Genomic DNA, 115,343 nt, shown 5'->3' with positions numbered 1-115,343 from the left:
AGGGCCAAGCGGGCTTTTTCTCCCCCACTCAAAGCTGCTACTTTCTTAAAAACAGCGTCGCCGCTGAAGAGAAAGCGCCCCAGCAGCGTGCGCACTTCCTCATTGTTCCAGTCGGGGACTTCGTCATGAATTGTATCGATCACGGTTTTGTTCAGATCCAAAGCCTCTGCCTGATTTTGCTCAAAGTAGGCAGGAATAACATTGTGGGGCCCCAATTTTGCGGATCCCTCGGTCGGCTGCTCCAGGCCGGTGATAAGGCGGAGCAGCGTCGATTTTCCCGCCCCATTGGGTCCTAAAAAGGCGACGCGATCCCCGCGTTCGATCAGCAGTTCTGCGCCCAAAAATAGAATTTTGTCGCCATAAATGTGGGTTAGGTTTTCGATCTTCACCACCTCGCGGCCACTGCGGGGGGCAGGAGGGAAGCGAAACCTAAGGGTGCGCACATCGCCAACCGGCGCTTCCACGCGCGCGATTTTTTCTAGTTGTTTTTCGCGGCTCTTGGCCTGGGTGCTGCGGGTGGCGCTGGCCCGAAAGCGATCGATGAAGGCCTGTTGCTTTTCGATCTCTTTTTGTTGTCGCTCGTAAGCCGACTGTTGCGCTTCTCGTTGCTCAGCTTTTTGTGCCAGATATTGAGAATAATTGCCTAGGTAGGTTCTGGAAACACCTCGCTCTGTCTCCACAATTTGGGTACAAAGTCGATCCAAAAACTCGCGGTCGTGGGAGACGATCACCATAGGGATCGTCAAGCTCTTGAGGTAGTTTTCCAGCCACTCGATGGTCTCCAAATCCAGGTGGTTGGTGGGCTCGTCCAGCAACAGCAAATCCGGCTCCTGTAGCAGAATCTTGCCCAAGGCGATGCGCATCTGCCAGCCGCCGCTGAAGGCGCTCACCAGGCGATCCCCATCCTGCGGCTCAAATCCCATTTCCGGCAAGATTTTGTCGATGCGGGCCGCCAGTTCATAGCCGTGTAGGCTCTCAAATTGCCGCTGCAGGCGATCCAGACGGCGCAGAAGGGACTCTAAGGTGTCGGGATCCGCCTGTTCCATCTGCCCGGTGACCTGGGCCATCTCCGACTGGATGCGGCTTTCTTCCCGAAAGACCGTCCACAGCTCCTCTCGCACCGTTCGGGCGGGATCCACCTCAAACTCCTGGCTGAGATAGACGATGCGCAGGTTGGCAGGGCGGATCACCTCGCCGCTGGTCGGGTCTTCTTGCCCACAAATGATCTTGAGCTGGGTGGTTTTGCCAGCCCCATTCACGCCCACCAAGCCGATGCGATCCCCGGGCTTGACCTCCCAGGTCACGTCCTTGAGCACCTCGCCGGTGGGGTAGATCTTGCTGATGTGTTCCAGTCGCAGCATGGGGTTCCTCGGTTCTGGGGGCCGACGGGGGAAATGTGGCGTTTTCTTTACATGCCTCACTCATCTTAGGCAGTCTTGGGATCCGCGTCCACGGGCCCTGGGCGGTTCCCGCTTCGTTTTTTCATCTTTTCATCTCGTCTTCTCCACTCGATGGTCGTTTTGCCGGTACCTGCTGAGGCCTTTAACATTTTCGATACTTAATTCGGAGCTTAAACTGTCCTTAACCACTAATAGAAAAAACTGAGCTAGTTTATAACTAAGTTTAGGGTAGCCCAAGATGGCCAGCACTATTGTTAGAAAGAGGGATCGGCTAATATTACGCTCGCAGAATGACTGGTTTTCGCTTTTTATACTTATATTTGTTGCATCTGCTTTCCTCTCATTTGCCACTCTTCAGGCTGCTAGTGTAGATAGCCTAGAGATATCTTGTGTAAAGAGGGGATTTAGGATGGCGGATTGTCAATTTACAACCATCCCCAAGCTTAGGATTTTTCCTCCTTCTAACAAAATCTACTCGGAAATTACAGGAGCTGAACATCAAACCGAAGTTGAAGAGTTTATAGATGATGAGGGAGATAAGTCTTATACTTATAGCTACTACCTAATTCTGTTCACAAGTGGAAGGATTTTGGATAGAGTGGAGGTCGATAGCAATAATCGCGCCCAATGGGCCAGTGAGCAAATCAATCAGTTCTTAGGCGAAGGCCAGGGAAGTTTAAACGTTGTCCACCATGATCTTCCGTCAAAATCTATGGATGCATTCTCTGCAGCCATTATCTTTTCATCCATTAGTCTAATTCCTCTTTTTATGTTATTTTTAATAATAAACTATGAGTCTGTTGATATTAATGGTCAGCTTAGAAAAGTTATAGTTACCCAGATTAATTTGCTGTCTAATAGAAAAACTTTTGTTGACTTCGAGGATGTCAAAAGTATTAGCCTCATAGAAAAAGTCGATAGTGATGGGTATAAGCTCTACGAGCTCAAACTTCAAACTAGAACGGCGGGTGAGATCACGTTGTTTACATCCTACATAGAAGAGAAAGCTGAGACTTTAGGAAGAGAAATTGCCACCCTGACGATGCGCCGCATTGACAGAAAAGCTCTTCCCGAACCGGAGAGGGGAGCCGCTGACTAAACGCCGTAGGAGCGTGCTTGCAAAAAAGTTTGGGACAGGAAGTTTAGCTCTTGCAAAATCCCCGAAAATGTTAAGAGAGCCCTAGGGAAGCAAAGACGCGATTTAGGGTTAAGGTATCTTTGATTTGCGTTTAAGCTTGTTGACGTGTTCTTCTTGGATTGTTAGACCCGAGGCAGTTTTTAACAATGTCGGGGTTCTTTGTATGAGGGTTGCGCCTGGATATGTTGCTCTGACTTTTCTAGCACTAGCGGTGGGGGTTCTCCTGTGCAAGCTCAGGTTCTTATTCGTGAGCTCCAGCGTTATACCGGGGTTTTGGTTGCCGGTCGGATCACGAGCGTTTTCGGCAACAAGTTTATTTTGGACGATGGAACGGGCCAACTGCTTGTTGACGCCGGCCCAAGCTGGTACCGCCAGATCCAACTGGTGCCCGGCGAGCGGGTTACGGTGCTGGGGAAGTACGACGATGAAGACTTCGACGCTTACCGGATCACCCGCGAGAACGGTGAGGTCATCGAGATTCGTCCGGCAAGCGGCCCACCACCCTGGGCGGGAGGTTCCCGCGATCCCAGATAGGGCTCCAGGTTTTAAACCTTTTCCAATGCTTGCTTGTTGCTGATCGCTGCCGATCCTTGTCAACACTGTCAGGGATCCTGACTCCAGGCGGTGTTTTTATTTGAAGCTGCTCAGGACGTTTCTCGTGCTCTGCGCTGCCTGTTCCTTGGCCCCAATCCCTCTTCCAATGCTTGGGACTGGGGGGGAGGACGCCGAGGGCCCAAAGCGGGTCTGGCGACTAAGGGATCCACTCCAGGCCAAAGCCAAAGCTGGATTCCTGTGCCAAGGTCGAGTTGCGCAAGCTATAGCGAGCAGAAAGGCGAAAGGAAGGGCTGATGGCGTAGGCAGCGGTGATCTCCGCCAGGGTGGCTTGTCCTTCTTCCTGAGGGGCAACCCAACTGTAGCTGCCGGTCAAGTCTGCCGCTCCGGGCGCCAGGGCCAAAACGGCAAAAGCCCCATAGCTAACGCCGCTGAGGCTGCGGTTTTTCTGTTCCAAGGCTCGATAGCCCAGTTGTGGTGCCAGATTGAAAGGGGATCCCATAGGGGCCAGAAAGTAGCGCATCTCCGACCCGTACTGGCGCACTTCTGGATGTTCGGAAGATTGGCGATAGTCACCGCTGAGGGTGAGGCGATCGGCCAGGCGCAAGTCCTGCAGGCTGATTCGCCAGTGAGAGGAGGACTCGAAACCGGCCTGCAGGCGGGTGGGCAGGACGGGGGTATTGCGGATTTCTTCCAGGAGATTGGGTGGATTTTGCAGCCAGCGGCGCAGCACCGGGCTATTTTCCAGAACTTGGCCCTCCAGCCCCAAATCCAAAGCGGCTGAGAGCGGGGCCGGCATAGGATCTGGAAGACTTGCTTGCGTCGAATTGGCCCAAACTGGCCACCCTGGCGTCAGCTCGGCCCCGAGGAGCAACAGACCCAAGCAAAGCCCTTTGCCAGATCGCTCCACCAACTGCAACCCTCGCCTATCCCGTTTTTAACTCTAGCTGCTTCGAGAGGGATCCTCCACAGAAAACGGGACAGCGGAGAACCGGGGGCGGCTCAATGACAACGGAAAACCTAGCTCTTTCGGCTGTGGGCAACAACCCGCAGGCGCTCGGCCAACTTTTGCAGTTGCCGCTCAAATTGTAGATTCTCTCGCTGCAACTGGCGAACTTTTTCACAGCTATAGAGAACGGTGGTGTGGTCTTTCCCGCCAAAATAATCGCCAATTTTGGGCAAGCTGAGATGGGTGTAGTGGCGCATCAGGAACATAGCAATTTGCCGCGCTTGGCTGATGTCGCGCTTGCGGGAGGATCCCAATAAGCTCTCCCGGTCAACACCGAATTCTTCACAGATGACTTCGATAATCATATCGGCGGTGATCTCTTTCGGCTCGCTGGGTGGATTGAGGATGGGTTGAATGGTCTCCACGCTCATCGGCAGGCCAGAAATGGAGACGTAGGCGACGGCGCGGATGAGGGCGCCTTCCAGCTCGCGAATGTTGCTGGTGTAGGTGGTGGCAATGTATTCGATCACCTCAGCTGGTAGATTCATCCCCTCGTACTCGGCTTTTTTCTTAAGGATGGCCATGCGGGTCTCGATATCCGGCGATTGAATTTCTGCAATCAAGCCCATCGAAAACCGAGAACAGAGCCGCTCCTGCAGACGAGGGATCAGGTGAGGGGATCGGTCGGCGGCCAGCACGATCTGTTTGCCCGATTCGTGCAGCGTATTAAAGGTGTGGAAAAACTCCTCTTGGGTGTACTCTTTGCCTTCGATAAATTGAATGTCGTCCACCAATAAAATATCCACATCTCGATAGTGCTCCCGGAAAGACTGCATGCTGTCTCGCCGGATGGCATCGATTAAATCGTTGGTAAAGCGCTCGGTGGACACGTAAAAGACCTTCGCCTGAGGATTGGCCTCCAGTTGGTAGTGGCCGATGGCCTGCATCAGGTGGGTTTTGCCTAGCCCTACTCCGCCGCAGAGAAACAGCGGGTTATAGGCGCGCCCAGGCTTGTCGGCTACGGCCAAGGCCGCAGCATGAGCCATGCGGTTGTTGGGGCCGACCACAAACCGTGAGAAGGAATACTTAGGGTTGAGATCTGGCGCTCGCATCGGCAGGCTGCCGCCGACTTCCAGTCCTAGGGTGGCGGGGGCAGGTAAGCTGCCGGCCTCGCGGGAGGTTGAGGCCACAGCCGTTGAAGGAGCTTCTTCCTCAACCAAAGCGTAGGGGGAAACCGAAAACTCCACCTGTAAAGGGATCCCGGCCACCCGCTGCACCACCTCAGTGATGGTGGAGGCGTAGTGCTTTTGCAGCCAGCCCCGCGCCCATTCGCTAGGAGTCGAGATGGTGAGGCGATTGTCCACCAACGACTCAGGCCGCGCCGTCTTGATCCAAGCCTCAAAGGTTGGACGGCTGAGCTGCACCTGTAGATGCCCCAGAGCTTCGTCCCAGAGTTGATCTAGGGAGATATCCACACCACACACCCAGAACGACACAGCCAAAGCCCAAAGAGAACAGGGGCGCCAACCCAGTGCCTCTGCTCTCTCGACTTGGACTTGGGATTCCCAATTTAGCTGCTCGGCGTGGGGCGGCCAATCTAGCAATTTTCCGTCGAGCCTGCTAGAATGGCACCTTGCTGATTGTCTGCAAGTGGACTGGGCTTCCCCCTCACCAGCCGCAGCAGGCCTTGTTGACATGATGAGTGGGTCTACACCATGACTCAGCGTACCCTTCATGGCACCAATCGCAGACGCATTCGCGTCTCTGGGTTTCGGGCCAGAATGCGCACAGCAACCGGGCGGCAGGTCTTGCGGCGGCGGCGGGCCAAGGGGCGTTATCGCCTGGCTGTTTCTTGAGGCGCGATCCGGCTTTAAGGGCAGGGCCCTTTGTTGAATTCAGGGTGGGATCCGCCACCATGCTGCCTGCTCCTTATCGCTTGCGGGATCGGCGAGCTTTCCAGGCGCTTTACCAAGCGGGGCAGCGTCGTTCCGGTGCGGGCTTGACCCTTCTGTTTCAGCCGATGCCCCCAGGGTGTGAAGGGATCCCCAGCCAGGTGGGGTTGGCAGTTAGCAAAAAAGTGAGCAAATCGGCGGTACGGCGGAACCGGCTGCGGCGTCGCCTGCGGGAGGCCATACGGCCTCTCTGTCCAAACCTAAAGCCTGGCTACCAGTTGCTGCTCATCCCCAAGCCCAACCTGCTCACCTACAAGTGGCCAGAGCTACAGGCAGAGGTGCATCGTCTTTTGCAAAAGGCCGATCTGCTCGTCGATCCAAGCCCAGATCCTGGGCCTTCTTAGAGGCTGGGCAGGCTGCACTACCCGTGCTAGCCTGGTGCCATCATCTGCTGCTGGTTGCACCAGATATGGGGTGGGATGTACATCAAGCGGATCGAGCTGACCCGATTCAAGTCGTTTGGCAGCACGACTTCGCTGCCCCTGTTGCCGGGTTTTACGGTCATCTCCGGCCCCAACGGCTCCGGCAAGTCTAACATCCTGGATGGGATCCTATTTGCGCTGGGGCTGTCTTCCTCACGGGGGATGCGGGCAGAGAGGCTTTCGGATCTGGTGCATTCCGGCAGCCTCAACAGCAACCGGCGGGTGGAGACCCACGTTTCCGTCACCTTCGATCTGGGGCCGGGAGAAGATGGCCAGCCCAGAGAATGGAAAGTCAGCCGTCGGCTGCGGGTCAGCCCCGGCAAGGGGGAGGATCCCGACTCCCTGCCCTACACCAGCACCTTCTACATCAACGATGTGCCCTGCACCCTGAGCGAGCTGCACGAGCAACTGGAGGCGATGCACATCTACCCCAACGGCTACAACGTTGTCTTGCAGGGGGATGTTACCAGCATCATCTCCATGAACTCCAAGGAGCGGCGGCAGATCCTCGACGAATTGGCGGGGGTGGCCACCTTCGACCGCAAGATCGCCCAGGCCAACGCCAAGCTGGAGGGGGTGCGAGAACAAATTGAACGCTTCCGGCTCATCGAGCAGGAATGGCAAGCCCAAAGAGAGCGGCTGCTCAAGGAGAGCGAAAAGGCGCAGCAGTACCAGCAACTGCGGCTGCAGTGGCAAACGCTGGAGCAGCAGCAACAGGTGTTGCTCTGGCGGCATTTGCAAGCCCAAGTGGAAGCAACCCAGGCAGCCATTCGTCAGCTTTTGGCAGCTCAGGAGCAAGCCACTGCTCAGGTGCAGACCTTGAGCGAGCAGTTGCAGCAGGCCGAAGCCGCCCTGAGCGAGCTGCAAAGCCGCATCCACGCCCTGGGGGAGGAAGAATACCTGCACCTGCAGGCCCAGATCGCTGCCGCCGAAGTGCAACGGCAACAGCTCAGCCAACAGATCGCAGCCTGGCAGCAGGAAATCGAGCAAGCGCAGCGCCTGCAGCAGGAGCGCCAAACCCAACAGCAGCACCTGCAGACAGAGCTGGAACACCTGCAAAGCCAACAGGAGCAACTGGCCCAAGCCCAGGGATCCCTGCAAGCCCAGGTGCAGAAAGCCCGAATCAGCCTGGAGCAAAGCCGCGAACAACTGCGGGCCCTGGCCCAATCTGCCGAGGCCTGGGTCAAGCAGCAGCGCTACCTCACCCGCCACCTCGAAGAGATCCGCGCCGAACAGGAGCCTCTGCAGCAGGAGCAAATTCGCTTGCAAGAGCGACAACGGCAACTGGAACGGCAAAGCCAGGAGACCCAGGCGGAGATCGCCCAGATCGAGACGTGGCTGGGATCCCACCTGGCCCTCACCGCCGAGCTGGAACAGGCCTGCCGGCAGTCGGAAGCCCAGGTGCAGGCCCTGGCCCAAGAGCTGGCGCAACTGCAATCCAACCTGGAGTTGGATCGCGCCACCCACGAACGGCTGGCCGCCGAGTTCCACGCCAAGCAGCGGCAACTGGACAAATGGGAGACCCGCCGCCAAGTGCTGCAAGAATCCCAGGGATCCCGCGCCACCCAGGCCATCCTGAGCGCCCGCCTGCCGGGGGTTTTGGGATTGGTGGCCCAGTTGGGGCAGGTGGATCCCCAGTATCAACTGGCGCTGGAGATCGCGGCAGGCAACCGACTGCACTTTGTGGTGGTGGAAGATGACAGCGTCGCCGTCAGCGCCATCAACCTCTTAAAGCGGGAAAAACTGGGGCGCGCCACCTTTTTGCCTCTGAACAAGCTGCCGCCCGCCCGCCCGCCCGCCCCCCTCAACTTAAACGGTCTGATCGACTACGCCATTCGTTTGGTGCACTTTGAAGAGCGCTACCGAGATGTTTTTGGCTTTGTGCTCGGATCCACCCTGGTTTTCCAGAGCCTGGAGCTGGCCCGGCCCTACATCGGCCAGCACCGCATGGTCACCCTGGAAGGGGAGCTGCTGGAAACCTCAGGGGCCATCAGCGGCGGCACCAGCCCGCAGCGACAGGGGATCCATTTTTCTGCCGGCGAACACTCGGAAGGGGAAGCCCTGCGCGCCCGCCTGGCCGATCTGGAAGCGCTGCTGGCCGCCCTCACCCCTCGCCTAAAAGCCGCCCAAGCCCGCGAAAAACAACTGGCCCAGACCCTGCTCCTGGCCCGCCAGGATGCCCTGCAAGCCCGGCAATATCTGGAGCGACACCAGGCCGATTGCCAAAACCAGCAGGCCCGCCTGCAACACCTACAGGGATCCCTGACGCAATGGCAAAGCGAAAGCCACCAGATCCAGCAGCGGCTGCACCAGATTCAACTCCGCTGGGATCCCTTGCAACAGCGCCTGGCCGACCTCACCCTCAAGCTCAGCCAACTGGAGGGATCCCCGGTCAACCAGCACTGGCAGCAACTGCAGCAGACGGTGCAGCAGCAGGAGAGCCACCTGGCGGAGCTGCAACACCACCTGGCCCACCTGGAGCGACAGCAACAGGAGAACCTCAGCCAGCAACACCTGAAGCAGGCCCAGATCCAGCACCACCAGGAGCGCCTGCAAGAGGGCGAACGGCGTCAGGCCCAACTTCAAGAGCAAATCGCCCAGGCCCAGGCCACTCTCGCCCAAATCCAGCAGCACATTGCCGAGCAACGGCAACAGATGGGCCAGATTGAAGCCCGCCTCGCCCACCTGCGCCAAGAGCGAGAGCGGCAGGAATTTCAACTGCGCGCCCAACAGCAGCAGCTCCAACGCCTGGAATGGGAACGCTACAACGCCCTCACCCAACAGCAAGAAAAAGAGGCCATCCTGGCCCAACTGCAAACCCAACTGCAAGCTGCGGCCCAAGCGCTGCCGCATCCCCTTCCCCCCTTGCCCCCCCACCTGACCCTAGACGAGCTGCAGCAGCAAAAACGCAAAATCGAAGAGCAATTGCGATCCCTGGAGCCGGTGAACATGTTGGCCATCGCCGAATACGAACAGACCCAAGCCCGCCTAGGGGATCTCAGCGCCAAACTGGCAACCCTGCACCAAGAGCGCACCGAATTGCTGCTGCGCATCGAGAACTTTTCTACTCTGCGCCGCCAAGCGTTTTTGGATGCCTTCCATGCCATCAACAGCCATTTCCAGACCATCTTTGCCCAGCTTTCCGAGGGCGAGGGCTACTTGGAATTGGAAAACCCAGAGGATCCTTTGGCTGGAGGTCTGACCCTGGTGGCCCGCCCCAAAGGCAAGCCGGTGCGTCGTCTCAGCGCCATGTCGGGCGGAGAAAAATCCTTGACGGCCCTCAGCTTTATTTTTGCGTTGCAACGGTTTCGCCCCTCCAGCTTTTATGCCTTTGACGAAGTGGACATGTTTTTGGATGGGGCCAACGTGGAAAAGTTGGCCGACATGATCTGGCAGCAATCCCGCCAGGCACAATTTTTGGTGGTCAGCCTGCGCCGCCCCATGCTCGAAAAAGCCGAGCGCGCCATCGGGGTGACCCAGGCTCGCGGCGCTTACACCCAAGTAATTGGCCTGGTCAACCCCACCGCTCACGTCGGCTAAAGCAGCCAGCAGGCGGCCATCGCGGCGAGATCCCATCTCGCTCGCTATCCAGACAAGAGCGTAGATTCCAAAAACTCCGCAGGGCAAACCGGGAGATTTTGGTGATTTTGCAGGGCCCCAAGGCGGAGTTATGAGCTGCGCGCCAAGACCCACTCCACCAGCGTGCGCACCCCATAGCCGGTGGCCCCTTTGTTGTTGTAGCCTGCATCCTTCTCTGTCCAAACGGGGCCTGCTATATCCAGGTGGGCCCAAGGAGTTTTCTCCACAAACTGCTTCAGGAACAGGGCGGCGGTGATGGATCCCCCTGAGCGGGGGCCGGTGTTTTTCATGTCGGCCACAATCGAGCTGAGGCCCTCGAAATAGCCCTCCTCCATCGGCATTCGCCAGATTTTTTCTCCTGAGAGGTTGGCAGCTTGCTGCAGCTCCTGGGCCAGCGTCTCATCTTGGGTGAACAATCCGGCAATTTCTTCCCCCAGGGCAACCACGCAGGCACCGGTCAGGGTAGCCAGGTCGAGAATGGCATCGACGCCCAGCTTTTCTGCAAATACCAGTGCATCCGCCAGGGTAAGGCGACCTTCTGCGTCGGTGTTGTTAACCTCGATGGTCTTTTGGTTGGAAGCGGTGAGGATATCCCCCGGATGGATGGCATGGCCGCTGATCATGTTTTCCGTGGCGGCGACAATGAAGTGCAGCTCCGCTTGAGGCTTGAGGGCGGCCAAGGCCCGCGCAGCCCCCAAAACCGCCGCTGCTCCCCCCATATCGGTTTTCATCATGGCGATGCTGCGGGAGTCGGTTTTGATGTTTAATCCACCCGAATCGAAGGTCAGCCCCTTGCCCACCAGTGCCAATTTGGTGACGGGATCCCCTTGTGACGGCTTGTAGGTGAGGTGGATGAACCGGGGCGGCAGATCAGAGGCTTTGGCCACACCCAGAAAGGCCCCCATCCCCAGAGCTTCACATTCTTCCTGCCCCAAGATCTCCGCCTCTAGACCGTATTCCTGAGCCAGTTGGCGGGCCGTATCGGCCAGGGCCAGAGGAGTAACGATGTTGGCGGGGGCAGCCACCAATTCCCGAGCCAAGATCGTCCCTGCAGCCATTTCAGTAGCCCGCTGCAGCGCGGCTTCGTAATCGGGGCGAGCCTGGGCCAACCCCGGCACCAAGAGGGTTACCTCCTGCACAGAAAAGCTGTTTTCCTCTTCCTGTTTGGCTGAAGATTTAAATCGATTGTCCCGGTGCGCCACCAATAGGCAGGCTTCGGCCACCGCCTGAACCACACGTACCCGATCCAACCCCGTCTCCGGCAAAGACAGCATCACCCGCTTGGCTTTTAAGCCATGAGCCTGGCGCAGGCCGTTGGCTGTGGCCCGTCGTAGGGCTTCTAGCGTCAGGGCAGCGGGATCCCCCAGCCCCACCAGCACCAGTTTGCGGAGCTCTCCGGTCAGGCGCAGGGCAACACTGCTGTTCGGCTTGCCCTGAAACCCTTGCTCCTGTACTGTTTCCGCCACCAGACCCGACCACACCTTTTCATCCCAAGAGGCGATCTCAGGGGGCAGAGGTAGGCGGCCATTTCCGCCAGAAGCCGCAAAGCAGTAGACCAGGGCACATTCCCCTTGAGTGAGTGGTGGCTCGCTGAGATGAAGCTGCATGAAAAACCCTTCGGTTACGCCGTTCACAAGCGATCCTCAGTCTATCCAATTTCACCGGCTCCCGGGATGGGGGTCTAGTGGGCGGGCCGGAAGATCCCGAAGCAAGAGGTGTAGCCGTGCAAAAAGGTGGATCCCCCAACTGGGCCGATCTCGCCGTTGCAAAAGAAGCCCCCCAGGGGTAGCTCCCCCAGCAATTCCCGAAACCGTTGCGAGTCAAAGTCGGGGGTGCCGTACAGCCCCTTGCCTCGTCCCAGACAGGAGAACATCAACGCCCCACAGGGCTCCGGCCTTGGTTGCGAGGGGCCCTCTGAGGAGTAGCTTTGCTGTAGGTTGCGCTCGGCACGATAGCGGCTGAGGGCCCACTGCAGATCTTCCGCCGAAGTCTGGGCATCGCGCAGATGAAATTGCACCGTTTGGCCGGGGCGCACCCGATCCCCGATGGCCATTGCCCCCAGCCGTGGATCGATGCCCAGGATCACGCGAATGAGAAAATCTCCCGGCGTCGGCTCGGATTTGAACTCGTCCATCAGCAGGCCGATAAAGAGAGCTTGGCGGGCCAAGCGTTGATCCGATGGGCTGAGCCGTTCGGCCAAATCCTGTAAGACCGCCAAAGGAGGACGCCCCTCTAAGCCGAGGATCACATTCCCCTCCGCTTCGGTGACGCGCAAGGGATCCCCGATGGGGCGACACCCCTGGGCCACTACGGCTTCCAGCACCACGTTGCCGGAAAGGGCCAACCCCACTGTGCCTACCCGATACAGCTCCCGCCGGGGTGTGGGGGTACGCGCATCCAGCAAGAACAGAGCATTGCCGCGCGGGCCGCGGCCGCCACTGGCCAATCCCCCCACCTTGACCGCCCCTGGATAGGCAAAATCCAACCCTTGCAGCAGCTCGGAGATGCGGGAGGAAAACCCATCCGCCAAGAGCAAAAAGTGCGGCTGGGTCTGCGGCGCAACTCCCACCAGATCGATCCACGCCGAAGGGGGTGCATCCAAGTCCGGCAATTGCTCCCCTTGCAAATAAAAAGGGCGCAAGGCTACATCCGGCAGCACCGCCAAAGACAGGGACAGGGCCGGCCCATCCTCAATTTCATGCCCCCCACCCACGATACCGCCGCCGGAGCAGCCGATCAAAACGTCCACCTCCAACAGCTCCGACAACAGGGGCAGCACGCGAATGTACTCGCTGGCAAAGGCCGCCGACACAAACAAAACCCCCAAGTTGGGCCGCAGAGGCTGAGAGGGGACATACCCGGTGAGCAGCCCCGGCAAGCTGCCGGATCCCACCGCCTGCACCTGTCGCGTCAGGGCGCTCTTCAGTTGGGCTGCCTGCAGCTTAGCCTTGGCTTCCTCCACCACCTGCCGCAGAGCCGCTTCCAGAGAAGGGAGCTGGGAGAGCGCGTTCACCCACTGCATCGGCGTGTTCCTACGGTCTGGAGTTTGCTTTTTTAGGCTAGCAATTTATGCCCGAACTGGTTGTTCGACCCAGGTTCTTTGGGGATAGGATCAGGGCAGATAGGGGCGGGGATCCACAGGTGCACCCCCGCCGGGGCGGACTTCAAAGTGCAGGTGCGGCCCTGTGCTGCGGCCCGTATTGCCCCGGCTCATGATCGTCTGCCCCTGCTGCACATACTGGCCCTGGGATACGTAGATCTGGTGGCCGTGGGCGTAGCGGGTAACGATCCCGTTGGGATGGCGAATATCCACGCGGTTGCCGTAGCCATCCCCGGCGTTGCCGGCAAAAATGACCTCCCCCTCCTGAACGGCTACAATGGGGGATCCCACCGGGCCGGGAATATCAACCCCCGCATGGAAGCGACCGCGACGGTAGCCAAAGCCGGAGGTGATTTGCCCGGCAACCGGCCAGATGAAGCCACTGCTGCGAGCCCGGGGAGGAGCTGGCGGCGCTGGCCGAGCTTGGGTCTGTCTCTGGGCTTGTCGGGCGGGGGCCGGGCGGGGGGGCTGCGTGCCCGGTGCCGGAATCGTCAGGCGTTGGCCAATGCGTAGCCAGTGGGGATTGCGCAGGTTGTTGGCCTCGATAATCGACCGCTGCGTTACCCCATAGCGAGCGGCGATCCGCTCGATGGTGTCACCGGCTCCCACCGTGTGGGTCAGGGAGCCACTGGCCAAGAGGGCCTGCCGTTCTTGCTGCATCTGCTGGGCCCGGCGCTGCTGCTCGGCCTGTAATCGAGCTTGCTCCTCGGCTTGGCGTTGGGCTTCCTCTTCCTGGCGGCGGCGCTCTTCCGCTTCGCGGGCCTTCTGGGCGGCGATCCTCTCCTTCTCGCGCCGGATCAGCTCGCCCACATCGCCGGGGATGAGTAGCCGCTGGCCGATGCGCAGATATTCAGGCCGATCCAGGGGGGTTGCCTCGATGATCCGCTGCTGCGGAACTTGGTAGCGGTTGGCAATGTCTTCCAGGGTATCTCCTGGCTGGACGGTGTAGATCAATCCCGGCTGGCTGGGGATCAGCAACTTCTGCCCCGGCTGCAGTGGCGTGCTGGCCTGCATACCATTGGAGACGGCGATAGCGGCGGCGTCGAGCTGGTACATCTGGGTCAGATGCCAGAGGGTTTCTCCCGGCTGCACCTCATGCTTGAGAATGCCTCGAGGCCCTTCCCCGGTTGGGATCTGGCCGGCCTCGAAGGCTTGCCGCAGTTGGGCTTTTTTTTGCTCGTAGTTCTGCTGCAGGGCGCCGGACAGCGTGTGCACCGAGGGCGGAATCGGCTCCGCCACCTGGGATCCCCAAGGGTGGCGATGCAGTTGTCGCTGCTGTAGGGTAGCGACCCCAGCCAAGCCCAGCATCAGCAGAAGGCTGGTGGCCCAAGCCGGATAACCCCGCCGCGCCGGCGCTGAATCCCCAGGCTCTGGCTGAGCTGTCTCAGCCTCGGTTGAGCGCCTGGCCGGCTGCAAATCCGCCATCTGCTCTGCCAAAGCTTCCGTGCAGGGATCCGCCTCCAGCTTCAGAAGCCACACCAGGCCCGTTAAGCTGAGAGAGAGGGCCAAACCGGCCCACCGGAGCCTCAAGGGGGCGGCAGGATCCCTGTCCCAGCCTTCATAGGCAGAAGGATCCTGAAGCGTTGGGATCTCGGGCGGAGAAAGGGGGCTCACGGCAGCACCCCTGTGCTCCAGCTCTCCCTGGTGGGGAGTTGAGAACGTCAATTTTGGGGGCATCCTCACACCAACAGGCTGACACTAGAGTGCAAGAGAAGAAGATGTCAAAATGAGGGGCACAGACCCCTTGTTATCCAACCCCACTGCGGTGGCTCAAGCCGAAGTGAAGTTGGATCATGAACAGGTTGGTTCGCACTCAGGTTAGGGTACCGTAGTTAACAAATCTAGACAAGCCTTTGCAGGTAATTTCGGCTAAAACGCTTACCCCACAATGATTTCAGCCCTTGGCCCGTTGAGATTTTGTCCAGCCTTATCCGATTCAGGGCAAAGTGTGCCACCTTACTTTTTTGAAAGATAGAGCCCACCTTGCTGTAGCTGAAACTACAAACTGGGGATATCAATGGACTTGGTTGTCTACAACACATTAACCCGCCGCAAGGAAGTGTTTCAGCCACTGGCAGCAGGGGGATCTGGGTTCATTTCTGCCGATCCTTCTCAGGGATCCGCCGAGGCGGCTGCTGGGGAGAAGCCCCTGGTGCGGATGTACGTCTGCGGCGTCACGGTTTACGATCTCTGCCACCTCGGCCATGCGCGCACCTATGTGGTCTGGGACATGGTGCGTCGTTACCTGGAGTGGCGGGGCTACCGGGTGAAGTATGTGCAGAACTTTACCGATGTGGACGACAAGATCCTCAAGCGGGCCCTAGAGCGGGGCGAATCGATGCAGGCGGTGGCGGAACGCTTCATCGCCGAGTATTTCCAGGATATGGATCGCCTCAACATCAAGCGGGCCGATCTCTACCCCAGGGCAACCCGATCGCTGCGGGCGATGTTCGAGCTGATCCAATCGCTGGAGCTCAAGGGCTTTGCCTACCGGGTACGGGATCCCCTTGCCCGTCAGGCGGAGATCCCTGCTTACGATGTCTACTACGCCGTCCGTAAATTCCCGGACTACGGCCAGCTCTCCGGTCGCAAGCTAGAGGAGCTGGAGGCAGGGGCCAGTGGCCGGGTGGGGGAGGAAGGGGCTGGCAAACAGGATCCCTTCGATTTTGCTCTTTGGAAGGCGGCTCCCCCTTCCGAGCCGGGGTTTGAGTCCCCTTGGGGTTGGGGACGTCCGGGCTGGCACATCGAATGCTCGGCCATGGTGCGAGAGACTCTGGGGGATCACATCGACATTCACGCCGGCGGAGCGGATCTCATTTTTCCCCACCACGAGAACGAGCTGGCCCAATCGGAGCCGATTACCGGCAAGCCGCTGGCCAGGTACTGGCTGCACAACGGCTTTGTCAACATCAACGGCCAGAAGATGTCCAAATCTTTGGGCAACTTCACCACCCTACGCCAGGCGCTTGCCGTCTATCACCCCATGGCCCTGCGGCTGTTCCTGCTGCAGACCCATTACCGCAGCCCGATTGACCTCACCGAGCCGGCGATGCAGGCGGCCAGCCACGGCTGGGAAACTCTCCAAAAAGGGATCCACTGCGCCCAGCAGTTTTGCCAGACGGCATCTCCCGATTGCGAGGCGATGCAAGCCTTTCAGGCGGCCATGGACGATGATTTTGGCACCCCTGGGGCGCTGGCCCTTGCTTTTGAGCTGGCCAAAGAACTGATCCGTGAGCACAACCTCTTGACCCACCAGGGCCACACCCACCTGCAGCCGCAGGTGCTGAGGCAGAAGAGCGCCGCCCTGCTGGAGATCTTGGCCACGCTGGGCTTCTGCTGGCCCCAGCCTGCCACCGCCGAGGGATCTGAGAAAGCCGTCGCCAATGGGGAACTGGCCAAGCTTCCACCCCTCGAAGAAAAGCAGATCGAGGAGCTGGTGGCCCAACGCACGGCAGCCCGCAGGGCGAAAAACTTTGCCGAGGCGGATCGAATCCGGGAGCAGTTAAAGGCCCTGGGGATCACCCTCATCGACCAAAAAGACGGCACCACCCGGTGGCTGCGGGAGTAGGGGTTGCCCATCACGAAGGGATCCCTAGGCCGGAAACGGCCTGGCGGTAGAACTGGCGCATCTCGGCAAACCACTCCACTCGCGAGGGATCCCAGGTGTAGAACATGTGGCCGCCGCGGTAGTGGCGCAAGAGAAGGTTGGCCTTGAGGCGGGGATCCAGCTTCATCAAGTCCACCAGGTGGTCGGAGGCAAAGTAAGGGGTGACCAGGTCGTAGAAGCCGTGGTGAATGCCCACCCGCAGGTGGGGATTGAGGGCCATGCTGCTGCGCAGCTCGTCCATGGCGCCAATAAACCCTTGCTTGAGTTCCCCTTTGGGGGTAAACCGCCAGGACTTGAACACCTCTAAGTTCAGGAGGTGGTAGGTCAAGTCTGTGTCCACCTGGAGGGTCTCCCGCAGGTGGCTGTTGATGGCGGCGGTAAAGAGGCGATCCACCCCATCCAAGGTGGGATCGGATCCCTCGAAGGTAGGCCGATCCGGAAAGGGATCCACCGTGGTGACGGAAGCATCGTACAGCCCCAGCACCAGCCGCTGGGAGCGCAACAGCTCGCGGGCAAAGCTGGCCGGGTCGATCCGACCGCCTTTGTGGGCCACATACTCAGGTGAGAGTCCGATCCCTGCCGCCATCTCTGTGTAGATGGCCTGCCGCTCTGCCTCTGGCATCGCCTCCCCCATGGCCAAAAGAGGCAACAGCCGCTGGCGGGCAAAGCCTTCTGCTTTGGGCAGCAAGATCTGCAAATCCTCCCCCCAGCCACACCGCCCGTGATAGGCTGCCGTGGCCACGTAAGAGGGGAACAGGGTTGCCCAGGTGCTGAGGTTGTAATCGGTGGTCTCCAGCAGCCCGAACTCGATGGCCGGCGAGATGAGAATCGCTCCTGACAGGCCCACCCCAAACTTGGCTTGCAGCTCCTTGGCCAGCCGCGCCACCCGAAATCCCCCGTAGCTCTCACCGGCAATGAAAATGGGAGAGAGCCAGCGCTTATACCGCGAGAGGAAGCCCTGGATAAACTCGCCCAAAGATTGCAAATCCCGCTCCACGTCCCAGAAGGGTGCTTCTTTGGGGGGCTCCTCCTCCTTCTCCTCCGGCTGAGTGGGCTTGGCCGCCGGATCGGATTTTTCCTGAGAACTTTTGGCGTCTTGAGACTCCTTGGGCAGGGCGCGGCTAAAGCCTGTCCCCACCGGATCGACGAAGACCAAATCAGAAAACAGCAGCCAACTTTCGGCGTTATCCACCAGTTGCACCGGCGAGGGCGGCAGGCTGCCGTTGGGCCCAAAGCAAATCCGTCTCGGCCCCAGGGATCCCATGTGCAAATAGGCAGAGGCGGCCCCCGGCCCGCCGTTGAAAACAAAAGTCAGCGGGCGGTGCGGGGAGCCAGAATCCTGCCTCAGATAAGCGACGTGAAAGATCTCAGCCACCGGCTTTTCTCGGCGGAAGAGCGTCTGCCAGCCAGCCACCGCCCTGTAGGGGAAGGACTCCCCCCCCGCGTTGAACGTGTGCTCTGTGGTGTGCAAGACAGGAGTGGACTTAGATTCTGCAGGCATAGAGACACGGGAGCTGCAACTTGCCTATCCAGTAAATCACAAGTTGCCAGATCTCCACCCCTGCCTTGGAACAGGAGCCGAGGGTTACAGGGTGAGCGGCGCTTCCAAGGTCAGATTAAAAGATTGGCCGGGGCGCAGCACCACCACCTGGGGAGCGGTAACATTGCCTACCACTACGCCAGCCGCTGCCCCTCCCAGGACATTGCCCGCCGAGACACCGCCGGTGATGGCTCCCAAAAGGGTGCCTGCGGCTGCCCCAATGGCCGCATCCTGGGCGATGGCCTCAGCCGAATACTGCCGGGGATCTTTCTCGTCGTGAAGAATGTTGGAAACAGCCCGCAGGCTATAGGTGCGACCCCCGAGGACGATGGCAGTGGCAACAAAGCGGGATCCGCCCGGCGCCGGCTCCATCTGCCCGAAGACGCGGCTGCCAGCCGGGATCACCAAACGCCCCTGGTTGTCGAAAATGTTTTGCGTGACGGCCACTTCCAGGGGATAGATGGTGTCTGGATAAAAGTATTGCGGCCCTTCGCTGCTGAGGCTGCCGACGGGAATGATCGTCCCCTGCTCAAGGCGGTAGGTGCCCAATTCAAAAAGCGGCTGGGCCACCACCGGCAAGGGGGCCAGCAGAGGGATCCCTGCCCAACCAATCACAGCGGCTGCTAAGATAGCTTTCATTGCAAATCTCCTAATTCTCCAGAGTTCTGGCGGGTGTCTGTGGCCTTGCAGGGGCAGTTGCCTTCCCTGTGCAGATCTCTCCATAACTTCTAGGTTATCGAATCAAAGTGTCAGCCCCTTTTCCGGGGTGAGTAGCTTTATCTACAACTTTGGGCAGTTTTGGGCAGCCCGAAAGCCTACTTGTTCAACTTGAATTGAGGCGCACGGCCCTCACCCCCAGCCCCTCTCCCAGAGGCCCAAGCGCTCCGCGCCGCTCACGCGACCACCCCCAGCCCCTCTCCCAGAGGCCCTCACCCCCAGCCCCTCTCCCAGAGGGAGAGGGGGGATGGGGCTCAAAAGTGCTGGAAGGCGTGCTGGCGGCTGAGGGGTTGTCCGTCACTCAACCACACCGTTCCCTGCGGATCCCAGCCGGTTACTTCCCCAATCCAGGTCGCCCCCGGCAACTGTTCCAGAAGGCGCTGGGCCAGCGCGGGCTCGGCGCTGAGCAACAGCTCAAAATCTTCCCCGCCGTAGAGCGCCCACTCCAGGGCTTGGCCCGGAAAAACATGTTGCAAAGCCGCCGAAATCGGGATCCGCTCCGCCTCGATCCGCGCCTCCACCCCACTGGTCTGGCACACCTGCACCAGAGCATCTGCCAAGCCATCGCTGGTGTCCATGCCGGCCAGGCGCAAAGGATCCGGGATCCCTTCCAAAAGGGGTAATAGATCCAAGCGCGGGCGCGGATATTGGTGCGCCCTGATTAACTGCTCTCGCTCGGCTGCCGCGGCTGAGGATCCCTGTTCGGGATGGAGCAGCAGCTCCAGGCCGGCCCGCGCGTCGCCATGGGGCCCTGTTACGATCAGCCAATCGCCCGGCTGGGCCCGTTTGCGCTCAATAGCCCGCCCCGGCTGTACCGATCCCAGAGCCGTGATCGCCACAAACCGCTGCGGCGACCGACACAGATCCCCCCCTACCAATTCCGCTCCCCAAGGGGCACAACAGGCTTGCATCCCTCGATAGAGCTCCTCCACCCAAGCCACCGGCGTGGATCCCGGCAGGCCCAGGCCCACCAGCAAAGCCAGGGGACGGGATCCCATCGCCGCCAGATCCGAGAGATTGGCCGCCACCGCGCGCCAGCCCACTGCATGGGCCGGGGTGGTCAAGTCGCTGAAGTGAACCCCCTCCACCAAGACATCGGTGGTCACCACCAACTGCCCCTTGGGAGCGGCCAACACTGCCGCGTCATCCCCCACCACCTGGTCAGGGCAGTAGCGCTGTACGATCTGCAATAGCCCTGCCTCGCCAATTGCTGAGATCTCCAGGGGAAAGGGATCGCTGCTTTGCTGAGGAGAGCTGTGAGAAAGACCGGAAAACAAAGGCACCTTTTGCGGACAAACAAAGCGGAAAGAGAGATCTGGATATCAGGATCCAATAGTGCCATGGGCAAGCCGGAGAACTTTATTCTGCCGCTCGCTGTCCAATCAAGGCATAGAAGGGATCCCCGCCTCCTCCTGCCAACAAGCTCAGCCAACCCATGGGGGCAGGCCGCTGGATGGCCTCGACAATCTCGAACCCCGGCACCGACTTAAAATAGCGCTTGACCAGCTCCACCCGCTCTGCTTCCGAGCTGTCCCGCCAAGCCTGAATCGCCTTCTGGAAAAACATGCGGTTGGAGAAGCTGACAATGAAAAGGCCCTGGGGCTTGAGGATGCGGTGCACCTCGGCAAACACCTCTTCCGGCTGCTGCAGGTATTGCACCGAAACCGTATTCAGCACCGCATCGAAGGATTGATCTGGGAAGGGCAGAATTGGGTTTTGGTTCAAGTTCTGGATGAAGAAGTGATGGAGCCGGGGGTTGGCCGCCAGTTCCTCGGCATTCATCCCATGCCCCTCCACATGGGCAAAATCCATCTCCGGCGGCAGATGAGAAACCCAACTGCTCATCAGATCGAGAATGCGGGTCTGGGGCCGCAAATACCGGCGGTACAGGTCGGTGAGCTGGCCGATAAAGCCGGCATCCACGTGGGTTACAAAGCGGGGATAGTCATAAAAGAAGGCATCGTCGCTGGGATCCAACTTGGAGCGCTGCCAATCTTCAAGAACCGCCATGACAAAAATCCTTTGCAAAGCTTAATCAAAGCTAACACTTTGGAACCCTCAGAAAGGGGGCGGGCGTGATAGCGTAGCAGGGCGACGGTGGCAATTTTGCGAGGGACTTCTTGCCGTGATGTCTGCGTCTTACGCTTCTTCGACAGCTCGCTCCTCTTCTGCCGCTGGCTTTGGCCTGCGCGACTATGTAACCGAGCTGCAGCTCCACATGGCCCTGCAAGCCCGCAGCCTCACCCCGTCTCTGGACGTTTCCCCAGCTCAGGACAGCCCCCAGGCCCTGGTGCAGCAGGCGCAAGCGGAGCTGGAGAAGTCCGTCTCCCGCCAGTGGCTTTGAGGGGCACAGCCTGAGCAGAGGTGCTCAAGCCAAACTCTTGCGCAGCACCCCCTGCACCAGCAGAACCGACACCACCACAAACCCCGTCAATAGGCCCAGGGATCCCGCCAGGGTGAGGTCGCCCCAGGGGGCCTGCAGTACCACATCGGCAAAGCTCCAATGGCTGCTGCGGTAAACATGTCGAATCGGCTCGATGGCAAAGGTGAGCGGGTTGAGGCTGGCCACCCAGCGCAGCCAGGTGGGCATAAAGCTGAGGGGAGCCAAAGCCGTGCTGGAAAAGATCAGTGGCAGATTCACCAAAAAGATAAAGGCCAGCAACTGCTGGTGCCCCGGCATAGCAAAGGCCAGGCCTAAGCTCAGGGCTGTAAAGCCCAAGACCAACAGGCCCACGATCAGGGCCACCACCGCCAAGCCCCGCCCGTCCGGGATCCCGGCTCCGAGGGCATAGTCTGCCCCCACGATCACCGCCGTCTGCAGCAGCGCCAAACTGACGATGAACAGGCTAGAGGCCAGCACAATGGAAAAGCGAGAGGTGAGGGGAGCCACCAACAATCGGTTTAAAAATCCAAATTCCCGGTCGAAAATCACCGGCACGCCGGCATTCAAGGCCCCGCCGAAGGCCGTAAACACGATCACCCCTGCCCCCAAAAACTGGGTGTAGTTTTGTCCGGCCCCGAAAATGCCGGCAGGGGCATTCTGGAACAAGGCCCCGAACAAAATCAACCAGAGCAGCGGCTGGATGATGCCGACCAGCAGGGTTGTGGGGCGACGCTGCAGTTGGATAAACAAGCGGCGGGCGAGGGCAAAGGTCTCCTGCCAAAAGTCGGCTGTAAATAGAGGAATTGGGTTGGATGGGGTTGGGGAAGCAGCAGAGGTCATACCAAGGCTCCTGCAAAGTTTTGAATGAGGTAGGGATCGGGAATCAGGGAAAAACTACTTCTTTTTGCCCAGGTTGGCTTCGGCGGCAGCCAGCTCCGCATCCAGGAGCGTTTGCCCGGTTGCCGCCAAATACACGTCATCCAAGCTGGGACGGGATTGGGTGCTGCTGAAGATCTCCAGCCCGTGGGCCTCGAGCTGGGCGCGGATCTGGCTGAGGGGATCCTCCCCATTGCGCTGCACCATGAGGTTGAGGGCGTTGCCCTGGGCGCTGTTGATCACCACTTTTTGGACAAAGGGCAGGGATCCCAGCAGTTCGGCCCCCCGCTGGGCCAGTTCTGGCGGCGCAAACTCCTGCAGCTTGAGAGTGATGCGCTCGCCGCCGACGCGGGCTTTTAGCTCTTCTGGCGTGCCTTCGGCAATTACCTTGCCGCGGTCGATGATGGCCACCCGGTCGGCCAACAGGTCGACCTCCTCCAGGTAATGGCTGCTGAGCACCACCGTAACGCCGGTGTTTTTAAGTTGGCGCAGAAAGCCCCAGATGGCCAGCCGGCTGGGGATATCCAGGCCCACCGTGGGCTCGTCCAAAACCAGCACCTGCGGCTGGTGCAGCAGTCCTGCCGCCAGATCTAGGCGTTTGCGCAAGCCGCCAGAGTAGGTGCCGATGCGTTGGTCGGCCCGGTCGGCCAGCCCCAGCAATTCCAGGACAGCGGCGATCCGCTCTTGGGCCAAGGGGCGAGGCAGGTGGTAGAGATCGGCCTGCAACTGCAACAATTCTCGCCCCGTCAGCACCTTATCCAAGGCCACCTCCTGGGCAACAAAGCCCAGCTTTTCCCGTACCGCCTTGGGATTTTGGTTGACCGGGATCCCGCACACCTCGATCCGACCTGCGTCAGGGCGCAGCAGGGTGCACAGGCAGTGCAGAGTGGTGGTTTTGCCGGCGCCGTTGGGGCCGAGAAGGCCGTAGATCTGGCCGGGCTCTACTTGGAAGGAGACATCTGCCACGGCCACTGTGGAGCCGTAGCGCTTCTGGAGTTGTTCTACCAAGACTGCAGGGGTATCTGACATGGGCATCCACCTTTCGCTCCTTCTAGGCTATCAAGCCGCTCAGGAGAAAGGGGGGGCGCCCCCTCTCGGCAGCTCTGTAGCCGCCGACTCCCTGGGATGGTGGGATCCAGACCGAGGCTCAGGATATAGTGGTTCAGGCGACGCTGAGGGGCTGCAGGTGGATTTTCGCCGATTTCCCGCTCAGCCCGCTCGCGCCGAACGGTCGCCAATGTCTGTTGTGGGGAGGAGATGAATGTTGAAACCAGAGCTCGCCCGCTGGCCTGCGCATCCCACCTGTGCGGGCCCGACTTCCCCTCTTCAATCTCTCATCCAAAATCTCATCAAACCCAAACTGGGATCTTTTGCAGCTTGGGCGATCTTGGCGCTCGGCCTGGTCGGCTGCGGCGAGGCGACAACTCCGCTTAGCCCGCTGGAAAATGCCTTTTTGCGAGCTGACGACTTTGAAATTACAGGGGGATCCCCGACAGCAGGCGGGGTGGGGCCCTACCTTCAGTTCAACGTGCGGCGGCAGCGGGACAACCAGATCTTGAATCGCCCCTTCAACGTCTATGTGGAAAATGCGGGGCTGGCGGAAGGGCGACCTCCTCTGGTCGATAACCAAAACCACCCCATCCTTCTCCAACGCTCGGTGGCTTTTTTGGGCAACGGCCTGGACTTGAACAGGGATGGCCAGCCGGATCCGCCTCCCAGAGAACCTCCCAGCCTCGACAGTAGCCCGCTGCTGCCCTATGCGCCGCCCAACAACTGGCAAAGCCGCGCCGTCCTCGCCTACGTCCCCCGCCAGGCCAACATCCCCGGACGGGGCCCCGGCGACCGCTTTGGCCTCTACTTCTCCTCCATCCTGTCCTACAGGGGGCAACTTCGCTTCCGCGCCCGCGACGAGCTGGGCAACGCTCCCGCCCGCATCTTTGAGGTTACTTATCCCCCGGCACCCAGCCGGGCCAACGTCACCGTCACCTTGGCCAACGTTAGCGCCAGCGCCCAAGAACCGGTGCTCATCGCCATCTGTAACCAGTTGGGGGCTGCTGCCGTGGTGGGCCTGCGGAGCGGCACCTTTACCGAGCTGGTGGATCTTTTGCCGGCCCCCAGCTTGCCGGTGGATCCCAGCTTGAGCGAGCCCATCCGCTACGTGGCCGAAGCCTATCAGTTCAACCGCGAGCGAGCCGTTATCCGCGTCTCCCAGAATGCTGCGGATCCCAGCCGCATGAGCGTTCCCCTCTTGGGATCCGAGGGCACAACCGGCAGGGCAGACTTGACGATGGTGAACTCCACCGCTGATCGGCTCACCTGCTTTAACGACCGGCTCTCCGATCTGCGCAATACATTTTCTGACTTCTTCAGATAACAATTAAGCCACAGCTTTCCACCTGCCGGTTTGCAGCAAGCGGAGCCAGTAAAAGCTGGAATGTACGGCCTGGCTTTCCCAGATCGTCCAAAGTCTGCTGAAGAAGCTAGCCGAAAAAACTCGAAAAATCTGTTCATGGCAAGCTTTTTTGGCTTTCCTGGCTTATTCGATTGCCCTATTGGCAAAATCTAGCCCTGACTTGGGCCTAACCCCTTTTCCTGTCGGATTGGATTGCGATATGCTGGTTTTCCAACTCTAAAATGTGATCGACTCCGAGCTGTTTTTCTGCCCATGAATCCCCATCGCTCCCAGGCTTCGGTTCCTATCCTGCAGGAAAACTGGCACTTTCAAGAGCGGGATGCCTGCGGCGTTGGGTTCCTGGTGGATCGCCAGGGGAGGGCCAGCCACGAGCTGCTGCAAAAAACCCTCCAAGCTCTCACCTGCATGGAGCACCGGGGCGGCTGTGGCGGCGACAACCAAAGTGGCGATGGAGCCGGCATTGCCACGGCCATTCCCTGGGCGCTGCTGCAGGCAGAGAGGGAGGAGATCCGAGCTTGGGATCCCCGCCGCAGTGCTGTGGGCATGGTGTTCTTGCCCCCGGATCCCGCCGAGTGCCAAGCAGTGCGGCAGCTCATCGACGACTACTTGGCCACCACGGAGTGGGGACGGCCCCTCTGGCGCCGGGTGCCGGTCAATCCGGAGTGCCTGGGGCCAATGGCGCGACAAACCCTGCCTTCTATCTGGCAAATGCTCCTCACCCATCCCAGGCTGGAGGGGGATGAGCTGGAGCGACAGCTCTATTTGCTGCGGCGGCGCCTGCGGCGGCAGGTGGAAAGCCGATTCGGCTTTTACTCCATCTATTTTGCTTCCCTCTCCTGCCGGCTCATCGTCTACAAAGGCATGGTGCAGTCAGCCGTGTTGGGCCAGTTTTACCGCGATCTGCACAACCCCCTCTACACCACCGCCTACGCCACCTACCACCGCCGCTTCAGCACCAACACCCTGCCCCGCTGGTCGCTGGCCCAGCCCTTCCGCTACCTCTGCCACAACGGCGAGATCAACACCTACCTGGGCAATGTCAACTGGATGGCTGCCCGCGAGCCCTCTTTGGCCCATCCCCTCTGGGGCGAGGCCATCGAAGAGCTCAAACCCGTCATCGATCCCGGCACCAGCGACTCGGCAGGCTTGGATGCGGTCTTCGAGCTCTTGATCGCGTCGGGCTACTCCAGTCAGCAGGCGATGATGGCGCTGATCCCGGAAGCCTACCGCCACCAGCCGGAGCTGCAGGATCACCCGGAAGTGGTGGACTTCTACGAGTTTTTCGCTGGCCTGCAGGAAGCGTGGGATGGGCCGGCGATGGTGGTCTTCTGCGACGGCAAAACCATTGGCGCCACTCTAGATCGCAATGGCCTGCGCCCGGCCCGCTACGCCCTCAGCCGCGATGGGTTGCTGGTGGTGGCTTCAGAAGCCGGGGTGGTTCCCCTGCCGGAAGCCGAGATCCTAGAAAAGGGGCGGCTGGGACCAGGGCAGATGCTGACGGTGGATCTGCAAAGTGGCCGGCTCTACAAAAACTGGGAGATCAAAGCTCGGGTGGCGGCCCAACACTCTTATGGGGAATGGCTCAAGACCTGCCGCGTCCAGCTGGCCAGCCAAGACTTTGAGGTTGCCCCGCAGCTTGCGGAGGAGCAGTTGCTGCAGGTTCAAACCGCCTGCGGCTACTCCTCGGAAGATGTGGAGATGATCATCGAGGAGATGGCGGCCACAGGCAAGGAGCCGGTTTTCAGCATGGGGGACGACGCGCCGCTGGCGGTGTTCTCCACCCAGCCCCACCCCCTTTACGACTACTTCAAGCAGCGCTTTGCCCAGGTCACCAACCCGGCCATCGATCCCCTGCGGGAAAGCTTGGTGATGTCTTTGGAGGTGTACCTGGGATCCAAAGGCAACCTGCTGGAGATCCGTCCGGAGCATGCTCGCCTGCTGCACCTACGCAGCCCGGTGCTCAACGAGGCGGAGCTAGCTGCCCTGCAGCGGACGCCTTTCTCTTGCCGGACGCTACCCATCCTCTACCCGGTGGCCGCTGGGCCAGAAGGGCTGGCCGCTCAGGTGCGAGCCCTGTGCCAAAAGGCGGCGCAGGCAGTGCGGGAGGGGGCCGAGATCTTGATCCTTTCGGATCGCGGTCTCAGTGCTGAGCAAGCCTTGATCCCGCCTCTGCTGGCCGTGGGTGCCGTCCACCATCACCTCATCCAGGAGGGGCTGCGCCTACGCGCTTCTCTGGTGGTGGAGACCGCCCAATGCTGGAGTACCCACCACTTTGCCTGCCTGATCGGCTATGGGGCCAGCGCCGTCTGCCCTTACCTGGCCTACGAGGCGGTGCGCCAGTGGTGGCACAAGCCCAAGACGCAAACCCAAATGGCCGCCGGCAAGCTGCCCCAGCTCTCTTTGGCCGAAGCCCAACTGAAGTACCGCACGGCCATCGAGGCGGGCTTGCTCAAGATCCTCTCCAAGATGGGCATTTCTCTGCTCTCCAGCTACCACGGGGCGCAGATCTTCGAGGCCATCGGCCTCAGCCAAGAGGTGATCGAGCTGGCCTTCCGCGGCACGGTATCCCGGGTCGGGGGGATGACGCTGGCAGATCTGGCCCGCGAGGGCATGGCCAACCACTGCCGCGCCTTCCCCGAGCTGAGCGCGAAAAAATTGGAGAACTTTGGCTTTATCCAAGCGCGGCCCAAGGGGGAGTACCACATCAACAGCCCGGAGATGGCCAAGCTGCTGCACAAGGCCATCGCCTCAGGACAGCCCGACCACTACGAGATCTACCGGGCCCATCTGCGCCACCGCCCCCCCACAGCCCTGCGGGATCTGCTGGACTTTCGCAGCGACCGGGATCCCATTCCCCTAGAAGAGGTAGAGCCGGCCACCGAGATCTTCAAGCGCTTTGCCACAGGAGGGATGTCGCTGGGAGCCCTCAGCCGCGAGGCCCACGAGACCCTAGCCATTGCCATGAACCGCATTGGCGGCAAGTCCAACTCCGGCGAAGGTGGAGAAGATCCGGAGCGCTACATCCCCATCACCGATGTGACGCCGGAGGGCACCTCGGCGCGCTTCCCCCACCTGAAGGGCCTGCGCATGGGGGACAACGCCAGCTCGGCAGTGAAGCAGGTAGCTTCGGGCCGCTTTGGCGTGACGCCAGAGTACCTGCTCAACGCGCGGCAAATCGAGATCAAAATTGCCCAGGGAGCCAAGCCGGGCGAGGGCGGACAACTGCCGGGCAAAAAGGTCAGCCCCTACATTGCCAAGCTGCGCCGCTCCAAGCCGGGGGTGACCTTGATCTCGCCGCCGCCCCACCACGACATCTACTCGATTGAGGATCTGGCCCAGTTGATCTTCGACCTGCACCAGGTCAACCCGCAGGCGCAGGTGTCGGTGAAGCTGGTGGCGGAGGTGGGCATCGGCACCGTGGCGGCGGGGGTGGCCAAGGCCAATGCCGACATCATCCAGATCTCCGGCCACGAGGGGGGCACGGGGGCTTCTCCTTTGAGCTCGATCAAACACGCGGGGGCGCCCTGGGAGCTAGGCCTGGTGGAAGTGCATCACGCCCTTTTGGAAAACGGCCTGCGGCAGCGGGTGATTCTGCGGGTGGACGGCGGCATTCGCACCGGCTGGGAAGTGGTGATGGCGGCCATGCTGGGGGCGGAAGAGTTTGGCTTCGGGACAGTGGCCATGATTGCCGAGGGGTGCATCATGGCGCGGGTCTGCCACACCAACAACTGCCCGGTGGGGGTGACCAGCCAGAAAGAGGAGCTGCGCAAGCGCTTCCCCGGCACTCCTGACCAGGTAGTAACTTTCTTTACCTTTGTGGCCGAGGAGGTGCGCCAAGTCCTAGCCCAACTGGGCTACCGCTCCTTGGAGGAGGTGATCGGCCGGGTGGATCTACTCTGCCCCCGTACCGACGCGGCTCTGGAGAAAACCCAGTCCCTCAACTTGGACTATCTGCTGCGGACTCCCCCCGGCTTCGATCCCCACCAGCGGCCCGAGTGGATAGACCATGAGCTGGTGCATGGCAACGGCCCGGTGCTGGACGAGGCAATCCTGGCGCGGCCCGAGGTGCAAAAGGCCATCGAGACCTGCGACACAGCTACAGTGGAGCTCCCCATCGCCAACACGGATCGCTGCGTGGGCGGACGCATTGCCGGCACCCTGGCCCGGCTGTATGGGGATACCGGCTTTGCCCGACAAGGGGGGCTGCTGGATCTGCGCTTTGTGGGCAGCGCCGGCCAGAGCTTTGGGGCCTTTACCTTGGCGGGCATGCGCCTGACCCTGACGGGGGAAGCCAACGACTACGTGGGTAAGAGCATGTGTGGCGGTGAAATTGTCATTCTGGCTCCCCCAGAAGCTCCGCGGGATCCAGCAGAAAACGTCATCCTAGGCAACACCTGTCTGTACGGGGCCACCGGCGGATCCCTGTTTGCCAACGGCCAGGCAGGAGAGCGCTTTGCCGTGCGCAACTCCGGCGCTCAGGCGGTAATCGAGGGATCCGGCGACCACTGCTGCGAATACATGACCGGCGGCGTGGTGGTGGTGCTGGGGCGGGTGGGCCGCAACCTGGGGGCGGGCATGACCGGCGGCCTGGCCTACGTGCTGGACGAGGAGGGCAATTTCCCCGCCAAGGTCAACGGCGAGATCGTGCGCATCCAGCGGATACAGACGGCGGCGGCGGAAGCGCAACTGAAGGGCCTGATCCAGGAGCACTACCGCCGCACCCATTCCCCCAAAGCCGAGCGCATCCTGCAGAACTGGGAGCGCTACTTGCCCCTGTTTTGGCAGGTGATCCCGCCTTCGGAGGAGGGGAGTGAGCTGACGGATCCGGCGCAATCCCAGCCGGTGGCGCTGCCGTCGTAGGGGATCCGGGGCCTGTCGGTAACACTTCTTATCCCCTCGACGGCCAAAGAGGCTGGTAAACTGCGAGTGTATCCTGGCCTTTTCATCCTGTAACCCCTATGAGTTCCACTTTGCAAGCTGCCCAAACCCAGGCGCGAGTGCCCACTGAGACCATCCTGACACCGCGCTTCTACACCACCGACTTCGAGGCCATCGGCAAGATGGGGTTAGGCGATCGAGAGGCCGACTTCCGGGCCATCCTGGAGGAGTTTCGCGCCGACTACAACCGCCACCACTTTGTCCGCGGCGAGGAGTTCAACCAAGACTGGGAAAGCCGGCTTGATCCGGAGGCGCGGCGGCTGTTTGTGGAGTTTTTGGAGCGCTCCTGCACGGCGGAGTTCTCTGGCTTCCTGCTCTACAAGGAGCTATCTCGCAAGCTGAAGGAGACCAACCCGGTTTTGGCTGAGTGCTTTGCCCTGATGAGCCGCGACGAGGCCCGCCACGCCGGCTTCCTCAACCGCGCCATGGGCGACTTTAACTTGGCCTTGGACCTGAGCTTTTTGACCAAGCACAAGTCCTACACCTATTTCGCGCCCCGCTTCATCTTCTACGCCACCTATCTCTCCGAGAAGATCGGCTACTGGCGCTACATCCTTATCTACCGCCACCTCGAAGCTCACCCCGAAGACCGCATCTACCCCATCTTCAACTTCTTCAAGAACTGGTGCCAGGACGAGAACCGCCACGGCGATTTCTTTGCCCTCATGCTCCTGAGCCAGCCGCGGCTGCTCAAGGGATGGGTGGCGGAGCTGTGGTGCCGCTTCTTCCTGCTGTCGGTGTTTGCCACCATGTACCTCAACGACGTGGGCGAGCGCCCGGATTTCTACCGTCTCATCGGCCTGGATCCCCATACCTACGACATGGAGGTGATCTACAAGACCAACCGCGAGGCGGCCAAGGTCTTCCCGGTGGTGCTGGATGTGGAGAACCCGGAGTTTGTGCGCCGGCTGCAGAAGTGCGTGGCCAACAACGCCAAGTTGAGGGAGATTGCCCGCGGATCTGGCCCCTTCAAGGGCCTGCGCAAGCTGCCCCTTTACCTCAACAACGCCTACCAGTTCCTGCGGCTGTTCCTGCTCAAACCGCGCAAAGCTGGCTTTTACTTGTGGGAGCAGCCGGAGCCTCGTTTTGAAGAAGCGCCTGTTTCTGCTTGAGCGGCTCTTGATTCCAGCTCAGTATCGGTAAGCCTCGTAGGTCAGCCATGAACATCGCCGCCGAGATTACGCCCCTCTTTTTGTTGGGAACGCTGGCCTTTTTGGGGTGGGGGTTCTGGCGAGCCCGCCGGCGGGGATCCCTGGCCGTCTGGGTGTGGTTCCAGGGATCCCTGCTCCTTTTGCCGTGGGTGGTCTTCCTGGGGCTGCTGCTGTTTGGGGTTTACCTCAGCTTTGCTGGCTTCCTGCTGCTATTGCTGGTGTTCACGGGGCTCTACATTGCCGTGGGGCGCAAAACCCGCCAGTTGGCCCAGCAGGAGCTGCAGGCGCGGCGGCAGCAGTTGGCCCAGATGGAGGAGCGGCAGGAAATCCCCTCGGAAGGGGCTGGGGAGACGCCTGTCGAGCAACCTTTGGTCTTGCGGGGCATCTCTGCGGAAGATTTGCAGGCGATTCAATCCATCTTCGGTCTGGACACCTTCTTCGTCACCGAGACCATCCCCTATGGGGAGGGGGCGATCTTCAAGGGCAACCTGCGCGGCGAGGCAGAGGTGGTGGTGCCCCTGCTGACAGAAAAGCTGAACGAGCGGCTGGGCAGCCGCTACCAACTGTTTTTGGTGGAAGATGCCTCGGAAAAGCCGGCGGTGGTGGTCTTGCCGGATGAGATCGTCAACTACCGCGCCTCGACAGGGGCACAGATCCTGGCTGCGGGCCTAATGATAGCTAGCTTTCTGGCCACTTTGGAGGTGGGGGCAAATCTGTTGGGCTTTCGGCTGTTGGAGGCGCCGGGGCGCTGGGTGGAGGCCCTGCCGGTGGCGGCGGGGATCTTTGCCATTTTGCTGGTGCACGAGACCGGACACCGCTGGATGGCCGGCAAGTACGGCGTACGCCTCAGCCCAGCTTTTGTTATTCCCAGTTTGGGGATCGGCACGCTGGGATCCCTAAACCGCATCCAGTCGCCGGTGCCCAACCGCAAGGCCCTGTTTGACATTGCCTTTGCCGGCCCGGCGGCGGGGGGTCTCCTTTCCTTGGTGGTGCTGCTGGTTGGCCTGAAGCTCTCCGGCTCCGGTGGCCTATACGTGCCCACGGAGATCTTCCGTAGTTCCATCCTGGTGGGCACGCTGGCGCGGCTGGTGCTGGGATCCCAGTTGCAGGCGGAGCTGGTGCCCATTCACCCCTTCGTGGCCGTGGGCTGGATTGGCCTGGCCATCACCGCCTTGAGCCTTTTGCCGGCAGGGCAGTTGGACGGCGGGCGGATCGTGCAGGCGGTGTACGGGCGCAAGACGGCGGCACGTGCCACAGTGATTACCCTGATTGCCCTGGCGGTGGCGGCCATCAGTAACGTTTTGGCTCTCTACTGGGCGCTGCTGATTCTCTTTATTGCCCGCGAGCCGGAGCGTCCGCCGCAGGATGAGATTACCGAGACCGACGGCCAACGGGATGCCTTGGCGCTGCTGGCCCTCTTTTTGATGGTGATGACCCTGCTGCCCATTGCCCCGGCCTTGGCGGGCTTCCTCAACCTCCCCAACGGCTAAAGTCTGGGAAGCTTGATGTCGCCGCCGGGAAAGGGCTTTGGTCCCAGCCGAGATAATAGAGAGAAGCACCTGCAGCGCCTGCTGCTTCAGGCTGTCCACCATCACCAGGCGGGGCAACTGCAGGAGGCCATCTCCCTCTACCAACAGGTGTTGCAAGCCCAGCCCGCCCACCCGGAGGCGCTGCACCTCTTGGGGGTCTGTCGGCAGCAGCAGGGATCCCTGGAAGAAGCCATTGCCCTGATGCAGCAGGCCTTGGCGCAGCAGCCGTGGTTTCCCGACGCCCACTTGAATTTGGGCATTGTTCTCAAGCAGGCGGGGCGGCTGGGGGAGGCAAAAGCCCACCTCCAGCAGGCCTTGGAGCAGGGGGGACCGGATCCGGAAGTTCTGTACCAGTTGGGACTGGTGCTGCGGCAGCAGGGGGAGTTGGAGGCGGCCCTGGTGCCGCTGAGGCAGGCTCTGGAGTTGCAGCCAGACTTTGCCGATGCCGCCTATACGCTGGCCATCCTGTTGCGGGATTGTGGCCGGGAGGAGGAAGCTGCCGAGCTGTTCTACCGCCTCTGGCAAGCCGATCCGGCCGATTTGGCGGCGGCCCTGGGCTGGTGTGTCAGCCAGTTGCCCCTGCTCTACGACACCTCTGAGCAGATCCCAGTTGCCCGGGAGCGCTACCGCCAGGCCCTGGAAAAGGTCAGGGCCCGCTGGGCACAACTGCCGCGGGATCCCAAAACCCTGGAGCGGGCGGCTGCTGGTGTTGGCTCCGTCCAACCCTTCTTTTTGCCCTACCAGGGCCAGAACGACCGCGAGCTGCAGCACCTGTACGGATCCCTGGTGGGGGAGGTGATGGCGGCCCGCCACCCCCAGCCCCCCGTTCTCCTGCGGCGCCGTCCTGGGCGGCTGCGGGTGGGCATCGTCTCCGGCCTGTTCCGGGATCACTCTGTTTGGAAGATCCTGACCCACGGCTGGGTAGAAGCTTTGGATCGCTCCCAAGTGGCCCTCTACGGCTTCCACACCTCGGCCGTCCAAGACGAGATTACGCGCTCCCTGCCACCGCGTTTTGAGCAGTTTATAGCCGGATCCCGCAGCTTGGCGGAGTGGCAGGCGATCATTCGAGAGGCGCAACTGGACGTGCTCCTCTACCCGGAAGTGGGCATCGATCCCGTCTGCGCCCAGTTGGCCGCCTTGCGTTTGGCCCCTGTGCAGGCCATGGCCTGGGGACATCCGCAAACCTCTGGCCTGCCGACGCTGGACGTTTTCATCAGCAGCGAACTGATGGAGCCGTCGGATGGGACCAGCCACTACACCGAGCAGCTCCTGCCCCTGCCCGGCATCGGCACCTACTACATTCCTCTGGCTATTGACCCCGCCCCTGTGGACTGGCCAGCCTGGGGTATGGATCCCGATAGGGTGCTCTACCTCTGCGCCCAATCTCTGTTTAAGTACCTGCCCCTGTACGACGAGGTCTTCCCCCGCATTGCTCGGGAGGTGGGGCGGTGTCAATTCCTGTTTTTGCGGGGCCGACTCTCCCAAGGGATCCGCCAGCGCTTTTGGCAACGGCTGCAGCGGGCCTTCCGCGCCTACGGCCTGGCCGCGGAAGACTATGTGCTGCTGCTGCCGGAACTCTCCCCCGCCCAATATGCCGCCTACAACGCCCTGGGAGATGTTTACCTGGACAGCATTGGCTGGTCTGGCGGCAACACCACCCTGGAAGCCCTGCCCCACGGGCTGCCCATCGTCACGCTGCCGGGATCCCTGATGCGGGGTCGCCACACCCACGCCATTCTGCAGCAGATGGGGATCCACGCAACCATCGCCTCTAACCTAGATGAGTATGTCCAGATTGCCGTGCGGCTGGGCCTGGATGACCGCTGGCGCGAACAGATGGGCCAGCAGGTAAAAGCCCGCCAGGAGCGCGTCTACCGGGATCCGGCCCCCATCCGCGCCCTGGAAGCCTGGTTGCAAAGCTTATAGGTGCGAGAAATCACAGTCGTTTCAAACAAGATTGAGACGCCCTCACCCCCAGCCCCTCTCCTTTGTGGGAGAGGGGAGCTAGAGATCAACCAGCAAGCTATTCCATAACTGCTTGCTATAAAAAAGGGATAGAGCGGCAAGGGATCTACATGGCCGGTTAGGAGCGCAGCGCCCGCACAAAGGCCACCCAACCCAGGCTGAGATAGCGCTCCAGGTGCAACCCCACCTGCTGAAAGTGCTCACGCAACTGGGTTTCTGAGAAAAACCGAAGGCCGCTTGCTTCCAACCACCGCTGCACCATCTGCCCCCATCCCTGCACCTGCTGGCTGTGCATCGAGACAAACACCCCTCCCGGTTGCAAAACACGGGCAACTTCCCGCAGACAGGGATGCAAAGGCACTTCGTTCAGGGTGGCGCCGCTGATCACCGCCCCAAACGTTCCAGAGGCGAGGGGAAGCTGTTCGGCTCGGGCCCGCACCAGGCTGTAGCGCTGCCAGTGGGGCTGCGCCTGTTGGGCTGCCTCGGCCAATACCCCTGCCGCATTGTCCAAGCCGATCACCGTCCGCTGCGGATCCCTGGCCAGGAGCAAGCGGCTCCAGTACCCCCCTGCCGTGCCCAAGTCCAAGACGGGATCCGCCTCGCCCACCAGTTCCGCCAGCAATTGGCCTTCCCGCTCGCTGCCGAAGCTCTCTCCCGACAACAGCGACAGTGCCCAAGGCCGCCAGAGGCGATCGTAGCCCCAGGCAAACCCGGGCAGATGGGCAATGGCCTGAGCGGGAGTGAGCGGCCAGTCCGGCAAGGTGGCCAAAAAATCCACCGCTCCAAAGGCGGTGATGGGGTAAATTTGCCCGCAACTGGGACAGTAAACCCGATCCGCCGCGGATCCCGGCTCACGTCCCGGTGACAGGTTCAGCCCGTCTTGACCACAGCTCAGGCAGCGGTAGAGGTGAACCGGCAAAGCAGAGAGCATGAGACAGCCCAACGCAACCCACAACCCGCAAGGCAAAGAGGGCAGCCGCCGGGACCCAACCCCCAACAACCGCCCTCCCAAGTTAATCCATGCAACACCCCAGACCAACCATCTAGAGAGGATCCCTCAGATCAACTTTGGACTGGGCAAGCCGACCTTCTCTGGGATGGGCACATACTCTGAGACAATCGCCCGGAACTCGTCCCCATCCAACGTCTCCCGCTCTACCAAAGTATCGGCCAGGCGATCCAGCAGAACGCGGTGTTCCAACAAAATTTGCTTGGCTTTCTGGTAGCAGCTCTCCAGGATCTGCCGCACCTGGCGGTCGATCTTGGCGGCCACGTCCTCGGAGTACTCGACGCGGTTCATCCAGCCGCCGCCCAAGAATACCTCGTTGTTGGGCGGATCCAACATCAGCGGCCCCAGCTCGGACATGCCAAAGCGGGTCACCATCTGCCGCACCAGATTCGTGTTCTGCTGCAGGTCGTTGCTGGCTCCGGTGGTCACTTCCGAGTAGCCGAAAACGATCTCCTCAGCCGCCCGACCGCCAAAGCCCACAACCACCCGATCCAACAGCCAAGCGCGGCTGTACATGCCGGAGTCGATCTGCTCTTCGTTAGGCAGTTGCTGGGCAAAGCCACCCGCGCCGCCGGAACGAGGAATAATCGTCACCTTGTTCAAGGGATCCGCATGGGGCAGCAGCGTCATCAGCAGAGCATGGCCGCACTCGTGGTAAGCGATCAGGCGCTTGCTCTTGCCGTCCAATAGCGGCGGCTTGGTCAGGCCGATGGTGATGCGGTCGATGGCATCGTCGATGTCTTGGTTGGTGATGGCCATGCGCTGACGGCGGGCCGCCAAAATGGCTGCCTCATTGAGCAGGTTGGCCAGATCCGCACCAGCAAAGCCGGGAGTGCGGCGGGCAATGGCCTCCAGGCTGACCTCTTCTGCCAACTTTTTGTTGCGGGCATGCACGCGCAAGATCTCGTAGCGCCCCTTAAAGGTGGGCCGATCCACCGTAACCTGGCGGTCAAACCGCCCCGGACGCAGGAGAGCCGCATCCAACACATCCGGGCGGTTGGTGGCCGCAATCACGATGATGCCGGTGTTGCCCTCAAAGCCGTCCATCTCCGTGAGCAACTGGTTCAGGGTTTGCTCGCGTTCGTCGTTGCCACCGCCGATGCCGGCCCCCCGCTGTCGGCCCACCGCGTCGATCTCGTCGATGAAGATGATACAGGGAGCATTCTCCTTGGCCTTCTTGAAGAGATCCCGCACGCGAGAGGCCCCCACCCCGACAAACATCTCCACAAACTCAGAGCCGGAAAGGCTGAAAAAGGGCACCCCTGCCTCGCCAGCAATGGCTTTGGCCAAGAGGGTTTTACCCGTCCCCGGCGGCCCCACCAGCAACACGCCTTTGGGGATCTTGGCCCCCACCGCGGTGAAGCGCTCCGGCTTCTTCAGAAAGGTAACCACCTCTTGCAGCTCTTCTTTGGCCTCTTCGATCCCGGCCACATCGTCGAACTTAACACCGGTTTTGGCTTCCATCTGGAAGCGGGCCCGCGACTTGCCGAAGTTCATCGCCTGCCCGGGGCCGCCCGCTCCCCCACCGGCGCGCCGCAGGAACAAGAACAGCCCCCCCAACAGCAGCACCGGGATGATCAGGTTACCCAAAATCGCCCAGAAGGCGCTGCCGTCGCGGGTGGGCACCACGGCCACCTCGATCCCCTGCTCGGTGAGGCGATCCACCAGTTGCGGCACGGTGTTGGGCAGCAGGTTCACTCGGTAGCGGGTGGAATGCTGTGTCTGCGGATCGACAGCTGTAACTTCGGCAACCAGGTTGTTGTCCGTGAGGCGCACATCGGTAACCCGCCCCTCCTCGACGTAGCGCAAAAAGCGATCGTAGGTGAGGGCAGAGGCGAGGGCAGCGTGGGCAGGAACCAGACCAGATCCCTGCCAGAGACAAAGGCCCAGCACAAGGGCGATCAACCAGCGCTGGGCAGATAGAGGCTTGTTCATAAGGAAGAGGAACACCCGGTGATTAAAAGTCCTTTAACAAACTTAACCTGTCCATCCTGGAAGACACAACCCTGCCCTGGCCTCGATGAGATCTCCAACTCCAATGAACTTGAGATCTTGCTGATGGGGATCCCTGCCGGAGTGGGATGATCCCCTGCAACTAGGCCGAGCCGGAGGATCCCAGCCGATCCAGCCCATAGACCCGCCGCCACATTTGGTCGGCCAGAGCGGCGGGCAGCAGCCGCATCAGCCCCAGCGCCACCTTGCCGCCGGTGAAAGCAGTGTAGCGGTCGGAAGGGTGGGGATCCGTCATGGCTCTCAGGATCGGCTCCACCACCTTCTCCACCGGCCAGGCCATTTTGTTGAACGAGCTGGCCAGATCGGCAGTTTTGTCCAAGATCGCCTTGTAGGGGCCATTTGGGTTGACAACAGCAGCAAAGGTCTCTTCAGCCACGCGGCCAAACTCGGTGGCCACCGGCCCCGGCTCGATCAAGATAACCTTGATGCCGAAGGGGGCCACTTCCACCCGCAGGGCGTCGCTGAGGGCCTCCACGGCGAACTTGGTGGCGTTGTAGACGCCACTGAAAGGCATCGAGATCTGGCCAGCCACGGAGCTGAGGTTGAGGATGCGGCCACTGCCCCGCTCCCGCATCTGGGGCAAGAGGGCGCGGGTGAGGGCGTGCAGGCCAAACACGTTGACCTCAAACTGGCGCCGCATCGCCGCCACATCCACCTCTTCCACCGGCCCCATCTGGCCATAGCCGGCGTTGTTCACCAGGATATCCACCCGGCCAAAGCGATCCAGAGCCTTTTGGGCCAGCGCCTCCACCTGGGCCGTATCGGCCATGTCGGTGGGCACCACCAGCGCTTCTGTCCCCTGCTTCTCCACCAAGTCCTTGACGTTTTGTAGCAGCCCCTCTCGGCGGGCCGCCAGCACCAAGCGGGCCCCGCGTTTGGCCGCTTCCAGGGCAACGGCCTCTCCAATGCCGGCAGAGGCTCCGGTGATCAGCACCACCTGATTGGCAAGTGAAGGCATGGCTTTCTTTCCTGCAAACTTTTTCCATCCTAGAAGGATTTCCGGGATCCCTGGAGAGGGGCAACCCCGCCTTTGGAGTTTCCGTATTCGGCACCCGGTATTGTGGCTATGATTAGATGAACCCGGGAAACGGCTAGGGTAGAGCTCGACGGACGAGTTCTTCTTGGGCGGGTGTCTTCGGGTGTGAAGTAGCGAGTTGCGGGTAGGATGCAGCGACTGTGAAGTACTTCCGCAGGCGAGTTGGCCGAGGTCGATCTCTGTCGCCGGAGGAGCGCTGGGCGGTTACCGAGGCTCGGTTGGCTCAATTGCTCAGGGCAGCGGAGGCTAACTTACAGGCCAACTCTGAGCTACGCCAACAGCAGCAAGAACAGCAGCGACAACTGGAGGCCGAGCGCCGCCACAGCGAAGCCCTGCGCGATGCCACGGCCGACTTGCGCACCAGCGTGATGGAGTTGCGGGAGGGGCAAGCCTTTTGGCAAAGCCAGGTGGACGAGCTGCGCTCTTGTCTGCGGGATTTGCTCAAGGAACAAAGCGAACTGGTGCAGATCATCGCCCAGCAGCAGCACATCCTGAAGGACTGTAAGGAAGTCATCCGCGCCATTCTGGAGCAAATGCGGGATGACCACCGCGACTTCCGCTCCGCCATCGGCATTTTGCTGGAGGAACTGCACCAAACCGTGCGCTGCCTGGTTCTCAAGTCGGGCGGCACCCTTCCCAAGCCTGTCCGCCACCCCGAAGCGCCGGATCCCGGCTCCCAGCCGCCTGATTCTGCCTCGCCTGGGGATGGCTCTCTGTCCTAGCAACCCAGACTTCTGCCTTCCCCGAACGCTGCACGTGGCCTGCAGAGCTATCCAATCCCGCCCTCCGGCTGGGGCCAAAACAGGCGCAACTCCCTAACCTGCTCCCCCTTGACCAACAGGGAGCCGCCGCCGGACCGGCCTTGCAGGGGAATTTCCTCAGGAGAGAAGGAGTGTACCCGTTCGGACTCCGTGATCACATCGACTTGCAGATGGGGGTGCGCCGCCAGATCGGGGGGGAAACCCACCAAGCCCACCAAGCCATCCCCTTTGTTGGAGAAGTGAAAGGCTGACACGCCCACTTTACCCTGCTCCAGGATGGGTATCTCGCCCAGAGGCAGCCGCTTCAGATAGCCCGACCGACTGGCCAAAATCAGGATCCCTTGCGGGGGCAGCAACGCCATACCGGCGATCTGTTCTGTGCGCCCCAAACGTAGGGCTAGGGATCCCATAGCTGCCCGACCCATCAAGGGGATCTGTTCGGCATCCAGCCGCAGCACCCGCCCGGCGGAGGTGGCGAGGACAACGCTGTAGCCTTGGTGGCCGGGATGCCAAAGGGCCGCCCAGCCCAGCTCGTCCCCTTCTTTGAGTTTCAGGACGGTGGATCCCCGTTGGCTAAGGCCCGTCAGCTCCGCCAGGGCCACCCGCTTGATCCGCCCCTGCCGGCTGAGCACCACCAAAGTGGCCTCGCCGGGAGAGTGCTCCGCACCGCTGACGCGAACGGGATCCAACGGGAAGGTGGCAACGATCGGCTCGGGGTTGGGGAGAAGGGTGACCAGAGGTACCCCCCGCGAGGAGCCGGTGCTGAGGGGGATCCCTTCGCTGGGCACGGTGAAAGCTTTGCCGCTGGCGGTGAGCACCAAGATTTCCTGCTCTGGGGTCACGCATTCCAGGCCGACCAGAACATCTTCTCCCAATTCCCGTTGCGCCGGATTGCTGCGGGAGCGAGGCCCAGGCAGAGGCAGGCGGCGCACGTAGCCTTTGCGGGTAAGTTGCAGCAGGAAGCGGGTGTCTTCGCCGACTTTGCCACTGGGGATCTGGGCCTGTTCTGCCTCCAGCTCGGCTTCCGAAAGGATCTGGGTACGGCGCCGGTCGGCAAAAGTTTTCTTCAAGTGGCGCAGCTCTTTTTTCAAGTAATTCAAGAGCTTGCGGCGATCTTCCAGCAGCCCCTGCAATTCGAGGATGCGGGCCTGCAGCTCGGCCTGCTCCTGGTGCAGGCGCTCCCGCTCCAAGGTTGTCAGGCGGCGCAGGGGCATGGCCAAGATTGTCTCCGCCTGTTGGGGGGTGCAGCCCAGGCGAGTTTGCAGTTGGGCTTTGGCCGTGGCGCTATCGGGGGCTTGCCGCAGCAGGTCGATCACCCCCTCCAGATCGGCCAGGGCCAGCACCATCCCCGCCACCTCTTCCGCTTTGCGCTGTACCCGCTGCAGTTCGGCGCGAAACATCCGGTTGAGAGTGGCCTCGCGGAATTGCAAAAAGTGCTGCAAAATCTGCTTCAAGCTGAGCTGCTGGGGTTTTCCCTCCACCAGGGCCAACAGGATTACCCCGAAGGTGTTCTGCAGGGGGGTGAGCTTGTACAACTGCTGCAGAACTGCCTGCGGGTTGGCCTCCCGCTTCAGCTCCACCACCACGCGAATGCCGCTGCGATCCGACTCATCCCGCAAGTCGGCAATGCCGCTGAGGCGGTCTTGGGCGACCAACTCTGCCACCTTCTCGAGCCAGGCGGCTTTGTTCACCTGGTAGGGAAACTCGGTGATAACCAGGGCGGGCCGGCGGTGGCGTCCTCTGCCCGGCTGGATCTCCTCAAAGCGGGCCACTCCCCGCAGGGTGATGGAGCCGCGCCCGCTGAGGTAGGCCTCGCGGATCCCTTGGCTATCAACGATTTGGCCGCCGGTGGGAAAGTCCGGCCCTGGGATCCAGCGCAACAGCTCTTCAGGGCTGAGATCGGGATGGTCGATCAAAGCCAGCAGGCCGTCCACGACTTCTCCCAGGTTGTGGGGCGGGATGTTGGTGGCCATGCCCACGGCAATGCCGGCAGAGCCGTTGAGGAGCAGGATGGGCAGGCGGGCCGGTAGAACGGTGGGCTCCGCCTGGGATCCGTCGAAATTGGGCATAAAGTCCACAATTTCTTCGGAGATCCCCTGCAGAAGGGCTGTGTGGCTCGGCTCCGCCAGCCGACACTCGGTGTAGCGCATGGCCGCCGGCGGATCGTCGTCCACCGAGCCGAAGTTGCCGTGCCCCGCCACCAGGGGGTAGCGGCTGGAAAAGTCTTGCGCCATGCGCACCAGCGCGTCATAGACCGCCTGATCCCCGTGGGGGTGATATTTCCCCAGCACGTCCCCCACCACCCGCGCACACTTGCGGTAGGGGCGATCCGGGGTCAGGCCCAGCTCGTGCATGGCGTAGAGGATGCGGCGATGCACCGGCTTGAGGCCATCCCGCACATCCGGCAAGGCCCGCCCCACGATCACGCTCATAGCGTATTCCAGGTAGGAGCGTTGCATCTCCCCCTGCAAATCGGTAACGATCACCCGCCCTGAACGGGATCCCCTACCCGATCCAGATCCCAGTCCGTCGAGAGTCAGTTGCTGAGTCATGGCAAACCGGAGCGGAACGCTTTCCAGGTTACTGTAGCCGTTTCTTTGGCCCTTGCGAGGTGGGATCCCATTCTCAAGGCCAGCCTGTTGCTAGCCGTTGTTTGTTGGCGTATCAATGGGCGTAGCTCTGTCCCTCCTAGGCCGGCCAGTCAGCTTGGGGTTTTCAATCTAGCGGAGTTTGCACTTTTGCCGGCAAAGGAAGGATTCTCGGCAAGGATCTGGCGCTACTTGGTTGGGCTTTTTCTTCTCACTTCTAGTCGAGATATGGTCGTTCCAGGCTAGCTTGAGACAGCTCCCTCACCCCCGACCCCTCTCCCACCCTCACCCCCGGCCCCTCTCCCAAAGGGAGAGGGGAGTTAGAGCGGCGACCTGCGACAGCATTGCGTAGCAATAACGGCGCAACGAGCTGTTTCACTACTATTTGAAATGACTGTAGTTGTTGAGATGGTCGAAAGAGTTGAAAGGCTCCATCTGCCAGAGCAGACGGGGTGGGATCCCCAGCCCTTCGGTCAGGGGTGCGGGCCTTGGCGGAGCCTGAGGGTCGCAGTCGTAGAGGGTGGTGGTGTAGCGATAGGTGCGCGGCGGCCCACCCTTGAGGCGGATGCCGCTGATCTCAAAGAGATAGGGGCGATTGGGCTGAACGGATCCCACCGAGTAGGTGAGGGTTTCCAGGCCAAAGGCGGGATCCCCAACCCGGATATCTCCAACAGGCACCAGTTCGCCGGTGAGGGCATCGGTGATGCGGATTTGGGCTTGGCTGAGATCAGAGAGGCCGCCGCGGCTGGGCAGCGAGAAAGACCAGCGGTAGGCAGATAAGGGCTGGCCGGAAAATCCCTCCAGACGGTAGAGATAGCCGTCCCTCTCCGGGAAGGCAATAAACTCTGGATCCGGCACCGACTCGTCAAAACCGAAGATCCAATTGGCATTGGCCTGGGTCACCCGTCCGGCCCGCGGGTCAAAGACGATGCCGTAGGCGCCTTGGGCATATTGGGGATAGAGGTTCCAGCGGCGATGCCCCACGTCCACGAAGTTTTCCCGGCCCGGCTCGGCAAAGTAGATGTCCACCTGGCGCGCCAGCACCCGCCCTGGGTCGGGGCCGTTCAGCTCCAGAATCGGGCCGATCGCCAAGTTACCAAAGCGGGATCCCGCCGCCCCGGCAGGAGTGAAGCAACGCCAAGAGGGGGGTGGCTCGTGGCTGAGGGCGCCATTGGCCACCTGCAGCAGCGCCGCTTGCTGAGCGGCCTCCAAGAACTCGGGATTGAGCTCCACCGGCGGCAACTCGTGCAACAGCCGCAGAAAGTTCAGCCGATCCATCATCTTCTGGGCTGCTGCCGGGGTGAGGCGACCGGGATCACAAGTGGCAACTTGCGGCTGCTCGGCATAGATGGGGCCGGCAAAGGTGCGGGTCTGGCGATCCAACTGGCACATGAAGCTGGCGATGGGCAGCTCCCCCGCCGGCGGGGGCCCCACCGCAGTAAGGGATCCCTCCCCCCTGCCGCCGCAGGCGGCCAACAGACCCAGGCAGAGCAGACTCCAAACCACCCCTGCCCAGACTTGCTGCAAACTGGGCAGCCGCTGCCAAGGCATGCAAGATCCTGTAGGCTTACCGACCGGCGGGGGTGGGAGTGGGCGTGAGGCTGGGGGGACTGACGGTGCTGCTGCTACCCTCGTCGCAGGCAGACAGCAGCCCCAGGCACAGGAACAGAGCCAGGATCCCCAAGAGCTGGCGGGTCAATTGGGTGGGTTGGAGTGTAGCCATCGCAACAAATCTCCAAAACGCTGCCAGGTTTGACCCTGTTTTATCACCTGGCCAAACCGGTCGCCGTGCCAGGGCTTGTGCCGACAAGAGCAGAACCTGAGAACAGGGCAAGGAATGCCGACCCAACTGGGCCCCACCCACTAGAGATAGAGCCTAAGTTCATTCTCCATCGCCACCATTAGTGCTGCGACGGATCCGCGTACCTTTTTCTGCGCCCAAGCGTAAAGATTGCGTGGATGAATCTGCTTTTTGCCGCTAAATCCGGTTGCTCAAGGGATGATCTGAAACTCCAGATTGTAAGTCTGGAGCAGGTTGATTGTCTCGTGGTCGGTGAGGTTGGTGTCGGCCAGCTCCAGGTTGTAGAAATCGATAAACTCCTCGTGGTCGAAGTAGGGGCCGGCATGCCAGGTGCCCATTTCCAGTTTGATAAAGCGGTCGCCGGGCACCCGAAAAGCTTGAATCTCATCCACTTGCAGCTCGTCGGCAGGCGGCGCGACGGCAATAAACCACTCCTTGCTGTGCAGGGATCCCAGACACTGGGTGCAACGGGTGTGGTGAGTTATTTGGGTGAACCGAAGGCCACGGCGGGGCAAGCGCATAAGGTAGAAGCGGGGTTGCCCCTGATTCAAAACCAACTGGGCATCTTGGCCGTCGAAGGGTTTGTCGTCAGGAGTAGGATAGATCACCTGCCCGTAGAGGGCAAAGTTTTCCGGTTCAGCGAGATGGGCCTTCAGTTGGCGCAGTTGACTGCTCACCCTGTTTGTCTCCTCTTTCCCAAAGCTGTACCCGTTGTTGCTCCGCAAGCCGATCCCCACCTGCTGCCGGCACAAGGTCGTGAAGACCCAAATAGCAGAGCAGATCTTAATCTTACCCAGATTTGCCGGTAGTCTCCTTCCGGAGAACAGTCTCAGTAAAATGGGAGAAATTTGTAACACTCGGCAATGGCGATGCGGCGGGATTTACAGGAGCTGGTCATTTCTCCTTTTCAAGTGCAAAGTCTTTCTGGGGTGCCCGTAGCTTGGCTGTACCGACCTCGGCCCGTCCGCCGCTGGAAAGACTGGCTGCGCCAGTTCTCCGCCTTCTGGGATCTGCTGCGCCTGTTGTTGGTGCTGGATCTCTGCTGCCGTTTCTTGACCTTTTGGACAGGGGGATCCCTGCTGACCTTGCTGGGGCGGATCTGGATCCCCGGCCTGTACAGCAGTTGGCGCACTTGGCTGGTGGAATGGGGGATCCTGGCAGCCATTGCCGCTTTGGGCCAAGCCTATTGGATTTTCCGCAGCCGCCGCCTGCCGCTGCTGTTGAACTTGCTGGAGGAAGTAGATCGCTACAACCGGATCATCCAAGCCATCCACCTCAACGACCAATTGGTGGAAGCCGGCAACCCCGAGGTCAAGCTGGCCCAGCGGGCTGAAGTAATCGAGGCTTTGAAGCTGACGCGGACAGATCTGATCCGCGCCCTGAAAACCGAGCGGATTTTGCGGCAAAACGAGGATCTGATCGAGCAGCAGAGTGAGCTTTTCGGAGATAATCTGGCGGCTTTGACCGCCCTGCAGGTGAGGGAGCAGGCCGGTGAGCAGGGGCGGCTTTTGGACGCCGCTTTGCAAATTGCCCTCCACGTGCGCTCCCAAATCCGCCAACTGCAGCAGCGAGAAGCAAACCTAGCTCAAGACAAAGTTCAAAATCCAGAGGAAACAACTTTTGATTTGTAGTTATATCAAGTTCCCTCAATCGGGCATGAGGGCGTGGATGCGCTTGCCACCGTTGGGATAGAGAAGAGCACGTTTGGGGCCGTGGATGGGATCTTCGACAATAATCGTCTGCTCGCGGCTGGCCCCCAGCGAAACAATGGCAATCGGCACCTGCATCAACTGCGCCAAAAACTTCAGGTAATCATGGGCTTCGGGGGGCAGGTCTTGGATGGAGCGGCAGTCTTTGGTGGAGCACTTCCAGCCGGGCAGGGTTTCGTAGATGGGCTTGCACTGGGCAAAGACACGGGCATCGCTGGGGAAGTGACGGATCTCCCGCCCCTGGTACTCATAGGCCACGCACACCTTGATCTCATCCAAGCCGTCCAGCACATCCAGCTTGGTGATGGCCAGGCAATCCAAGCCATTGATCCGCACCGCATAGCGCCCGATCACGCCATCGAACCAGCCGCAGCGCCGTTGTCGTCCGGTGGTGGTGCCAAATTCGGCGCCGGTTGCCCCCAGGTACGCCCCGATCTCATCTTTGAGCTCGGTGGGAAAAGGGCCTTCCCCAACGCGGGTGGTATAGGCTTTGGCCACCCCGATCACCCGGTCAATGCTGGTGGGGCCGATCCCGGCGCCAATACAAGCGCCACCGGCAATGGGATGGGAGGAGGTGACGTAGGGGTAGGTGCCGTAGTCGAGATCCAGCAGGGTGCCTTGAGCCCCTTCAAACAAGATGTTCTCCCGATCTTCGATGGCTTGGGTGAGCAGCAGGGCGGCGTCGGTAACGTAGGGACGCAGCCGCTCGGCGTAGGCCAGGTATTGCTGGATGATCGGCTCGGGATCCAGCGGGGGCAGGTTGTAGATTTTTTCCAGCAAAACGTTCTTGTAGGGAATGGCCCAACTGAGGCGTTCCCGCAGTTGATCGGGGTACATCAAGTCCACGACGCGGATGCCCATGCGCTCGGCCTTGTCGGCATAGGTGGGGCCAATGCCTCGTCCGGTGGTGCCCAGCTTATAGATGCCGCGCCGCTCTTCCTCGGCCACGTCGATGACACGATGGTAGGGCAGGGTCACGTGGGCGGTTTCGGCGATGTACAGGTTGTGGGTGGAGATCCCCAGTTGGTGCAGTTGGTCGATCTCCGCCAGCAACACCTCAGGATCGATCACCGTGCCGCTGGCGATGATGCAGCGTTTGTCGGGGTAGAGGATGCCGGAGGGGATCAGGTGCAACTTGAAGGTTTGGCCCCCCACCACCAGGGTATGTCCTGCATTCACCCCACCTTGATAGCGGACGACCACATGCGCCTTTTCACTGAGGAGGTCGGTGATCTTGCCTTTTCCTTCGTCGCCCCACTGGGCACCGACAACCACAACGTTTGCCAAGAGCTTCTCCTACAGTCCGTGGATGGCACAAAAAATCCCCTTTGCGGGGGCTGCTGCACTAATTTACCGCATTGCTCGGGGCAATGTTGAGGTCTTGGGACAAAAACGTTAACAATCGATTAACTTTTTCCTTCCCCTTTCAGCTCCCTGGTTTGAACAGGCCAATGGCAGTGACCTGGTTGGATCCCGCCGCAAAGGTAAAAGCCAGGCCCAAGGCATCGTAGTTGACGTAGTAGCGATCGTCGCGCAGATATTCTCGGCTTCCCTTGGGATAGGGCACCACCTCGTTGTAACCGTTCTCGCCGGGCCCACCATAAACGGCGATCACTTCGGAGTAGGTGGAGCCCATGCGGATCCCTTCGCCGGTCATAGCTTCTGGGTGGGTGGTGTAGATGCGGTTGGCAAAAAAGCTATCCACAATGCCCGGATGGCGGTAGGTAAAGAGGATGTAATCTTGCAGGTAAAAGATCTTCAGGTCGCTGTTGGGCTGAAAGACGTTGGCCCCAGAGGCCGCCGGGATCTGATCCACATTGCCCAGGAGGTGGGTATCGACGTTGCGGGTATCCATGCCTAGGACAAAACGGCCGACACGGCCCTCTTGAACCAGTACGGTGGGGCGGGGTGGGGGGCTGGGGCGGCGAGGGGGCAGGGCCAGCGCTTCCAGGGCGGCACTCAGCCAGGCGTTCTCATCTCCCTCTACCCTTTGCAAGGGCACCAAACCCTGCGCTAGGGAACGACCATCTCCCGTTTTCCAGGTGGCTACGGCCAGTTCCACCGCCGCGCCGGAGGGAAGGGCAAAGAAGCGGGTTTGTCGCTCGCTGCCTTGGGTGGGCTGCCCCAAAATAAGGGTGCTACCGCTGGAGCCCAACTGGGCAGCCAAGAGGGTGGCCCCCTGGCGCGTGTTGCCATCCACCAGAACCGCCAGCGGGATCCCGGCGGCAATGGGCAAATTTTCGCTGTTCCAGAGGGTGGGCTGCCCAAAGCGGTCTTCGGTAATCAGCAGCGGTTGAATGGAGCGGGGCAAAAACAGGCGGGCCACATCTGCCACCACTTGCGGGTCATAGCCCACGGATCCGCGCAGATCGAGAACTATGCCCTGGCTGTAGTCTTGGGTGTAGAGGGTTTGGCGGATCTGCTGAGCGGTGGCAGGGGTGAGCTCCGGCACCGCCAAATAAACCCGGCGCGGGCCGATCCCACGCGCCTGGACGGGCGGGCGAGGGCGGTTGAGCAAGTCCTTAAAAGCTTGCGCATTCCAAAACCGATCGGCAGGATCCCCATACTCCCGCAAGATTTCTTGGATCAACTCCTGCTCCACCTCGATGGGGGGACGGGGATCCCCGTAGGTGCGGGCCAAGAGGCGGGTGTAGAGGTCGTGGTAACTGACTGCAGCCGCTTGGCTGCCCGCCCCCAAAGACTCGTTGATGAACAGTCCCACTAAGTAGCGCAGATCCTGGCCTACTGGCGGAGAAGGGAGAGAAGGCGAGCTCTCAGGAGGGGAAGGAGCCGGCTCAACCATCGGCCCCTCAACAGACGGGATGACCGGCACCGGCGGCAAGCCTGCCTGACCCATCACCCTGATGGGAAGGATCCCAGCAAGTGCCACGACCATTCCCCCCGCTCCAATTGCACGCGCAACTCCCTTCATGGCGGCCTGGCCTCTTGCAGATGCTGCGAATAGGATAAACCCCAAACGCTTCCCTCTGCCACTGTCCGCGGTGTCAGATATCTATTTTTTGCATCTTAGAACACTAGATGTGGCTGCCTCGTCCCCCTTCTTTTGAGCGGAATACTCCCCCCAGCGCAGACCTGGTTGTTCGCTTACTTGCCTTTTTTGCCCTTTTTGCTTGGCTTGGGCTTTTCTGCTGTCTCCTCAACCGGGGTTGTCACTTCGAGTTCCGAGCCGACCGCAGAGGCGGAGACAGTTTCGGCAGGGGATACTTCTACAGCTAGAGTCGGTTCGTCTGCCGCTTCTCCGTCAGCGTCCGTGGCCGTCTCTGAAGAGGCTGCCACTGCCTCTGGCCCCTCGGACTCGAACTCCGCCTCTGGCACTGTAACCCTCTGTTCTGAGCTCGCCGAAGAAGTGGGCGCCTGGGTGGGATTCCCCTCGCCATCGACCCAGTTGACTGTGGTCTGAGCCTTCAGCCAGGCCATCACTTTGTTGGTCAGAAGATCTTCGTGAACGACTTGGCGTACTCGCTCCCGATCCAGCTTCTGCCCTTGCTGGGCATAGGCCGCCATCACCTCTTCCACTTCGACTTCCAATTCGTTGGGGCCTACGGCAATCTGCTCCTGCCGGACGATGGCACTGAGAGCCAAGGTGCGCCGCAGCCGGTTGATGGCCTCGGGCCGGTAGCGCTCCATCAACTGGTTAAGGGTTTCGGGCGGCATTTGGGACAAGAGCTTGCGGATCTCTCCCGGCGTGACCCCTTGCTGCTGCTGCAGCGACTGAAGGCTTTGGGCCAGCAGTTGTGTCGTTTCTTGCTCGACTAGGGTCTCCGGCAGATCCACCTCGGTGGTTTCCAAAATGGCGTTGAGGATGGCCGTCTCCAGGTTTTCCTCAGATTGTCTCAGAGCATCTTGTTCGAGGCGCTTTTGCAGGTGTTCCCGCAGCTCGGACACCGTCTGAAAGTTGCTGATCTCCTGCACAAAGGCATCGTTCAACTCGGGCAGCTCTTTGGCTTTGATCTCGTTCAGATGGACGGTGAAGGTAACCGTTTTTCCAGCCAACTCTTCTCTGAAGTAATCGTCGGGGAAAGTGGCTGTGATCTCCTTGGTTTCGTCGAGCTGCATGCCGACAACGCCCGCCACAAAACCGGGGATGAAGTTCTCCTCTTTGAGCTCCAACTGAAAGTCTTGGGCGGCGATCTCCTCCAGGGGATTGCCCTCGGCGTCGCGAGCTTGAAAATCGATCACCACCACATCCCCCAACTGGGCGGGCCGATCTTCTACGGGCAGGAGGGTGGCCCGCTGATCCCGCCACCGGTCGATGAGCTGGTCGACCTGTTCGGGCTTGACGGTGACGCGGGTGGCCGTGACGGTTAGACCTTTGTATTGGCCGACGCGGGCTTCGGGGTACACCTCCACATACCCTGAGAAGCTGAAATCGGCTTCCGGGTTGAACTGGGCCAAGAGCTGCCCCACCTCCTCATCCAGCTCGAAGCGGCTGATGGGGGTGAGCTGAGTTTCCTGGAAGGCCTGTTGGATGGCCTCGTTGATCAAGTCATCCACAGCGCTGGCCATGATGCGCTCACGGCCCACCTGGCGCATCACCAGGTTGCGGGGGGCCTTGCCCTTGCGAAATCCCGGGATCTGGATATTCCGCTCCAGTTGGCGCAAGGTTTTTTCGTAGGAGCGCTTCACCTGGTCCGCTTCTACCACGATTTTGAGGCCAACCCGGCTGCCAGGGCGTTTTTCTTGTGTGACCTGCATAGGAAGTGATGAGCTGGTGAGAGAAGCAAGCAGAAGCTCAATTCTACCCCAACCGCTTGGGGATCGACGGGATCCATACGGGGCAGTTCTAGGCAGGGGATCCCTCGGTGGCCACTTCTTTCACCTCCTGGATGTCCTCTTGGGGTTCGGCGCGCTTGCTGGGGGGCAGTTGCTTGACTTTGGCTTCCAGCTCCACCACCATTTCCTTGAGCTCGGTGATGGTGACTTCCTTCTCCTGCAGTTGCCGATTTTTTTCGCGGGCTTCGATGCTGAACTGGACACGCATCCAGAGGCTATACAGCCAGGCAAGGGCGGCCCCGATCCCGGCAGAAGCCAACAGTTCAATCACCAGTGGGCTTTCGATGCTGACTCCGGGGGCGAAGTTAATCGTGACCGGGGTGGCGTTTTGCATTGCAAAAAGAGCGATTCCCAGGAGGGCCGAGAACAGGATCAGGTAGTTGAACAGTTGCATGATTTTCTCCTTCGAGGGATCCACGACGGCTTGCCAGCACCAGAATACCCACAAACGGGGGTTGATTTGTTGGCCCAAGAGGTCTCAGAAGAACCAGCCATAGCTGTGTAAGCCTTTGCCCAGAAAGTTCACCCCCAGATAACACACCCAAACCACCCCAAAGCCCAAGCTGGCCAAGAGGGCGGGGCGCCTGCCCTGCCAGCCTTTGGTGATGCGGGCGTGCAAATAGGCGGCAAAGACCAACCAGGTAATCAAAGCCCAGGTTTCTTTGGGATCCCAGCTCCAGTAGGTACCCCAGGCTTCGTTGGCCCAGACGGCGCCGGCAATGATGCCGATGGTGAGCAGCGGGAACCCCAGCCCGATTAGCCGGTAGCTGGTGTTGTCTAAGATTTCCGCCAGGCTCAGCCGTTGCCAAGCGATCGCTTCGTTGGGTGCCGGTTGGGGAAGAGGTTCAGCCGGTCGGGGGGAGCGGATCCCGGCGTAGACCAGTTCTGCAGCAGGAGATGGCAGGGTGGCTTCTGTCCATTCCGGGTGGGTTGCAGGCTGAGAGGGGCGAAATTGCAGGCCGAGGGAGTTGCCCTTTAACTGAACTTCCTGGCCGCGGGTGACGATGAGAAAAGTGATGGCCAAAAGGGATCCCACCAAGAGGGCTGCGTAGGCCAGCAGCATCACAGTTACGTGCATCATCAGCCAGTTGGATTGCAAAGCCGGCACCAGTGGCTGGGCCGCCTGCATATCTTCCGGCAGGGCCAGGGCGGCAAAGGCCACAATGCCTGTCGCCAGCGGGGCGGTCGTCACCCCCACCCAACGGCTACGAGTCCAGTGGAGAGCCAGCAGGTGCAAGGTGGTGATCCCCCAGGCCAAGAAAAACAAAGACTCGTACAAGTTACTCAAGGGGAAATAGCCGGCATCGATCCAGCGGGCCGTCAGCAGGGCGGCGATCGTCAAGTTTGCCCCGATCATCCCCGCCAAGCCCAGCTCAGACAGAAGCTGCACCTGGGGAAACGCTGCCCCCCCCCAGTAAAACAGCATGGCCCCCAAACAGACAGCAAAGGCCATGTTGTTGAGCAAAGCCTGCCACTGAGCTAGATCCAAGCCTGCAAAAGCCGTTATCGCCAACCAAGCCATACCTGACCTCAAAAGTTCTCCTGACCCCGCTTGGGCCAGACCGCTGATCCCATTCTAGGGTGGGGGAGGGGATCTTCCCCAAAGGACACATGCTGGTAATGTGGGGATGGCTTATCTGCTGCTCGGCAGGATACCGAAAGTGTTGGGATGTGAGGCTCATGCAAGGACACGCGGGAAAGGCCAGAACCTGGAGATGGGGATGGTGGATGGCTCTGGTGGCAGCTCTTGTGCTGGTCGCTTGCGGTGGATCCCCGCCTGAACAGCCCCAGGAACAGCTACCTCAGCTCGAGCGGGTACCAGTGCCGCCGGAGATTGCCAAGCTGGATGCCCACTTGGAGCACTGCCGTCCGCGGGTGCAGATCCTCAGCCCTAAGCCGGGTGAGGTGTTGTCGGAGCGGCAAGTAACCGTTCGCTTTGCAGTGCAGGGGTACCCGCTTTTTAAGGATCCGCAACTGGGCCTTGGCCCCCATTTGCACGTAGTGCTGGACAACCGGCCCTACATCGCCCATTACGATGCCGATGCTCCCCTTGTTTTTGAGGATTTGGAGCCGGGATCCCATACTCTGCGGGTGTTTGCCGGCAAGCCCTGGCACGAGAGCTTTAAAAACTCCGAGGCCTACGCCCAAGTCAGCTTCCATGTGCTAGCGCCTACGCCGGAATACGTGCCGCAGCCGCACCTGCCTTTGCTCACCTACAACCGCCCCACCGGCAGCTACGGTGCCGAGCCGATCCTGGTGGACTTTTGGCTGGCCAACGCCCCGGTACGCGAGAGTCTGCTGACCGACCTGCCGCGGGATTGGCGCATCCGCTACACCCTCAACGGCCAATCTGGCCTGCTGGATCGCTGGGAGTCTTTTTACTTGAAGGGCTTGAGGCCCGGTCGCAATGTGATGGTGGTGGAACTGGTGGACAGCAAAGGGGATCCCATCCGCAACGTGTTCAACAGCGCTGCCCGCGAGATCACCTACACCCCCGGCGGCCAAGACACTCTCTCCAAGCTGATCCGCGGCGAGCTGAAAGCGGAAGAGGCCCTGGCCATTGTGCAGCCCCAGCCCACACCGACGCCGACGCCGACACCGACACCCACGCCGACACCGACACCGACGCCCACCCCGACACCGACCCCCACGCCGACACCCACACCCACACCGACGCCAGAACCAATACCAACACCCACATCAACGCCGGCACCCACTCTTGCACCACGTCGCCAGCCGCGCTTTCAACTCCGGCGTCCCCGTCCCACCTCAGAAGGGATCCCGGCTGAGGTCACACCTGCTGTGCCAACCCCAGCGGCTGTAGTGGCCACGCCGAAACCAACACCTAGCCCCTTGCCTACGCCTGCTCCCACTCCAACACCTCAACCTGAGGCTACGCCTTTGCCGCGCATCACTCCTCTCCCGCTGCAGGAGCAACGCGTGCGCCAGCAGGGGTTGCGGCTTTTCCCCCCTGGGCTCCACAGCCCCTACTCGACGGATAACCTGTAGTACGCTGGCGGCTCGAAGGTTTGACTCCACATGTAGTGTCTAAGGCTCAAAATTTGCCTTAATTTGCCCTAAACTTGGGAAAGCCAAGACGACGGCTTTTCCTTGGGATCTGCCTTGGCTGGTTTGGGACTGAGGCTTATTGACAACTCTCTCTGAAATCAGCCTCAAAAGGTTGCAGAAATGGGCCAGCAGGCCGTTCGATGCCTTGCTGGGCTGGCCTCTCCGATGGGTTTCTACAGACAAAATAGGCATCTGTAGCGATGTAGAGTGTATCAAAAAACATGTTTTTTATCTCAGTGCAATCTGGTTAACGATTAAGAGAGCATGACCGATTTTACTTGCTTTTTTCCGATCCTATTGGTCTAAGTTTTGAGTAACGGAATCGCTTTATTTTCGTAACATCTACCCGTAGATCAGGGAGCCGACAGGGGCCAGAACTGAGGCACTGCTGGCAGTAGCTCACGGACAGGACTCAATAAATTTAGTGAATCAAATAGCCGCTGAAAGTCTGCATTTTAGGTTGCCAAAACCTTTACGGAAAGGCTTTTCTACTGGTATGAATAAGGTGCTGTTTGCAGCAAGGTCGGCTTCCTAGTGGGAAGAAAGCTTGACGCGACAGCAGAAGAGAAGATTCTGACAGGGCATCAACTTATGGTGTGGGGTTGGATATGTCGGAAAATCTTGAGCTGCAAGACGCAGTGGGGCGTTTCTTAAAAATCATTGGGCGCTACTCGTTGCTCACCGCCGAGGAAGAACTGCGTCTGGCCCACCAAGTGCAGCGGATGATGGCCCTTCTGGAGCAGCGGCGGCAGCACGAGTCACTGGAGGATTGGAGCCAACGGCTGGGGATCCCTTTAGAGGAGCTGCAGCAGATCCTGCGGCAGGGGGAAGCCGCCAAGAAGCGCATGGTGGAGTGCAACCTGCGCCTGGTGGTGTCGATTGCCAAGCGCTACCGCAACCGCGGTCTGCCCTTTCTGGATCTGATTCAGGAGGGCACCATCGGCCTCACCCGCGCCGTGGAAAAGTTCGATCCCACGCGGGGGTACAAGTTCTCCACCTACGCTACCTGGTGGATCCGGCAGAGCGTGAACCGCGGCATCCAAAACAAGGGGCGCCTGATCCGGCTGCCCGCCCACATGTACGAGAAGGTCTCCCAGGTGAAGCGGCGCTACCGCGAGCTGTCCGCCGAAAGGGGATCCCGGCCTGCCGCAGAGGAAGTTTTCGATTCGCTGGATATTGGCGACAACTACCGCGAACTGATCACCCGCCACATGGCGGAGATGCGTTCTTTGAATGTGGGAGTAGGGGACGAAGACGGCACCGAGCTGCAACATTTTATCCCCGACGAGGACAACGATCCGGTCGAACATCTGAACCGGGTTGCCCATTGCGAGGAGGTGCGCGCTCTGGTGGGCCAACTGAGCGAACGCGAGCAGCAGGTAATTGTGGCCCGCTATGGGCTGGATGGGTCGAAGGGCCTGACGTTGCGGGAGATCGGGGAGCACATCGGTCTTTCGCGGGAGCGAGTCCGACAGATTGAGCGGCGGGCCCTGCGGAAATTGCGGCGGCTGCAGCAGGAATACTCCACCCCCAAGGCCGGCAGACAGCTCAACTCCCCAAGCTAACCGGAGCCTGCCCCTCTATAGAAGGGCTTTTTTACCACTTCGGCGGGCCGGCGCTGGCCCCGAATCTCAATCTCCAGCCGGGATCCCACCTTGGCCCAAGTTGAATCCACATATCCCAGGCCAATGCCGTAGCCCAAGGTAGGAGAATGGCTGCCGCTGGTTACCCGCCCGATCGGCTCAGGGGAGTTGGGAGCGTAGATGGCATAGCCGCTGCGGGGAATGGCTCGATCCAATAGGCGAAACCCCACCAGGCGACGCGGGATCCCTTGCTCGCGTTGACGTTCGAGGGCCAGCTTGCCAATGTAGTCCCCTGGATTGTTGACCAACCAACCCAAGTCAGCTTCCAGGGGAGTCGTGCTCTCGTCCATGTCCTGGCCGTAGAGGCAAAAAGCAGCCTCTAGGCGCAGGGTATCGCGGCAGCCGAAGCCACAGGGCTGTACTCCTGCCTGCACCAGTTGCTCCCAGAGCCAGCAGCCCTCTGGGGGGCTAAGCAAGATCTCAAAGCCGTCTTCTCCGGTGTAGCCGGTGCGGGCCACAAAGACCCTTGCCCCTGAGGATCCCCCTTTTTGAGGAGCAAACTGCCCGTGTTGAAAGCGGCGCAAAGCCTTCAGGGATCCCGCCAAAAAGGGCTGAAGGACCTCTTCCGCTGCCGGCCCCTGCACCGCCAGCAACACCTGCGACTCGGTGTGATCCTGCAGTTCCAGCCCAGGGATCCCCTGCTGCTGCAGCCACTCCCTATCTTTGTGGCGGGTGGCCGCGTTGACGATCAGGCTCCAGTGCTCCAGCTCCCCTTCCGGTGGATGCCGGTAGAAGATGACATCGTCCACAATGCCCCCCAGCGGATTGAGCAAAACCGTGTAGCGAGCGGATCCCGCCCGAACGGCGGCCAGGTCGCTGGGCACCAGCCGGCTGAGGTGGGATCCCAGCTCTGGCCCCCAGAGCTCGAACTTGCCCATGTGGGAGATGTCGAAGACGCCCGCCCGCTCCCGCACTGCTCGATGCTCGGCCACCACCCCCTGGTACTGCAGGGGCATTTCCCAGCCGGCAAAGGAGACAAACCGCGCCCCCAAGGCTTGATGGAAGGGAAACAGGGGGGGGCGCTGCAGGGAAGTTGTGCCCATCAACGGATCTCTAAGAATCAAGGACTAGGATAAACTCACCGTCGCCGATTCTCCGAGCTTGTCCAGTGCCTTCTGTCCCTGCCATGATCCGCAATTGACAAGCTGGAGCGATCCCTGCAGTTCTGCTGCGACGTTTTGGGAGGCAGCACCGTGAGGCCGTTGTCAGTTAGCCGATCCACCTACGGTTAATTGTCCCAACACGTTGATGTCGAAGGTGAAGTTGATCGTCACCGAGTTGCCCTCATAGGCTTCAGGCAGAGGCAAAAAGGGTGCCGCCCGCTGAATCGCCGTCAGCGCCGCGTCGTCGGTTTGTTGGCTGCCAGATGTGCGCCCTAAGCGAATGCTCTGTAGGTCGCCGGCTCGACCCACGGTGAAGATCACCACCGTGCGGCGGGAAGTGCCGGTCTGCCCTGGGATCCAATTTTGTTCCACTTTCCGTTGCAAAGCTGCCAGCCAAGGGCCCCAATCCACATTGGCCCGCGCCGCCACACTGGGGGGGTTGGGAGCCGACTGGGTGGGGTTGGCCAAGCCGCTGGCTCCTCTGCCCTGGATCCCAGCCCCATCACTGGGAGCGGAAGCGCTGATGGGCGGCCCCAACTGGGAAGAATCGGAGGGCCGCTCAGCAGGGAGAACCTCCGTCGGCGGTTGGGGAGCAGGCGCAACGGGCTGCAATTGGCTGAGATCCGAAGCCCGCTCGCTGGGCTGCACGGGTAGAGGCTCGGCGGTGGGGGGAGGCGTGGGATCCGGCGTGGCAGGAGGAGCAGCCGCCACGGGCGGCGGGGTCTGGGTGGGAGTGGGTCGGGGGGCTGGGGTGGGCGGAGGTGGGGCTGCAGTTGGGGTTGCCGCAGGCCGAGGAGGAGCCGGAGGCGCAGTTGGTGTGGGGGGTGGGGTAGGTCTAGGAGTGGCCAGGGCAACTTCCGCCGGGGCAGGTGGTGGCACAGGGGCAGGCTGCTGTGGTTGCGGCGGCTGGGGTTGGGGAGCCTCCTGGCGAGGAGCAGCCTGGGATTGGGGTGGACTGCCCTGGGAAGGAGGGGCTTCCGCCCGTTTGCCCCCATCGCGGGAATCCACTTCTGAAACCAGCTTTGCCTCTTCCGGCGGCTTGAGATCTTCTGGCTCCAGAAGGATAAACTCGATGGCTTTTTGTTCTTCCTGGCGAAGCGGCCAAAACCGACTCCAGTAGAGCAAGGCCAGCAGCGCCAGCGCATGCAGCAACAAGGACAGCGCCACCATCCAAAAAAAATCGCGCGACTCGTCCTCGCGGCGGCGCTGTTCAACCCAGATGCTGGCCATGGCCAAGATTGCCCCTTCTTACAAACCTCTCAACACACCGAGTTCTCTTGTTGCAGACTCGGCCACTCCGTCCCGCTGACGCGAGCGGATTACACACTAGCTAGTGTTATAGCATCCGAGCGGTTGGCACTCCTGCGCAAAGGCGTACAGCTTGGGCCTGAGAAGGGATCCCACCTGGCAGCAGCCGTTCCAAAATCGCCTACCTTGATAAAGAGCAGGGATCCTGAGTCGAGCAGGCTGCTTTGCGAGAGAGCCCATGGAACCCATCCGCTTTCATCTGGCCTTTCCCGTTGCCGATATTGCCTTGGCCAAGACTTACTACGGCGAGGGCTTGGGTTGCCAAATCGGTCGGGAAACGCCTGTTTCAGTCATTTTGAACCTCTATGGCCATCAACTGGTGGCCCACCTCACCCAGGAAGAGCTGAGGCCCCAGCGGGGCATCTACCCCCGCCACTTTGGCCTGATCTTCCCTGCCCAAGCAGATTGGCAGGCGCTGGCTGAGCGGGCCCAGGCACGGGGATTGCCTTTCTATCAGGAGCCGCGCTGGCGCTTTGTCGGCACCCCCCTGGAGCACGGCACCTTCTTTTTGCAGGATCCCTTCTACAACCTGCTGGAGTTTAAGCACTACCGCCACACCACCGCCATTTTCGGGGAGCGGGAATGGGCCATGGTCGGGGATGAGGCTTCGCACCGCTCGCGGGAACACCCCTCGGCCCACTCAGGTGGTGGCGAAAGTGGCACATAGCGCGAACAGGAGGGATCCTTTGGCCACTCAACCCCTAGGCCCTGCGCGCGGCCCCATTTGGCAGATGGATTTTAACGCCGTTCCGCTGCGGGATGCGCAGGAGCGGCGGGTTTGGGAGCTGCTGGTGTGCGATGCCAGCGGCCAGTTTCGCCAGGCCCAGTACTGCAGCAACCAAGAGGTCAATAGCACCTGGGTGGCCCAACAGTTGCGCAGCTATTTGGAAGTGGCCCCCCAGCCCCCTTCGGCCATTCGCGTCTTCCGCGCCCGCATGAGCTCCATTTTGCAGCGGGCCTGCAACGCCGTTGGGATCCCGATGCTGCCCAGCCGCCGCGTCTATGCCCTCAAGGCCTGGATGCGGGAACGGGCAGAGCAGGTTTACCCTCAGGAAACCCAATTTACCTACAGCCCCGAGCCGCCGGTGGAGCCGGATCCGCCGGATCCCATCCCCCTGCCGGACAAGTTGCAGGGGGAGCGCTGGGCGTTCGTTACCTTGCGGGCCGGGGATCTGCGGGATGCCGAGACCTGGCCAATGGAATTTGGCGAGCTGTTCCCCCTAAACTGGGAGGCCCTGGCGCCTGACACCATCATTCCTGGGTTGGTGATTGCCTCGCGGCGGGCGCTGCCCATAGCAGCCTGGCTGAGCGGTATGGAGCCTGCCTACTTGACGGTGGCGGAGGGACGGCTGCTGTTCGAGGCTGGCCTCAGCGATTGCTACCTGTTTGCGCAACTAAAAGATGAAAAGCTGCAAGCGGAGGCAGAAGGCTTTGCCCAACGCCAACGCCAAGCCCAAGGGATCCACTTCCTCGCCATCCAAAGCGATTTCCGGGCCCAGTCTTTCGCCGGCTTTTGGCTGATGCAGCATCCCCTTTAAAACCGTTGTCGGCCCCTTACGTGGATCTTCAAGCTAGCTGTGTTGGCAAAGCAACACAAAAACGGTAGCAGCGGCTCCGCGAGCGCCTCGCCAAATCCCGCAAAGGCTGATTCTTTCGTTGACCCGCTCGATGCCTTGCGCCACAAGGCTTTCAGGCCTCTTGCCCCCCCTCTTCCAGGCTCTTTTTTGCCGTCTTCGACCGACCCCCTCGCAAATGGGTCTTGCATTCCTTGCCCCGCTTGGGTTTAATAAGGGTAGAGGTTCCCCTTCGGGGGGATCCCTAGAAATTGGAAACCTGAGTTTCAATGTGGGGTGGCAGGAACTCCATGGCAACGGTTCCCCTTCGGGGGGATCCCTAGAAATTGGAAACGTTCCCTCGTCTACGGGGTAGACGGGGATTTCCAAGTCGCTGGTTCCCCTTCGGGGGGATCCCTAGAAATTGGAAACCATAGATTTGTGAAGGGTGGTGAGAGACTAATCCACCCTGGTTCCCCTTCGGGGGGATCCCTAGAAATTGGAAACCTTACCTAACCACTGCCAGGGGCGGCGGCATTTCGGTTTGGTTCCCCTTCGGGGGGATCCCTAGAAATTGGAAACCAGTTGGTTTACATAGTAAAGTGCTTTGACCAATGTGGTTCCCCTTCGGGGGGATCCCTAGAAATTGGAAACACCTCATCATAGGCACTCTCTTCCCCCCGCCAGCGGGTAGGTTCCCCTTCGGGGGGATCCCTAGAAATTGGAAACTAGACCACAGTCGGGCAACCCTGATAGCCGCTGATCGGTTCCCCTTCGGGGGGATCCAACTTCCCTCACCCCTGGCCCCTCTCCCAGTGGGAGAGGGGAGGCGAGCGGTTAGCTCTTCGGGGGATCCCTAGAAATTGGAAAAGATAAAGAAAAGAAATTGGAAACTCCCTAGAAAAGGCGGCTACGGAACTCCGAGTAGATCTCGGCATAAGCCTTGACCCACTCGGAATCCGGCTGGATGAGGCGTTCCACCTGTACCAAGCGATCGGCAGCCTGCTGCACCGAACAGCACCAATAGGCTGAGGCGGCCAGGATGGCTGCCCCTACCGCCGGCTCCGGGTGCCTGACCACTGCCAGGGGGCGGGCGAGGATGCTGGCCCGCAGGCGCAGCCAGAGGGGGCTTTTGCAGCCGCCGCCAGTGGTTAATAGCGGCTCTTGCACTGGGATCCCGTGGGCAATCAAGGTTTCCAGCCCCAGCCGCTCCACCATCGCCACCCCTTCCAAAAGAGCTGCATAAAAGCGAAGGGATCCCACTTCCGCCTGGGGCAAGAAGCCGGCAAATTCGCTATCCAGGATGGGGAAACGCTCGCCGGGCCGGCAGAGAGGATAGCTGACTAGGCCCGTGGGCAGATGGGCCTCCGCCTGCCGATCCAAGGCAGCAAAGTCGCCGCCGGGAAAGAAGTGGGGCAGGACGCCGCCGCCGCAAAAGGAGGCCGCCCCCGGCCACCAACCGCTGCGGTCGGGGTGCAGATGAGAATAGATACTCGGCGTTTGCACAGGGTCAGGGCTGTTGGCCTTGAAGATAAGAGTTGTGCCCAGGCTGGTGGAAACCTGCCCCAAGCGAGTAGCTCCTGCTGCCAGTTGCCCGGCGCAGCCATCGGTGATCCCGGCAGCAATCAGCACTTCTGGCCCCAGCTCCCACTCAGGCCGCACCGTTCCCAGAACTGTTCCTGGCGCCACCACCTCAGGAAAGCGCTTGGGATCAAGGCCTTGCTGAGATAGCCGCTCCCGCGGCCAGGTGTAGGTTTCCAGGTCAAAGCCGCTCTTGAGGGCATGGGTGTGATCGGTTACCCGCCGGCGGCCCCCCAGTTGGCTGAGGAGAAAGTCCGCCGGATGGGCCAGGTAGCTGTCCCGGTATTGGTCGGGATGGGCCTCTGCCCACCACAGCCAGCGGCCGAGCCCCCAACTGGCAGGGATCCCCAGGCGCTGGGCCTGGGCCTGACCCCGCCGGTCGGAATACAGCCAGGCTTGATCCAGCGGCATGCCCCGCCCGTCCACCGGCAGCACTGTACCCGAGGTGCTGCAGGCACTCAGGGCAACAATGGCGTAGCGATCCCCCAGTTGAGCTTTGAGGTGGCCCAGCAGCGCCTTCAGGGTGCGCAGCCAGCGGCCTGGATTGGTTTCCGGGGGATCCCAGGAGCGCTCGCTTTTGACCACCACCTCCCCTGTCTCGGAGAGGGCCACCACCCGCATCCCCGAAGTGCCCAGATCGATCCCGAGAAATACAGGGGACATTCAGAGGGGCCGGTAAACTCGGTAGTTGATGTTGGGGAAGATGTTGTCCATGTATTCCACCTTGGCCAGCCACTGCTCGTCTTCGGGGGTGGCTTTTTCTCGCCGCAACTGGCCGGCTTGGATCTTCTCGTAGAGGTGATTGAAGCGCAGCAGGTGGGACTTGGTGCGACGTACGGCATAGGGAACCATCGTCCCCGTGCGCATGATGAAGGCCCAGTCGGAAGATTGGGCCAACAGCACTTCCCGCGCCGCCTGGTTCAGGGCTCGCCACTCCAGGTCATCGGCGGGCTCACGGCGGCTCAGCTCGATCATCCGCTCGGTGGCCTTGTGCAAGTGGGGATAGATCCAGGCGTTGGTGGGGTTGAGCCAGTACTCGTGGAAGCCGCGCGCCCCCCAACTGGATTGGGCCGGTTTGCACACCTGTTGGGTGGGGTTCTCCCGCAAGTACTCCGCCAGGTGGGTCATGCGATAGGTGGTTTGGTCGAAGTAGCTCTTGCGAATGAGAAAATCCAAAAACCAGGGGCCCTCGTACCACCAATGGCCGAACAGCTCAGCATCGTAGGGAGCCACCACCAGCGGCGGGCGCCCCATGACGCTGTGCAGATATTCGATCTGTCGCTGGCGGTTGAACATGAAGTTGCCCGCATGTTCTGCCGCCTTCTCCCTGGCCCAGTAGGGATCGTAGAGTTCCTTCTGCCCTAGATCTAGGTTCCGCCCCGTGATGCGGTGGTACTTGATGCCGGTGTTTTTCCGCTGGCCGTTGGGCATGATGTAGGGCTTGATGTATTCGTAGTCGGCCTCATACCCCAGGTCTTTGTAGAACTCGCGATAGACGGGATCCCCGGGGTAGCCCACCTCCGCCGACCACACCTGTTGGGAAGACTCGTGATCCCGACCGAAGACGGCAACACCGGTCTCGGTAAAGATGGGGGCGTACATGCCGTAGCGGGGCCGTGGCTTGGCGTAGAGCAGGCCGTGGGCGTCGGTGATCATGTAGCGCAGGCCGGCATCGGCGATCATCCGCTCCAGCCCTTGGTAGTAGGCGCATTCCGGCAGCCAGATCCCCCGCGGCCATTGGCCAAAGTGCTCGTTGTAGTGCTCGCAGGCCACGATAAGTTGGGCCCAAACCGCCTGCGGGTACATCTGCATCAGGGGCAGGTAGCCGTGGGTGGCGCCACAGGTAATGATCTCCAAGTTGCCGCTGTCCTGAAACTGTTTGAAGGCCCGCACCAGATCCCGGTCGTAGCGCTCCCAGAGATCGCGGACCATGGCAAATTGCTTGATGTAGTGCTCGGCTAGGTAGCGAATGTGGCCGTTGGTGGCGTTCTTGTCGTACTCCAGTTGGGCCAGCTCTTCCAACTTGGTTAGATAGTGGTCGTAGCGCTCCTGCAGCAAGGGATCCCGCAGCATCGACACCAGCGGCGGCGTCAGAGACATGGTGAAGCGAAAGTCGATGCCATCTCGCCGCAGCCCCTCGAACATGTGCAGCAGCGGGACATAGGTCTCGGTGATGGCTTCGTAGAGCCACTCTTCTTCCAGCACAAAGTCCTGCTCGGGGTGGCGCACAAAGGGCAGGTGTGCGTGGAGTACCAAGGCAAGATAGCCTATCATGGCGGCTAGGGATCCTCAGGTGGGAGAAGATAAGGGAGCAAGCTTTCCTTCCCCAGCAATCAATCTGTAGGGAAGGTTAAGAGCAGCATTGCTACCTATCGTCCAGCATTTCCCCCTCGCGGTCAAGGGCTGGGATCGCTGGGGATCGCTGGTGGCCGCCGGGGGGATGTTGGTCAGGACCAGCGGTGGCGAATTTGGTCGTAGATCTCCAGGTATTCTTTGCCGGGGTAGTTCCAGGAGTAGTCGTAGCTCATGCCCTGGATCTGCAGTTGGCGAAACTGGTCGGGGGCGGTGTACCATAGGTCGATGGCCCGATCCAACGCCGACTCTAGGGCTGCGTGATCCGTGTGGTAGAACACGTAGCCATTGCGTTGCTCAGGCAATTTGCAACTGTCGTAGTCGCGGTCAAAAACGGTATCCACCAGGCCGCCCACGCCCCTCACCACCGGAACTGTGCCGTACTTGAGGCCGATCATCTGGGTGAGGCCGCAGGGCTCGTAGTGGCTGGGCACCACCAGGATGTCTGCCCCTGCATAGATGAGGTGGGAAAGTTCTTCGTTGAAACCCAGCTCGATGTGAACGTCGGGGTTGTCGTTGAGGTAGCGTTTCTCATGGGCAAACCAGGCGCCGATCCCCGGCTCCGTGGCGGATCCCAGGAGAACAAACTGGGCATTTTTGAACAGGGAGCGGTAGATGGCGTGGTGCACCAGATGCACGCCTTTCTGTTCATCGAGGCGTCCGATATAGGCCACAATCGGCTTTTCGACATCTTGCAACAGCAGCCGTTCCCGCAGGGCTCTTTTGTTTTTGGCCTTGTTTTCCAAAGTTTGCGCTGTGTAGCGAAAAGGAATAAAGCGGTCGATCTCAGGGTTCCAAATATCGTAATCGATGCCGTTCAGGACGCCGCGAAACTTGTGCTGGTGTAAATAAAGCGTGTGACCCAGCCCATAGCCGTAATCGCCAAATCGCACTTCCAGGGCGTGGTTGGGAGAAACCGTGGTGACAAAGTTGGAAAAGACGATCCCGCCCTTCATAAAGTTGAGGGCAAAGGGGTTAAAGTTATCTCGCAGACGATCGTAGTGGAAGTAATAGGGCTCCCGATTGAGGCCAGTGGCCCAAAGAATTTCCGGGCCGCCAAAGCCCTGGTGCTTGAAGTTGTGGATGGTGTAGCATACCCGCTGGTTTTCCATGCCGTGGTACTTGTAGATCTCAAAGAGCAGTACCGGCACCAGTCCTGTCTGCCAGTCGTGACAGTGGATGATGTCGGGGCGCTTGTTGCTTTTGAGGAGAAACTCCAAAGCTGCCTTGCTGAAAAAAGCAAAGCGCATGTTGTCGTCTGGGCAACCATAGTAGCAGCCGCGATTGAAGAAGTTGTCGCCGGAGTGGGGCTCAATAAAAAAGCAAAGGCGGCCATGTACCCAGCCGCAGTACACCGAGCAGTGGATGGCTCCCCCATACCAGGGCACCCAGAGGTCGCGGTAGGCATCGTGCAAGCCCCAGATCTGGTCGTAGCGCATGGTGTCGTACTTGGGCAAAACCAGCTCGACACAGTGCCCCCGCACTTCTAGCTCCCGGCTGAGGCCGTACACCACATCCCCTAGCCCACCCGCCTTAATGACGGGGGCACATTCCGACGCAATCTGCACGATGTACATTTCGAGATCTCCCGTAGCACCGCCTTACTTTTCTTCACAAAAGATAATCTCTTTTGGCTTCGCTAGCCCATCCCCCGCCTCAGCGAAAAGGGATCCCCGAATAGGGATCCCTTCTGGCAGAACAGGCGCGATTTGGCTGGGCTATCTAGGAGCTTGGATCCCTCAATACCACTGCTGGGCGTAGAGGCGCTGCACCAGATAGAAAACAAACAGGTTCACGTCGACGCGGCGCTCGTCGATCATAAAAGACTCGAGGGTGCTGGCCGGGGATCCTTCAACAGCACAGCGGAAGAACTTGGGCCCGTTGAGGGATCCCTCAGCAAAGAGGACGCTAAACTGCTTCTTGCCGCCGGCAAATGAGCCGACCAGCGTCTTGCCCTCCAGCCGCAGTTGCAGATCGTTGACGCCGCGTTTCTCAAAAGCGGCGATGGTTGCTGGGATCACGTCTTCTGCAATCAGTTGCTCAAAAGGCTTCTCTTCCTTGGCCGGTTTTTTCGCGGCGGCTTTGGCGGAGCCAGTCGCCCCAGTAGCAGGATTAGCGACCTCGACAGGGGCCGACTTTTCGCCAGTGATCTCTTGAGGGGTGGGTTCTCCAGACATGGATCGGTGCTCCGACAACAAGTAAGTTGGGCTACAGACTCAAATGGGCTAGATCTGTCCAGAAGGGCGAAGAGGGCTAGCCTTTGGGGATGTACTGGCTGACGATCCCTTCGGCAGGGATCTGGGGGAAGCCCATGCTGTAGTTGGGAGTACGCCCCTGCAGGTTGTAGGCAATCTCCCCCTGCTTGAGGAGAGAGCGAATGAAGTGTTCCAGGTCAGACCCGATGCGCCGTAGGTTGTACTCGGTCAGATCCCGGCCCCTGTACTCTTCCACCAATTCCTCAAAGCGGGCATAGACCTTCTGCAGGGCGGCATCGTTCCAGACCAGCTCGTTATCCGGATCCACATCGAGGGTGAGCAGATCGTCGCGGGGCACAAAGTTGTTGTCGGCAGTAACCTCGCCGGCAAAGATGTGAACGTGGCGGGTGGTACACTTCAGCATTACAATGGCTCCAATCTGGATCTAACCTTCTCAACAGCGTATCACTACCTAGCGCCAGTGGGGGATCCGCCATTTGTCCTCAGCCTGCTTCCGCCCAGGTTTTCTCTATGCCTGCTGCTGTTTCCCCACTGGAGCGACTACACATCGAGGTAACCAACGTTTGCAACTTTAAGTGTGAGTTTTGTCCAGATGCGATCATGCAACGGCGGCGGGGGCATATGGATCCCGCGCTGCTGGAGCAGATTTTGGCAGAGGTAGCGGCAACAGGGCTAGCCCGCGTGATTGCTTTTCACCTGATGGGGGAGCCGTTGCTCTACCCACACCTTTTTGAGGGCATTCACAGGGCCGCTGAGCTTGGTCTCCGCCTGCACTTGACCAGCAACGGTAGCACCTTCGCCCTCTGGCCAGAGCACGTTGAAAAGCTGAGCCGCAGCCGGCTGACGAAGTTGACGCTCTCTCTGCAAACTCCCGATCCGGCTACCTTCAGCATCCGCGGAGCACCGACCCGCCTGACGCCGGAGCGCTACTTTGCCGGGATCACCCAGTTTCTGCAGACGCATTTGCGCTCGACCAGCCCTACGCGGGTGCATCTCAAGTTCCTGGATACCAGCCCCCACCCTTTTTTGGTGCCGCACAAGGCTCTTTCGGTGATCGATTCTGCCCAGCAGATGCGCGCTCAGCTCTCGGCTTGGGCCAGACGAGCTTTGCAAGGGATCCCTGATGCACCGGCTCCCGATTGGGTGGACGCCCAGATTGCCACTTATCGAGCGGGCCGCTGGCAGCAGATCCCCATCCATCCGCGCTTGGTTTTGGAAACGTTCCCGTTGGACAGTTGGGGCAATGTGGAAACAAACCGGGTGATCCCAGCCCGTTGGGGATACTGCAATGGGGCTTCTGCTCAGGCGGGGATCCTCTACGACGGTACGGTGGTGCCTTGCTGCAAAGACTACGAAGGGCGAATCCCACTGGGGCAGGTGGCGCCGGGGAGATCCCTGGCCGACATTTTGCGGGGCCAGCCGGCCTGTGTGCTGCGGCAGGGGTTCCATCGCTTGCAGGTGAACCATCCCGTTTGCCAGCGCTGTATGGGCGGAGACACTTTCGCCAAAGCCTTGGCCAGGCAAGTGGGTTCTGTTGTCTACTTCAAGGTGTACCGGCCCTGGAAACAGAGCTTGGATCCCGGCTGGGGACAAGTGTGAATGGTTTCCAGATAAAGTCAATGCCCCCTGGCGGCCCCACGTGACTTTCTTTTGGGCGGCTCAGGTATCGGGAGGGAGTTCCAAGACCAGTGGCCCCAGCAAGCCCTTGCGATAGTCGTTGAGAATTTGCCGCGCCGCTCGTTCGGGATTCCCCTGATAGCGTCGCTCGGCCAGCTCTTGCACGGCTACGTTGCCGAGAGGGATCGCATCCGTCCAGCCGTAGCGCTTTTGTAGGAGCGCTTGGGCTTGGGGCTGCACCTTCAGCACCTGATCCAAAAAGTGGGCCGCCACCCGTTCGGGATCGTAGGCGGCTGCGCCGATGTCATCGCAGATGGCCAACAGAGAGGCCGCCTGCTGATCCGGCAGAGAGGGCGGAATGATGCCCGGCGAGTCCAACAGATCCAACTCCCCTCCCAGCCGCACCCATCGCAATTGCCGCGTCACCCCCGGACGTGCGGCGCTCTCGACGGCCCGCCGCCCCAAAAGCCGGTTCAGCAAAGCGGATTTGCCCACGTTGGGAAAGCCCACCACCACGGCCCGAACCGCCCGCGGTCGCATGCCCCGCTGTTGACGTCGCCTATTGACCGCCTGCCCCAGTTGCAAAATCGCCTGTTTAAGGCGATTCACTCCTTCTCCCGATTGGCCGTTGGTGGGATAGACAGGGATCCCTTGCCGTAAAAAATACTCCTGCCAAGCTTTCAGATCCCTGGCTTCGATACAATCCACCCTGTTCAGAGCCAGGAGGCGAGGTTTTTCCCCCAGCCATTGGCCCAGATCGGGATGGCGGCTGGCCAACGGGATCCGTGCATCCACCACCTCGATCGCCACATCCACCCGCTGCAACTGTTCCCGCAACTGGCCAATGGCCTTGGCAATATGGCCGGGATACCACTGGATGGCCGGAGAACCCATGCCGCCAAAACGTTGAGAGTGAACAACAGCAATCAGCAGTGGGATCCAATCTAGCCCAATTCCCCACAAGAGGCTCGACTGGCCCACCAAAGTATTCAATAATACAAGGCAGAGGGCGCTAGGATCCCTCGCCTGGGCAAGCTAATGCTAAGGCATGTAACAGAGGAGAACTATGGTCAAACGCGTGCGATTGGATCCCATTGCCCAGGTGTCTGAGATTGCCACCAACAGCAATTTGCTCTCGGTGCTGCTGCAAGAAGAGCTGAATGTGTTGAAAGAGTGCGGCGGGCGCGGCCTCTGTGCCACCTGCCATGTGTATGTGAAAGAGGGGATGGAGTCTCTCTCGCCGGTCACCAAGCGGGAGCAGCGCACTCTGGAGGTGATCACCACTTGCAAGCCCAATTCCCGACTGGCCTGCCAAGCGCGGGTCCTGGGAGAAGGGGTGGTGGTGGAATTGCCGGCGGGGATGTACATCAATGCCTTTAAGGATATCGAGGCGTTGATCGGGCGGCGGGCCGAACAGCCGCTCTTGCACCCTGTAACCGGCGCGATTTTGGTCCAGCAAGGCAAGCTGATTACGCGCTCGGTGCTGGAATCGGTGAGGGATCTGGATCTGGATATCCAAGAGGCTTTGACTCGCAGCAGCCGAGATTTTTAGTGTTCGCGAAGCGGAACGTAGTCCTTGAAGCCCGCACTCTATGCGTCAGCATGAGCGCGGGAGTACGTCACGGTTTCAAAGCAGCGTTCGCACATCCACCACTTTGCCGCTCACGGCCGCTGCCGCCACCATGGCCGGGCTCATGAGCAGGGTGCGCCCGGTAGGGGATCCCTGACGGCCCTTAAAGTTGCGGTTGGAAGAAGAGGCGCTGATCTGGCGCCCCACCAACCGATCCGGGTTCATCGCCAAACACATGGAGCAGCCGGGATCCCGCCACTCAAACCCTGCTGCCTCGAAGATCTCCCGCAGGCCCTCCTGTTCGGCCTCCTGCTTGACCCGCTCCGAGCCGGGTACTACAAACGCCTTCACCCCAGGCGCCACCCGCCGCCCCTTGACGATCTTGGCCGCCTCCCGCAGGTCGCTTAAGCGGCCATTGGTGCAACTGCCAATGAAGCAGACATCCACCGGCGTCCCCACAATGGGATCCCCCGGCTGCAAATCCATGTAAGCATAGGCCTCTTGGGCCAGTTCCCGCTCGCTTTCCGGCAGCTCCTCGGGAGCCGGGATCCGCTCATCCACGCCAATACCCTGGCCAGGGGTGATCCCCCAAGTAACCGTCGGGGCAATGTCGGCAGCTTGGAACACGACCACGTCGTCATAGACCGCATCGGGGTCACTGGCCAGGCTTTTCCACCAGGCCACTGCCTCTTCCCAGTCAGATCCCTGGGGAGCGAACTCCCGCCCCTTTAGATACTCAAAGGTTACCGCATCGGGATTGACGTAGCCGCAGCGGGCTCCCCCCTCGATGGACATGTTGCAGAGGGTCATGCGCTCTTCCATACTCATGGCCTCGATGGCGCTGCCGCCGTACTCGTAGGCGTAGCCCACCCCGCCTTTGACCCCCAGCCGGCGGATGATGTGCAGGATAACATCCTTAGCGTAAACCCCCGGCCCCAACGTGCCCTGGATCTCGATGCGGCGCACCTTGAGTTTGGACAAAGCTAAGGTTTGGGTGGCCAACACGTCCCGCACCTGGCTGGTGCCGATGCCGAAGGCAATCGCCCCAAAGGCCCCATGGGTGGACGTGTGGCTATCTCCGCAGGCAATGGTCATCCCCGGCTGCGTCAGCCCTTGCTCCGGCGCGATGACATGCACGATCCCCTGCCGACCGGAGCCGCTGTTGTAGAAGCGAATGCCATGTTGCCGACAGTTGCGCTCCAATTCCTGGATCATCTCCTCCGCCAAGGGATCGGCAAAAGGCCGCGCCCGGCCGTCGGTGGGAATGATGTGATCCACTGTAGCCACCGTCCGCTCCGGGAACAGAACCGGCAGATGACGCTCCCGCAGCATGGCAAAAGCTTGCGGGCTGGTGACCTCGTGGATCAAGTGCAGGCCGATGAACAACTGCGTCTGCCCCGAGGGCAACATCCGCACCGTGTGAGCATCCCATACCTTGTCGAATAGTGTCCTCTCGCTCATCTTCCCGGCCTGTAGCCAATTCCTGTAACCCTTCAATGTGCTACCTGGGGGAAAGCTTGTCAAGGTACAGGCTTTCGCACCTCAGTTCTCTGGCCAGGAAACTCCTGCGGTAGCCGATGAGAAGAGTCGCCTTCAAGCGGGATCCCTGAAAGCCGGCCAGGGCAAAAAGCGATAGCCTGCCTCTTCAATGGCGGCGACGATATTCGGCAGGGCCTCGGCGGTATGGGGCCAGCGATCGTGCAGCAGCAAAACCAGGGGTTGATCCGAATTCTTGAACACCTGCAACTGGGCTTGAACGCGTTCCAACAGTTGGGCCGCCGTTTGGCCGGCATAGGCATCTTCTGGGCTCATGTTCCAGTAAAGAACGCGATACCCTGCCTGCTCCAAAGAACGCCGTAAAGCCGAATCGAGACGAAAACCTCCCGGCGGCCGAACCACCAGTTGGGGATCCAAATGCAACGTTTTCAGCAGTTGCGTTGTCTGATCCACCTCGGCATAGAAGATCGCGTCACTGCTGTAGAGGCGTCGATAATCGTGAGTAAACGTATGGTTGGCTATGGTGTGGTGGTGAGCCCGAATGGATTGGGCCAATTCTGGAAATTGAGAGACATGATTGCCGATAAGAAAGAAGGTGGCCGGAATCTGTAGCTGATCCAAAACCTCTAAAAGGCGAGGGGTGGACTGTGGCCAGGGCCCATCGTCAATGGTGAGGAAAGCAGAACGGGGCGGCACCTCTAATAAGGGCTCCAGCACCTCTTCCAAAGGCAGGGGCAAAGGCTGGCTGTTTTCCCAAGGATCAAGCCAATTGGGATCTGCCGCCCAGCCGTGTTGCAGCACCACCTCCACATGAGGGGGAGCAGGGGTGATCAACAGGCGCCCGGTGTGCTCGTCCTGGTTGCCCCAGCTCAGCCGGTAGGGCAGCTCCGCAGGCACCTCAACAAGGGTCGAACGGGTAATCACGGCATAGGGAATGTCGATCAAATAATGCCCGTTCACCCGCTCTTGATGAACCCAAGCAGCAGAGGGAGCCGACAAATAAATGAGGAGATCTTGCGGGTTGCTGCCGCGCACGACTCGAACGCTCTCAATCGGGAGAACGGGGTCGTATTCTGAGGTCAGGGTTAGGTTGAGATCGAAAAGCGGTTGGGCCTCCACCGCGTAGTAGTACAGCCCCACCAATAGGAAAACCAAGAAAAAGATCGCCGCTTTCAGAGAATGCATGGAAGTTGCCGGGGCTTTCGCAACAATCATAGGGCAGAAGGCTACCCCAACTCTCCAGAGAGAGCAGGATGAGCTCAACTTATGAGCGCAGGCGCTCTTCCCATTTACGAGCAGGAGAGGCGCGGCGGATGTCCCGCCAGATGGCTGTGGCAGCCAGGGTGCCATCGGCAACCGCAATTGACACCTGGTTCAGGCCCTGCTTCAAATCCCCGAGCGCAAACAGGCGCGGGTGGGCAGTGCGGCACCACTCGTCGGTGAGCAGACTCTCCCCTTGCCATTTCAAGTCAGGGATCCCTTTCAAGTAGTCGTTGTGGTATTTGGCTCCCATCGCCACCAAGCCGGTGGTAGCCTCAATGTAGGTGCCATCCTCCAGCTCTACCCCTCTCATCTGGTGGTTTTCTCCCCAAAAACGGCGAATGGGAGCTTCGTAGAGGGGATAGCCGTGTTCGGCCAGTTTTTGGCGCATTTCAGGGCCAACCGAGCAGAGGCCGTGGGTCAACACCGAGATATAAGGCGTAAACCAGTTGAGGACAAAAGCGGTGTTGATTTGAGCCTCGGAGCCGACGATCAAAACCGCCTTTTGATCCCGCATTTCATGGCCATCGCAGATCATACAAACATGCAGCGAGTAGCCCGCATACTCGTAAACATTTTGCATGTCGGGCAATTGCGGCAAATGGTCGATGATGCCCGTTGCTGCAATCAAATATCGGCTGCGAAAAACGGGGTAGAGGCTGTTGACTTTTCCCACCTTGACCTTGACGGCAAAAAGCTCTCCCTCATCCTTCACATCTTCCACATAGCCCCACAGATAGTCCACCCCCAAGCTGAGGGCGTGCTCCCTTCCCTGTCGCAACAGCTCCCGCCCTGGCGTGGTCGGAGGTAGGCCGAGATAATTGCGCAAATCCTGCATCCAAAAAGAGCGGCCTCTGCCTTTTTCTACGACCAGGCAGCTCAAGCCGTAGCGAGCCAGATAGATCGCCGCCGACAACCCCCCTGCGCCGCCGCCGGCGACAATGACATCGTAGATTTTGTTCAAGCCAACTTCTAGGTTCTTGCTGTTCAGCTTCATAGACGGTATCCTCTCGTAAGCTTTCTACTGGGTAACCTTCAAGTCGTCGGTCGCGGATCCAAAAACCTTAAGAAAATCCATATGTCCCGAAGGTCTGCTTATCCTGTTCATGCATCATGTCTCTATTAAGGCGTGTCGAGGTGAAGGGATCAGTTCCAACAACCGTCTAGAATAGGGGCTGAACTCTCTGTCAGGAGAAGAACCTTATGCCAGGCATCTTAGCGGCCATTGCCCTCATCTTCATTGGCTACCTGTTCAACTCGGTCAAGATCATCAGCCAGGGGTATGAGGCACTGGTAGAGCGTTTGGGCCGGTTTCACCGCAAGCTAACCCCAGGGCTGCACGTTATTCTCCCCCCCCTCGACAGAATTGTTTTCCAGGAAACCATTCGCGAGAAGGTACTGGACGTGCCACCGCAGCAGTGCATCACCAGCGACAACGTTTCGCTGATGGCCGATGCAGTGGTTTATTGGCGCATCACTGATATGATCAAGGCCCGCTATGCAGTGGAGGATGTGCAACGGGCTTTGATTAATCTGGTGCTGACGGCCTTGCGCGCCGAAATTGGCCGCATGGACTTGGATCAAACCTTTTCCTCCCGTGCCGAGATCAACGCCCGCCTTTTGACAGAACTGGACGAGGCCACCGATCCCTGGGGGATCAAGATCACCCGCGTAGAAGTCAGGGATATCCAGCCCTCTAAGACGGTGCAAGACTCGATGGAAAAGCAAATGGCTGCCGAACGGGAAAAGCGGGCCGCCATCCTCAAGTCGGAAGGGGAACAGCAGGCCAGCATCAATCAGGCGGCAGGGGCTGCTAAGGCACAGTTGTTGCGAGCAGAGGCCGAGAAGCGGGAGCGGCTGCTGCTGGCCGAGGGTACGGCTGAGGCCATCAAAACCATTGCCGCCACTCTGCAGGAGAACCCGGAGGCAGTCAATGCGCTGCAATACCTGATGGCGCAAAACTACATCGATATGGGTTTCAAGGTGGGCAGCAGTCCCAGCTCGAAGGTGATCTTTATGGATCCCAACTCCATCCCCGGCACCCTGCAAGGATTGGTCTCCATGGTGGACGTTGCCAAAAGCGGACAGGGCTCCGGATCGCAACCGTTGCGCACCTCCGCTGCTTTCCCAACTGAGGTGGATCTTCCTCGGCTCGACTAAACCATGGTGGCTTCAGCCCAGGAAGGAGCTCCTGCTTGGCTGCTGGTGGGGCAGGTGGTGGCGGCCCATGGCCTGCGGGGCTGGCTGCGGGTCAAGTGCTGGTCAGATTTCCCGGAGCGACTCACCCAGCCGGGGCCCCGTTGGCTGCAGCGGGATGCGGATCCGGAGCCCTTACTACATCCTTTGATCGAGGGGCAATTTTTCCCGGCTAAGGGCCTTTACTTGGTGCGACTGGAAGGGATCCCCGATCGAACGGCTGCAGAGGTTTGGGTGGGAGCCAAGGTGCTGGTGCCGGCTTCCCACCGCTTGCCCCTCCAGCCGGAGGAGTACCACTACCGCGATCTCATCGGCTTGGCCGTCTATCACCAAGGAGAGCTGCTGGGACAGGTTTCGGGGATTTTGGCCGCCGGCCAGGATGTGCTGGAGATAACAACCCCTGACCGCCGACAGGTGTTGATCCCTTTTGTAAAAGCCCTGGTGCCCGTTGTGGATTTGGAAAAAGGCACGCTTCAGGTACAGCCGCCGCCGGGGTTGGTGGAGAGCTTTCTGGGTTAGGGTCTGGAGAGATAGACTGATTTCTCTACCTGCATCCCCTCCTGAACTCGGCCCCCAGAAGCGTCTGTGTGGCTATTCTAGCCTTTTGTGCTACCATAGGGGCAGTTTTTTGGGATACTAGACTCACTCCTGGCCTTTAAGGTCAATTTTCTGGGTTTCTGTGGATCTTGGCTGGGGGTCTTCTTCAGGATTGGAGTTGCGAATGACGGAAAACTACGGTGCAGAGCAGATCCAAGTTTTGGAAGGCTTGGAGGCTGTGCGCAAGCGGCCTGGCATGTACATTGGTTCCACCGGGCCCAAGGGGTTGCACCATTTGGTGTACGAGGTGGTGGACAACTCCGTCGATGAGGCTTTGGCCGGCTATTGCGACGATATTCAGATTACCCTCTACCCCGATGGCTCGGTGTCTGTTTTGGACAATGGCCGCGGCATTCCGGTGGATATTCATCCCAAAACTGGGCAGTCGGCCCTGGTGACGGTGCTGACGGTGTTGCACGCGGGGGGCAAGTTCGGCGGCGGCGGTTATAAGGTCTCCGGCGGGCTGCACGGGGTAGGGGTGTCGGTGGTAAATGCCCTCTCCGAATGGGTGGAGGTGACGGTTTGGCGGGAGGGCAAGGTTCACTTTCAGCGGTTTGAGCGCGGGGCGGTGGTGGGATCCTTGCAATCCGAGCCGCAACCCCAGGGATCCAACCGGCGGGGTACAGAGGTGCGCTTCAAGCCGGATGGGCTGATCTTTCCCGAGCGAGAGTTCGACTATGCTCTGTTGGCGGCCCGCTTTCGCGAGTTGGCCTACCTCAACGCTGGCCTGAAAATTACCTTCACCGACCTGCGGCGGGATCCACCGCACCGCGAAACCTATCAGTATGCGGGCGGCATCAAGGAATATGTAGCCTTCATCAACCACGAAAAAACCCCCATTCACTCCGACATCATCTACATACGGGGGGAGCGGGATGGCGTCGAGGTGGAAGTGGCGCTGCAGTGGTGCTCGGATGTCTATACCGACACGTTGATCGGCTTTGCCAACAACATCCGCACCACCGAGGGGGGCACCCACTTGGAGGGCCTGAAAGCCTCTCTTACCCTCACCATCAACAGCCAAGCCCGCAAGCTCAACAAACTCAAAGATTCTGACAGCAACCTGGCCGGAGAAAACGTGCGGGAGGGGCTGACGGCTATCGTCTCGGTCAAAGTACCCAACCCCGAGTTTGAGGGGCAGACCAAAACCAAGTTGGGCAACACGGAGGTGCGGGGCATTGTCCAGACCCTCGTCTCCGAGGCGCTGGCGGAGTATCTGGAGTTCAACCCCAACGTGGCCAGGGGGATCGTCGATAAAGCCATCCAGTCCTTCAACGCTGCCGAAGCAGCCCGGCGGGCGAGGGAATTGGTGCGGCGCAAATCCGCCCTGGAATCTTCCACGCTGCCGGGGAAGTTGGCCGATTGCAGTTGCCGTGACCCGGCCGAATCCGAGGTGTATTTGGTGGAAGGCGACTCGGCGGGGGGCAGCGCCAAACAAGGTCGGGATCGGCAGTTTCAGGCGGTACTGCCTTTGCGCGGCAAGATCCTCAACATCGAAAAGGCAGATCCCGCCAAGATCTACAAAAATGCCGAGATTCAGGCGATGATCACGGCGCTGGGGTTGGGGGTTAAAGGCGATGAATTTGATCCCAGCCAACTGCGCTACCACCGCATCATCCTCATGACCGATGCTGACGTGGACGGCAGCCACATTCGCACCCTGTTGTTGACCTTTTTCTACCGCTATCAAAAGGCCCTTCTGGAACAGGGCTATGTCTATATCGCCTGTCCGCCGCTCTACAAAATCGAGTGGGGCCGCAATAATGTTCGCTATTGCTACAGCGACGCCGAGAAGGATCAGATCGTGCGGGGATTGCCGGCCAACGCCAAGTACACTATCCAACGGTTCAAGGGTCTGGGGGAAATGATGCCCGAACAACTTTGGGAGACCACCATGAACCCGGCAACGCGCACCCTCAAACAGATCACCATTGAAGATGCGGTGGAGGCGGATCGCATTTTCACCATCTTGATGGGAGATGCTGTCGGCCCCCGACGGGAGTTTATTGAGGCTCACAGTGCCCATCTGGATCTGGCGGCTCTGGATATCTAGCCGATGGCGGGAAGCTTTGCCCTCTGGAGGAGGGTCGCTCTCCACTGTCGGCAGTTACAGTCGTTTCCAACAGGATTAAGACACTTTGCCGCCGGCCCAAGCGCTCCGCGCCGCTCACGCGACCACCCCCGACCCCTCTCCCTCAGGGAGCAGCCCAAGCGCTCTGCGCCGCTCACGCGACCACCCCCGACCCCTCTCCCTCAGGGAGAGGGGAGTTAGGGATAGGCGCGTTCGCGGCAGCATTGCGTCGCAACAACGACGTAGAGAAACGTTTCATGAATAGGTCAGGGAGTTGCAGCTCAAGCCATGTGGCAAAGTGAGGGAAGAGCGTTCAAGATCCGGCCATGCCTACATTGTTTGCGGCTCTCCTGGCGGCGCTGGGGGGCTATCTCCTGGGATCCATCCCCACCGGCTACTGGGTAGGCCGTTGGTGGGGCGGCATCGACCTCCGCCAACAGGGATCCGGCTCGACGGGGGCAACCAATGTGTTGCGGACGCTGGGCAAGGGGCCGGCGCTGCTGGTGTTGCTGGTGGATGCTGCCAAAGGGGCGGCAGCGGTGGTCCTGGGATCGGCTTTGGGATCGCCGTGGTGGGTGGTCGTAGCGGCCCTGGGGGCGGTGATCGGCCATAGCCGCTCCTGTTGGCTGGGCTTCAAGGGGGGCAAATCGGTGGCCACCAGCCTGGGGATCTTGTTGGCTATGGCTTGGCCGGTGGCGCTGGCCACCTTTGGCGTCTGGCTGCTGGGGATCGCCCTCACCCGCATTGTCTCCTTCAGCTCTTTGCTGGCGGCAGGGGCGGCCCCGCTCTTGATGTGGGCAATGGCTCAGCCTCTGCCCTATGTGTTGTTTGCCTTGGCGGGCGGAGTGTATGTGATCGGGGCTCATCGACGCAACATCGAGCGCCTGCTGGCCGGCTCGGAGCCGCGCATCGGCCAAAAATTGGCCCAATCTCCCTAATTCACCCTGTCCCAGAGCACGATGGAACAGACGACAGTGGTTTTCGTTTACGGATCCCTGCTGCGGGGTGGCCAGTACCACAGCCTGCTGCAAGGAGCAGAGTTTTTGGGAACCGACAGCCTCAACCACATCGACCTCTACGATCTCGGCCCCTACCCGATGGCGGTTCCTGGCCAAAATCGGCTCTACGGCGAGCGCTACCGCATTCCCTTGAGCCTGTTACCCCGCCTAGACGAGCTGGAAGATCACCCGCGGCTGTACGAACGACGGTGGGTGCAATTGGAGAGCGGCACCTCGGCCTGGGTATACCTAGGTCAGCCCAAGCAGGTGCAGGGGTGCTCGCTCATCGCCAGTGGCCGCTGGCTGCCTCGAGATCCCTAGAGATCAAAGTGGAGCTTGACGCCCTCAACATACTGGGGCAGTAACTCGGCTGAGGGTGGATCCCATTCCGGGGGATCCGACTCTCTGGCAAAGGGAGCAGCGGCCTCTACAGGGCTGGACGTGCGCTCCAGGTAGTAGATGCGATCTCCGCGTCGCCAAACGTCCGGCTCAGGCAGGTAAAACAACCGGCCCAGTTGAGACGATCCGCCTCCCTCCCGGAACCAGCCCCCCAAGCGCTGCGGGCGCACCAGCAACAAAGGCAGGCAGAGATCGGCTTTGATGCGGTAGGCAAACTGATCCCGCAGCCGCTCCAACGTGGGATCCTCCACTTCCATCTGGGCTGAAAAGGGGTTGAGCAGAGCTGAGCGCGCCGCCGAGATCGACTCCTGGGCCGAGGCCACTGTCAATTGGGGGGGCTTCAGACCCAGATCCGCCAAGGTGGGCAGGGTGATCGAGCGCAACTCGGCCCGGTTGGCCTCCAGGTAGCCGGCCCAGCGCTGCAGTTGGGAAAAGGGGATCGGCAGGGTGCGGATCCCTTCTGAGATGGGCATCTCCGGCAGCAATACCGTCCAGATGGCAGCGGAAACCGAGAGCTTCACCATCAACTCGGCAATGGCCCAGTTCATCTGGGGATCCAAAGTCAGGATCAGCAGCGTCTCCGCATGGTCGATATCGGCTTTCAAGAAGGCTGACTCGCTCAGCACGGCTTCCTGCAAAGATCCGGGAAGCACCTGGCCAGGTTCCTCCAAGGACTCCGTCCCGCTGACGCGAACGGGCAGAGCTTTGGAGAGCCCATTGCTGGTGGGGGGCTGGGGCCCTGAGGTATGGCCGGCTTTGTGGCCGTTGAGCTCGGCTGGGCCGACAGGCTCGCGCAGACGGGATCCCGACGGCAGTGGCAGCACCTCCACCGCCTGGTTGAGGGAGCGCAGCAACTGGGCCAACTGGTCGACCAGCGGATGGTTGCCGACGATCACGGTAGAACTGCCCTGATCCAAGCCCAGCCAGCGGGCCACCCAGGCGGCGGTCAGCCCCTGCACCGTCACCGTGAGCGAGATGGTCAAAAACACCAGCGCCTTGAGGGCATCTCCCCCGGTAATGCCCCGCTCGGTGAGCAAAATGGCAAACAAAGAGGCCACCGAAGCCGCCACAATGCCGCGGGGGGCCAGCCAGGCCACAAACAGCTTCTGCCGCCAATTGAGGTCGCTGCGCCAGGTACACAGCCACACGCTCAAGGGGCGCACCACCAGCATCAGGCAGAGCACCGTGGCCAACGCTCCCCAGCCCAGAGCAAATACCGCCTTCAGAGAGAGGGTGGACGTGAGCAGGATAAACAATACCGAGATAGCGACCACCACCAACTGGCCGTGGAACTGGCGCACGCTCCGCTCGGCAATGGCCGCCTTCTGCCGCACCACCAGGCCCGCCATCACCACCGCCATCAGCCCCGCCTCGGAGCGCAGCGACTGGGCCAGGGCAAACACCCCCAGCGCCCCCGCCAGCACCACCGAGTTGCGCAGCTCCTCCGTCAAAAACTGCCGCGACCAGAGCAGAAAGGATCCCATCAGCCAGCCCCCCAGCGCCCCCACCGCCGACCCAATGGCCAAGCGGCTGGACAACTGCTCCAAGGCCATGAGGAAGCTGGGGTGGCCAGAAAGCACCACCTGCAGCACCACCACCGCCAAGATGGCCCCCACCGGATCGATGAGCACCCCTTCCCCTTCCAGCAGGGTGCTGACGGCGGAATCGACCCGTACCCGCTTCAGGATGGGGTTAATCACCGTCGGCCCCGTCACCACCACCAGGGATCCGAACAAAAAGGCCAGGGGCCAGGGAAACTCCCCCAAATAGTGGGCCGCCACCGCTCCCCCCACCAAGGTCAGCAGGGATCCCAGCAACACCAAATTGCGCAGGCTATCGGAGACTTGGTTGAGACGTTGCAGCCGCAGGTTCAGCCCCCCCTCAAACAGGATCAGAGCCACCGCCAACGACACCAGCGCCTCCAGCCCGGATCCCATAACCTGGGGGTGAACCCAGCTCAGGCCATCCGGGCCCAGCAGCACCCCAAACAGGAGCAGGAAAACAATGCTGGGCACCTTGACAAAATTGGCCAGGACTTGAGCTGCGATCCCGGCCACTAGGGCCAGCGTAAACAGGATCGTCAGCTCAAAGGAGTTTTCCATGCCGAGGCTCAACCTCCCTTAGCGAGAACTCTGTCCCAGCAGTTCTGTCTTGGTTAGCGTTGGGGCCACAGAAGGTTGACATGAACAGGCTGTTAACAACTACAAGTCGCTCCGGGCCGGGACAGACACAGGTGGGAGCAGCGAGAAAGCATCTTGACGAACAGGCAAACTCTGGCCGAATGTAACACTTTTATGTAACACCTTGAAGTTACTGCTCCTTGAGTCTAGGGTAGCTCAGGCCGAAGGTGAACTCAAATGGCCGCCCTCGGAGGGGGCAGCTCCCTGTTGCAGGCTGTCCTCTTGGCAGGGGCCGGCCTCCGCCAGGGGCTTGACACGACGAATGGGCAGGTTGGCGATCAGGGCCGTCGTCCCCCCTTCTGCCGCCAAGTGAAATTGCAGCCCCTCCGCATCCAGCTCCACATAGCGGGACACCACCCCCAAAATCTCCAGCCGCATCGCTTCCAAGGCTGCCGGGGTGAGGTCGGTGCGGTCGTGGGCCAAGATCAGTTTCAGGCGTTGCTTGGCCTGCTCGCGGCTGCTGCCGGAGTGGCGGGAGAAAAGCTGATCTAAGAAATCGAGAAGCATGGGCCTTAGCGGTAGCTGGAGTCAGTCGTTAAGGCGAATGGGGATGGGCAAACCCAATCCAAATCAGGCAGAAGAGCCATTCAAAGCACCTTTTGGTTTAAAAACCGCTTGGCTTTTTCCCAGAAAGACTCACCCAAGCTGGCCAACTTGGGGAATTCCACCGTCTCCCCTTCCAGCCGTCGGGCAATGCGCTGGATGGCCTGAGCAGCCAGAGTTGGGTTGGCCGAGAGGACTAGGGGCTCCCCTTTGTTGGTGGAGACGATCACCTCCCGGTCTTCTGGAATGATACCCACCAAGGGGATGGCCAGCACCTCCACCACGTCTTCCACCGACATCATCTGGCCAGCTACCACCATATCGGGGCGCAGGCGGTTGACGATAAGCTGGGTCGGTGCAATTTGTGCAGCTTCCAACAAGCCCACTACGCGATCTGCATCCCGCACTGCCGCCACCTCCGGGGTGGTGACGATGAGTGCCTCGCCGGCCCCCGCGATGGCATTGCGAAACCCCTGTTCGATCCCTGCCGGGCAGTCGATCAGCACATAGTCGTGGCTGCCGGCCAGCTTCTCGATCAACTGGCGCATCTGATCTGGGTTGGCCGCCGTTTTGTTGCGGGTTTGGGCTGCTGGCAACAGCGAGAGATTGGGGGTGCGTTTGTCTTTCACCAACGCTTGTTCAAGGCGACATTCCCCCGCAATCACCTCTAGAGCCGTGTACACCACCCGATTCTCCAGCCCCAGCAACAAGTCCAGGTTGCGCAGGCCAAAGTCGGCATCCACCACCACCACCGAGCGACCCAAGCGCGCCAAGGCAGTGCCCAGGTTGGCCGTTAGGGTGGTTTTGCCCACCCCGCCTTTGCCAGAGGTTACGACAATGACTCGGCTCATACCCCCCTCCGCAGAAAATCCTGAAGGCTGGCAATGCAGATGGCATCCTCCTGCAAGTAAACCACCTCTGGCGTGTCGGGGGGGGATCCACCCTCGGGTGGACGGGCCACCTGATCGGCAATGCGCAACTGAGTCGGCTCCAACTGCAAAGCCAAGATCACAGCACTCCTATCTCCCTCGGCGCCGGCATGCACCAGCCCTCGCAGACGTCCCCAAACCCAAATGTCTCCGCCCGCAATGATCTCGCCGCCAGGGTTGAGATCCCCCAGCAAGAAGACCGAGCCGCGGTGGCGCACGGACATTCCCGAGCGCACTGTGGATCGCAGGTAGAGGGGGGTGGTATCCGGGGGGACAGGGGGAATCGCCTCTAAGGGGGAAGATTGTTCCACAGAATAGCCCAGCGTCGCCGCCGCAATCGCCGTCGAGCGGGATCCGGTTTGGACGCGCCACAGTTGCAGTCCATGCTGGGACAACAGGGCAGCAAGGATTTGTAAGGCAGGCATGTCCAGCTCTCGCCCTTGGCACCACAGGGTCAGGGGGGCCACTCCTGCCCAGTGGGGTTTGCGGCTGCGCAACTGCCACACCAAGTTCTCCCAAACTTCTTCCCAGGTCAGGGTGCTGGGCAGGTGCAGATGGATCCCTTGGGCATCCGAGCGAAAGTACACACTGCCCGTAGCCCAGGAGTCTGGAGATGGGGTAAGCGGGGAGATTTCAGGGTTCCATGTAGGGGATCCCATCATAACGGCGCCTGAACATTTGCCCGAATATAGAGCCTCATCCTATTCCATTCTTCCCCAGGGGTATGGTGCAATTTTTGGCCAAATCGCTCAACATGGCCTAGTCAGCTCCGGCAGCTCCACTTGGCCTGCGCAATCTCTCCCCCAAACCCAGCGCACCGAAATCGAGATCTTGCCTGTGCTGCCGGTTTTACACTATAGCCCAGCGCCAATAGACATGAGGGATCCCCGCCATCGATCTGGCCAACTCACTCCAGCGCTAGTGTACCAACCCTTTTGGGTCTTGCGCAGGGGTGTTCAATGGGTTGCATCTGGACAACCATGAGCTCAAGAGCAGAACACAGGGTCAGTTTGAAGAGAGCGCCGAGCTGTGCCCAGCGGATCCCATATCCAAGTTTGGTTTATAATCTTTTTAGATTTCGGCTTAGCTTGGATTTGAAGAGGTCAACTTTAGCCTGGCTGAGCTGTACGGCTCTTCTGCAGCGCCCCACTGGGTCTAGATCCTTTCCCGTCCTGTTTGGTTTGTTTTTCTATCAACTTGGGAGATTCTTATGGCCGTTCCCAATGGTCATTCCAGCACGCTTCCAGAGCAAGAAGCCTCTTCTGTGGGAAAGGACTCCGTCTCGCCAACGCAGATGGGTAGCCCTCTGAACCTGGCTCCTCTGCCTGCTGAGGGGGCCTCTGCTCAGATGCCGGTACTGCTGACGGAGAGATCCGGCCCGCCCGTCTTCCCCAGCCCTGTCAAGTTCAGCAAGATCGAGATCGACCACCGTCCGGTGGGGGCTTCGACCCTGAAGGTGGTGGATTACTATGCCGACGGACGTCCGGTTGCCGCCGCAACTCTTAAGGTTGTGGATACCTGGGGCGAGGGGCGCCCAACGGTTGCCTCGGGGGCCAAATTCATCCATGATCCCGCCCTCAATCGTCCGGTGATGGCCGATGGCCTGAAAATTGCCAAAACCTTCCTGGGCAACCGCCCCATCGAGGCCAGTCCCCTCAAGGTGCTGCGCTAGCCGGGATCCCCAAGATGGCCCCTTTGCTAACCTGGGCTGGGGCGCATCAGGGTGGTGAGTATGGAGCTCCTGGCGATTCTCGTGGGGCTGTTGGCAGGCTTGGGAGGAGGAGCAGGCTATCTGGCAGATCAGACGGCACGGCAGCTTTTGCTGGATCAGTTGGATCGGGCCGAGGTTTTGGAGGTGCGCATCCAAAGCCGACCCAACTACCGTCTGCTGAAGGGCCAAGCGGATCGCCTGCTGATTGCCGGTCGCGGGCTGTGTCGGGCCCCTTTCCCCCGCCTTGAGCTTCTCGAGTTGGAAACCGATCCGGTGGCGATCGATCCCTCTTTTTTTCAGGGGGCTCCCCTGCGCCTGGCGCGACCTCTGCAAGCTGCGGTGCGGGTGGTGGTGCGAGAAGAGGACTTGAATGCTGCCCTCAACCTGCCAGAGGTGCTCCGCCAGTTTCAGGATATTCAAGCAGATCTGCCCTTTGGCGGAGCTGGCAGGGAAGCTCGCCGTTTTGACCTGCGTCAGCCCCGCGTCGAGTTTTTGGATCCCAACCGTATTCAGCTTTCTGCCCTCTTGGTGGAGCGGGACGGCGGCACCAAGCAGTCGGTCGAAGTGGTGTTCAACGCCGGGATCCGGGTGGAAGAAGGGCGCAGCCTCAAGCTGGAGAATCCGGAGTTTGTCATCGGTTCTGTACGGGTTCCCGATGAGATCTCAGCAGCCTTCTTGGGCGGGCTCAATAGGGTGTTTGACCTGCAAGAGCTGGAAGAGATCGGGATCCTGCTGCGGGTGCTCAGCCTAGAGATAGAACCTGACCAATTGCAGGTGATTGGGTTTGTGCGGGTGGAGACGCTGGAGAAGATCATGATCCCTGACGCGGACGGCTAGAGATCCCGGTTGAGCATGGATGCAATCTTCAGCTAGAAACCGCAGGAGCCCCGCCCTGTACCCCCCTCTGTCCACCCGTATACGGGGGGAAGGCGGGCCGGTCAGGGTCGGGAGGAATGCGGACGACGGATAATCGTGACATGACCCAAATCATGACTATCTCCTGCAAGCTCAAGGTGTCTGCTTCGCAAGCCGTGAAGCTAGAGGCAACCTTGTCGGCTTTTGCACAAGCACTCCTCGCGCCAGCGGGCCGTAGGCCTTACTGGGTCAACCAAAACACGCCAGAGAAGGTGGTCAACCCAGTCAAGCTTCAATGGACAGCAGTTGAACCGGGTCAGAGATCACTACTCCCGGTTGAGGGCGGCTATGCAACGCAAGGCCAGCAAGGGCACACGCAGCACTCGGCGCAGGTGTCGGCAACTGCTGCAACGGTTGTCTGGCCGGGAGAGACGCTTTCAAACCTGGGTCAATCACTGCATCTCCAAGTCCATTGTTTCCAGGGCACTGGCCACCCACCGTTTTATTGCCTTGGAAGACCTGACCGGGATCCGGGAGCGCGTCAACCAACAGCGGCGCAGCAAGAGAGAGCGGCGGCGGGCGAACATTGAGGCCTACGGCCCGCTAGCGCGAGGGGCGTTCTACCCGTTGCGGCAGTTTGTGCACTACAAGGCAGCAAGAGCAGGGGTGAAGGTGGTGGTGGTGCCGCCTGCCTACAGCTCGCAGACCTGCCACCGGTGTTTGTGGATTGGGCAGCGGGAAGGGAAGCGTTTTCGTTGTGTGAACCCGGCCTGTGGTTGGGAAGGGGATGCGGATTTGAACGGTGCCAACGTGATTGCGCTTTTGGGGGTCGCTGTAAACCGGCCTAGAGGCCCGTGGTTGGCTTGCCAACTGCAGGGCTACCAGAAGCCCGCTCCGTATCGCTTAGCGGTCGGAGTCGGGTAGTTTACGGCTGCGCTCTAGGGTCTGCTCTGTCAAACTGGAAAAAAACAGTCTGGCTGGAGATTGGGATTATGGCCTTCGATTGGTTTCGCCGCCGCTATACCGACTCCCCTGGTGAAGCAAAGCCTTCGCCACCAGACCCCACGTCGGCCACGGAGCCAGCGGAGATCTCCCCCGAAGACTATTTGGCCTTCGCCAAAGCCGCCTATGCCAACCTGAAGGCCCGTGCCGCTGGCCAGGAGGCCCCAGCCAAGGACTCCGTCCCGCTTGAGCAAACAGATGGGCAAATAGAAGGGATCCCTGCAGAAGCTCTCCAGCCACAGCCACCGGCCTCGCCTCCGGAGCCTATTCCAACAAAAGAACCGGTATCTCCAGAATCACCCTCTGTGCAGCCGGCGGCAGCTCCCTCGTTTTTCGATCTGGCTCCCCGTGCTGCCGAGCGTCTGCAAGCCCTGCAAGCCAGCGCTGTGGAAGAGCCGGAGCCGATGACCCCAGCCGTCGCTCCCTCTCCCGAGACCGGGCCGGAAGAGCTGGTCTTCGATGAAGGCTTCCGCTGGTCAGCCGAGATCTTGGCGGCCCAAGGGCGCAAACCGGAAGAGATCTCCGTAGAAGAGATCTCTTGGCTGCAAAAGCTGCGGCGAGGCTTGGGCAAAACCCGCCTCAACCTAATCAACCAATTGAAGGCCCTGGTAGGCCGTGGCCCCCTCGACCAGAAAGCTGTAGAAGAAATTGAGGCCCTGTTGCTGCAGGCCGATGTGGGGATCGATGCCACCGAGCGGATCATCCAAGCCCTACAAAAGCGCATGCGCGAGGAGGTGGTGCCGCCGGAGGAGGCGGTCAAATACCTCAAGCAGCAGATGCGCCAGATGTTGACGGTAGGGGATCCCACCTTTGCGCCGCAACGGGGCACGCTCAACATTTGGCTGATTGTCGGGGTGAATGGAGCGGGCAAAACCACCACCATCGGCAAAATTGCCCATGTGGCCCGCGAGTCTGGGTACCGCTGCTTGATCGCCGCTGCCGACACCTTCCGGGCTGCCGCGGTGGAGCAGCTCAAGGTTTGGGCAGAACGAGCGGGGGTAGAGGTGATCGCCAATCCTTCTCCCAATGCTGACCCGGCGGCGGTGGTCTTTGACGCCATCACAGCCGCCCAGGCCAGGGGCACCGAGCTGCTCTTGGTGGATACGGCGGGCCGTCTGCAAAACAAGAAAAACCTGATGGAGGAGCTGGCCAAGATCCGCCGCATCATCGACAAAAAAGCTCCTGAAGCCAAGGTGGAAAGCCTGCTGGTGCTGGATGCCACCCAAGGGCAAAACGGCTTGCGCCAAGCGGCGGTGTTTTCCGAAGTGGCCAAGCTGAGCGGCGTGATCCTGACCAAGCTGGATAGCACCGCCAAGGGGGGCATTGCCCTGGCCATTACACAACAGATGCACTTGCCCATCCGCTTCATCGGCGCCGGCGAGGGGCTGGAAGATCTGCGGCCTTTTTCCAGCTATGAGTTTGTGGAAGCTCTCCTGAGCGAGTATTGAGGCGCCCCCTTTCTGGGAAAAGCCACCGTGAAAGAGATACACACAGCTCCCAACTGTGTTGGGCGTCGCCCTCGCCTTCTGCCCTGGAGCGCTGCGGGGGTGGGAGCAGGTTTGCTTTGGGCCTGGGGTGGGCACCGCTGGATCCAGAGCGGGTTGAACCTGGCCTGGACGGGATCCACCCAGGATGCAGAGGCTTTGCAAGAATTTGTAGCCACCTTGACCCAGGTGTTGTCGGGGGTGTTGGGCGTTACCCTCTCGGTGGTGGCCATTGTGGTGCAGTTGAGCGCGGATCGCTTCACCCCGAAGGTCACCGAGCTGTTTTTGCGCGAGCAGGTCAACTTCTATCTCTTCTTTTTCCTGATCCTGGCCAATGTGGTCAGTTTGTGGAGCTCGATAGCCCTGAGCTTTTACGATCCCGCCAGCGGACATCCGGGGCTGCTCATCGGGCTGAACCTGCTGCTGGGCACAGCTTCGTTTTTGGTGCTGATCCCCTACTTTCGCTTTGTGTTTAACTTCTTGCAACCGACCTCGATCATCCGTCGCATTGAGCAGCAGGTGCGGCAGGCCGTCCTGGGATCCCTTGTCTCCAGAAGATTGGGATCTGATTTCGGGTTCGAGGAGAGTCGTTTCTCTCGCTGGCGTCGGCGTGGTGTGGCAACAGAGCAGCACTCTCCAACAGGCCAATGTTCGCCAGCTCATCAGCGCTGCCTTGCTGCCCTCGATGAGATCAAAAGCATCGCCACCAGCGCTCTCCGCCAACAGGAGGGAAGCATTTTCTTGGAAGCGTTGGATAGTCTAAAGTCTCTATGGATCTTCTATGCCGAGCACAAAGCACAACTGCACCCCACCTGGTTTCTCTTGACCGCGGCTCTGCAGCGGGATCCGGACTTTGCTTCGGTGGATAAGGGCCTATTGAGCCAGATCGAGGCAGAGAGATCCTGGCTGGAGCTGAAGATCTTGCGGCAGTATCAGGCCTTGTTTGTCGAGGGGCTAAACGGCATGCAGCAGGCGAGCACCCTGGTGGCCATTCACAGCCGGGAGCTGGGGATCCGCGCCCTGGAAACCCAACGACTCACGGTAGCGGGGTGGGTGATCAAGTTTTTCAACACCTACCTGCGGGCTGTCATCAACGCGCGCGACATCCGCGGTGGCTACAACCTGCTCAAGCAATACCGCCTGCTGGCCGAGGCAGCCCTACACCACCGTCAGTCGGCCCTGGTCTTGCAGATTGTTGACTACTTTCGCTACTACAGCTTGACTGCCTACAAGGCCGGCCTCTTTTTCCTTTCGGAAACCTTTGGCTTCGATCTGGGAAGGCTGGCCCAGTTGAGCTGTGCTCTGCAGTCGGAAACAACCGAAGCCATTGTGCAAGCCTTGTTACGCCTAGACCAAGACCCCGAAAGCGAGCAACAGGAGAATACCTTGCGCGGGATCCGCAAAACCCAGGTGCGGCTGGCGGCTTACTTTCTCAGCCGTGGGCGGGAGGATTTGGCCAAGTTGATCTACAGGGATATGCAGCACGAGCCCTCGGCGCGCCTGCAGAGCATCCGCCAAGAGCTGCTCTCTACGGCTGCGGAGTTTTGGGAGTTCACCGACCGGGGGGAGAACTTCTACTACCTCGAACCGGCCCTGCAACCCTATGCCGAGCAGTTTTTCGGCTGGTTTCAGGGCTTGACCTCTCTGGCAGATAAGCTGGAGAGCGCCTCTAGATCCCTGGAGCTTCCGTAAAAAAAGCCAGATCTCTTTACCGCAGGGTTTAGTTTAGTTTGGTCAGAGCCGCCCCTTGGTGTCGTTCCAGAAGGCTTGTCTCATGCGTCCTTTCGGCCAACCTAACCGTCTGGGCAGTTCTCCCAGCCGAGGATCCCTGCCGGCAACCAGCTCTTTTGTCCAGTTTCGCCGCGACCCGCACCTGTTGCCCTTTTGGGGCCTGAGCCTGTTGATCATGGGCCTGGCGGTGCCCCTGTTTGTGCTTTCGGGGGCGGATCCCAGTTTGGCTGGCTGCGACGAGAGCTTTTATGCCCAGATGGCCCGCGAGCTGCTGTGGGGGAGCAACTGGCTGGGGCCGACTTTTTTGGGGGAGCCTTTTTTCGAGAAACCGCCTCTGCTCACCTGGAGCGTGGCCCTCAGCTTTGCCCTCTACGGCATCAACGAATGGGCGGCTCGGCTGCCCGGGATCCTGGCCGCTTTGCTCTCCATTCCTCTGGTGGGCTGGATTGGGCGGGCTTTTTTGCCGACACGGGCGGCCCTGCTGGGCATGGCGGTTTTGCCCCTCTGCTACCTCTGGGTACAGCAGGGGCGGCTGGTGGGGCAAGATGTGCCCCTGACCTGCCTGGAGCTCTTGGGGATCCTGGGGCTGGTGAACGGCAGCCGCGGCCACCCAGTTTGGTTTTGGCTGGTGGGGGTGGCCTTTGGGCTGGGCCTTTTGATGAAGAGCGCCATGATCCTGCTGCCGGCAGCGGCTTTGATCCCTTACTGGGTGCAGCAGCGGCGCCACTGGCTGGGATCCGCCCCCTTTTGGCTGGGGATGTTGCTGGGCCTGGGGATCTTTGGCCTCTGGCTGGTGCCGGCCATGGGGGTATACGGTTCCGAGGTGCTGGCCACCTTGGTGGGAAAGGTGTGGGATCTGGGGCAAGAACCCTTCCATGCCGATGCCACCGGCTGGTACTACTTTTGGCACATCCCGGCCCACGGCTTTCCTTGGACGGTTTTGGGGGTGGTGGGAGGAATTCTCTTGGTGCGGCAAAAGCCGGCATCCACTTTGTTGATCTGGTCTTTTCCCCTGCTGCTTTTGGTTCTATTGCAGCTTTATCCCACCAAAACCCCCTACTACACGGTGCAGCTCTATCCCTGGCTAGCTCTGCTGGCGGGGGTGGTCCTCGATCAAGCTCTGCCGTTTCCGCTCCGCACCGCCTCGACTGGGACAGCGGGACGAGGTTCTCGGCGAGACAGACCCCACCTGGCCCAGGTGCTCTCCTGGGGGTTGGCGGCGGTAGGGCTGCTGCTTTTGGGTTTGGGGGTAGCCGTCCGCCTGGGCGTAGACGGTCTGCAGCTCCTACAACCCCATGCCTGGCCTCTGGTGGTGATGGGGCTTTTGTACCTCTTGCTGCCAGGGATCTGGAGCTGGCGGCGGGTGCTGCACCATGCCGGGGAGCTCTGGCTGGGCACACTCCTAGCTGCCGGGATTCTCGCCATGGTCAGCATCCTCCTGCGGCCTGACTTCGGCAATTTCAGCCCTGCTTTTGCCCAGATGGACTGGAAACAGATGCTGGGATCTGCAGACACTGGTTTTCCCGTGGTGGATATTGGCCGCAGCGGCTTGCCGGATGTCTGTCAGGCGCAGGCCATCGCCTTTTATACGCCCAATCCGGGAAGATGGGTGGATGATCAGGCTCTGCAACAAGGGGAGCATGGAGACTACCTTTGGGTATCCCCTGTGCAGGCAGAACAGGTTGACATCGAAGACTTGGGACTGCAGCCTTTGGCCGAGGTGGAGGGCTGGCAACTGGTGCACCGCTCCCTCTCAGATGCGGCCAGCGGGGAGCCTTCCTGAGGCGTTTACGATCAAAACTCTAAACATTGCTCCTTGAGAACTTGGGAGGAGGTGACGGCGCATGGTGGAAGCCGAGGCATCGGGCCGGTCGTGGTTGTCTCCGCAGCGCACCTGGGCAATCCAGGGATTGGCTTGGCTGGCAGCGCTGCTGTTTGTGGCAGGGGTGATCCTGTTGGCGGGGGCTTCACCTCTCCAGGTGGCAGCCAGCATGTGGCAGGGGGCCTTTGGCAGCGAAGCTCAGTTTGGCCGGGTTTTGGCGACGCTGGCTCCTCTTGTCCTCTGCTGCTGTGGACTGGTGTTCACCTTTGTTGCCGGTCTCTACAACTTGGGCATCGAAGGGCAGATGGTGGTCGGGGCCATTGCGGCCACCTTTCTGGTGCGCCTGGAACCGCCACTGGCCATTACCTGGGCACTTTTGGCCGGGATCCTGGGCGGGGCGGGCTGGGGCCTGTTGGCCGGGATCCTGAATGTGTGGGGACGGGTCAACGAGATCTTCGCCGGTCTGGGGCTGAACTTTGTTGCCCAAGGCTGGGTCTTGTACCTGATCTTCGGCCCTTGGAAAAGGCCAGGGGTGGCTTCCATGAGCGGAACAGAATTGTTGGATCCCCGTTTCTGGTTGCCCACCTGGGGGCGGTCAGAGGCCAGTCCGGTGGCGTTGCTGCTGGCCCTGTTGGCTTTGGTCCTGACGCTGCTGGTGGTGCACAACACCCGTTTTGGCCTGCAGTTGCGGGCGGTGGGGAAAAACCCCGTAGCTGCCTTCCGGCTGGGGATCCCGGCTACCCAAAGGTTGCTCATGGCCTTTGCCTGCTGTGGAGGACTGGCAGGGCTGGCGGGCGCCTTGCAGGTGTTGGCTCTGTTCCATCGTCTCATCCCCAACATTTCCAGCAACTTGGGCTTTCTGGCCTTGCTGGTGGTGATGCTGGCCGGCTTTAACCCGCTGCTGATTTTGCCGATTGCCTTTTTCTTCAGCAGCCTCAACATCGGCAGCTTGCAACTGCCTCTCTCTTTGCAACTGGAGTCTTCGCTGGCCGGCATCATTCAGGGATCCCTGGTGTTGTTTGTCTTGTTGACCCAGGGGATCAGCCGCCGCTATTTCCTGACCAAAGGGAAGCAGAACCCTTAATTGCCCTTTCAGTACCGCTCGAAATGTGGCCGGTACCGGGGAAAGCTAGCTGGATCTGGCCAGCCGTGCAACAGTCTGCAACAAGCTCTTTTTTTTCAACGCACGCGAAAGCCGACCCGACCCCGTTCAACATCAAAGGCAACATCAGTGTTGAAAAACAGCGGCATGCCCAACAGTTGCACCCCCTGGTTGCCGCTCACAAAAATTCGATCTCGACTGGGCGTAATCGGAAAGCCAACTCGAATACGGTAGTCGAAAGCCCCCTCCAACACTGCTCGCCATTCCGCCCCAGGGGGGAGAGTCGAGGTGGAGAAGGGAGCTGCTCCCAACAGCCTGACGTTGAGGAAAATGTCGGAAGAGCCGCTGTCGAACTGGGTGGGGCTGAGGGCATTTTGGATGGAAGTATTGCTGATGCTGTAGGCCACTTGCAAAGCCTCATCCCGCCAGATGGGGGTGCCATCGGGAAAGCTCCCCACTTGGGGAAACTGCCGGAAATTAAAGCCGGCGGTGTTGTTGTCCGTCAGGCCAACCGTGAAAAGGCCCTGGGTGGAGTTGAAGCCGCCCGTTTGGATCATGTACCCGGAGCGAAAATTGCCCGGCAGACGGGTGAGCGGACTGAACAGCTCCGGATCGGGGCTGCGCTCATCGAGGGACGTGCCCAGGATCCCGGCAAAAGGCCGCCCCACCCCAAACAGGTTGTCTGAGCAATTGGCTACCAGCGCGTCCACACAGGCGATGCGGTCGATCAACTGAATCGTTACCGGCTCTCGACTGGGGATCCCGCCGATGCTGAAGGGGGCACGGGCCAATACGCCGACAAACTGGGTGCCATCGGCAAAGGTGACGGTAGAAGGGATCTCCGTCCGTTCTAGGCCGAAGCGACCTGCCGCCGCCGATACAATGCGCAGACCTGCCGAGCCGGTGTCCAAGAGCAACTCCGCGCCGGCCCCGGCCACCCCCACGTTCAAGCCGAGCAACTTAAAGCGGCTGTTGCCCAGTGTGCGCACCGGCATGGGAATCGACTCAGTTCCCGCTTGCGGCGGGAGAGGGATCAACACCGGGGCGACAGATTCCCCCTGGCCAGCACATCCAACACCGAGCAGCAGCAAAGCCAGCATCACCATCAGAGCCGGCAACATCCCCCCCGACCGTGGCTCATCCTTTGGGCTCGACCTCACTTGCATTGGATCATCCGCACAGCAACAGCTCCGCTTGCCAATCGACCACCTTTTGGAAGCGAAAAGCGCCCGCCAATGCCCCCCAAACCTGCCGGTGGGTGATGGGATCCATGCCTCGGTCATGGCTGCAAAACTCGCTCTCGCTCAGGTGCAAGGTGGTCTGCAAATAAGTAGTCTGGCCGTTGCGCACCACGCAACACCGGCACCCCGGCTCCGTCACGCCCACAAAGCCAGATCCCTCCCGTCGCACCTGCACATCGCACCCAGGCAAATAAGCCAGATCGGCGGCGCTCAGTTGGCGCAGTTGGTCTGCCCTCTCCCGGGCACAGCCTCGCCACCGCTGCGGCTCCAGCGGACGGTAGTTGCGAATCCGGATCCCGGCGCCCACCTGAGTCAATTCCACCACCGCCTGCCGATAGGGATCCTCCAAATGGCCGCTGTAAGCTTGCTCCACATAAAAGCCAATCCCACCCAACACTTGAGCCGGCAAGGGGCGATAGGCCACCCGAATGGAAGCAAAAAAGGGCGGATTCTCCCAGGCTTGCTCTTGGTTGCTGAAGTCTCCTGCCAGCCAGCGCGCCATCTGTAGCAGTTCCGGGGAAGCGGTGCGATCAAACCCGACAGGCATAGGCAATCATCCAAAAGTTCTGTAAAGGCGTATACCGAAAATTGCCGGCATCGAGAAAAGCCTTCTCAGATTTTGCCCCAACCCCAGGCCCATCCAAGGATCTCAGCAAATGTTAAATTATGTCTCTTTTCTGAGAGTGTTCGCCCCGACACCGAAAATGGCTCCCTGCCAAGCGGCAAAGCCGCGATCGAGGCTGACACCTTTCTTTATATTGTAAAGCTAAGCAAAGTACCATGTTCTTTTGTAAAAAACTCCCGCTAAAAAGATGGAGAGCGTTGGCCGGGATCGCAGATGGGAAGCAGCTTGGAAAGCAATTCAACTCTTTTTGCGCGAGGTGAAGGCAATTTACATTTTTTGATGCAACCGCTTCCTGCCTTCGCGGTAGAAAAAGACTGGAAACAAGGGGAGCCGACTTTTCCCCCTCTGCCCAGTTGCGGTTGGCGGCAGCGGCTGAGGGTTCTGATCCAAGTCCAATTCTTTGGATTGCAACCTGGAGTAGCTTTACCCTCGGCAGCAGCTTACCTTTGCTGGAGGATAGGGGCTTTGCTGGCTCATCTTGGTTCTCTTGGCTTTGACCCCGTCGGTGGGTCTGTAGGCCAAGCAGCGCCCTTCGGCACTGAGGATCCAAGCAGTGTCGCCTTTCCGACTGGCGTGTGTCCTCCGGTCGGCGGTAGGGAATGTGGGTTCATAACCTCTTTTATTTTCGCTAGGGAGATTGAAAACCATGAACGATGTATTTGGCAAAGTGGTTGCCCAAGCTGACTCCAAAGGTGCTTTCCTGGGGGAGAACGAGTTTGCGGCTCTCCAGCAGGTGATTGCTGAGGGCAACAAGCGTTTGGATGCTGTGAACCGCCTCACCAGCAACGCTTCTAAGATCGTGACCGATGCCATCCGTCAATTGTTTGCCGAGGAGCCCAATTTGAACGCTCCCGGTGGCCCTGCCTACCCCAGCCGTAACGTGGCTGCCTGCATGCGGGATATGGACATCATCCTCCGCTACATCACCTACGCCGTGGCAGCCGGAGATGCCAGCGTGCTGAACGAGCGCTGCTTGAACGGCCTGCGGGAGACCTATCAAGCCTTGGGCACCCCCGGTAGCTCGGTGGCCAACGGCATCCAAAAGATGAAAAAAGCCGCGGTGGCGGTGGTGAACGACCCCAACGGGATCACCCGGGGCGATTGCAGCGCTCTGATTGCCGAAATCGAATCCTACTTCGATCGCGCCGCTGCGGCTGTCGTTTGATCCCTTTTGGGCCAGAGCTTCTGCTGTAGACGGATCCAGTTGTGAAGACCACTCTGGAATCCAAAGCAGCTTAGGTTGACAGGGGATCCCTGGAAAAGCAGCTTTTTTGCAGTTGCGACTTTGAATCTTTTGCTTTGTTTTTGCATTGAGCTTAAGTAAAGGAGCGTTTTGAATCATGCAAACCCCAATTGTTGACGCCATTGCTACTGCCGATAGCCAAGGGCGCTACCTGAGCAACAGCGAATTGCAAGCCATCAATGGCCGTTTTCAGCGAGCTGCCGCCAGCATGGAAGCCGCCCGCGTCCTGAGCAGCCGTGCCGACGAGCTGGTGCGCGGTGCCACCGAAGCGGTTTACGCTAAGTTCCCCTACACCACCCAGCCGGGCGGGCAGTGCCACACCCAGGCCGGCAAAGACAAGTGCGCCCGCGATGTGCGCCACTACCTGCGCTACATCACCTACTGCTTGGTAGCCGGTGGCACCGGCCCTCTGGACGAGTATCAGTTGGCCGGGATCCGCGAGATCAACGCCGCTTTTGAACTCTCCCCCAGTTGGTTTATCGAAGCCCTGCGCTACATCAAAGCCAACCACGGCCTGACCGGGCAAGCGGCCACCGAAGCCAACACCTACATCGACTACGCCATCAACGCGCTCAGCTAGGCCCTTGGCTTGGGATCCCCCTTGACGCTGGCCAGAAGATAGCTGGCCGGTCGTGCAGGCGCCGGGGGACGAGGTTGTTGAGGGCAACGGTGGTCAGCCTGTTACGGAGTGGAGAGTTCCTTTTGACCGGGTGGGTTTAAGGGGCAGTCTCTCCAGCGAACGAGAGGGCACCGCTGTTGCTCTCATTCAGCTTAGGGCTTTGGCTTTTGTTGATCTCCAAACACAAGCTTTTTGTCAAGTCAATTTGCAATCTGTATTCATCCAGCTCAATCGGGGGAACTAGCATGAGTGCAATCACAGCGGCAAGCCAGATGGGCATCCGGGGTATTACGGAGACCACCCCATTGGAGTTGCGTCCCAATGCCAGCCAGGAGCAGCTCAATGCGGTGCTGCGCGCCATCTATCGTCAGGTGCTGGGCAACGATCATTTGTTTGGGGCGGACAGGAAGGAGCTGGCCAGTGCGGAATCCTTGCTGCGCCAGGGCAGCCTGACGGTGCGCGAGTTTGTGCGACTGATCGCCAAGTCCGAAGCCTATAAGAAGCGGTTTTTCTACCCCAACTCGCAAACCCGTGCCATCGAACTGAATTTCAAGCATCTGCTGGGTCGCGCTCCCACCAGTCCTAAAGATATCGCCCGCCACCTGGACATCTATCAATCGGGCGGCCACAGCGCCGAGATCGACTCCTACATCGACAGCCCGGAATACCTGGAAGCTTTTGGCGACAACATCGTCCCCTATCCGCGCGGGTTTGAATACCGCAAGGCCCATACCACCCGCGACTTCACCAACCTTTTTGCCCTCTACGGAGGCTACGCCAACAACGACCGCTCCCAGGGGCCCAGACCCCGCTTGATGATGCCTCTGGCCACCGGCTTTACCCCGGCCATTCGCCGCATCGGGGTGCGGGGCCTGCTGCCGCCCAGCCCCATTTCCAAGCACCTGGGGCCGCCAACGGGCCAGTCGGATCGCATGTTCTGTGTGGAAGTGACCCGACTGTTGAATCCGCCTTCAGCTCTGGCCACCTCCAGCCGGGTGCGCAAATCCAACCAGCAGATCTTCGTCTCCGCCGATCAACTGTCGGCGACGATGCAGCGGCTGCTCAAATCGGGCGCCAAGATCGTCAGCGTCCGCAGCGCTTGATCCCTTCTGCGTGTTTTCTTCGTTGTTGACTTCATGACCACTGCTGTTCCTTCGGATCCCAATCCGTCGGTGGATCTCACGCCGGCTGGTCAGGTCGCCAAGCTGCGCCACGGGGATCCGGGGGAACGCTACTATGCTGCTTGGTGGCTGGGGCGCATGCGCATCCCCGAAGGGATCCCGGCCCTGATCGAAGCTCTGGCGGATGAAACGGATCGCACAGCTCAAGGGGGATATCCGCTGCGGCGCAATGCTGCTCGCGCCCTGGGCAAACTGGGATCCCTTGCCGGGATCCCAGCACTAAAAGGGGCTTTGTTTTGCTCCGATGGCCAAGTGGTGGCAGCCGCCGCCCAAGCGCTGGTGGAGATCGCTCTGGCCAACAACCTCGATGGGGATCCTGAGGAAGTGGAAAAGCTGGGATCCGCTTTGCTGGAAGGGCTGCGCTTTGTGGAGCAAGGGCTGGAGACGGAAGCGCAAGCCGCCCTAGAGGCGATTATCGAGGCTCTTGGTCACCTGCAAGTGGCCGCTGCCCTGGAGCCAATCCGCCTTTACCTAGAGCACACGTCCATTCGTTTGCAATGCGCGGCAGCGCGGGCCTGCTATCGTCTGACTGGGGATCCGGCTTTTGCCCAGCGTCTGCTCTCGGTATTGGAGCACACCAACATCCACCTGCGGCGGGCTGCTCTCCTGGATTTGGGGGCCAGCGGCTATTTGCCGGCGGCACAGGCCATTGCAGCGGCGGCGGTGGAGTCCAACATCAAGCTGCTCGCCCTCAAGCAGTTGGTGGAGATGAACCTAAAACACCAAGAATCCCCCAGCGCCAAGCTGCAGCAGGTGCTGCGGCTGATCGACGAGCTGCTTTGAGCTGCAGGCTCTTGCAGGCTTTCTGTAGAGGTGTTCCCCAAGCCCTCCTCGCTGCTATGGCGAGTGCTCACAAAGCAACTAGAGCAGACGTTCGGTTGCTGCTGGTGCCGCCTGCCTATTCTTCGCAGACCTGCCGGTAGGTCAGGAAACCCCACCCGCCCATGCGGTGGGGTAGTCCATGTGCTCAGTAACCGCAAGTTGACACCAAAGGGATGATTTTGTCAAAGTGAATACAGAATAAAGTTAAGGCTTACCCTTTCAGCTTGTTTTTGTCTTTTCGGTCGCTTGGGTTGCGTGAAGGAGAGATCCCCTTTGGGCAGCCTTGAGGTGGCGGCTTTTTTAAGCTCTTTAGAGAAAGTAAAGATCGATCAACTGAACCAAGGGAGTTTTCCTATGCAACTGACCTATCGGGGTATTGCCCATGAGTTTGTTTCACCCTCTGCGGCGATTCAGAATCGGCAGGGCGTGCCGGCTCGGCATCGAGGTTTGGAGTGGAGCTGGCCAGCTCAATCCGTAGCCGTGGCGCTGCCTCAGTCTTTTGCCTTCGTGTATCGAGGTGTGGCCCTCCAGTCTGAAACAAGGGTGACGGCGGCGAGCCCTGAGGTGAAAGGGATCCCGGCAGCAGTTGTCTCCCCTCAAGCCTCTTCTCGGAAACACTTTATGAGCTTGGTTGAGGAAACCCATCGGCGGAACCTGCTGCACCGGCTGCAGGAGCGCATCCGTTCTGCCCAAACCCGTGGGGATGAGCATTTGTTGCAGCAACTGGAGCAGGAACGGCAACTGTTGGCTTGAGGGCTGCCCTCTCTTATAAAAGGAGCCTGACGGAACCTGCAAATGCCGCATAATGGGGGACGGTTCCCAGGGATGTGGTGAGGGATCCCGGCAGCCGTTGGTTGTTGAGGCAGGGGTTAGGGCAGCGTGATAGAGGAGTCCGCCACGCAGGAGTCTTCCGCCCTGCCGTCCCGTTCTTTGCTCTCGGTGGCAGGGCTGGTGGCAGGGGCCACGCTGCTCAGCAAGGGCATGGGGTTTGTCCGGCAGGCTCTGATCGCGGCAGTCTACGGGTCAGGGCCGGAGTACAGCGCCTTTAGCATAGCCTACGTCCTGCCCGGCTTTTTGTTGATCTTGCTGGGTGGGATCAACGGCCCTTTCCACAGCGCCATCGTCAGCATTCTCAAAAAACAGCGGGATCCTGGCAGAGAGGATCCGACCGTCTGGCTGGAAGCGATTTCCACCCTAGTGGGCTGTTTGCTCTTGGCGGTGACCTTGGGCCTCTGGTGGGGAGCCGACTGGGTGGTGCGCCTGAATGCGCCAGGGGCCAGCCCCGAAGTCCACGCTTTGGCCGCTGCGCAACTGCGGATCATGGCCCCCCTGGCCTTGCTCTCGGGCTGGATTGGGATCGGCTTTGGGGCGCTGAATGCGGCCGAGCACTACCTCTTGCCCGCCCTCAGCCCCCTGATCTCCAGCTTGGCGGTGATCGGGATCCTGGTCACGTTGGGGTGGACAGGGATCCCGACGTTGCTAGCCTGGGGTGTGCTCATCGGCGCCATTGCCCAGTGGCTGGCGCAGGTGCCTCTGCAGATGCGGCTGGGGCTGGGGCGGCTGCGGCTGTGCTTTGAGTGGGGATCCCCGCAGGTGCGGGCGGTGGGCCTGCTGATGCTGCCGGCGGTGATCTCCTCCGGCATGATCCACATCAATGTCTACGTGGATCTCTTTTTTGCTTCTTTCGTGCCCGGGGATCGCACCATCGGCAACTTGGGCTATGCCCAGCTTTTGGTGCAAACCCCCCTGGGGATTCTCTCCAACATGGTGCTGGTGCCCCTGATGCCCCTCTACGCCCAGTTGGCGGGGGATGGATCCCGTTGGCCGGAGCTGCGCCAGCGCATCCGCCAAGGGCTGATGGTTACGGCCATCCTCACCCTGCCCCTTGCGATGGTGTTGGTGGCCCTGGCCGAACCTATCGTTCAAGTGGCCTACCAGCGCGGTCGCTTTGCGCCGGAGGTGACGCAGGAGGTGGCGGCCCTGCTGATGGCTTATGGGCTGGGGATGACCTGTTACCTGCTGCGGGATGTGTTGGTGCGCATCTTCTACGCCCTGGAGGACGGGGCTACACCTCTGCACATCAGCGGCCTGGCCATCGGCCTGAATGCCCTGCTGGACTTCCTGTTTTTGCCAACCTTTGGAGCACCGGGCATTGCCCTGGCTACGGCAGGCGTTAACCTGATGGCTCTGATTGGCCTGGGGATCCGCCTCCACCGGCGTCTGCCGGGGATCCCTTGGCGGGAGATGGGGCAGGCCCTGCTGCCCTTGCTGGGGATCACCACCTTGGCCGGGGCCCTCAGCCATTGGCTGTGGACGCAACTGCGCTCCCAGCAGATCCTGGGATCCCCTTTGATCACCGCCGCCCTCTGGGCTGGTCTGGCCGCCGGCATCGGTCTCAGCTTGTTTGCGGCGGGGGCCCTGTATTTGCGGATCCCGGAAGTGAACTGGCTGGCAGCCCGGATCCAGACGCGCTTGAGCAAGATTGCTAGCCGGCGATCTCCATCCAGACCCTAGGCAGGCCCGACTAGCTGATGGCTTCGAGGTAGTCTCGCACCCGGTTGCGCCGCTTCGGCTGCCGCAGTTTTTGCAGGGCTTTGGCCTCGATTTGCCGTACCCGCTCCCGCGACAGATCCAAGGCGCGACCAATTTCCGCCAGCGAGTAGGTGCGCCCATCTCCCAAGCCAAAGCGCATGCGGATCACATCCCGCTCGCGGCTGGTGAGATCCGCCAGCAACTGCTGCAGATCGCGATGCAGGGCCTCCCGCATCATCGTCTCTTCGGGGGAGATGTCGTCGGTTTCCAGCAGATCCCCCAGTTCGGTGTCTTTGTCTTTGCCCACCTTAGTTTCCAGAGAGACCGAGCGCGGCACCCGTACCAACAGCTCTCGTACTTGAGGCGGGGTCATCTCCAATTCGGAGGCAATATCTTCAATGGTGGGAGTGCGGCCTTTTTCTTGGGAGAGCTTGCGCTGCGCCTTCTTGATCTTGTTCAGTTTCTCGGTAATGTGGACGGGCAGGCGGATGGTGCGGCTCTGGGTGGCGATAGCGCGGGTGATGCCCTGCCGGATCCACCAGTAGGCGTAGGTGCTGAAGCGATAGCCCTTCTTGGGGTCGAACTTCTCCACCGCCCGCTCCAGGCCCAGCGTGCCCTCTTGGATCAAGTCCAGCAGCTCCAGGCCGCGATTTTGGTACTTCTTGGCCACCGACACCACCAGGCGCAGGTTGGCCTTGATCATGTGCTCTTTGGCACGATTGCCAGTCCGCTGGATCTGCTGCAGCTTTTCGGGGGTGAGGTTGGCCCACTCGGGGTATTGGTTGGCTTTGGCCACCCATTCGGCGGGAGTGGGATCCCGTCCCAGCTCCTTCTGCAGGCGCAGGCGTATGTCCAAGAGCTTCATGTAGTCTTGGACTTTTTGGGCCAGGGCCACCTCTTCATCGCGCCCCAAGAGGGGAACACGCCCGATCTCCTGCAGATAGAGGCGTACCAAGTCGGTGGAGCGACGAGTCGGCTCCTCTTCCAAAAACTCGCTTTCGGCCAGATCGACCTCTACCTCCTCCGGAGGATCGAGGAGATCGCCATCCAACAAAACATCGTTGAGTTCAGGTTCGTAGTTAGACATGTAGGGTGTTGCTGAAACAGCGATAGAGGCAGGCCGTCAAGTGGGCTGAGCAAGCAGTGGTGATGGCTGTAGAGCCGGTTGGGCTTAAGTATTCCCCAGTACCGAGGGCTTCGCGCTATCATCATCCAAACGGATGAAACACTGCCCTCAGCCCGACTTCATGCCCATACTTCACACAGAAAAGCTGAAGTGGTGGAGGGGTCACCCAATGGGCGGAGCGTGAGCCCCTTATCATAACTTAATTATAGTTGCATTTCTCGGCTTAAACGCATGAGATCCAGCGTAGAGCTCCCCCAGCTCAATTGCCACCGCTACTGCCGAAAAGCGCACTGCCCTCGGGACAGTCTCTGCCGGCGAAGCCGGCAACCCATCCATCCTCAAGGTCTAGAGGGTCTAAACTTGAGAAGCAATCTTTTAAGTCATCTGTTAAGTGATCGGATGAGCCGTTCCCGTTCACATATTCTATTCGGCTTGCTGGCGGAGAAGCTCCCCGAAAAGTTAGATTTACCGAACCTACTGACTCCTGGCAGGATGGGCGCTGCTCAGATGCTTGGGATCGCCTTTGCGATGCCAGACGCCACGCTGACCGGGGAAAGAGTTTCAATCTTGGCGCTGACGGTGCTGCTGGCCATCGGCTTATTCTTTTTTCTGCGAGCCTCTGGCAAAGACCGCGTTGAAGCTCGTCTCTATTTTAGCAGTCGCAGCCTGGAGGAAATGGGATCCCTTCTCCGAAAGCACCTGGAAGAGCGGGCCTATTGCTTGCAGTCTGCCGATGCGGAGGGGATCGCCACCTTTGCGGGGCAGGCGCGGGCCAGCACCGGGTTGGCCGTTTTTTTGACGGGGCTGGCGGGGGCGGGGCTGGCCTGTCTGGCTTTGGTGCTGCAGGTGCTGGAGCCGGACTGGGGAGCCTGGCCCTGGACACTGCTGTTGGTCTCTCCTTGGGCGGGCTGGTACTACTGGCGGCGCAGCCACCGCCCGGAGCAGATCCGCCTGAGGTTGCAAGCGGCGGACTCGCCCCCCGGATCCCTGCTGTGGGTGGAGGGGCACCGGGATGAGCTGGAGGTGCTGGCCATTACCTTGGGGCTGCAAGAACGGGATCTGGAGCGGGGATAGACCTAGAGCTCCTTGGGAAAGGGGGGAGCCGGGATCAAGGACAGTTGATCCCCAGCTGTGGCATCGCAGTCGGGGATCCCGCTGGAATGGGGTTCTTGCTTGGACTGTTTTTTGGGGTTGTTTGAAGAAGGGCGGCTTTTCCCTTGGTTGCGCAGGCCCAGGCCGATGCGGCTGTGTTGTTCCACCAGGGCCAGCACCTGTTGGGCCCGCTCGATCACCGGCTGGGGCAGGCCGGCCATGCGCCCCACCTCGATGCCGTAGGAGCGGTCGGCTCCCCCCGGCTGCACCTGGTGCAAAAAGATGATGCGATCCCGGAGCTCTTTGACCACCACCTGGAAGTTGGCCACGTTGGGCAGCAGCGTCTCCAGTTGGTTGAGCTCGTGGTAGTGGGTGGCAAAGATCGTGCGGGCGCGCACCTGGGTGGCCAGGTACTCCGCTACCGCCCAGGCAATAGAGAGGCCGTCAAAGGTGGCGGTGCCGCGGCCAATCTCGTCCAAGAGCACCAGGGAGCGCTCGCCGGCGTGGTTGAGGATGTTGGCCGTCTCGTTCATCTCCACCATGAAGGTGGACTGTCCCGTGGCCAGGTCATCCACGGCGCCGATGCGGGTAAACACGCGGTCGCACAGGCCCAGCTCCGCCCGCCGCGCCGGGACAAAGCTGCCCATCTGGGCCAGGATCTGGATCAGCCCAATCTGGCGCAAGTAGGTGGACTTGCCGGACATGTTGGGGCCGGTGAGGACGATGAGATCCGGGCCGTGGGGGGATCCCAGCCGCACCGAGTTGGGGGCAAACAGGCCCTGGGGCAAAGATTTCTCCACCACCGGGTGGCGACCCTCTTCGATGATTAAACGGCGATCTGCAGTGATCACCGGGCGGGTGTAGCCCTGCTGCACGGCCACCTCGGCTAGGCCAAACAGAGCATCGACGGCGGCCAGGGTCTGGGCCACCTGGCGGATGGCGGCAGCTTGGGATCCCGCCTCTTGGCGCAACTGCACAAACAGCTCGTACTCCCGCTGGTTGATGTCGGTTTGGGCGGTGAGGATGCGGGCTTCTTTTTCTTTGAGCTCGGGGGTGATGAAGCGCTCTTCGTTGGTTAGCGTCTGCTTGCGGATGTACTCCTTGGGCACCTGCTGCGCCTTGGCGCGGCTGATGCTGAGGTAGTAGCCAAAGGCCTTGTTGAAGCCCACTTTGAGGGTGGGGATGCCGGTGCGCTCGCGCTCGGTTTTCTCCAACTGGGCAATCCATTGGCGGTCTTGCTCCACCTGCTGCCGCAGCCTGTCCAGCTCAGCATCCACCCCAGGCCGGATCAGCCCCCCTTCGGTGAGAATGGGCGGGGGCGAGGGCAAGAGGGTGTGCTCGATGCGCCGGCCCAGGTCAACCAGAGCGGGATCCACCTGCTGCAGGCTCTGCAGGAGGGGAGTTTGGGCTTCGGCCACCAGCTCGGCCAGTTGGGGCAGTTTGCCCAGGGAGGATCCCAGGGCCACCAGCTCGCGCGGGTTGGCAGTGCCGGAGGCGACGCGGTTGGCCAGCCGCTCCAGATCGTAGAGAGAGTCCAGCAGGGATCCCAGGCGGGTGCGCAGGGAGGGGTTTTCCAAGAGCTCCTGGATGGTGTCCTGGCGAAGGCGGATTTGCTCTCGATCCCGCAAAGGCTGCAGCAGCCAGCGGCGCAGGGTGCGCCCGCCCATGGCGGTGCGGCTGTGATCCAAGACCCAGAGCAGGGATCCGACAAAGGCCCCCTCGCGGATGGTCTGGGTCAGCTCCAGGTTGCGGCGGGTCTGGGCGTCCAATATTAGGTAGTCGGTGAGCTGGTAGGTGCGGGGCGGGCGCAGAAGCGGATGGCCCCCTTGGGGAGAGGGCTGCACCAGATTCTTTTGCGTCTCTTCCAGATAGTGGAGCAATCCCCCTGCCGCCCGAATGGCCAGCGGCAGCCCCTCGCAGCCCAAGCCCTCCAGGGAGCGCAGGCCATAGGTCTGCAGTAGGTTGTCCCGCGCCACCGCTAGCTCAAAGGGCTCCGCCGGGCGCAGGGTACAGGCGTACTGGCCGGGTAGGCCCAGGGGGGCTTGGGGATCCCCAGGCCGCATCAGGCCCAGGCCCAGCCCCTCTTCGGTGGGCAGCAGGATCTCCGCCGGCTGCAGCCGGGCCAGCTCCTGTTCTAGCTGCTCTTGCCCCTCACTCTGGCAGACCCAGAACTCGCCGGTGGAAATGTCGGCATAGGCCAGGCCCCAGGCGGTTTGCTTGGAGCCTCGCAGGCGGACAATGGCCGCCAGGTAGTTGTTTTGCCGCGCCTGCAGCAGCTCCTCCTCGATGACCGTGCCGGGGGTGATCACCCGCGTCACTTCCCGCCGCACCAAGCCTTTGGCTTGATCCGCCGGCTCCATCTGGTCGCAGACGGCCAGGGCATACCCTTTGGCCACCAACTGGGCGGCATAGCGGTCAAAGGCGTGGTAAGGGATCCCGCACATGGGCACCCGCCCGATGGCCCCCGCCTCTCGCCCGGTGAGCACCAGCTCCAGCTCCCGCGACACCAGTTGCGCGTCCTGGAAAAACATCTCGTAGAAATCCCCCAGGCGGTAGAGCAGGATGGCGTGCGGGTATTGCCGCTTTAGCTCTACGTAGTGCTGCATCATGGGGGTGAGCAGGGCGGGATCCACCTGCAGGGCATCCCAGGTGGGCTCAGGGGCAGCGGAAGAAGTCATAGCGCCAATACTTCAAGACGGCTCTGTCCAACCCAAGCTAGCCGGCTTCGGCCATTTTATTGGGGATCTTCCCCCTCTCCTTGGGCAGCTCAGTGAAGGCAGACTTTGGTTTCGGGGAACAAGCCGGCCTAGGCGGCTGGGAGTGCCGATCCATCTCCCCTTGGCTCAAAGGGGGTCGAAGACTTATTAAAACTAACTTGCAATAGCTAAGAAAGCCTGTTATTCTGACAGCTACGTTTTTATTGAATCTAAGTCTCAACAAGCTAAGAAGCTCGGCAGGTTAGGGCTGCGCCGAGGTGGGTCTGGGTGCGCTGGCGAGCCGGCTGGGGCTGTCTTGTCTTGGGGATCTCCCCCTCTTAAAGGTCCAGAGGTTTGCGATGTTGGCCAAGCAAGAGCGTCTGTCATCAGGAGTTGACCCGGAGAGCCGCTGGGGGCAGACCAGGCGGATCCGCTCGCCGGTCGGCTTGATGGTTTTGCTACTGGGTGTCATCCTCTTGCTGCTTTGGATCTCAATTGCCTTGGGATCCGTTCCCATAACTTTTTCGGAGCTGTGGCAGGCCCTGTGGGGGCAAGGGGATCCGATCCGGCAGACCATTGTCTGGCAGTTGCGGCTGCCGCGGGCGCTTTTGGCCCAGTTGCTAGGGGCAGCCTTGGGGATGGCGGGGGCCCTGTTGCAGGGGATGTTGGGCAATGGGCTGGCGGATCCCTACCTGCTGGGCATCTCGGCGGGGGCGGGCCTGGCGGCCGTAGCGCTGCTCACCTGGGGGGAGTGGACGGCTTGGGTGCCCTTGGCAGCTTGGGTGGGCGGCGTGCTGACTACGGTGTTGGTGTATGGGCTGGCGCGCACCCGCTCCGGGCTGGCGGTGGAACGGCTGATCCTGGCGGGAGTGGCTGTCAGCGCCCTCTTTGGGGCGATCAGCTCTGCTTTGTTGCTCCTGGCCGATGAGCGGGTCCAGGTGGCCCTGACGTGGTTGATCGGCAGCCTGAGCGGGCGGGGTTGGCCGGAGGTGCGGGTGGCCGGGGTGTATATCCTGGTCGGGCTGGGGCTGGGCTGGGCGCAGGCGCGGGCTTTGAACCTGCTGGGCCTAGGAGAAGAGATGGCGGTGAGCTTGGGGATCCCGTTGGTGCGGACGCGGGTGACCATCGGCTTGGTGGCGGCTTTGTTGGCGGCGGCAGTCGTCAGCGTGGGGGGGTTGATCGGCTTTGTGGGGTTGGTGGTGCCCCACATGGTGCGCCAGGGGGTGGGATCGGATCACCGCTGGCTGTTGCCCCTTTCTGCCTTGGCGGGGGCGGCTCTGTTAAGCGGCGCCGATCTCCTCGCCCGGCTGGGGGCTGTAGAGCTGCCGGTGGGGATCGTCACGGCGTTGATGGGGGCGCCGTTTTTCGGCTGGCTGCTGCGGCAGCAGGAGGCGGGGCAATGAGGGCGGGCCGGCCGATTTTGCAGGCCGAGGCGCTGAGCGGGGGCTATGGCTCGCATCAGGTGATCCGGCAGGTGAGCTTCAGCCTGCAGGCGGGGGACTGGCTGAGCATTGTCGGCCCCAATGGCTCAGGCAAATCGACCCTGCTGCGGCTACTCAGCCGAGTGTTGGTTCCGCAGGCGGGGCGCGTACTTTTGGACGGTCGGGATCTGCACACCCAGCTCAGCCCGCAACAGGTGGCGCGGCAGTTGGCCCTTTTGCCCCAGCAGCCGCGGATCCCGACAGGGCTGACGGTGCGGCAACTGGTGAGCTTGGGGCGTTCTCCTCACCAGCCCTGGTGGGCGTGGCAGTTGCCGCGGGCAGATCGGCAGCGGGTGGAATGGGCGCTGGAGCAGACGGGACTGGGATCCCTGGCCCTGCGGCGGGTGAAAACGCTCTCCGGCGGCGAGCGGCAACGGGCCTTTCTGGCGCTAGCCCTGGTGCAGGAGCCGCAGGTGCTGCTGTTGGACGAGCCCACCACGTTTTTGGATCTGCGCCACCAACTGGAGCTGCTGGAGCTGTTGCGACGGCTGCAGCAGGAGCAGGGGCTGACGGTGGTTAGCGTGCTGCACGATCTAAACCTGGCCATTCGCTACAGCCGGCGGGTGGCTCTGCTGGGATCCGGCCAGTTGCAGGCCCTGGGATCCCCGCAGGCGGCCTTGACTGCTGAGAGGGTGCGGCAGGTGTTTGGCCTAGAGGTGGAGTGGATCCCAACGCCGGTGGGGCTCCAGCTTTGCCCCTTGCGCAGCGCAGACCCGGCAAGGCCCCTCTGGCTGGGAGGAAAGGGTGTTGAGGCGAAGGTTTGACTTGTTTCTGGTGGTTTTTGGGAGAGTGAGAAGTTATGCGAGTAACCGGCTGTGGCTGGAAGGCAGTGAGTTTGGGGCTGTGTCTGGGGCTGAGTTGGGGATCCCCGGCCCAGGCACAACCCGCGGCTCGGATTCCTGAGACTCCTTTGCTGGCCCAGGCCACCCCTCGGGGGGCCACCACCATCCAAGAGCAGATTCGCGAGCTAGAAGCCCAGATCGAAGCTGCCCGTCGGCGGGGGGATCAGGCGGAAGTGGAGCGGCTGCAAGCGGATCTGCAGGTGTTGCAGCAGGGCACCCCTGTCTTCAGCCTGCAGCAGGTTACAGTCACCGGCACCCGCACGGAGCGCACCCTGGCCGACTCGCCGGCCAGCATCACCGTCATCGACCGGGAGCGCCTGCGGCGGGAGCTCATCCAGAACATCCAGGATCTGGTGCGCTACGAGCCGGGGGTGAGCGTGCGGCGAAATGTCCGCTATGGACTGCAAGACTTCAACATCCGCGGCCTTGACGCCAACCGGGTGCTGATCCAAGTGGACGGGATCCGACAGCCGGAGCGGTTTTCTTTTGGCCCCTTCAACATCGGGCGGGACACCTTTGAGCTGGAGACCCTGAAGACGGTGGAGATCATCCGCGGCCCTGCTTCCACCCTCTACGGCAGCGATGCCCTGGGGGGCGTGGTAACCTACACTACTCTAGATCCAGTGGATCTGCTGGGGGAACGGGACAGCCATGTGGGCCTCTCCAGCCAGTACGACAGCAAAAACCAAGGCTTTGTCAACACCCTCAGCTTGGCGGGCCGCCAGGGGAACCTGGAAGCCCTGCTCATCTACACCCGCCGCGACGCCAGGGAGCCGGATATCAAGGCGGATCCCAGTTTCAAAGATCGGCAAACGGTGGAGGGGGACAACGTTTTGGCCAAGCTGGTTTACCGCTTCAGCCCCTTGGAAAGCCTCACCTTGACCGGCGAGTACTTCAACAGCCGCACCACCACCACGTTCTCGCGGCGCAACCTGGATCCCGCCGTCAGCTTATTTAGGGAAACCATCGACACCGAGCGCAGCCGCCTCAGTTTGGAGTATCGCTACGCCAACCCAGAGAATCCCGCTTTTGAGCTGGCCACTGTCCAGATCTACTACCAGCCCGCCCGCACCCGCGAGCCCAGTGTAGAGGAGCGCACCCTCACGGTGCAAGGCCGACCCGTACCGGTGCGGCGGGATACCTTCAACGAGCTGGTCAGCAACATTTTGGGAGCCAGCCTGCAGGCCCAAAGCCGCTTCCAAGCCGGGGATCTCTCCCACCGCCTGGTGTATGGGATGGAGATCTCCACCACCCGCAACGAGCGACCTCGCAACCGTTTTCAGACCAATCTGCAAACTGGAGCAGTAACCCAAAACATACCCCCAGATACCTTTCCCACCAAAGATTTTCCCGACTCGGACACCGTGCGCTTTGGGCTGTATGTGCAGGATGAGATCGACTTTGGCGGCGGCAACTTGACTCTGATCCCCGGCATCCGCTACGACACCTACAACCTCACCCCCAGCCCCGATGAAGCTTTCTTGAAAAGCGGGTCAGAAGCGGCCAGCCTCTTTGCCGATGCCGTCTCCCCCAAGCTGGGCCTAGTGTGGAGGATTAACCCCAACCTCACCTTTACGGCCCAGTACAACACCGGCTTTCGCGCTCCCCAATACAACGAGATCAACAGCGGCTTTACCAACCTGGTCAGCCCGGTTTTCCGCTATCGCACCCTCTCCAACCCCAACTTGCGCCCGGAAACCAGCCAGGGCTTTGAAGTGGGTTTGCGAGGGATCTACCCGCAGGCCAGCTTCAGCTTGGCGGCCTACTACAACACCTACAACGACTTTATCGAGGCATTCCGGGAGGTGGGATCCGAGCCCTCACCCCCCGGCCCCCCCGGTAGCCCGCCGCCCCCGCCGGTCATCCTGTTCCAGAGCCAAAACATCAGCCGCGCCCGTATCTATGGCGTAGAGGCGACAGGACAATATTTCTTTAGCCCCGACCTAACCGGTTGGAGCCTAAACGGCAGCTTTGCCTGGGCGGTGGGGGACAATCTTACAGAAAACAAGCCCCTGCTTTCAATCGAGCCGCTGACGGCGGTGCTGGGGCTGCACTACGACGATCCCAGCCAGGTATGGGGGGCGAGGTTGGTGGCCACGCTGGTGGCGGATCCGCGGGATCCGCAGCGGGAGGTGGTGCGACCCAACCCCAACGCTCCCCCGCAGATTCCCTTTGTGCCCAGCGGCTATACGGTGGTGGATCTGCTGGGCTACTACAACCTAGACGACAACTGGCAGCTCAATTTCGGGGTGTTCAACCTCTTCGACGAGCGGTATTTTCTCTACTCCGAAACCCGCACCCTCTTTGTTGGCCCTGAAGTGGAGCGGCGGGCCCAGCCGGGGCGCCATGTGGCCCTCAGCTTCTCCAGCCGCTTCTAGGACTCCCCGCCAGACGTGCCCATCGAGATAGCCCCGAGCCATGCTCGCCAAACCCCCCACTCGCACCGACCGGGGATCCGCTTCTTTGCAGAGGGGCTCCCACCCTCGGCTTTTGTGGCGCCTGCAGATGGGGTATTGGCAGCAGGCAGGCATGGCCTACGGGGTGGGTCTGGCCTGGCTGGAGCTGGGGCTGTGGGGGGTGGCGCGGGGCCAGAGCTCTGAGGGGCTGCGCTGGATTGGCTGGGGGGAGAAGCTGCTCAGGGCGGCCCTGCTGGCGGGCTATTGCTCCCTTGCTCTCTCGGTTGCCTGCACCTCGCTGGAGGATCTCCCTGAATTGCCTGGGCAAAGTCGGGAGCTCCGCCCGCTGCGCTGGGAGACTTTGCTCTCGCTGCTTTTGCATCTGTTGGGGCTGCTGGGGTGGGGATCCCGACCTCTGAGAGAACCCGAAGTGCGGATCCCGGTCACGCTGTGGCTGGAGGATCCCCCGCCGGCCCAGCTTGAGGCGGCTGCAGAATCAGCTCTGCCTGACCCAGCGGAGGAGCCGACCCAGCCGGCCTCGGAATCCCCCCCTGCGGCTGCCCCACTCCCGCCCGATCCTGCACCCCAGCAGATTCAAGCTTCTTCACTGACAACTTTGCCAACGCCGCCCCCCACGCCTGTTCCCACGGCGAAGCTGGGGCCGACCCCTACACCCACGCCGATGGCCGCCCCAACCCCTCCGCCGCCCTCGCCAACACCGACGGTCACCCCCTCACCGCAGCAGCCCCCTCCAACTCCGGTGGCTACCCCCACGGCCGCACCTGTGACCAACAGGCCGCCCTCTGGGGCTGCTACGAGCGCTCCCATTCCCCGCTTCACCCCCCTCATCCAAGGGATCCGTTCGGGTGGCGGGGGCACTGCCGGGAGCAAGGGATCCGAATCCAGCGCTCCTGGGAGGGGTGTCGTTGCTGGCCTCGGTGGATCCCAGGCGCAGGGGTCTGCGCCGACAGCAGGAGAAGGGGCTGGGGAGGCTTCCACTCCTACCTCCTCGCCTGCAGCAGTGGCTGCCAATCCGGACATCCTGGCCCGCCCCATTCCGGGTCGCAACCCGCCGCCACAGTACCCTCCCCAAGCCCGCCGCCTCGGCCAGCAAGGCCAAGTGCTGTTGCGGGCCAGGGTGGATGCCCAAGGGCAGGTGCAGCAGGTGGAGATCCTCTCTTCCAGCGGCTTCCCGGCCCTGGACAGGGCCGCACAAGAGGCGGTGCAACGCTGGCAATTTAGCCCCGCCTTGAGGAACAACACCCCGATTGAGTCGTGGGTAACGGTGCCGATTCAATTTACCCTCAATTGACTGTTTTGGAGATTGTCCATGCCGTCTTCTCTTTCTCGCCGTCAACTTTTTGTCCTTGGCCTGGCCAGCCTGGGGGTCTGGGGGATGGGTCGCCAGGCCCAAAGCCAGATCCCGCCAGCTCCGGTTCGGCGAGTGGCCAGCCTCACCTCCTTGACCGCCGATATTCTCTATCGCCTGGCCCCGGACAAACTGGTGGGGATCCCGGCCGGGCGCTTGTTGGAGGCGGATCCCCGCTTTCAGGGCATAACTCGGCTGGGGCTGGGCAACCAACCTAACCTGGAGCCAATCGTGGCCCTGCAACCGGACTGGGTGGTGGGGGCCAGTGGCTTGCACACGGCTCTGGCAGAACGATTGCAGGCATTGGGGATCCCCACCTATCTCACGCAGGTGGACAGTTGGGCTGCCCTGGAAGCAACCATCGCCACTCTGGCTGCGGCTGTGGGAGTGGATCCGGATCCCTTGCTGCGGGAGTACGGATCGCTTTTGCCCCAGGGGCTGCCCCCGGTTCGCCCCAAAACCCTGCTTTTGGTCGGCACCCAGCCGATTCTTGCTCCCAACCGGCAAAGCTGGGCCGGGGATCTGCTGGAGCGCTTTGGCGCCGACAACCTAACGGCTGCCCTGCAAAGCCAAGGGCAATTTCGCGGCTATGTCACCCTTGCGGCAGAGCGCATCCTGGAAGCCAACCCCGAGGTTTTGTTGGTGGTCAACCCGGAGGCGGCGGATCCCTTGGCGTTTTTCCGTGCCCGCCCCTTTTGGAACCAGTTGAAAGCCGTTCAAACCCAGAGGGTCTATGGATTTGACTACTACGGCTTGGTCAACCCCGGCAACCTAGAGAAAATTAGAGCGGCCTGCGAGCAGTTGGCCCGCGTTTTTTTGGAGGGCTGACCCAAGGGAACGCGGGAGATGGCCTTTTTGCTTGAAAAATTAAAAAATTATTGTTGAAATACCTTTCTAGTCCAAGCTGTAGCGGGTGAGGCGCTGCACCTGATCGGAGCTGAGGCCCAGCTCTTGGGCAATCTGGGCAGCCACCCGATTCGGATCCAGCTCCGGAAATTCAAATTCCAGCTTGCGCAAATGGGGATTGGTGGTCGTCACCTCCACCTTAGTGTAGCCACGGGAGCGGCGGATCTCCGCTTGGATGGAGAGAATATCCAGGGTTAGGATGGCTTGCTGCTGGCTGCGAATGGCCAAAGGCTGCGCCTGCGGGCGGGGACGGCTCAGCACTTGGCCGGTCACCCATTCTCCACCCACCCCAAACAGGATCCCGGCCAGGGGCAAGACCAGCCAGAAGTCGGCCCCCAAGCTGGGCCAGAGCGCTCCGCGCCGCTTACGCGACTGAAGAAGCTTGAAGAGGTTCGCCATGCTTTGAGGGATCCGGGAAACAGCTTTTCTCCGCCATCCTAGCCTGGCAGAGTGGGATCGGTGGGTAGCAAGCGGGACATGCGCATTTTGTTGGTGGAAGACGACCCGGAGCAGTTGGAGCCTTTGCAGGCTGCTTTGGCCAAGTGCGGCCATGTGGTGGACTGCGCCAGCGAAGGGGAGACGGCCGCTTGGCTGATGGAGGAGAAAGCCTACGATCTCCTCATCTTGGATTGGATGCTGCCAGGATCCAGTGGGATCCAACTCTGTCGACAGTACCGCCGCTTGGGGGGATGCGCACCGGTGCTGATGTTAACCGCCAAGGATGCCACATCGGACATCGTGCAGGGGTTGGATGCGGGGGCAGACGACTACCTGGTCAAGCCGGTGGATCTCCTAGAGCTGCTGGCGCGGGTGCGGGCGTTGGGGCGCCGTTCCCCCCAATGGCAAGGCGACAGCCTCAGCCTCGGATCCTTGCAGTTGCATCTGGCCAGCCTCATCCTGGAGCGGCAGGGGCGGCAAGTGCAGCTTTCGGGCAAAGAGTTTCAGTTGATGGAATACCTGATGCGCCATCCCAACCAGGTGCTCAGTCGCGGCCAGATCGAACAGGCGGTGTGGGAGTGGGGCTGTGAGCCGGAAAGCAATGCCGTGGCGGCGCTGGTGCGGCGGTTGCGGTTACGGTTAAAGGAGGTGGAGGCCCAGGATTGGCTGGAGTCGGTGTATGGCCAGGGGTACCGGCTGCGCATCCCCTCCCCGGCAGCAGACCCATAGAAGCAGTTCCTTAGGGGTGGCATGGAGGCCAAAAGAGCCGGGCCAAAGCATTCTCTCCCGCGGCTGGGCTGGGACTGGGCTTCTCTGAGGCCAACTCTTCAGCAGCACCTGAGCCGGAAAGCCGCGACAGAAGAGGCAGGGCTGTTTCAGCACAGCCGCCGTCGCTTGGCCCGCAGCTTTGCCGGGGTGATGGGCGGGATCCTGGTGGTGTTTGCCGCCCTCTTTTACCGCTTGGAAGTGGAGAACCGGTTGCAGGCTTTTGACGAGGAGCTGCAGGGTCAAGCCCGGATTATGGCAGCCGCCATCAAGTACGAGCTGCGCCAGGGGCAGTGGCGGCTGGTCTTGAACGAAGTGCCTTTCTTGGGGAGCAAAACCCAGCCCCTCGAGCATCACCTGGCCTACGTGCGCTGGTTCGATGCCGCCGAGCCCGGTGGGGCAGAGCCGCTGGGATCCCTGCGCCAATACACGGGATCCCCCCCTCCGCTGGAGCTGTTGGCTGGCTCTCCCCACCACCTGTCCTTGGGGTTTGAGACGGTGGCGGAGGAAGGGGGCAGGCTGCTGCGCCAGCTCACCCTGCCGGTGCAACAGGAGGAGCAGATCCTGGGCTACTTGCAACTGGCGGTGCCCCTGGAGCCGCTGCAACTGAGCTTGGGCCGGCTGCGCTGGGGGCTGGGGATCGGGATCCCGCTGACGCTGGGGTTGATCGGCGGGGCCGGCTGGATCTTGGGGGGGCTGGCCATGCAGCCGATTCGCCGCTCCTACGAGCAGTTGCAGCGCTTTACCGCCGATGCTGCCCACGAGTTGCGCGCCCCCCTGGCCGCCCTGATGAGCAATGCCCAGATGGCTCTGCTTGCCCCGGAAGAAGCACAACCCCGTTTGGAAAAAGTGGTGAGCAGCGCCCGCCGCCTCAGCGGGTTAATCGATACGTTGCTGCAGTTGGCCCGCCAGCAGGGATCCCTGCCTTGGGAGGATCTGCCCCTGGTGGATTTGCGGGAGCTGGTGCAGGAGCTGGGCGAACAATACCGGCCCCAAGCGGAGTCCCTGGGGCTTCGCTGGCAATGCGACCTGCCGGGGCCTGCTGGGAAATGGCGGGTGCGCGGGGAAGCGGCTCTGCTGCGGCAGGCGGTTGAAAACCTGCTGCGCAATGCCCTGCAGTACACCCCCGCCGGCGGCACGGTGCAACTGAGCCTGGAAAGCCGGCACCATTGCGTTTGCATCCACGTGAGGGACACGGGCCTCGGCATCCCGCCTGAGCACTTGCCCCACCTGTTCGAGCGGTTTTACCGGGTGGACACGGCCCGCGCCCGCCATACAGGGGGATTTGGGCTGGGCCTGGCCTTGGCCCACCAGATCGTCACCGCCCATCGGGGATCCCTGCGGGTGGCCAGCCAAGTGGGAGAGGGGTCGGTGTTTACAGTGGAGCTGCCCTTGTCATCTTCACGTCATTTTCTTTCGCCATCCTCAGGATAGGCCGCAAGGGAAAGCCCACTGAGCCAACCCCAAACCGGCTTGTCCTGTCGATTGGAGTTTGTAACCATGACGATTCGTGCTTCCTTCACCGGTGCCCTCGGCTGTTCCCTGCCGATTTTGCTGCTCCTCACTCCCCTGGTGCTGGGATCCCCGGCGCAAGCCCAGCGGGGCCGCCGCCCGGCTCTTGGAACCGCAGCCCCCGTGCCAATGCAGCCGAGTTGGCAGAGCCCGCGGGAGCTGGAGCGGGCCAGCCACGACCTGGCCAAAGCCCAGCGGCACCTGGCGGAAGCCAGCTTCTTCGCCCAGCGGGGATCCTCTCCGGAAGCCGCCCGTCTCCTGGAGCTGAGCCGCCAGAGCTTGGCCGAGGCCCAGAACGCTCTGCAAAGGGGGAATGTCTTCGCCGTCCGCGAGCAGGCCAAAGCGGCGGAAAACTTGGCCAAAGCCGCCAAGGCGCTCTACGAAGCGGAGTTGGCTTTGGGAGCCGTCCTGGCCGTTCCTTCTTCGAGGCCCCCTTGCGCGCCCAAGAGTCCCTCAGCCGGCTGCAGGCGGAGATGGCCTTCGCCAACATCACCGCCGGCCCTGTGGCCGAGCTGCAGCAGCAAGCCCAGCAGTTGTTGAGCAGGGTCAATACCGATCCGGGCAGCTACACCTTCGCCGACTACAGCCGCAGCAAGGCTGCCCACCACTCGGCCCGCGCTGCGTTGCATCTGTTGGCGGCAGAGCGCCTGAGCGGTTTGGGATCCCTGGGCAGCCTCTAAGCGCCCCCTGGTTGAGGCAGCCCGCTCTCTTCTCCTAACCCTGCAGCAGTTGCGTTAGAGTGAAGGCCCCCGCCGCGGGGGCCGTTCTTGTTCCCAGAAATCCAGAGTCAATAGCCCACCCTCGTCGAGTGTACCTGCGTTTTCTGCACCTGTGGCACTTCCGCAACTACCGGGATCAGGGGATCCCCTTCGAGGCGCCCAAGACCATCCTGGTGGGGGAGAACGCCCAGGGCAAGACCAACCTTTTGGAGGCAGTGGAGCTCTTGGCCACCTTGCGCTCGCGGCGGGCCAGCCGGGATCGGGAGCTGGTGCAGCAGGGGGAAGAGAGGGCGCGGATTGCCGCCACCGTGGAACGGCTGGGGGTGGCCCACGAGCTGGCAATGGAGCTGCGCAGCCAGGGGGGGCGATCCCTGAGGGTTAACGGCCAGGTGCTACGGCGACAATCTGACTTTTTGGGGCAGGTGAGTGCCGTGGTGTTCTCCAGCCTGGATCTGGAGCTGGTGCGAGGGGGGCCAGAGGCGCGACGCCATTGGCTAGACGGGGTGTTAATCCAACTGGAGCCTGTTTATGCCGACTTGGTGGAGCAGTATCGCCAGATCCTCAAGCAGCGCAATGCCCTCTTGAAGCAGGATCCCAAGGATTCCATCCCGCCGACGCAAGGAGCCGCCAGCAACAAAGCTTCTCAGATGGCCTTCTGGGACGCACAACTGGCCACCAGCGGCAGTCGTATCGTGCGCCGTCGCGCCCGGCTGTTGCAGCGGCTAGAACCCCTGGCCGCCCGCTGGCACCAAACCATCAGCGGCGGACGGGAGACCCTCAACCTCACCTATCGCCCCCAGGTGCCCCTGCCGGATCCCCAGGCCGATCCCGCGGCGGTTCAGGCCCAATTCTTGGCAGAGATCCGCGCCAAGGCTGCTGCCGAACAGGCCCTGGGCACTTCCCTGGTCGGCCCCCACCGGGACGAGGTGGAGCTGAGCCTCGACGGACGGCTGGCTCGTGCCTACGGATCCCAGGGGCAGCAGCGCACCTTGGTCTTGGCCCTCAAACTGGCGGAGCTGGAGCTGATTGAGCAGGTGAAGGGGGATCCGCCCTTGCTGCTGTTGGACGACGTGCTGGCGGAGCTGGATCTGCACCGCCAAAACCAGCTCTTAGGGGCCATTCAAGAGCGGGTGCAAACTTTGGTTACCACCACCCACCTAGGATCCTTTGACACCGCTTGGCTTAAGGGAGCGCAAATCCTTCACGTGCACCAGGGGCAGATCTCTCCCTCCCCCGCCTCACTCCCCTTGGCTTAAAGCAAGTCAATCCCCCAGCATACTCCCCTCTCCCTCTGGGAGAGGGGCCGGGGGGGAGGGCTGGGAGAGGGGCCGGGGGTGAGGGCGGGTCGGCGGCAAAGTGTCTTAGTCTTGTTTGAAACGACTCTATCTTCCTCCGTGCCGGTTAACTTCAGGACAACCTTCGCGTGG

Annotated in this window: 92 protein-coding genes, 1 pseudogene and 1 CRISPR repeat array (1 of these 94 running past the window's edge); of the genes and pseudogenes, 49 read left to right on the top strand and 44 right to left on the bottom strand. The window is 60.9% G+C overall.

Annotation, left to right across the window (positions count from 1 at the left end):
* On the bottom strand, positions 1 to 1,361 hold the 5' portion of the coding sequence (locus NW851_RS06320) for an ABC-F family ATP-binding cassette domain-containing protein (RefSeq protein ID WP_414337322.1). It extends 358 nt beyond the left edge of the window; 1,361 of the gene's 1,719 nt are visible here — the first part of the coding sequence; it begins with the start codon at positions 1,359 to 1,361; its stop codon lies beyond the left edge, outside the window.
* 277 nt (positions 1,362 to 1,638) lie between these two features.
* Here NW851_RS06320 and NW851_RS06315 point away from each other — a divergent pair, with 277 nt between their 5' ends.
* Both NW851_RS06315 and NW851_RS06310 read left to right on the top strand, forming a co-directional pair.
* Entirely contained in the window at positions 1,639 to 2,499 is an 861-nt protein-coding gene (locus NW851_RS06315) for a hypothetical protein (RefSeq protein ID WP_414337321.1), read from the top strand.
* Between the two features lie 264 nt (positions 2,500 to 2,763).
* The gene (locus NW851_RS06310; RefSeq protein WP_414337320.1) at positions 2,764 to 3,072 is read left to right on the top strand and encodes an OB-fold nucleic acid binding domain-containing protein; all 309 of its coding nucleotides are present in this window, start codon (positions 2,764 to 2,766) and stop codon (positions 3,070 to 3,072) included.
* 217 nt (positions 3,073 to 3,289) lie between these two features.
* Here the strand turns inward: NW851_RS06310 and NW851_RS06305 are convergent, their stop codons facing one another.
* On the bottom strand, positions 3,290 to 3,889 hold the full coding sequence (locus NW851_RS06305; protein WP_414337319.1) for a hypothetical protein: 600 nt from the start codon (positions 3,887 to 3,889) through the stop codon (positions 3,290 to 3,292).
* Between the two features lie 221 nt (positions 3,890 to 4,110).
* The gene (gene dnaA / locus NW851_RS06300; RefSeq protein WP_414337318.1) at positions 4,111 to 5,514 is read right to left on the bottom strand and encodes a chromosomal replication initiator protein DnaA; all 1,404 of its coding nucleotides are present in this window, start codon (positions 5,512 to 5,514) and stop codon (positions 4,111 to 4,113) included.
* Between the two features lie 240 nt (positions 5,515 to 5,754).
* Between dnaA and rpmH the strand changes: the two genes are divergently transcribed.
* The 3 genes from rpmH (at position 5,755) to smc (ending at position 9,953) form a co-directional block, all read left to right on the top strand.
* A complete protein-coding gene (rpmH, locus tag NW851_RS06295) occupies positions 5,755 to 5,895 on the top strand; it encodes a 50S ribosomal protein L34 (protein ID WP_414337317.1) in 141 nt (46 codons plus the stop codon).
* Positions 5,896 to 5,954: 59 nt separating this feature from the next.
* Positions 5,955 to 6,335 carry a ribonuclease P protein component gene (rnpA, locus tag NW851_RS06290; protein WP_414334703.1) on the top strand — a complete coding sequence of 127 codons (381 nt, stop codon included), beginning with the start codon at positions 5,955 to 5,957 and terminating at the stop codon, positions 6,333 to 6,335.
* Positions 6,336 to 6,410: 75 nt separating this feature from the next.
* Positions 6,411 to 9,953, top strand: coding sequence for a chromosome segregation protein SMC (gene smc / locus NW851_RS06285; RefSeq protein WP_414337316.1), 3,543 nt, complete (start codon positions 6,411 to 6,413; stop codon positions 9,951 to 9,953).
* A gap of 128 nt (positions 9,954 to 10,081) precedes the next feature.
* On the opposite strand, the gene NW851_RS06280 is transcribed toward smc, so the two are convergent.
* From NW851_RS06280 to NW851_RS06270, 3 genes are all read right to left on the bottom strand, one after another.
* Positions 10,082 to 11,599: a leucyl aminopeptidase gene (locus NW851_RS06280; RefSeq protein WP_414337324.1), complete on the bottom strand. Its 1,518-nt coding sequence runs from the start codon at positions 11,597 to 11,599 to the stop codon at positions 10,082 to 10,084.
* A gap of 74 nt (positions 11,600 to 11,673) precedes the next feature.
* A complete protein-coding gene (locus tag NW851_RS06275; protein WP_414334705.1) occupies positions 11,674 to 13,014 on the bottom strand; it encodes an FIST N-terminal domain-containing protein in 1,341 nt (446 codons plus the stop codon).
* 90 nt (positions 13,015 to 13,104) lie between these two features.
* Positions 13,105 to 14,706, bottom strand: a complete 1,602-nt coding sequence (locus NW851_RS06270) for a LysM peptidoglycan-binding domain-containing protein (protein WP_414337315.1) — start codon at positions 14,704 to 14,706, stop codon at positions 13,105 to 13,107.
* Between the two features lie 403 nt (positions 14,707 to 15,109).
* Here NW851_RS06270 and cysS point away from each other — a divergent pair, with 403 nt between their 5' ends.
* Positions 15,110 to 16,660, top strand: a complete 1,551-nt coding sequence (gene cysS, locus NW851_RS06265) for a cysteine--tRNA ligase (protein ID WP_414337314.1) — start codon at positions 15,110 to 15,112, stop codon at positions 16,658 to 16,660.
* 10 nt (positions 16,661 to 16,670) lie between these two features.
* Here cysS and NW851_RS06260 read toward each other — a convergent pair whose 3' ends face one another.
* The 4 genes from NW851_RS06260 to NW851_RS06245 all read right to left on the bottom strand — a co-directional run bounded on the left by NW851_RS06260 (position 16,671) and on the right by NW851_RS06245 (position 20,966).
* A complete protein-coding gene (locus NW851_RS06260) occupies positions 16,671 to 18,200 on the bottom strand; it encodes a S10 family peptidase (RefSeq protein ID WP_414337313.1) in 1,530 nt (509 codons plus the stop codon).
* Positions 18,201 to 18,284: 84 nt separating this feature from the next.
* Entirely contained in the window at positions 18,285 to 18,878 is a 594-nt protein-coding gene (locus NW851_RS06255; RefSeq protein WP_414334709.1) for a hypothetical protein, read from the bottom strand.
* 332 nt (positions 18,879 to 19,210) lie between these two features.
* Positions 19,211 to 20,239: a thiamine-phosphate kinase gene (gene thiL / locus NW851_RS06250; RefSeq protein WP_414334309.1), complete on the bottom strand. Its 1,029-nt coding sequence runs from the start codon at positions 20,237 to 20,239 to the stop codon at positions 19,211 to 19,213.
* Between the two features lie 76 nt (positions 20,240 to 20,315).
* Positions 20,316 to 20,966 carry a class I SAM-dependent methyltransferase gene (locus tag NW851_RS06245; protein WP_414334308.1) on the bottom strand — a complete coding sequence of 217 codons (651 nt, stop codon included), beginning with the start codon at positions 20,964 to 20,966 and terminating at the stop codon, positions 20,316 to 20,318.
* A gap of 118 nt (positions 20,967 to 21,084) precedes the next feature.
* Here NW851_RS06245 and NW851_RS06240 point away from each other — a divergent pair, with 118 nt between their 5' ends.
* On the top strand, positions 21,085 to 21,300 hold the full coding sequence (locus NW851_RS06240) for a hypothetical protein (protein ID WP_414334306.1): 216 nt from the start codon (positions 21,085 to 21,087) through the stop codon (positions 21,298 to 21,300).
* Positions 21,301 to 21,324: 24 nt separating this feature from the next.
* Here the strand turns inward: NW851_RS06240 and NW851_RS06235 are convergent, their stop codons facing one another.
* Positions 21,325 to 22,179 carry an ABC transporter permease gene (locus NW851_RS06235; RefSeq protein ID WP_414334304.1) on the bottom strand — a complete coding sequence of 285 codons (855 nt, stop codon included), beginning with the start codon at positions 22,177 to 22,179 and terminating at the stop codon, positions 21,325 to 21,327.
* A gap of 54 nt (positions 22,180 to 22,233) precedes the next feature.
* The gene (locus NW851_RS06230) at positions 22,234 to 23,250 is read right to left on the bottom strand and encodes an ATP-binding cassette domain-containing protein (RefSeq protein WP_414337312.1); all 1,017 of its coding nucleotides are present in this window, start codon (positions 23,248 to 23,250) and stop codon (positions 22,234 to 22,236) included.
* A 226-nt stretch (positions 23,251 to 23,476) separates the two neighbouring features.
* Here NW851_RS06230 and NW851_RS06225 point away from each other — a divergent pair, with 226 nt between their 5' ends.
* From NW851_RS06225 to NW851_RS06205, 5 genes are all read left to right on the top strand, one after another.
* Positions 23,477 to 24,589: a hypothetical protein gene (locus NW851_RS06225; RefSeq protein WP_414337311.1), complete on the top strand. Its 1,113-nt coding sequence runs from the start codon at positions 23,477 to 23,479 to the stop codon at positions 24,587 to 24,589.
* Between the two features lie 291 nt (positions 24,590 to 24,880).
* Positions 24,881 to 29,488 (top strand): glutamate synthase large subunit, encoded by a 4,608-nt coding sequence (gene gltB, locus NW851_RS06220; RefSeq protein ID WP_414337310.1) that lies wholly within the window; start codon positions 24,881 to 24,883, stop codon positions 29,486 to 29,488.
* Positions 29,489 to 29,586: 98 nt separating this feature from the next.
* Positions 29,587 to 30,678: a magnesium-protoporphyrin IX monomethyl ester (oxidative) cyclase gene (gene acsF, locus NW851_RS06215; RefSeq protein ID WP_414334298.1), complete on the top strand. Its 1,092-nt coding sequence runs from the start codon at positions 29,587 to 29,589 to the stop codon at positions 30,676 to 30,678.
* Between the two features lie 47 nt (positions 30,679 to 30,725).
* Positions 30,726 to 32,207: a site-2 protease family protein gene (locus NW851_RS06210; protein WP_414334296.1), complete on the top strand. Its 1,482-nt coding sequence runs from the start codon at positions 30,726 to 30,728 to the stop codon at positions 32,205 to 32,207.
* 15 nt (positions 32,208 to 32,222) lie between these two features.
* Positions 32,223 to 34,172, top strand: coding sequence for a tetratricopeptide repeat protein (locus tag NW851_RS06205; RefSeq protein WP_414337309.1), 1,950 nt, complete (start codon positions 32,223 to 32,225; stop codon positions 34,170 to 34,172).
* A gap of 157 nt (positions 34,173 to 34,329) precedes the next feature.
* Here NW851_RS06205 and NW851_RS06200 read toward each other — a convergent pair whose 3' ends face one another.
* The 3 genes from NW851_RS06200 to NW851_RS06190 form a co-directional block, all read right to left on the bottom strand.
* Positions 34,330 to 35,142, bottom strand: coding sequence for a class I SAM-dependent methyltransferase (locus NW851_RS06200; protein WP_414334294.1), 813 nt, complete (start codon positions 35,140 to 35,142; stop codon positions 34,330 to 34,332).
* A 126-nt stretch (positions 35,143 to 35,268) separates the two neighbouring features.
* The gene (gene ftsH / locus NW851_RS06195; RefSeq protein WP_414334292.1) at positions 35,269 to 37,155 is read right to left on the bottom strand and encodes an ATP-dependent zinc metalloprotease FtsH; all 1,887 of its coding nucleotides are present in this window, start codon (positions 37,153 to 37,155) and stop codon (positions 35,269 to 35,271) included.
* 160 nt (positions 37,156 to 37,315) lie between these two features.
* The gene (locus NW851_RS06190) at positions 37,316 to 38,191 is read right to left on the bottom strand and encodes an SDR family NAD(P)-dependent oxidoreductase (protein ID WP_414334290.1); all 876 of its coding nucleotides are present in this window, start codon (positions 38,189 to 38,191) and stop codon (positions 37,316 to 37,318) included.
* Positions 38,192 to 38,409: 218 nt separating this feature from the next.
* Here NW851_RS06190 and NW851_RS06185 point away from each other — a divergent pair, with 218 nt between their 5' ends.
* Complete coding sequence (locus tag NW851_RS06185) at positions 38,410 to 38,991, top strand: hypothetical protein (protein WP_414337308.1); 582 nt, start codon at positions 38,410 to 38,412, stop codon at positions 38,989 to 38,991.
* 47 nt (positions 38,992 to 39,038) lie between these two features.
* On the opposite strand, the gene NW851_RS06180 is transcribed toward NW851_RS06185, so the two are convergent.
* From NW851_RS06180 to NW851_RS06165, 4 genes are all read right to left on the bottom strand, one after another.
* Positions 39,039 to 41,582, bottom strand: a complete 2,544-nt coding sequence (locus NW851_RS06180) for a DNA gyrase/topoisomerase IV subunit A (protein ID WP_414337307.1) — start codon at positions 41,580 to 41,582, stop codon at positions 39,039 to 39,041.
* Positions 41,583 to 41,999: 417 nt separating this feature from the next.
* Positions 42,000 to 43,169, bottom strand: coding sequence for a CAP domain-containing protein (locus NW851_RS06175; protein ID WP_414337306.1), 1,170 nt, complete (start codon positions 43,167 to 43,169; stop codon positions 42,000 to 42,002).
* A gap of 16 nt (positions 43,170 to 43,185) precedes the next feature.
* On the bottom strand, positions 43,186 to 43,341 hold the full coding sequence (locus NW851_RS06170; RefSeq protein WP_414337305.1) for a hypothetical protein: 156 nt from the start codon (positions 43,339 to 43,341) through the stop codon (positions 43,186 to 43,188).
* 269 nt (positions 43,342 to 43,610) lie between these two features.
* Positions 43,611 to 44,096, bottom strand: a complete 486-nt coding sequence (locus NW851_RS06165; RefSeq protein ID WP_414335449.1) for an ureidoglycolate lyase — start codon at positions 44,094 to 44,096, stop codon at positions 43,611 to 43,613.
* Between the two features lie 192 nt (positions 44,097 to 44,288).
* On the opposite strand from NW851_RS06165, the gene NW851_RS06160 reads away from it, so the two are divergent.
* The gene (locus tag NW851_RS06160; protein WP_414337304.1) at positions 44,289 to 45,050 is read left to right on the top strand and encodes a hypothetical protein; all 762 of its coding nucleotides are present in this window, start codon (positions 44,289 to 44,291) and stop codon (positions 45,048 to 45,050) included.
* Positions 45,051 to 45,065: 15 nt separating this feature from the next.
* Here NW851_RS06160 and NW851_RS06155 read toward each other — a convergent pair whose 3' ends face one another.
* The 5 genes from NW851_RS06155 to ccsB form a co-directional block, all read right to left on the bottom strand.
* On the bottom strand, positions 45,066 to 46,415 hold the full coding sequence (locus NW851_RS06155; protein WP_414335446.1) for an adenylosuccinate synthase: 1,350 nt from the start codon (positions 46,413 to 46,415) through the stop codon (positions 45,066 to 45,068).
* A 139-nt stretch (positions 46,416 to 46,554) separates the two neighbouring features.
* On the bottom strand, positions 46,555 to 48,024 hold the full coding sequence (locus tag NW851_RS06150) for a S41 family peptidase (RefSeq protein ID WP_414335445.1): 1,470 nt from the start codon (positions 48,022 to 48,024) through the stop codon (positions 46,555 to 46,557).
* Positions 48,025 to 48,233: 209 nt separating this feature from the next.
* Complete coding sequence (gene tig, locus NW851_RS06145) at positions 48,234 to 49,844, bottom strand: trigger factor (protein ID WP_414335443.1); 1,611 nt, start codon at positions 49,842 to 49,844, stop codon at positions 48,234 to 48,236.
* An 88-nt stretch (positions 49,845 to 49,932) separates the two neighbouring features.
* The gene (locus tag NW851_RS06140; protein ID WP_414335441.1) at positions 49,933 to 50,316 is read right to left on the bottom strand and encodes a LapA family protein; all 384 of its coding nucleotides are present in this window, start codon (positions 50,314 to 50,316) and stop codon (positions 49,933 to 49,935) included.
* An 84-nt stretch (positions 50,317 to 50,400) separates the two neighbouring features.
* A complete protein-coding gene (ccsB, locus tag NW851_RS06135; RefSeq protein WP_414335454.1) occupies positions 50,401 to 51,411 on the bottom strand; it encodes a c-type cytochrome biogenesis protein CcsB in 1,011 nt (336 codons plus the stop codon).
* A gap of 239 nt (positions 51,412 to 51,650) precedes the next feature.
* On the opposite strand from ccsB, the gene NW851_RS06130 reads away from it, so the two are divergent.
* Together NW851_RS06130 and NW851_RS06125 are read left to right on the top strand one after the other, a co-directional pair.
* Positions 51,651 to 52,931 carry a hypothetical protein gene (locus NW851_RS06130; protein WP_414337303.1) on the top strand — a complete coding sequence of 427 codons (1,281 nt, stop codon included), beginning with the start codon at positions 51,651 to 51,653 and terminating at the stop codon, positions 52,929 to 52,931.
* A 668-nt stretch (positions 52,932 to 53,599) separates the two neighbouring features.
* Entirely contained in the window at positions 53,600 to 54,556 is a 957-nt protein-coding gene (locus NW851_RS06125) for a sigma-70 family RNA polymerase sigma factor (RefSeq protein WP_414335953.1), read from the top strand.
* On the opposite strand, the gene gcvT is transcribed toward NW851_RS06125, so the two are convergent.
* Together gcvT and NW851_RS06115 are read right to left on the bottom strand one after the other, a co-directional pair.
* Positions 54,553 to 55,677, bottom strand: coding sequence for a glycine cleavage system aminomethyltransferase GcvT (gcvT, locus tag NW851_RS06120; RefSeq protein ID WP_414335951.1), 1,125 nt, complete (start codon positions 55,675 to 55,677; stop codon positions 54,553 to 54,555). The two genes, NW851_RS06125 and gcvT, sit on opposite strands and share 4 nt — an antisense overlap.
* A gap of 162 nt (positions 55,678 to 55,839) precedes the next feature.
* On the bottom strand, positions 55,840 to 56,967 hold the full coding sequence (locus NW851_RS06115; RefSeq protein WP_414337302.1) for an energy transducer TonB: 1,128 nt from the start codon (positions 56,965 to 56,967) through the stop codon (positions 55,840 to 55,842).
* Between the two features lie 256 nt (positions 56,968 to 57,223).
* Between NW851_RS06115 and NW851_RS06110 the strand changes: the two genes are divergently transcribed.
* Both NW851_RS06110 and NW851_RS06105 read left to right on the top strand, forming a co-directional pair.
* Complete coding sequence (locus tag NW851_RS06110; protein ID WP_414335947.1) at positions 57,224 to 57,712, top strand: VOC family protein; 489 nt, start codon at positions 57,224 to 57,226, stop codon at positions 57,710 to 57,712.
* A gap of 19 nt (positions 57,713 to 57,731) precedes the next feature.
* Entirely contained in the window at positions 57,732 to 58,583 is an 852-nt protein-coding gene (locus tag NW851_RS06105) for a Tab2 family RNA-binding protein (protein ID WP_414337301.1), read from the top strand.
* Between the two features lie 259 nt (positions 58,584 to 58,842).
* Positions 58,843 to 59,327: direct repeats of the CRISPR family, unit length 36 nt; unit sequence GGTTCCCCTTCGGGGGGATCCCTAGAAATTGGAAAC.
* A 168-nt stretch (positions 59,328 to 59,495) separates the two neighbouring features.
* On the opposite strand, the gene NW851_RS06100 is transcribed toward NW851_RS06105, so the two are convergent.
* From NW851_RS06100 to NW851_RS06080, 5 genes are all read right to left on the bottom strand, one after another.
* Positions 59,496 to 60,842, bottom strand: coding sequence for an FGGY-family carbohydrate kinase (locus tag NW851_RS06100; RefSeq protein ID WP_414337300.1), 1,347 nt, complete (start codon positions 60,840 to 60,842; stop codon positions 59,496 to 59,498).
* Positions 60,843 to 62,453 (bottom strand): glycoside hydrolase family 57 protein, encoded by a 1,611-nt coding sequence (locus tag NW851_RS06095; protein WP_414335697.1) that lies wholly within the window; start codon positions 62,451 to 62,453, stop codon positions 60,843 to 60,845.
* A 173-nt stretch (positions 62,454 to 62,626) separates the two neighbouring features.
* A complete protein-coding gene (glgA, locus tag NW851_RS06090; protein WP_414335696.1) occupies positions 62,627 to 64,108 on the bottom strand; it encodes a glycogen synthase GlgA in 1,482 nt (493 codons plus the stop codon).
* A 162-nt stretch (positions 64,109 to 64,270) separates the two neighbouring features.
* Positions 64,271 to 64,708 carry a DUF2996 domain-containing protein gene (locus tag NW851_RS06085; protein ID WP_414337299.1) on the bottom strand — a complete coding sequence of 146 codons (438 nt, stop codon included), beginning with the start codon at positions 64,706 to 64,708 and terminating at the stop codon, positions 64,271 to 64,273.
* A gap of 76 nt (positions 64,709 to 64,784) precedes the next feature.
* Positions 64,785 to 65,150 (bottom strand): NAD(P)H-quinone oxidoreductase subunit M, encoded by a 366-nt coding sequence (locus NW851_RS06080; protein ID WP_414337298.1) that lies wholly within the window; start codon positions 65,148 to 65,150, stop codon positions 64,785 to 64,787.
* A 107-nt stretch (positions 65,151 to 65,257) separates the two neighbouring features.
* On the opposite strand from NW851_RS06080, the gene NW851_RS06075 reads away from it, so the two are divergent.
* The gene (locus NW851_RS06075; protein ID WP_414335693.1) at positions 65,258 to 66,346 is read left to right on the top strand and encodes a radical SAM/SPASM domain-containing protein; all 1,089 of its coding nucleotides are present in this window, start codon (positions 65,258 to 65,260) and stop codon (positions 66,344 to 66,346) included.
* A gap of 60 nt (positions 66,347 to 66,406) precedes the next feature.
* Here NW851_RS06075 and ylqF read toward each other — a convergent pair whose 3' ends face one another.
* Entirely contained in the window at positions 66,407 to 67,258 is an 852-nt protein-coding gene (ylqF, locus tag NW851_RS06070; RefSeq protein ID WP_414335692.1) for a ribosome biogenesis GTPase YlqF, read from the bottom strand.
* Between the two features lie 172 nt (positions 67,259 to 67,430).
* Between ylqF and NW851_RS06065 the strand changes: the two genes are divergently transcribed.
* Positions 67,431 to 67,916, top strand: coding sequence for a 2Fe-2S iron-sulfur cluster-binding protein (locus NW851_RS06065; RefSeq protein WP_414335682.1), 486 nt, complete (start codon positions 67,431 to 67,433; stop codon positions 67,914 to 67,916).
* A gap of 75 nt (positions 67,917 to 67,991) precedes the next feature.
* Here NW851_RS06065 and leuC read toward each other — a convergent pair whose 3' ends face one another.
* The 3 genes from leuC to NW851_RS06050 form a co-directional block, all read right to left on the bottom strand.
* A complete protein-coding gene (gene leuC, locus NW851_RS06060; protein WP_414337297.1) occupies positions 67,992 to 69,395 on the bottom strand; it encodes a 3-isopropylmalate dehydratase large subunit in 1,404 nt (467 codons plus the stop codon).
* A 132-nt stretch (positions 69,396 to 69,527) separates the two neighbouring features.
* Entirely contained in the window at positions 69,528 to 70,616 is a 1,089-nt protein-coding gene (locus NW851_RS06055) for a polysaccharide deacetylase family protein (protein ID WP_414335678.1), read from the bottom strand.
* Between the two features lie 79 nt (positions 70,617 to 70,695).
* Positions 70,696 to 71,688 (bottom strand): NAD(P)/FAD-dependent oxidoreductase, encoded by a 993-nt coding sequence (locus NW851_RS06050; protein WP_414335677.1) that lies wholly within the window; start codon positions 71,686 to 71,688, stop codon positions 70,696 to 70,698.
* Positions 71,689 to 71,894: 206 nt separating this feature from the next.
* Between NW851_RS06050 and NW851_RS06045 the strand changes: the two genes are divergently transcribed.
* From NW851_RS06045 to NW851_RS06025, 5 genes are all read left to right on the top strand, one after another.
* The gene (locus tag NW851_RS06045) at positions 71,895 to 72,851 is read left to right on the top strand and encodes an SPFH domain-containing protein (protein WP_414337296.1); all 957 of its coding nucleotides are present in this window, start codon (positions 71,895 to 71,897) and stop codon (positions 72,849 to 72,851) included.
* Positions 72,852 to 72,854: 3 nt separating this feature from the next.
* Positions 72,855 to 73,406, top strand: coding sequence for a ribosome maturation factor RimM (rimM, locus tag NW851_RS06040; protein WP_414335673.1), 552 nt, complete (start codon positions 72,855 to 72,857; stop codon positions 73,404 to 73,406).
* Positions 73,407 to 73,608: 202 nt separating this feature from the next.
* Entirely contained in the window at positions 73,609 to 75,537 is a 1,929-nt protein-coding gene (gyrB, locus tag NW851_RS06035; RefSeq protein WP_414335672.1) for a DNA topoisomerase (ATP-hydrolyzing) subunit B, read from the top strand.
* 344 nt (positions 75,538 to 75,881) lie between these two features.
* The gene (plsY, locus tag NW851_RS06030) at positions 75,882 to 76,493 is read left to right on the top strand and encodes a glycerol-3-phosphate 1-O-acyltransferase PlsY (RefSeq protein WP_414337295.1); all 612 of its coding nucleotides are present in this window, start codon (positions 75,882 to 75,884) and stop codon (positions 76,491 to 76,493) included.
* 36 nt (positions 76,494 to 76,529) lie between these two features.
* Positions 76,530 to 76,874: a gamma-glutamylcyclotransferase gene (locus NW851_RS06025; protein WP_414337294.1), complete on the top strand. Its 345-nt coding sequence runs from the start codon at positions 76,530 to 76,532 to the stop codon at positions 76,872 to 76,874.
* On the opposite strand, the gene NW851_RS06020 is transcribed toward NW851_RS06025, so the two are convergent.
* From NW851_RS06020 to minC, 4 genes are all read right to left on the bottom strand, one after another.
* Positions 76,871 to 79,054 carry a cation:proton antiporter gene (locus tag NW851_RS06020; RefSeq protein WP_414335783.1) on the bottom strand — a complete coding sequence of 728 codons (2,184 nt, stop codon included), beginning with the start codon at positions 79,052 to 79,054 and terminating at the stop codon, positions 76,871 to 76,873. The genes NW851_RS06025 and NW851_RS06020 overlap by 4 nt on opposite strands.
* Positions 79,055 to 79,288: 234 nt before the next feature.
* The gene (gene minE / locus NW851_RS06015) at positions 79,289 to 79,639 is read right to left on the bottom strand and encodes a cell division topological specificity factor MinE (protein ID WP_414335782.1); all 351 of its coding nucleotides are present in this window, start codon (positions 79,637 to 79,639) and stop codon (positions 79,289 to 79,291) included.
* Between the two features lie 80 nt (positions 79,640 to 79,719).
* On the bottom strand, positions 79,720 to 80,526 hold the full coding sequence (gene minD / locus NW851_RS06010) for a septum site-determining protein MinD (protein ID WP_414337293.1): 807 nt from the start codon (positions 80,524 to 80,526) through the stop codon (positions 79,720 to 79,722).
* On the bottom strand, positions 80,523 to 81,263 hold the full coding sequence (gene minC, locus NW851_RS06005; protein WP_414335788.1) for a septum site-determining protein MinC: 741 nt from the start codon (positions 81,261 to 81,263) through the stop codon (positions 80,523 to 80,525). Before minC ends, minD begins: the two co-directional genes overlap by 4 nt.
* 551 nt (positions 81,264 to 81,814) lie before the next feature.
* Between minC and NW851_RS06000 the strand changes: the two genes are divergently transcribed.
* The 7 genes and pseudogenes from NW851_RS06000 to NW851_RS05970 all read left to right on the top strand — a co-directional run bounded on the left by NW851_RS06000 (position 81,815) and on the right by NW851_RS05970 (position 90,293).
* On the top strand, positions 81,815 to 82,276 hold the full coding sequence (locus tag NW851_RS06000; RefSeq protein ID WP_414335779.1) for a hypothetical protein: 462 nt from the start codon (positions 81,815 to 81,817) through the stop codon (positions 82,274 to 82,276).
* Positions 82,277 to 82,336: 60 nt separating this feature from the next.
* A complete protein-coding gene (locus NW851_RS05995; protein ID WP_414337292.1) occupies positions 82,337 to 83,152 on the top strand; it encodes a DUF2993 domain-containing protein in 816 nt (271 codons plus the stop codon).
* A 309-nt stretch (positions 83,153 to 83,461) separates the two neighbouring features.
* Positions 83,462 to 84,094: pseudogene (locus NW851_RS05990) on the top strand (RNA-guided endonuclease TnpB family protein); the annotation flags it as partial.
* A 68-nt stretch (positions 84,095 to 84,162) separates the two neighbouring features.
* A complete protein-coding gene (gene ftsY / locus NW851_RS05985) occupies positions 84,163 to 85,620 on the top strand; it encodes a signal recognition particle-docking protein FtsY (protein ID WP_414332316.1) in 1,458 nt (485 codons plus the stop codon).
* Between the two features lie 27 nt (positions 85,621 to 85,647).
* Complete coding sequence (locus NW851_RS05980; protein ID WP_414332318.1) at positions 85,648 to 87,348, top strand: DUF2254 family protein; 1,701 nt, start codon at positions 85,648 to 85,650, stop codon at positions 87,346 to 87,348.
* An 82-nt stretch (positions 87,349 to 87,430) separates the two neighbouring features.
* Positions 87,431 to 89,170: an ArnT family glycosyltransferase gene (locus NW851_RS05975; RefSeq protein WP_414337291.1), complete on the top strand. Its 1,740-nt coding sequence runs from the start codon at positions 87,431 to 87,433 to the stop codon at positions 89,168 to 89,170.
* 61 nt (positions 89,171 to 89,231) lie between these two features.
* Positions 89,232 to 90,293 carry an ABC transporter permease gene (locus tag NW851_RS05970; protein ID WP_414332322.1) on the top strand — a complete coding sequence of 354 codons (1,062 nt, stop codon included), beginning with the start codon at positions 89,232 to 89,234 and terminating at the stop codon, positions 90,291 to 90,293.
* 95 nt (positions 90,294 to 90,388) lie between these two features.
* On the opposite strand, the gene NW851_RS05965 is transcribed toward NW851_RS05970, so the two are convergent.
* Entirely contained in the window at positions 90,389 to 91,432 is a 1,044-nt protein-coding gene (locus tag NW851_RS05965) for a hypothetical protein (RefSeq protein ID WP_414332324.1), read from the bottom strand.
* Positions 91,433 to 91,481: 49 nt separating this feature from the next.
* Positions 91,482 to 92,099 (bottom strand): chromophore lyase CpcT/CpeT, encoded by a 618-nt coding sequence (locus tag NW851_RS05960; protein ID WP_414332326.1) that lies wholly within the window; start codon positions 92,097 to 92,099, stop codon positions 91,482 to 91,484.
* A 724-nt stretch (positions 92,100 to 92,823) separates the two neighbouring features.
* Here NW851_RS05960 and NW851_RS05955 point away from each other — a divergent pair.
* The 6 genes from NW851_RS05955 (at position 92,824) to murJ (ending at position 98,556) form a co-directional block, all read left to right on the top strand.
* A complete protein-coding gene (locus NW851_RS05955; RefSeq protein ID WP_011434282.1) occupies positions 92,824 to 93,342 on the top strand; it encodes a phycocyanin subunit beta in 519 nt (172 codons plus the stop codon).
* Positions 93,343 to 93,517: 175 nt separating this feature from the next.
* Positions 93,518 to 94,000 (top strand): phycocyanin subunit alpha, encoded by a 483-nt coding sequence (locus NW851_RS05950; protein WP_011434281.1) that lies wholly within the window; start codon positions 93,518 to 93,520, stop codon positions 93,998 to 94,000.
* Positions 94,001 to 94,284: 284 nt separating this feature from the next.
* On the top strand, positions 94,285 to 95,142 hold the full coding sequence (locus NW851_RS05945) for a phycobilisome rod-core linker polypeptide (protein ID WP_414332329.1): 858 nt from the start codon (positions 94,285 to 94,287) through the stop codon (positions 95,140 to 95,142).
* A 33-nt stretch (positions 95,143 to 95,175) separates the two neighbouring features.
* Positions 95,176 to 96,003, top strand: a complete 828-nt coding sequence (locus NW851_RS05940; RefSeq protein ID WP_414332331.1) for a HEAT repeat domain-containing protein — start codon at positions 95,176 to 95,178, stop codon at positions 96,001 to 96,003.
* A 393-nt stretch (positions 96,004 to 96,396) separates the two neighbouring features.
* A complete protein-coding gene (locus NW851_RS05935; protein ID WP_414337290.1) occupies positions 96,397 to 96,795 on the top strand; it encodes a DUF4278 domain-containing protein in 399 nt (132 codons plus the stop codon).
* Between the two features lie 126 nt (positions 96,796 to 96,921).
* Positions 96,922 to 98,556, top strand: coding sequence for a murein biosynthesis integral membrane protein MurJ (gene murJ, locus NW851_RS05930; RefSeq protein WP_414332334.1), 1,635 nt, complete (start codon positions 96,922 to 96,924; stop codon positions 98,554 to 98,556).
* A 10-nt stretch (positions 98,557 to 98,566) separates the two neighbouring features.
* On the opposite strand, the gene sigC is transcribed toward murJ, so the two are convergent.
* Complete coding sequence (gene sigC / locus NW851_RS05925; RefSeq protein ID WP_414332336.1) at positions 98,567 to 99,661, bottom strand: RNA polymerase sigma factor SigC; 1,095 nt, start codon at positions 99,659 to 99,661, stop codon at positions 98,567 to 98,569.
* A 567-nt stretch (positions 99,662 to 100,228) separates the two neighbouring features.
* Between sigC and NW851_RS05920 the strand changes: the two genes are divergently transcribed.
* On the top strand, positions 100,229 to 100,774 hold the full coding sequence (locus NW851_RS05920) for a cofactor assembly of complex C subunit B (RefSeq protein WP_414332338.1): 546 nt from the start codon (positions 100,229 to 100,231) through the stop codon (positions 100,772 to 100,774).
* Positions 100,775 to 100,776: 2 nt separating this feature from the next.
* Here the strand turns inward: NW851_RS05920 and mutS are convergent, their stop codons facing one another.
* Positions 100,777 to 103,470, bottom strand: a complete 2,694-nt coding sequence (gene mutS, locus NW851_RS05915) for a DNA mismatch repair protein MutS (protein WP_414337289.1) — start codon at positions 103,468 to 103,470, stop codon at positions 100,777 to 100,779.
* A gap of 377 nt (positions 103,471 to 103,847) precedes the next feature.
* Here mutS and NW851_RS05910 point away from each other — a divergent pair, with 377 nt between their 5' ends.
* From NW851_RS05910 to NW851_RS05890, 5 genes are read left to right on the top strand one after another with little or no spacing between them, the layout of a single operon-like run.
* Complete coding sequence (locus NW851_RS05910; RefSeq protein WP_414337288.1) at positions 103,848 to 104,891, top strand: FecCD family ABC transporter permease; 1,044 nt, start codon at positions 103,848 to 103,850, stop codon at positions 104,889 to 104,891.
* Positions 104,888 to 105,733: an ABC transporter ATP-binding protein gene (locus NW851_RS05905; protein WP_414337287.1), complete on the top strand. Its 846-nt coding sequence runs from the start codon at positions 104,888 to 104,890 to the stop codon at positions 105,731 to 105,733. Before NW851_RS05910 ends, NW851_RS05905 begins: the two co-directional genes overlap by 4 nt.
* Before the next feature lie 35 nt (positions 105,734 to 105,768).
* Complete coding sequence (locus NW851_RS05900; RefSeq protein ID WP_414337286.1) at positions 105,769 to 108,189, top strand: TonB-dependent hemoglobin/transferrin/lactoferrin family receptor; 2,421 nt, start codon at positions 105,769 to 105,771, stop codon at positions 108,187 to 108,189.
* A 40-nt stretch (positions 108,190 to 108,229) separates the two neighbouring features.
* Positions 108,230 to 109,519, top strand: a complete 1,290-nt coding sequence (locus NW851_RS05895) for an energy transducer TonB (protein WP_414337285.1) — start codon at positions 108,230 to 108,232, stop codon at positions 109,517 to 109,519.
* Positions 109,520 to 109,537: 18 nt separating this feature from the next.
* A complete protein-coding gene (locus NW851_RS05890) occupies positions 109,538 to 110,404 on the top strand; it encodes an ABC transporter substrate-binding protein (protein ID WP_414337284.1) in 867 nt (288 codons plus the stop codon).
* Between the two features lie 66 nt (positions 110,405 to 110,470).
* Here NW851_RS05890 and NW851_RS05885 read toward each other — a convergent pair whose 3' ends face one another.
* Positions 110,471 to 110,881 carry a hypothetical protein gene (locus NW851_RS05885; protein ID WP_414332352.1) on the bottom strand — a complete coding sequence of 137 codons (411 nt, stop codon included), beginning with the start codon at positions 110,879 to 110,881 and terminating at the stop codon, positions 110,471 to 110,473.
* A 78-nt stretch (positions 110,882 to 110,959) separates the two neighbouring features.
* Here NW851_RS05885 and rppA point away from each other — a divergent pair, with 78 nt between their 5' ends.
* From rppA to recF, 5 genes are all read left to right on the top strand, one after another.
* Positions 110,960 to 111,649: a two-component system response regulator RppA gene (gene rppA, locus NW851_RS05880; RefSeq protein WP_414332354.1), complete on the top strand. Its 690-nt coding sequence runs from the start codon at positions 110,960 to 110,962 to the stop codon at positions 111,647 to 111,649.
* A gap of 21 nt (positions 111,650 to 111,670) precedes the next feature.
* Positions 111,671 to 113,119 (top strand): sensor histidine kinase, encoded by a 1,449-nt coding sequence (locus NW851_RS05875; protein ID WP_414337283.1) that lies wholly within the window; start codon positions 111,671 to 111,673, stop codon positions 113,117 to 113,119.
* A gap of 66 nt (positions 113,120 to 113,185) precedes the next feature.
* The gene (locus NW851_RS05870; protein ID WP_414337282.1) at positions 113,186 to 113,737 is read left to right on the top strand and encodes a hypothetical protein; all 552 of its coding nucleotides are present in this window, start codon (positions 113,186 to 113,188) and stop codon (positions 113,735 to 113,737) included.
* Positions 113,671 to 113,877: a hypothetical protein gene (locus NW851_RS05865; RefSeq protein WP_414337281.1), complete on the top strand. Its 207-nt coding sequence runs from the start codon at positions 113,671 to 113,673 to the stop codon at positions 113,875 to 113,877. The genes NW851_RS05870 and NW851_RS05865 overlap by 67 nt, the downstream gene beginning before the upstream one ends.
* Positions 113,878 to 114,005: 128 nt before the next feature.
* Positions 114,006 to 115,172 (top strand): DNA replication/repair protein RecF, encoded by a 1,167-nt coding sequence (gene recF / locus NW851_RS05860; RefSeq protein ID WP_414337280.1) that lies wholly within the window; start codon positions 114,006 to 114,008, stop codon positions 115,170 to 115,172.
* Positions 115,173 to 115,343 lie beyond the last annotated feature (171 nt).

It is taken from the genome of Synechococcus sp. H55.7 (genome assembly GCF_047462395.1).
GTDB lineage: Bacteria > Cyanobacteriota > Cyanobacteriia > Thermostichales > Thermostichaceae > Thermostichus.
Note: the sequence above shows the minus strand (reverse complement) of the source record. Positions and strands in the feature narration are given on the sequence as shown.

Bases quoted from the DNA above. Each gene is read 5' to 3' on its own strand.
- NW851_RS05870 (WP_414337282.1), top strand. From the start codon at position 113,186: ATGACGATTCGTGCTTCCTTCACCGGTGCCCTCGGCTGTTCCCTGCCG.
- NW851_RS05950 (WP_011434281.1), top strand. From the start codon at position 93,518: ATGCAAACCCCAATTGTTGACGCCATTGCTACTGCCGATAGCCAAGGG.
- tig (WP_414335443.1), bottom strand. From the start codon at position 49,844: ATGCAGGTCACACAAGAAAAACGCCCTGGCAGCCGGGTTGGCCTCAAA.
- mutS (WP_414337289.1), bottom strand. From the start codon at position 103,470: ATGACTTCTTCCGCTGCCCCTGAGCCCACCTGGGATGCCCTGCAGGTG.
- NW851_RS05910 (WP_414337288.1), top strand. From the start codon at position 103,848: ATGTTGGCCAAGCAAGAGCGTCTGTCATCAGGAGTTGACCCGGAGAGC.
- NW851_RS05955 (WP_011434282.1), top strand. From the start codon at position 92,824: ATGAACGATGTATTTGGCAAAGTGGTTGCCCAAGCTGACTCCAAAGGT.
- NW851_RS05975 (WP_414337291.1), top strand. From the start codon at position 87,431: ATGCGTCCTTTCGGCCAACCTAACCGTCTGGGCAGTTCTCCCAGCCGA.
- gcvT (WP_414335951.1), bottom strand. From the start codon at position 55,677: ATGGGCACAACTTCCCTGCAGCGCCCCCCCCTGTTTCCCTTCCATCAA.
- NW851_RS06280 (WP_414337324.1), bottom strand. From the start codon at position 11,599: ATGCAGCTTCATCTCAGCGAGCCACCACTCACTCAAGGGGAATGTGCC.
- rimM (WP_414335673.1), top strand. From the start codon at position 72,855: ATGGTGGCTTCAGCCCAGGAAGGAGCTCCTGCTTGGCTGCTGGTGGGG.
- NW851_RS05995 (WP_414337292.1), top strand. From the start codon at position 82,337: ATGGAGCTCCTGGCGATTCTCGTGGGGCTGTTGGCAGGCTTGGGAGGA.
- NW851_RS05965 (WP_414332324.1), bottom strand. From the start codon at position 91,432: ATGTTGCCGGCTCTGATGGTGATGCTGGCTTTGCTGCTGCTCGGTGTT.
- NW851_RS06085 (WP_414337299.1), bottom strand. From the start codon at position 64,708: ATGTCTGGAGAACCCACCCCTCAAGAGATCACTGGCGAAAAGTCGGCC.
- NW851_RS05875 (WP_414337283.1), top strand. From the start codon at position 111,671: ATGGAGGCCAAAAGAGCCGGGCCAAAGCATTCTCTCCCGCGGCTGGGC.
- NW851_RS06020 (WP_414335783.1), bottom strand. From the start codon at position 79,054: ATGGAAAACTCCTTTGAGCTGACGATCCTGTTTACGCTGGCCCTAGTG.
- NW851_RS06080 (WP_414337298.1), bottom strand. From the start codon at position 65,150: ATGCTGAAGTGTACCACCCGCCACGTTCACATCTTTGCCGGCGAGGTT.
- NW851_RS06190 (WP_414334290.1), bottom strand. From the start codon at position 38,191: ATGCCTTCACTTGCCAATCAGGTGGTGCTGATCACCGGAGCCTCTGCC.
- ftsH (WP_414334292.1), bottom strand. From the start codon at position 37,155: ATGAACAAGCCTCTATCTGCCCAGCGCTGGTTGATCGCCCTTGTGCTG.
- NW851_RS05960 (WP_414332326.1), bottom strand. From the start codon at position 92,099: ATGCCTGTCGGGTTTGATCGCACCGCTTCCCCGGAACTGCTACAGATG.
- NW851_RS06075 (WP_414335693.1), top strand. From the start codon at position 65,258: ATGCCTGCTGCTGTTTCCCCACTGGAGCGACTACACATCGAGGTAACC.
- NW851_RS06210 (WP_414334296.1), top strand. From the start codon at position 30,726: ATGAACATCGCCGCCGAGATTACGCCCCTCTTTTTGTTGGGAACGCTG.
- NW851_RS06160 (WP_414337304.1), top strand. From the start codon at position 44,289: ATGCGGCGGGATTTACAGGAGCTGGTCATTTCTCCTTTTCAAGTGCAA.
- NW851_RS06170 (WP_414337305.1), bottom strand. From the start codon at position 43,341: ATGGCTACACTCCAACCCACCCAATTGACCCGCCAGCTCTTGGGGATC.
- NW851_RS05900 (WP_414337286.1), top strand. From the start codon at position 105,769: ATGCGAGTAACCGGCTGTGGCTGGAAGGCAGTGAGTTTGGGGCTGTGT.
- NW851_RS06045 (WP_414337296.1), top strand. From the start codon at position 71,895: ATGCCAGGCATCTTAGCGGCCATTGCCCTCATCTTCATTGGCTACCTG.
- NW851_RS06050 (WP_414335677.1), bottom strand. From the start codon at position 71,688: ATGAAGCTGAACAGCAAGAACCTAGAAGTTGGCTTGAACAAAATCTAC.
- ylqF (WP_414335692.1), bottom strand. From the start codon at position 67,258: ATGGGTTCTCCGGCCATCCAGTGGTATCCCGGCCATATTGCCAAGGCC.
- NW851_RS06235 (WP_414334304.1), bottom strand. From the start codon at position 22,179: ATGACCTCTGCTGCTTCCCCAACCCCATCCAACCCAATTCCTCTATTT.
- NW851_RS06140 (WP_414335441.1), bottom strand. From the start codon at position 50,316: ATGCAACTGTTCAACTACCTGATCCTGTTCTCGGCCCTCCTGGGAATC.
- NW851_RS06305 (WP_414337319.1), bottom strand. From the start codon at position 3,889: ATGCCGGCCCCGCTCTCAGCCGCTTTGGATTTGGGGCTGGAGGGCCAA.
- NW851_RS06315 (WP_414337321.1), top strand. From the start codon at position 1,639: ATGGCCAGCACTATTGTTAGAAAGAGGGATCGGCTAATATTACGCTCG.
- NW851_RS05890 (WP_414337284.1), top strand. From the start codon at position 109,538: ATGCCGTCTTCTCTTTCTCGCCGTCAACTTTTTGTCCTTGGCCTGGCC.
- acsF (WP_414334298.1), top strand. From the start codon at position 29,587: ATGAGTTCCACTTTGCAAGCTGCCCAAACCCAGGCGCGAGTGCCCACT.
- glgA (WP_414335696.1), bottom strand. From the start codon at position 64,108: ATGTACATCGTGCAGATTGCGTCGGAATGTGCCCCCGTCATTAAGGCG.
- NW851_RS06100 (WP_414337300.1), bottom strand. From the start codon at position 60,842: ATGTCCCCTGTATTTCTCGGGATCGATCTGGGCACTTCGGGGATGCGG.
- NW851_RS05935 (WP_414337290.1), top strand. From the start codon at position 96,397: ATGCAACTGACCTATCGGGGTATTGCCCATGAGTTTGTTTCACCCTCT.
- NW851_RS05970 (WP_414332322.1), top strand. From the start codon at position 89,232: ATGGTGGAAGCCGAGGCATCGGGCCGGTCGTGGTTGTCTCCGCAGCGC.
- NW851_RS06180 (WP_414337307.1), bottom strand. From the start codon at position 41,582: ATGACTCAGCAACTGACTCTCGACGGACTGGGATCTGGATCGGGTAGG.
- NW851_RS06110 (WP_414335947.1), top strand. From the start codon at position 57,224: ATGGAACCCATCCGCTTTCATCTGGCCTTTCCCGTTGCCGATATTGCC.
- sigC (WP_414332336.1), bottom strand. From the start codon at position 99,661: ATGTCTAACTACGAACCTGAACTCAACGATGTTTTGTTGGATGGCGAT.
- NW851_RS06245 (WP_414334308.1), bottom strand. From the start codon at position 20,966: ATGGCGGTTCTTGAAGATTGGCAGCGCTCCAAGTTGGATCCCAGCGAC.
- NW851_RS05905 (WP_414337287.1), top strand. From the start codon at position 104,888: ATGAGGGCGGGCCGGCCGATTTTGCAGGCCGAGGCGCTGAGCGGGGGC.
- gyrB (WP_414335672.1), top strand. From the start codon at position 73,609: ATGACGGAAAACTACGGTGCAGAGCAGATCCAAGTTTTGGAAGGCTTG.
- NW851_RS06275 (WP_414334705.1), bottom strand. From the start codon at position 13,014: ATGCAGTGGGTGAACGCGCTCTCCCAGCTCCCTTCTCTGGAAGCGGCT.
- NW851_RS06125 (WP_414335953.1), top strand. From the start codon at position 53,600: ATGTCGGAAAATCTTGAGCTGCAAGACGCAGTGGGGCGTTTCTTAAAA.
- NW851_RS05945 (WP_414332329.1), top strand. From the start codon at position 94,285: ATGAGTGCAATCACAGCGGCAAGCCAGATGGGCATCCGGGGTATTACG.
- rpmH (WP_414337317.1), top strand. From the start codon at position 5,755: ATGACTCAGCGTACCCTTCATGGCACCAATCGCAGACGCATTCGCGTC.
- minC (WP_414335788.1), bottom strand. From the start codon at position 81,263: ATGGGATCCCCTACATGGAACCCTGAAATCTCCCCGCTTACCCCATCT.
- NW851_RS05885 (WP_414332352.1), bottom strand. From the start codon at position 110,881: ATGGCGAACCTCTTCAAGCTTCTTCAGTCGCGTAAGCGGCGCGGAGCG.
- NW851_RS06200 (WP_414334294.1), bottom strand. From the start codon at position 35,142: ATGCTCTCTGCTTTGCCGGTTCACCTCTACCGCTGCCTGAGCTGTGGT.
- NW851_RS06130 (WP_414337303.1), top strand. From the start codon at position 51,651: ATGGCTCTGGTGGCAGCTCTTGTGCTGGTCGCTTGCGGTGGATCCCCG.
- NW851_RS06055 (WP_414335678.1), bottom strand. From the start codon at position 70,616: ATGCATTCTCTGAAAGCGGCGATCTTTTTCTTGGTTTTCCTATTGGTG.
- rppA (WP_414332354.1), top strand. From the start codon at position 110,960: ATGCGCATTTTGTTGGTGGAAGACGACCCGGAGCAGTTGGAGCCTTTG.
- leuC (WP_414337297.1), bottom strand. From the start codon at position 69,395: ATGAGCGAGAGGACACTATTCGACAAGGTATGGGATGCTCACACGGTG.
- NW851_RS05865 (WP_414337281.1), top strand. From the start codon at position 113,671: ATGGCCTTCGCCAACATCACCGCCGGCCCTGTGGCCGAGCTGCAGCAG.
- NW851_RS06240 (WP_414334306.1), top strand. From the start codon at position 21,085: ATGTCTGCGTCTTACGCTTCTTCGACAGCTCGCTCCTCTTCTGCCGCT.
- NW851_RS06175 (WP_414337306.1), bottom strand. From the start codon at position 43,169: ATGCCTTGGCAGCGGCTGCCCAGTTTGCAGCAAGTCTGGGCAGGGGTG.
- NW851_RS06260 (WP_414337313.1), bottom strand. From the start codon at position 18,200: ATGCCTGCAGAATCTAAGTCCACTCCTGTCTTGCACACCACAGAGCAC.
- NW851_RS06150 (WP_414335445.1), bottom strand. From the start codon at position 48,024: ATGGTCGTGGCACTTGCTGGGATCCTTCCCATCAGGGTGATGGGTCAG.
- plsY (WP_414337295.1), top strand. From the start codon at position 75,882: ATGCCTACATTGTTTGCGGCTCTCCTGGCGGCGCTGGGGGGCTATCTC.
- NW851_RS05920 (WP_414332338.1), top strand. From the start codon at position 100,229: ATGCCAGACGCCACGCTGACCGGGGAAAGAGTTTCAATCTTGGCGCTG.
- gltB (WP_414337310.1), top strand. From the start codon at position 24,881: ATGAATCCCCATCGCTCCCAGGCTTCGGTTCCTATCCTGCAGGAAAAC.
- NW851_RS06225 (WP_414337311.1), top strand. From the start codon at position 23,477: ATGTTGAAACCAGAGCTCGCCCGCTGGCCTGCGCATCCCACCTGTGCG.
- NW851_RS06255 (WP_414334709.1), bottom strand. From the start codon at position 18,878: ATGAAAGCTATCTTAGCAGCCGCTGTGATTGGTTGGGCAGGGATCCCT.
- NW851_RS05895 (WP_414337285.1), top strand. From the start codon at position 108,230: ATGCTCGCCAAACCCCCCACTCGCACCGACCGGGGATCCGCTTCTTTG.
- NW851_RS05940 (WP_414332331.1), top strand. From the start codon at position 95,176: ATGACCACTGCTGTTCCTTCGGATCCCAATCCGTCGGTGGATCTCACG.
- NW851_RS06115 (WP_414337302.1), bottom strand. From the start codon at position 56,967: ATGGCCAGCATCTGGGTTGAACAGCGCCGCCGCGAGGACGAGTCGCGC.
- NW851_RS06065 (WP_414335682.1), top strand. From the start codon at position 67,431: ATGGTCAAACGCGTGCGATTGGATCCCATTGCCCAGGTGTCTGAGATT.
- rnpA (WP_414334703.1), top strand. From the start codon at position 5,955: ATGCTGCCTGCTCCTTATCGCTTGCGGGATCGGCGAGCTTTCCAGGCG.
- NW851_RS06205 (WP_414337309.1), top strand. From the start codon at position 32,223: ATGTCGCCGCCGGGAAAGGGCTTTGGTCCCAGCCGAGATAATAGAGAG.
- minE (WP_414335782.1), bottom strand. From the start codon at position 79,639: ATGCTTCTCGATTTCTTAGATCAGCTTTTCTCCCGCCACTCCGGCAGC.
- NW851_RS06230 (WP_414337312.1), bottom strand. From the start codon at position 23,250: ATGCCCATGTCAGATACCCCTGCAGTCTTGGTAGAACAACTCCAGAAG.
- smc (WP_414337316.1), top strand. From the start codon at position 6,411: ATGTACATCAAGCGGATCGAGCTGACCCGATTCAAGTCGTTTGGCAGC.
- ftsY (WP_414332316.1), top strand. From the start codon at position 84,163: ATGGCCTTCGATTGGTTTCGCCGCCGCTATACCGACTCCCCTGGTGAA.
- NW851_RS06095 (WP_414335697.1), bottom strand. From the start codon at position 62,453: ATGATAGGCTATCTTGCCTTGGTACTCCACGCACACCTGCCCTTTGTG.
- NW851_RS06000 (WP_414335779.1), top strand. From the start codon at position 81,815: ATGGCCGTTCCCAATGGTCATTCCAGCACGCTTCCAGAGCAAGAAGCC.
- cysS (WP_414337314.1), top strand. From the start codon at position 15,110: ATGGACTTGGTTGTCTACAACACATTAACCCGCCGCAAGGAAGTGTTT.
- minD (WP_414337293.1), bottom strand. From the start codon at position 80,526: ATGAGCCGAGTCATTGTCGTAACCTCTGGCAAAGGCGGGGTGGGCAAA.